This is a genomic window from Peribacillus sp. FSL H8-0477, assembly GCF_038002765.1.
Classification (GTDB): Bacteria; Bacillota; Bacilli; order Bacillales; family DSM-1321; genus Peribacillus.
Window position 1 is genome coordinate 228,500 of sequence record NZ_JBBODE010000001.1, and the last position, 115,343, is coordinate 343,842.

The window sequence follows — 115,343 nt, forward strand, 5'->3', positions numbered from 1 at the left end:
TGCATATTCCGCTTCTTTTGAGCCGTCTACTGCTACTACAATACTTTTATAATGATTTGCCATTTAGTATATCCCCCTCTTTACCTTACGATTTTAGTTTTACATCATGTGGCTTTTTCATAAATAAAGATAAGATAAAGTTTATAATTGCTAATCCTAATCCAAGTTTAAACACGAATGATGATCCTGATGCTGTTGCTTCAGGCAGATGATCAGCAACATTCGCTAAGTAACTGTTTTGTTTCGAAGCTAGTAGAGAAACCATTACAGCAATACCAATTGCGCCTGCAACTTGTTGAATTGTTTGTGTAATTGCGATTCCATCTGGGTAATACTGTTTTGGCAGAGAGTTCAGCGTGTTCGTTTGTGTAGCGGCAAGCACTGCCCCTATACCTAACATCATAACTAGATGAGTAACCACCACCATCCATACAGCTGTTTCTGTACCAAATGTGGAATAAATCCCATAACTTATGACGACTAAAATAGTTCCAGGCGTAATGACGGCTTTGGGACCATATTTGTCGAATAATTTCCCAATGACCGGTGCTAATATGCAATTAAGTAAGCTGCCTGGCAGGAGAACGAGACCTGTTGTAAAGGCCATAATCACTAAAGCCACTTGCATATACATAGGTAAAATCACCAGCATTGACAACATATTAAAGAACGTAATAAAACTCATACATACGCCAATAATGAACAATGGGTATTTAAAGGGTCGTAAATTCAGCATTGGTGTTTCCATTTTTACTTGACGAAGACAGAATAAAATAATGGCAAGAATACCGATTATGATTGCTCCAAGAACTGTTGTACTTGTCCAGCCGACTTCACCGGATACACTGAATCCGTAAACAATTCCACCAAACCCGACCGTTGAAAGGATAACCGACAATAGATCAATGGAAACTTTACGTATTTCATTCACATTCGGCAGATAGATCATTCCCGCAATCATAGAAAATAATAAGAAAGGTACTTGAACCCAGAAAATCCAATTCCACGATAATGTATCTAAAATAAGGCCTGCAATAGTGGGTCCAAGTGCTGGTCCAGCAAGCATAACTAGCCCCATAATCCCCATAGCCGCACCACGTTTATTAGGCGGGAAGATGGTGAAAATAACATTTTGAGTCAGCGGCAAGTTAATCGCTAATCCTGCTGCTTGTAAAATACGTCCGGCTAACAGCACACCAAAAGAAGGTGCAGCTGCAGCTAGTATAGTCCCGAAAAGGGTCAGTATAATCGACGACAAAAACATTTGACGAGTAGTAAATTTCTGCATCAAGATTCCCGTTACCGGAATTAGAATCGCTAACGTTAAAAAGTACCCCGTAGCTAACCACTGAATGGTGGTTGTACCTACACTGAATATTTGACTTAAGTCTCCTAACGCAATATTTATAGCTGTTTCACTAAAAAGTCCAACAAAGCCAGCTACTAAAAGGGCCATCATAATTGGACCAGTTTTGATCTGTTTAGTCATTACATTAAAACTCCTTCACCTATTTTGATACACTCTGCGAATTTTTTTTGGTAAACAAAGCATCCGTTCACCAGCTGTCATTTTTTAAAATTCATTGCTTACTAGTTCTTACTTTCTTCTTTTAAAACAGTGGTCGCGATGCTTATTAGCACATTCATTCCCGTAGTACACCTCCACCATACCAACCGGTCTGTTTTTTACTATATCAAAAATTTTTTCTATAAATCAAGGATTATTTTAAAAGTATTTTTGTCTGCACATTGGTTTAATAATCTTCAAGATAAAAAAGAGTCTTCCTACATATTTTGTAGCAATGCTCTATTCTTTCAAATAGAATATATAGAATTGATACAGTATTTTTAGAAGTGAATTATTTAGACTACTCCATTAACTGGTATAAAGAAGTATTAGGATTAACTTTGAGATGGAATCGTAATGGGTACGCAGCATTCACTGCAGGAGAAACCTCCTAAACACTGGTAAAATTTACAGATGTTACACCCTCCAAACACTACCCTTTTAACATCTGTACAACTAACATAGATGAGATACACAAATCCTTGTAGAACACAAAGTGGATACAGAAGAAATCGCTGATTACGATGATATGAGCACCTTCGATTTTAAAGATCAGAATGGCCATACTCCAAATCCTTGAGCAGGAAAAATCAGGATTTTACGTTTATTCGCATGGGAATTTATCTTGTTGTCATAACACATGCGATAATGCCACGTAAAAACTCTGGAAGGCAGATCATTTAACGCATTACCCTTCATAAGAAGAACACCCGCCTCTCTAACCCCACCTTTTCCAAAAAACAAGTCATTCTTTTTAGCAAATGAATGAGTTCCAGTTCTGTCTTCATCTAAAAAAAAGAGAAAACTGGTGAAAGCTGTTGCGCTTTTACATGCTTTCACGTACTATTATTAAGTTATAATAATATAATTTCAACATGCTATGGAGATGAAAATAGATGTCAACAACAGCGATTGTTTTAACCATTATAGCTAGTATCATTAAACTACTAGTTTCCTGTCTTCCAACTGATGCAGTCAATTGGATTTTGAAGAAATTTGACCTTCATTTTGAAATTAATCATGCGGATACCAGCTTAACAATGGATGGGAAATCCTTGGAAGGTGAAGAAAAACTTCAAGTGATCAATCATTTTAACGAAGCGAAATTTCTAAAGAAAAAACATATATTTCCTGGAAATGAGCACTTATTTTTGCATCCAGAAGGTAGTGAAACTTCATTCGTCTTTGACACAAAACAAGGAAAAAAAGCGATTCGGTTACATGTCTTCATTTACAATGACCGCATCGATGTTGTTAAACAGTACAAAAAGAAATTAGCTGCATATAGCTTGTTTTCCGATAGCCTCCAAAAACGCTCCAGTATCGATTTAGAAACGATTATATAAGGTCACCACTCCCGCTCTTCTTCATGTGAAGAGCGGGAGTTTTCGTTTTGACCTCATACAGGTAAAAGTAGTATTAATATGCTCCGCTAGTTGAATATGTTAAAATATTCCTAAAAGGGAGGTGCGCCGAGGTCGGTTTTTGTGTCGGCTCGGCAATGATATGCTCATTAGTGATGGATTAGACATGCTGGAATTAGAAATGAAGCTTGGTGGACGCTCCATGATGATCCACCCAGTAATTATCAATGATAAGAACGATTGGACATTAATTGATACGGGCATGCCTGGCTTAGCAACAGACATTCTTTCCTATGTTGAAAAAGCCGGAATTTCTAAGAAACCGCTTCGGGCAATTATACTGACACATCAGGACATTGATCATATTGGCGGGTTTCCAGGATTCTTAGATGATTCAGGAGAAGCCCCATTCGAGGTCTATGCTCACGCGGACGATCGGGATACCATTGATGGGAAGGCTGACCTTTTAAAGTTTCCGTCTGAGAATTTAGCTGCCGAATTAGCCTCAGTATCAGATGACGTACGAAAGAAATACGAAAATACTTTTCTACGACCTTCCAACCCTAACGTCAAACAACTATTGACGGATGGAATGACCCTTCCAATGGGGGGCGGGCTGACGGTTATTCATACACCAGGTCACACACCAGGACATGTTAGTCTCTATCATCATGCTAGCAAGACACTAATAGCAAGTGATGCGTTAGTCATCCATAATGGCGAACTGCAGCCCTCTTCACCATATTCTACGGTAAACATGGATCAGGCTCTTCAATCACTTGAGAAGTTTACACCATTTGATATCGAGACGGTTGTGTGCTATCACGGCGGGCTGATGCGAGGCAATATAAATGAAAAAATCGCCGCATTAATCGCTAGTCAGTCACCAATTTCTTAACATTTTAAATTGCTCTATACGATCAAGGCAGGGTTAGGAATGAAGCCCTAACCCTGCCTTTTAAATTTTAAGGGTGTAACTATTAAAGACAGGCGGTTCACATATGCGGAAACGGACTAGTATTTTCATTATGGGTATGCTCTTATTTATCTTTATTATTTCCGCCCCACTCTTAGCTCCTATCGTGCATGATGATCATTCTCCAAAAAGTGCTGTCAGAAACTATATCCAACAAGCTGGTCATCCTTATCAAAGTTTTTTCGCAGTAATAAAAAAAACAGATTTTAAGGATCCCGAATACGGAGTACTATATGATGTTTTTTGGAATGATTGGGATAATGAAACAGGCAGTACGGCACAATTATGCTATGCAAAGGAGAGCGGCAAGGACCTATTTACGATATCTTGCGGGACTGGTCCTTAATTGGGAGTGGCTATTTTTTAAAATTGGGGGTCATATCCAGATGTTTGATACATTTAACTTTGACTGCATTTATCGGGACCGAAATGACCTAAGCTCTCTAGTGATTATGATGTGTGGTGTGGCTGGATCTGGGAAAACGACCTTCTCCCAACAATTAGAAAAAAAAGGATTTGTACGCCTTTCTATTGATGAAGAAATATGCGCTACTAATGGTCGTTATGGAGTCGACTTTCCTATTGAAAAAATAGAAGAATACAAGAAAGTTGCAGAAAGAAAATTGCGCAGTTATTTAATACAGCTCATTCACAATAAACAACACGTGGTAATTGACTACAGTTTTTGGGACCGTGAAAGAAGGGACGACTATAAACAACTTATTGAAGAGTCAGGCGGTAACTGGAAACTGATCTATTTAGATGTACATCCTGATGATTTGCGTGAACGGCTTAAGATACGAAACAAACGGGATGATGCCAATGCATTCCCTATTACAGAAGAAATTTTAACTACCTACCTGACTGGATTTCAAAGACCTAAAGGTGAGGGAGAAATAGTAATAAAAAATTAGACCTAGGAGACTAAAACAAGCGAAAAAGGCTGGATCTATTTTGCTAGAACCAACCCTCAAGTTACCAATCACTCTTCTTATTCTTCGACCAGTGACTTGGGTGAGAAACCAAGTTTGGCAGTTTCGTAGCGGCGTCACCCCTTGCTGCATTCACCTGGACTTGAGTAAGAAAGATGCTTCCAGTTAGATCAGCTCCTCTGATATCAGCGTCACGGAAATCGGCTCCAATAAAATCTGCCTTTCTCAAGTCTGTATCCCGAAGGTCAGCAGCAATTAAGTAAGCTCCCCTGAAATCGGCTGTTCTAAGGTCAGCTCCCCTTAGTTTGGCACCCATTAAATCAACTCCTCGATGATTCAGCCGCTTTTTTCTCTTTTTCGAAACTTGCGCAGTTCGCACAAAATCACTGGTCTATAATAGCAGCGGGTTCACCCTTGCCCGGTGTGCTGGTATGTCTAAGGCTAAAAGAAAATCAGCACTTTGATTCGTCAATTGTTCCGTCTCAATAAACAGTTTGTGAAGATCACTGTGAATTAGGCGTGACTCCCTAAATGTCAGCGCTTCCTTTAGATACCAAAGCATTTCATGAAGCTGATGCATAATAGGTAATACGTCAAACATCTTAGTGGCGGTTTCTTTTGCTTCGTTCCAGTGAACTCCTCCAAATGTGCCTTGGGAAACCTTTTGACCTGCACCAAAAAATTCGAAGACTGTACAACCTTTGAAACCGCCTTTACGAAGGCTTTTATGAATAGCGCAACGAAAATTAGATTACAGCTTGGGACATGGCCTTCCCTTTTCTTTATCGATAGGGAAATCTGCCGAGGCAGCAAAGGGCAATGCCACACAACATAATCCAAAACAGTTCTCACAGTCAGCACGCAGTTCGTTTATCCTGCTATCCAAGATCACCATTACTCCCAGTAACAAACCTGTAATTTATTATTATCTATATCGTAGACATCAAAAAAAGTGTTTCGACCTTCTTTTTTTAGTTGACTAACCTTAATGGATTGTTCCATTAATTTTGTACGTGTTTGTTCAATGTCTTTCGTAAAAAAGATCGGATACGCATGATTTCCAGGCAACGTTCCTTCGTCTCCCTCTTCAATGGTTAGGGCTGTCCCGCTGTCACCAATACTTAACACGCGATAGCCATCACCTTTATCAGACTCTTTAAATCCTAGAATTTCTTGGTACCAAAGACTTGAAGCTGCCACATCATGCACTTTTAAACAAACCGTATCCATTCTTTCTATCATAATCAAACACTCCCATTTCAGTTATGTATTTCATTCGTTTTAGAAGTTGCCTAGGTAAGCACGTACCAGACTCTTCACCCTCAGCTTTCATATGGGCAAGCTTTTCAGCAGATTGATATTTTCCCACCCAGACAAATACTTTCTTATAACTACAATCTACTTTGTAATCGCATACAAAACACTGATCAGCAACTGTCCTTAATCACTTCTTTCCGACAACCTCGCTTAATCTATGGTTGTATACGAGCCTTTTCAATTCCCTTTTCACCTTCTTATACCTTGCCGCCATCGAACCTATTTGGCAGATACTTCTCCTGACGGATCAACTGCTCTTTTTTCTATGCTCGATCACGAGTACATCCTTTCTTGTGCAAAACGGATGAAGCTTGCCATACCTATAACCAGTAAGAAAGGAAGCATAAACATGAATAAAAGAAAAAAGAAGGTTCCGTCCATCTAAACAATCACCTCTTTTTAGGGTATTATAACATTTTTATACATATTCATCATAGTAACTTTTGAACGAAGACTAGCTCTTATTGTCTATTCATTCCATCTTCCCATCATAACTGTGTTATAGTAGTCCCCGTCAGAGAGGAGTTTATCTTTCTTTAATACACCTTCGATTTCAAAACCGTGCTTTTTATAAAGGGTAATCGCTCTTTCATTACTTTCTAACACATTCAGGGTTATTTTTTTTATACCGTTGGCGTCTGCCCATGATATAGATTCAGTTAACAGATTTTTTCCAATGCCATAACTCCAAAATTCTTTTACTACACAAACGCCAAATTCTATTTTATGTGAGAATCTTTTCAAAACACTTCCTTCACATCTAGAAAACCCGACAATCTGATTATGTATGACCGCAACTAAGAATAAGTTTCTAAAACTCTCACTGTCGTTCTTTATGATTTCTTTAAATCCCAATATACCAATAAATGCTTCGCCTTTTTCTCTATCCAAATTTTCAGTTTCTCCATCAATTTTTACTCGTAACTCGGACAAACTCTCCGCATCTGATTCCTGGGCAGATCTAATGGTATACTTGCCATGAACTCTATTTTGAAGAATCACGATATTCTCCTTTATTGATAAAATTTCTCTACATACTTTCCTTTTTCAAAAATCGTCATCGCGTCTAATTTTGTCCATTCCTCAATACTTGTATCCGGGTATTCTTCTAAATATGATTTAACTATTTTGTACCCCTCGCTGTAGCCGTATCGATATGGAATTTCATCATTTCCGTTGAGAATATCGAGTGTTCGATCAAGATCTTTTTTAAATAAATCTCCTTCAATAGTTCCCCAAAGTGCCTTGTTATATGACCAATCTACTGAGACAGTACCCATTACTATTTCTTCAAACAATGTAGCTTTTCCCTCAAAGACGAGGTTATCTAACACGGTACCGCTAAATGAACTCGAAAACTTCTCTGTCCACACACTATGATGATATTCATGAGCAATAATCGTTTGGATCCCTTGATCAGAGTCAAACAAATGGGTATAAATTAGATTCTTACCCGATCCAACATTAAATCCATCCGGATCTTCTTTATTTATTGTAGGAAGAATACAAACGGTCGTTTTTTTATCACCCTGTAAATACTCTGAAGATTTAGTTAAGGATTGTTTAATATTCTTAAACATTCTAGTAGAATCATAGGCATCAACATTCGATTTTAACAGCATTAAATCATCAGGAGGATGCGTCAGAAAATCTTCAACCATATGTATGTTTTCACCATCTTTAAAACAAGAATCATAGATTGGCTGGATGATTTCTTTATCATATAATTCTTTTGCATCTTCCGTCGTATCAACTTGCTCAAGGTAATTGATAAAAAGATCGTTCGTTTCCAAGATCTCGAACTCCGAATCGTTAGCTTTAAATTCGATTCCATTTACCTTACTTTCTTCTTTATTCGTACATGCTCCTGTCAACAACACTACTAATAATCCAAAACTGTACCACGTCATCCGCTTCAACAACTGCCCACCCCTTAATAATATCTAAACGTTATTTTTTCCATTATATAGGACGTTTAGAAATAAGGAAACTTCTAATTAAATGAAGGACTTTTAGACAAAGAGTCTAATTACTTAGTCTGAGAGGTGTGAGAGGAATGAAACTAATTTCGGTAAAAGAAAACCCCGAATATATGAATCAAGCAATTAGCTTTTTCCAAAATAAATGGGCCAGTGAGCAAAGTATGATGGTCTATGAAGACTGTATAATTCATTGTATTTCCAGTCCTAATCCCTTGCCGCAATGGTATTTATTAATGGATGAAACGACAGTCATAGGTTGTGCTGGTCTTATTACCAATGATTTCATCAGCCGTATGGATCTATATCCATGGGTATGTGCGATTTACATTGAAGAAGAATACAGAGGAAATGCGTATAGTTCTATTTTAATAGATAAAGCCAAAACGGACGCAAAAAAAGGCGGTTTCAGCCATTTATACCTCTGTACCGATCATATCGGTTTATATGAAAAATACGGATTTGACTATATTGGTACAGGGTATCATCCATGGGGCGATCAGTCTCGTGTGTATCAACTTACAGTATGAAAGGCAGAAGGAATTATGCGCTATTCTTTTGTTTAGCACTTACCCTGCATAATGTAGAAGAAGCCCTATGGCTCCCTAAATGGACTCAGAATAGTTCCTAATTTCAGAAGCCTGTCACATCAAGTGAATTTCATTTTGCAGTGCTGCCTACTTAGTTTCTTTTCTATATGTACGTTTTCCTAAATCCAAATTAACGAAAAGAGTATTTATTGGATTTTTAGGCTCGATGATTTTTAACGCCTTTTTCCCGCATCTTATTGCTGCTATTTCTATGAAAACATACGCTCCTGGTCTTGGAACAGCTCTCTTCTTAAACATCCCGATTAATATCGTCATTCTTTACAGATTATATAAGGTAAAATCGATTACTCGAATAGAAATTTTACTATCTACTCTAGTTGTCTTCATTCTTATACTAGCACTCATTCCTTTTTTATTTTTCATAGGAGGAGCCTTGCCGCATGTAGTGTAGCAGGCTATTTTCCTCTCTCAAAAGGAAAGAACCATCAAATCTTCATCAAAATAGTGCCCCTGATCCTTTAAGGCATTACGTTCAGTCCCATAGATTTCAAATCCCAAAGACTTATATAGTTTCTTTGCGTTGTCATTATCGGATACAACAGTTAAGTTAATTTGTTCCAGTCCATCACAATTCTTCGCCTTGCTTATCAGTTCCTTCATTAATGCTTTTCCTAAACCATGTCCTCGACTGTGGGGCGCTATGTACATGCCAAAAACATTCCCTTTATGTCTGTTTTTAAGATCGTTTTCCCGTATAAATGCAACCATTCCAACTAATGAACCATTATGATCAAACGCACCAACAATGTATTTGTCCTTAGTCGGCTTTATGCGCTCCATTACCATTTCTACTGAAAATTCCGCCTCTCTCTCATAGGTTGAACCAAAAGCTTCTGGGTTCATTTTCAATGCATTCAATCGCAATTCCTGGTAGATATGAGCATCAGAATCTTTTAAAATACGAATATTCATTAAACATATCCTCCGTTAGTTCACATTCTTTAATTGACATCCGATTACTTTCCATCAGCCTATGAGTGATTACCTTTAACCCATTTATAGAAGATAAAGTTTACTTTATAAGTATTTTTTTCTACTTGCTCATCGCGTGTTCCCTCCATCTTCTCAAATCCGTTCTTTTCCAAAACCTTTTGAGAAGCGATATTATTGGTAGTCGTTTTCGCTTTAATGACTTCAATGTTTGTATCAGTGAGAGATTCTAAAAGCACTGCTAAAGCTTTACTAGCAATGCCTTTTTTGGTATGTTCTTGTCCAATTCTATAACCAAGATGACAACCTTTTCGATATTCATCAAAATCTACTAAATTAATTCTTCCTAAAATTTGTTTATTATCTTTAATCAAATAAAATTGTGATAACCCTTGAAACTGTTCATCAAGTAAAGCTGTTAGGTTCTTGTTGAAAACATCTGGATTGTAATACTCATTGCCACGAGAGGGGACCATATCTTCAAAGAAATTTCTGTTTTTTAGTTCAAATTCAAGCAAATCTTCAGCATCTCTTTTTTGCAATCCATCAATTAATATAGTCATTAGTTAACCACCATTCTTTATTGAAAAATGAGGAAGGTGAGGAAAAAGATGAAAAGGTTCAGAACACTTCTGAATTTTTCTGTTTTCAATATAGTTACTGCTGTCTATAAACTTATAGACAGCAGTATTTTCACAATTATGCTTGGCTAACTTTAACTTTCGCGACATTTGGGATTGTTCCGCCATCTACACGTAAATCAATTCCTGTAATGTACGATGCTGCATCACTTAATAAAAATTCAACAGCTGTTGCGATTTCCGATGGCTCACCTTCACGTTTTAATGGTGTAATAGCAAGTAATTGCGCCATTTCTTTTTGCTGATCAGCTTCTTGACGTCCCATCGGTGTGTTAATGGTTCCCGGTGATAATGAGTTGATACGAGCTCCTTTTTGTCCCCAATGCCAAGCCTGATCTTCTGCGATTAATTGAACACCTAATTTAGACATTGAGTAGGCAGCCCCTGGGTTCCCTTGTGCAAATTGCTCCATCGCGTCAACAGCATTTTCTGCTAATGGTTTTTTTAATACTTCGATATATGGCCCTTGACGAGGTACCATATAACCGCTCATTGAAGAAACAATGACTACTGAAGTACCTTGTTCAGCTTGTTCGTAAAATGCATCTAATACAATCCCTGTGCCAACTAGGTTAACCTCAGTAATACGGCGAGAGCCCGCCATCGTTGGAGAAAGTCCAGCAGTGTGTATTAACCCTTTTAATCTACCTAATTCCGCAGCCTTTGCAGCTAAAGCGGCAACATTCTCTTTTGAAGTAATATCAACTGTCTGGTAATGTACATCCGTAATCCCTTTACCAGCTAATTCCTCTTTAGTTTGTGCTAAGCGTTCCTCTGAAATATCAGCAAGTAAAACGGTACCGTATTTCCCTACTAATTCCGCTGTTGCTTTTCCCATACCACCTGAACCACCGGTAATAACATACACATTATTCGACATAAAAATTCCTCCCAAATTGTGAAAAATCACTACAATCTCTATCATTCTTTTTTACTCTCTAATCGTATCACAGATTATCGCATTAAGAGCAAATTATTCCATTTATATCATTCATTCAATTGATATTTTTCATCCTGCTTGTTATACTGACAGCTACTAAATGAACAGAATCTTGGTGAAGTTATGAAACGAAGTATTATCTATGCCCAACTGCTCTTTCTCGTCCTGTTACCTGTATGGTTAAAATTAATCAACTACCTGCATCCGCTTGTGATCGTTGTCGTCTGGTTTATCCTCACTCTTTTTGTCGTAGGTGTGACCTGCTGGTGGAGGCAAGTAAAAGTCATCCTACCCGTCCAAGTTTTACATATCACGGCCATTCTTTATACATGCTGTCTGCTGGTTCTATTATTTTTCAGACCGAAAAATCAAAACTACCACACTATAAATCTTGTTCCATTCGATACGATTCTTTTTTATCTTTCCGGAAACGTTGATGTTCTGATCGCCTTTTATAACCTAGCAGCCAATATCTGCTTATTCATCCCCTTTGGTCTCTACTACGGCTATTGGAAACAAGCACCCACGATCAAACAGGTCCTTCTCATCTCGACCTGCACGATTACTCTTATTGAACTAATGCAATTTATTACCAAAAGAGGCAGCTTGGACATTGATGATTTACTCCTCAATGTACTCGGTGTATGGTGCGGCTTCTTACTTACCCGCAGATGAAGAAAATCTTGGTAATCAAAAAACAGGCTCCCATTATTTAATGGGAACCTGCTTTTTTTAGCTAAGGGCCGAATGATCATCAGTTTGGGCCGAATAAATGTCAATATGGGACGAATCATTTTGGTTTTGGGCGGAACGTATGTCAGTTTAGGCCGAATCATCCCATTTGAGAGCTCTAATTTCAGATCCGCTAAGTGCTAACTATATAAATGAAAGCAAAATCAAAAAAAGATGCCCTTTTGTACTGAACCCCAATAGTTAGACTTTACTCGGAGTGAGAATTCACTTCGAGTTTTTTCGGTTAGTTAATTACGATTATCCTGCTTTCTTCAAGCGATATTCAACCGGGCTACATCCGTTGAGTTTCGACTTAATTCGCTTATAATTGTAGTAATGTATATATTCATCTATCGCCCGTTTAAGCTCTTCAAAGCTGCGATAGGTCTTGCCGTAATACATTTCTTGTTTCATCAAGTCGAAGAAATTTTCCATGGGTGAATTGTCCAAACAGTTTCCTTTTCGAGACATACTTTGGAAGATTTTCATTTCCTCTAAACGATTGCGATACTGAGCCATTTGATAAGCCCACCCTTGATCCGAATGAATGGTACGACGAAATGGACAATCACTTGTCACGTTAATCGCCTCATTCAAGGCATCATTCACCGCCTTAGCATTAGGGCGCTCTGAAAAGCGATACGACAGTATTTCTCCATTAAACATATCTAAAAACGGATCAAGATAGGCTTTCTTAATCACCAGTGTACCGCGTGTATCCTCGACGTAATACTTGAACTCAGAAGTGTCCGTTGTGATTTTTTGATGGGGCACGCTCGTATAAAAACGACGATGAAGCGGTTCTTCGCAACCCTGCCAATTGTTCCACGATACGTACTGTATTTACGTGATTTTTGACGAAATTTAACGCACGTAATTTCTAGTTTATTCATGATGCGTAAAATTTTCTTATGGTTTACGGTAAATCCACGTTTACGTAATTCCATATCAATCCTACGGTATCCATAATTTCCGTCATTTTCATCAAAAATCTCTTTGATGATCCGTTCAATCTTCTCGTCTGGATTATTACGTTTAAAATGTTTCTGCCAGTACATGTAAGTAGATTTAGGAAATTTGGTTGCTTCAAGAAGAAGTGTCAGTTTAAATGTTCCTCGGAGTTCGTGGATGATTCGTGCATCTCGTTCTTGAGTCGATCCGGTATATTCATCCTTAAACCTCGGAGCTTTTTTATAAAGGCAAGTTCCGCCCTTAATAATTCATTTTCATGCGCTAATTTCTGTTCTCGTGTAAGATTTTTTTCGATTTTCTTTTTAGGTTTAGGTGACATGGGTGAGCGTACTTTCGGTTTGGATAACCCATTAACTCCTTCTTCTGAAAGTACCTTTCTCCATGAGCTAATCAGAGAAGGATCGCCTAGACCGTACTTAGAAGCCACTATCGTTAATGAGTCTCCACTAGTTAAGTAATAGTGTATGACATCTAGTTTAAATTGAATAGTGTAAGGTGTGTGTCCATTTTTCCTCGTAAGTGCCTGTTCACCTAACTCCTTATACATTTTCACCATTTTTCAACTTGTGAGTGATTAGGAATATGAAACTTCCTAGCAATGGCATTATAACCACCTTCACCTTTAAGGTAAGCTTCAATCACTTGTTTTTTGAACTGTTTATCATATTTAACCAAAATAAATACACCCCAATAGTTAGATTTTTGGTCTAACTATTGGGGTGCACATCATTTACCTGTCCTTTTTTGGATAGATAATGGGCATCTTTTACTTTTTTCTTTGTTTGGCATCTGCCTTATGTCTATAGGCGATGAATCCAGTTTTTAAGCCGGCGTAATTGCCTATGGCAGCATAGCCATAAAACCAGCCCATAAAAGCCCCTGCAAGTATACTATGTCGATGACTGATAAAAATAGAAATGGCTAAGCCTAGTATGAGTGCAGTAAGAGGTGCATATTTGTTGGGCAGCTTAAAGAACATTTTTATTAATTGTGTTAGAAGCATCACTACCGGTACTGCGATCACAGCATCCCAAAAGTTTGTATGGATGGTGGGGAAATTCATGTTAGGTCACCTCAATGGTAGGGTGCCCAATTATACTAATTTTAAAATCCAGCAGTTAAACTTGCTTGTATTTCAATAAAATCATCTTCATTGAAACTGATTTCCGGTTCAACCCATGAGAAACCATCCCCTTTAAAGCGCGGAACAATATGTGATAGTGTTCCACATCTTTAAAGATCCCGTTATTCTGCATAACCGTTAGTCCATCTGTGTTCAGTATCGATTCGAGTGCTCTTGCAGCTCTTTGTGCAACAGTGATGACCTCAATCAAACTTTCTCGATCTACTTCAGGAAACTCTTGGTAGTGTTTTTTAGGTACAACCAAAAGATGACCTTTATTGATGGGATCGTTGTCTAAAAAGCAACACACTAACTCGTTTTCATAGATCATATAAGCGTCTATTTCTTTAGAAATAATTTGACAAAAGATGCATTTGGACATTTTGGACCTCCATAATATTTTTTTGTAAAAAATAGCATACGGAAGGGTGCGTTACTTAGATATTTGCAAGAAAGGACCTATTGTATCTGCTTAGACTATGGAAATACAAAAAGCCAACAATTGTTGACTGGATAGTACTCTATATATTTAGTTTCATTTTATGTACTATTTTCGATACTAGATTCTTCATTGAGAGTGACTGATTCACTTCACGTTTCTTACCAGAAGAGCTCATCGCAAGTAACTTCTTGACCACTTCTTCATCCTGCATGATTTTTTCAATATCAAATACAATGGGGATAAGTGCTCCTGATGGACCTACCATAGCCTCTCCTCTTTGGTCTACGCCTAACCCAAATGAAATACGCATCATTCGATAAAACTTTTTTTCCATAAGTGCTACATAGTATTTTGGATAATGGCTAGTCGCATGATCATAAAAAACATGCATAAAATCCTCAAAAAAACCTTGGCGATGAAATTCCTTGTTTAAACAAAGTTTATCTATCTCCCAAACTCTCTTCTGATTTATTCTTATATCCTCAAAGGTAGAGAAAGGAAATCTTCCTTCGACTGTACTGTCTGGATTTTGAGGATCATACGGAATGAACTCAATGGTTCCTATCACTTTTTTCTTTTTTTCAGGCAGCAAAAGATTGTATCTAATACCATCCTTTGCATAGGGATCATTTTCCCAGTTATACTTCTCACAAAAATACTCCCATGAATGCTGAAATTGTATCTGCTGCCTAGATGTTTTGACTATTTCATACATTATTATACCTACCTTTTAAATTTCGATTTGAATTTAATGGTTAGTTTTATTATTTAATAATAGTGTACACTTACAACAGCCCATACCCTTATTGTGTCTACTACATAAGGTATATGGGCTTAAAGCATTTAGCTGTCAAATTCGTCTGGAATCGATGGAACTGTTGGTGGTTTTGGTGGTTTTGGTGGTTTAATCCCTTTCATTGTCTTTTTAATTTCAAGGATCTCAATATTTGGTTTTTTCCATTCTCTTTTCAATACTTTTCCTCCTCAACTTTAACTCCATTTTTTCTTAAGACTATATCTTTTGATGAATCCTTGATCTGACTCTTAAATTTCACCTCCCTAAATATCACGTCTTTAAATCATTGAATCACTTCCATTTGTCTTCCTAACAATTTACTAAACGTTTTATTTTTTTCTTGGGATAGTTGGTTGAACCCTCCTTGCTGGATGACTTGTCCATCTTCTAGTACGATGACTTGATCCGCATTGCGAATCGTTGACATTCGATGAGCGATGACAATGATTGTCATTTTTCCTTTTAAACGTTCTAAGGCTAATTGGATGTTTGCTTCACTCTCGGTATCAAGCGCACTAGTAGCTTCATCTAAAACAAGAATCGATGGTTTTCTCAATATCGCTCTGGCCATTACAAGCCGCTGCCGTTCTCCCCCTGAAAGCTTAATGCCGCGGTCTCCGATTAACGAGTCCAAACCATTTGGTAACTTTCCTACAAATTCAGCTGCTGAAGCGAACGTTAAGGCTTCCCACATGTCTTCTTCACTTGCCTCGGGTTTTACGAGCATTAAATTTTCTCGGATACTAGCATTGAAAAGAAATGGATCTTGGGGTACATAGCTGAGCGAACTTCTTAATGAAAGTATGTTTTCTTTCGTTAACGGAATTCCATCTAACAAAACTTGACCTGTTTCTGGTTGATTGAGCCCCATCAATAAATCAATTAACGTACTTTTACCAGCTCCAGAACGCCCAACAAATGCGGTCATTTCATTGGAAGGGATCCATAGATTGATATCCTTTAAGGCATATGTTCTTTCATTTTTGTTATAACGAAAGTGAATATTCCGACATTCTATTCCCTTTTGTAAATCCAGTGATTTAATATTTTCTTGCTCTAGGAATTCCTCAGCTTGTTGACATTCCTCTTGAAGTCTTTTAACGGCTTTAAAAGATGGCAATGTCGTCGCAATTTGCTCTAGTGAGGATTGAATCCCGGCAACTCTCGGCCATAACCTCCCGAATATAACGATGATTAACATCAACTGACCTGCCTGGGCCTGAAACATTTTAATAGCAACAAATATGAAAATAATCATTAATAGCGAAGAAGCTAGTTTATAATATAATTGCGAAGTTGTTTTCAACTTCAAATATTCTACTTGTTCCGACTCCATATTTTTGGTGATCGTACGAAACCATTGCATTCTGGATTCCTCTAAAGAATTACTTTTAATATCTTTTATTCCATTGATTTGATCCGTCGTTCCCGCGTAAAATTGCCTTGCCAATTCATAATTACGATTTCCTAATGCAAGAGATCGTTTAAGGAACTTCCGATTGAGAAATACGATAAAGACACCACTAATTAAAACAAAAATAGTGATATTTGGTGATAACCAGAAAGCGAGAGCAATCTGAATGACCGTGAAAATTAGGGAGGCCATAAATTGTAAAAAGGCATGGATTCCTCCGCTAGTACGTGTTACTTCAGATAATAGTAAATTAATCAGATCAGACTTCCTATTTTTAATAAAAAAATCCCAATTAGCGTGTAGTAAACCACTATATGTATCTGTACGAACTTTTCGTAAGAAGCCATTTTGAATAACTCCATTACGAATGACGATTTGTCTTTCTACTAAGTTATAGCCCATTATGACCAAAAAGTAGATCCCAAGAATAATAGATAACCGAATAGAGGCAGGCAGGCTATCTAGAAAGCCAAATAAGTTGAATATGGCTAAATGATCAACATCCATATTCACGATGCCGCTCATCCCAATCAAACTAATTAATAATAAGGTCCCTACACTCTCTAATAAGCCAATAAAAGTCATGGCAATCATATTTATATACAGAACTTTTCCAGCATACGAATGAATCTGCTTTAAAAAATAGATAATGTCCTCTTTCATAATGTGAACCCCCTAAGATAAGGCCAATTTCCTTGTTTTTCTCCAGACCATTAATAGCGGTCTTAAAGGAAAATATAAAAAATGAAGTTTTTTTGGTAACGGTAATGTCTCTACATCGATTGGGTAGGGATACATCATACTGAGAAGGAAGAAAAACTTTTGATAAGTAGACATTAAGGAGAATAAATGACGTGTATGATAGCTGGTGATTTCTTCTGGAACAGGATCTGTATGTAAATTCACCATTTTTTCTAAATAGAAAATCGCTTCTTGAGCTAAAATATGAGCTTTAGTTCCTCTTAAAAATGGCTTCATCTCTTTTGTAATAGGTGATTCTAGTAACTGTGATGCAAGGACAATTGCCTGCTCCATAACATCCAGGTTATGACTTGATTTACTCAATTGATAAGCCAACTTCCAATCTACTGGCTGCTTCATTAATTGTTGAATATCATCCAGCCAACGTAAACGGGACCAGCCATGACGTGCCCCATGCGTAACAAGAAAGATAAACAGATCCTCTCTTCCTAAGAAGTAAACTGGAAAATTCGTTAGGTTACTCATTCTTTTTCTTTCCCATAATTCTTGGAAGCTCGGTTCCTTTCCTGGTCCTGGATGTAGACGCCAATGAATTTCAAGCTTCACTTGTTTGTGTGGGTGAAAATAGGTAACATGATGGTGCCTCCAACGCCAATCATTCAACACGGTTTCGATATAGTCATCTTTTGCATACCCTTGCTTAACCAATAATTCCTCAGCCTGATCAAGTTGTTCGATGGGCACAAGAAAATCTAAATCACTTGACGTACGTAAAGAAAGATCTCCGTATAAATCGTGGGCGACAACCGGGCCTTTTAAAAACAACGCATCAATTCCTATTTCTGAAAGCATTCGGCTGGTATATTCCGTTTCTGCACTCAGTTGCAGCATTCGAAACGTATTACTTTTATAATGATGATTTAATTGCTGCTTTACGAAAGATGGAACCCATTGATCATCTAACTTCCTAATGATTGAATAAAGTCTTGGGAACAAGCGGTGATGGAGAGAATACTCTAAAAAAAGATCCCAATTTAAATCGATACATAGTGCTTCTTGCTTTTCTTGTGAAAATGGAGCCTCTTTCGTCAACTCCAGAATCAAAAGTACTTCATTAGGAACACCTGTTAAATCAAGGATTTTATCCATAATTTTCTCCTTCTTGGCTAGTCTCTTTCTTCCTTTTCGCAAATTTGGCAACTACCGTGAACCTTTCCATACCATCCGAACCTGAAATATAGAAGGAACCACTCCGAAGCCAAGCATGGGCAATCAATCCCATTTGATCTTTGGCTGTCCCTAAATAGAGTGTACTCTCAATCCCTCTTTTTTCTAGCATTTTCATTCCAGCTATCGCTTTAACCAGGCATTCACTTTCCCAAAATGTAAACAGGCTCATCATATGAATGGCATTTGAAACGTTTCGTAAAATGACTCTATTTTGAGTATTTTCAAGATAAGTTGTTTCTGCCATTTGTTCACCTAAGGAAGGCGCGATCTTGGCGAAGACTTTGCTTTTCCGGTACCGAGCCCAAGCTAAGGTTACAAAGGCTTCCACCATCAACCTTTTCATGCTCACATCCAGTTTATAAAAGGTTCTTATTTTATGGAATATAGTCATTGTTCCCTCCTAGACTAGCTAATGAAAATTAGCCCTTCTTCCTTAAGCTTTTCTAGAAAAGAAAGCACCTGGTCTTCACATTCTGTTTGACTCACTTCATAGATTGATTGAAGTGAATGGACAATCTGCTCAATAGTAACTGGTTCTTTAATCAAGTCCCAAATGTCTCCGCCAACTTGTCCTAAGTTATAATATTTCCCACTTTGTATACTTAACATGACCTTTTCTCCATCCATGTCACTAACGATATATCCTTCTGCTTGACTGATTAATTGATTAGTAGAGATAGTTTGTGTCATCGTACCTTTTCCTCCTTGCTAATGGTAGATAGAATTAACTCTGTTAAATCGTGAGCTGTAAATCGAGAAACAGGACGCTGTAATTGGTAAAAACTAAGTTGATTAACCATTTTTGCAGAAGTGGAAAAATGCCAATCCATTAATCCCAAACCTGCAAGAAAAAAATTACGATACGTATGTGTATAGAGCGTATGAAACCTTGTCATATTTGTAATCGGAGTAATCCTTATCTCTTCTTCATCAGTTTTAACCAATTCAACGATTCCGGCAAGTGGCAGCTCCTGATTAGCAAACTGAGTGGAAACGGGAACAGCAAATTTGGTTTCCCTTTCGACAATCGGTTTATACTGATCAGATTCCATTCCAAACTGGTTTAGACTTTCCATCCATAATTTTTGCTGAGGATAGGCTGGTATTACCATGGGAATATTCTCATCAGACATTCTCACTGGAATTACATCATCACTCAACAGCTGATAGCCCTTGTTCAGAAAAGCAGAAGCTAACGTCGATTTCCCAGCACCCGAATCTCCGACAAATGCATAAGCCTTTCCATTTATGGCGATTGCGCTTCCATGTAACGGGAGGATTTTTCTTTGCATTAGTATGGCTCCCATACAAGTACCTAGAATGTAAAGGCGATGATAGTCTTCTGAAGAATCGTTTAGTGGAGTAAAAAATATTTCATTTCCATTTTGAATTAGAAAGATAGCTTTATCTGGAACTAGGAACATAACGAAATTTTCTTTAATAATAAAATGTCTATTGATAGAATACTCAAACCACAAAGTTGAAAGATCTGCTCTTTTTATTGTAATATTACCAAGTTGATTTTCTAGTTTACAGTTAGGCAATCCCGACAGTAAGATTTCACTTATCATCGATAAGCCAAAAGCTTTATAGGCAAATGTCTGTGTAGTATTTATCATCCATATATCCTCCATATCAAACCCTATTAATTCGATTGATAAAACGTTCTTTATAAAGAACTTCATATTAAAAATTTACCATTGTTTTGTAAATATTTCAATTGTTTTCTGATAACATTCCATTTTATTATCACTAGTTGACATCCCATAATTGCTAGAGAATAAAGCTCGGACTTTCACCATAGACATTACACCTAGTGACTGCCAAAAAAACCCTCATACATTTCTAATGTATAAGGGTAAAACATAATAATAAATGTACTATAAATTACGACCCAAGAGGTCCATGGTGAGGTCCAGTTTGTCCTTGGTGTCCAAGATCTGAATTATAACCTTCATCAAAAGCACCACCCAGCGTACTTGCCATCGTTTGACCAACACTAAGCACTTCTAATATAGGCTTTTCCCACACTTTTTTATTTTGCAACATTATTCACCTCCTCTCAATTAAATTGTTTTAAGAATCTTGATATAATTAAGCTATACATTAAAATTTGATAATCAATATCAAATGAAAGTTCAGGTTTTGGCCCCTGTTGTTTTATCTTCAAAAACGTTTTTTTCAGAACGTCCATATTGAATAACTCGTTTATTATTGGATTAGTACAAACCGATTCAAGTTCATTCGTAAAGGTATCCCAATGCGGTGTCATACGATAAATACAATCTGCACCTTGGACGCCTCTGATAGATTGATTCAATCTAACCTTATCAGGTAAATAATCTGCCATCGATCTTCTAATTAATGATCTATCAAATCCATCTTGAACAAATTGTTTATCAGGTATCGATAAACAGAAACGAATTACATTCAGATCATTGGTTGGATCACGTTTCCATACAGAATAACGGAGGGAGAGCTTTGCTCCTAATGTTCCAGTGGCATTCCAGGTATACGCTTCTTCAAAATGTTGTCTTCTTACTTTATTAATGTTTGGATGGTAAGGTGTACTTACTTGTTGAATTCCATGTTCTTCAAGTTTAGAAAAAACATCTGTTTTTTTCGCCAACTCTTGGTTTATGATGGTAGGATATTTAAATGTTTCAGTTGGAAAAACCCTATTAATTAAAGGAAACGCTATCCTACTAATATAAGGAACCCTACGTAAACGATTTCCACCGACTCTCTTACTATATTGATTTAATTCTCGATAAAGACGAATCCACTTTAATTTTTTTAATAGCACTGCATAATAATTAAAGACTGGACCCCACGAAACGCTTAGATTTCCTCTCCCGCCGTTTAACAACACTCCTACTCCAGAATTACTAGATTCTCTAAAAATACCATTAATCCAATTAGAATTTGCGAAAAATTTGTATGGTATCTCGATATATTCTAGTAATTCGTCAATTTCAGATAGAGGATTAGTTTCTGCAAAATCATAATACTTTTCTTGAATATTACCAACGTAGTCTACGGTTGATTGAATGTATGGTCGTTCGTCTGCGATTGTATTTTTAGATGTCCAATCTTTAAAGCCAGAAGGCGGAATTGAACTAAATGTATGTAAAGCTTTACTTTCTTTTTTTAATGCCTTAGATGCAAAGCTCACAACAGCACCTGAATCTAAACCCCCACTTAAATGCGCCCCTACTTGATGATGAGTTCTTAACCGTGCTGTTACAGCATTTTGAAATATATGGCGAAATGCTTCTTCATATTCTTCATTGGTTTTTAAATCTAATTGTTTCTCATTTGTTAAACTAAAATATCTAGAAAACCTCATAAGGTCTTCTTTTATCGAAAAACAATGACCAGGTGGTACTTGTTCAATATTTTGGTAAGGGGTAATAGAAGTATCTACCGCATCATTCATACCTGGGATTGCCAAAAATTCAGCTATCCATTGATCATTTAACAGTTTATTTACGTACGGAAGTGCCAAAATCGGTGCAATAGTCGTACAAAATGCAAACTTATTATTCTGTCTATGAAAATACAAAGTGCGACTACCCGAAAAATCTCTTGCTCCAAATAATTTGTGTTGTCTTTGATCCCAAATGATAAAAGCAAAATCACCGATTAAATATTTAGGGCATTCTTGACCCCATTTGCAGTATGCTAACAAGATCAGTTGACTATCCGGTATCATTTTCCTTCTATTTGTTTCAATTTTCAAAAGATTAAATAATTCCTTTCGATTATCGATAATGGCATCGGAAGTGATGACTAACTGTCTCTCATAATCATAATAAGGAAGCTGCTCACCTATAGATTCAGGGGTGATCCATTGTGCATGACAACCAAAGAATAGATTCTCTTTATGCCAAACTTGAATATCATCTGATGGGTATTTCTGTAAAGATCCCATCATACCATTAATATACTCTATGGGTACAGGTTCTTTATTTGATTGATAAATACAGGCAATGGCGCTCATGGCTATCTCTCCGATTCCTCAAAATTTACTGGTATTTGGTCTAATTAAGAAGAACAATTACAGCTTTGAAATAAGTTCTCTATAAAGAACATACTATGATTTGGTATATATTTCAATCCCTTGATTTCTCTTTTAAAAACTATATTACCAGTTACAAAATCCTGCACTAAGTTAGGAACCTAGGCGTCTATTGGTTTCGTGACATTTGAGCTATATTCTTGTCTTCTGGATGTTGTTTTTTGTCGATAAATTTAAGGATCGGTTGGTACATTGCATTGATGAAAACAGAAGAAATAAGGCTAAAAAATAACAGACAAAAAAATTAATAGTGGATATTTTGGAGCGAAAATCAAGTCTGGGAAAAGTGAAATATAAAAAAACAAAACTTATAGATTGACCATATCCACTAGCAAATAAATAAAATAGGAACACATGCGTCCCCAAATAGAGCTAAATAATAAACCAGAGGTACACCGATAATCATGGGAAACGTTTCATATAACCCATTTACATCCTTTCTAGCAAATAAATGAAGAGCTAACATAAATAATATTGCTACCCCTTGCAAAATTATTTTTTTGAAAACTCCATGTTTTCTCTCCATTTTATAAAGTTCACAAAAAATAAGATAATGTTTGAAATTTATATCTGTTAATCTATTTCTTAAATGAATTGAATAAAGCAAATACTATTTTATTTTTGTTAGTTTTTAGCAATTTAATTAATCGATCGTTTTATATATTCCATTCAACAGGACGCTCTTTAATTATTTTAGATGGATTACCTACCACTGTTACATTGTCAGATATATCTTTCACTACAATGGACCAGCGCCAATAATAGACCAAGATCCAATGTTTTTACCTTGTATAATTGCTGAACCTGTGCCTATATCTGCTCCTTCTCCTATAACAACATTTCCTGAAATATTTGCACTCGGAGCTACCGTTATAAAGTCATTAAAAGTGCAATCATGCCCTACCGTACACAATATGTTATATATTACGTGGTTGCCGATTACTATATCTGTAGTAATTACGGTGTTTGCATAGACGATGCAGCCTTCACCAAATTCTACTCGGTTTCCTATCACTGCACGAGAGTCTATTATAGTAGGGAAGACAATGTTACCTATTTGCCTGATTTTATTGACAATTTTCCTTTTGAGAACAGGACTCCCAATACCAATAATAATTGAGTTTCCAAATTGTCTTCTAACCAATTTAATCCACCTATAATTCTTGAACCGTGAACCTCCGTCCCCATCAACAGTTCATTATCATCTAAAAATCCTAAAAAGTTATAATTTTCTGTATTACGTTCCAGAATTTCATGAACTTCTCTCGCAAATCCACCAGTTCCATAAATAACTAAGTTCTTTTCCATTATATATCCTCCCTCAATAAATATTGATTTTTCAACGTTTTGACCTACTTTTTATTGTAACGAAAATAATTATATCATTTATTCAATATACTCTAATTATTCGATCATCTCGCATTCTGTGGATACGCTTCGATACAGTTAATTGGCTAAAATTAACTGTAAACTCCATTTTTACCCTCCTTTTAAATTAAAAAACATCTCAAAAAAGAGATATTTAAGGTTAAAATTTACTTACTGGACCGAGGTAGGGTACCTATATGTGTTTAGGCTTTTACTCATCGGTTGTCCACGATAAAATGATAACAAAATTTAGTTACTGAATTTTTGTTAACTAGGTACTTTTTCATTTACTTCTCTTTTTATAGATTGGTGTTTATTTGGAAAAATAAACCTAGATACGTATTTTCCAACTCTAGCTGTATGTTTCTCTGTTAATAAGGATAAAACCCACGCGTAAAGAAGAACGGAAGCTGCTAAAAGGAGTTTTACACTTAAAGGGGTATCACGAAAGATCCACAATGATGAACCAATCCATGTAAAGATTATATTTGCTAAAGGATAATGAGATAAATATAATGTGTATGAGAACCCTGCCAATCGCTTAGAAATTCCAAATCTTGATTTACTTGTTCTATTAGCAAAAACACAAATTACCAAAAAAATCCATATACTAAAACAAATACCAATAAATAAATCAGGAATTATTTGTGGTAATCCCTCAAGAAATACATATGCTTTCATTGAAATAAGAACTGATAAAGTTGATAGTATAAATAGAATGATAATCAATGCTCTATATTTAATATTTAGTGGTTTTATTAAGGGTATTACCGCACCTAGCAACCAAACTAAGAAATATAATGTTATTTTCCCACCAATTACAAGAGAAATTAATATGAGTAAGAATGCATATACTAGTCGATGAATAGATTTTTCCGACCAAATCATTAAAACTAAACATGGGAACATTATGTAGTACCAAAATTCATAACTAAGACTCCATAAAGGACCATTCAAACCAAAATTCTCTACCAAAATACCTTGCAAGAAAAATAGATTGCCTAAAAAGGTCTTCCAGTCTAAATATTTTGCTATTTCCTGATTAGAGCCAAAGATGCTCAATTGTACCTCTGCCCACAGAAAGGTTAAGATTAGACACGGAATTAGGACAATCCATAATCTCACAATTCTTTTTAGTAAATAATCAGTCCAGCTCCACCTATTTTCTTTCACTGCTTTTAGTACAGTAGATGAAATAAAATATCCACTTAATACAAAGAACACCATAACAGCTTGGTAACCGGGCAAAGGTAGATAAAAATGAAATAGAAAAACAACAAGGGCTGCAATAAACCTTGTAAAATCAAAAATATTGGAGGCTTGGCTATCGGTTTTTATTGTATTTATTATTATTTTTTTCATATCGACTCCTCCGTGATCTGTGATTCAACGCCACTATATATCTTGCCTATACCACTCGTACTCAATAAAAATATTTTAATGTAAATCGAAGTAAAGTCTATAAAATAATTAATTTTCATAATGAAGATTACACAATATGATTTTACTCTTCACTTTTGATAATTCCCCTTAGTCTTTTGCTTACTTCAGAGGAATATGGTTGAAATAATATACCTCTTCCATTCATTAGCGATAATTCTCCATCCCAATATCTGCTCACAGAACATTTTGTTACAACCATTTGATTTGATTTATTGGTTCATCACTAATGAAAATAGTTGGTGGTTTTACAACCAAGGAAAATGCCCAATTGTACAGAATAGAAATTTTCTTCTTCATATCTAAATATATATAATAGCCTCTTAACAAAATTTTTTTCATATTAGCTTTCTCTTCTCTGTAAAGTTTATTAATCTCATATATAAGATAGGATGAACTTTAGCAGCTATAATTGTTATTTTTACAGTTATTGGGTATTGTTTCAATTTAATGATTTTATAAAAGTAACGGTTTAGTATTTTTACAACCTTAAAATAATCAAGTTTATATTTAGAAAAATCAGAATGCAAAGACATTAAATTCATAACGGTCATAGCTGTATTTGCCAATTTCAAAGCAACTAAATCACTTAGTTCCTTATAATTTTTATCTATAAATTTGTACATATCTTCGTATATAAAAACACCATCGGTTTTTATGTTTTTCACAGCTAAATCCATGGTGCTATTTTCTCTTTTGATATAATGATATTTTGAAACCCCAATACATCCAACTCTCTTACTATTATGAATAACCTTATATGTAAAATCAGTATCTTCATATATGATTCCGAGGGTAAATCTAATTCCCTCTAGTAAACTTTTTTTAAAAAGTTTTGTCCATACTACCTCATCATATAAATTCCCTTCAAGCATCGCTTTCATTGCTTCTTTTGTATTATGAATGATTAATGGATGACCTCCATTAACCACTGTTTTATGATCATAATGGATAGTACTGGAACAGCTAGCAATCTCACAATCATTTTGTACACATAGGTTATACAGTAGTTCATACATATCTTTCTCAATCCAATCATCACTATCCACAAATCCCACATAATCTCCTAGAGCCACATCTAAACCAGCATTTCTAGCGGAGGATAAGCCCCCATTTGCTTTCTTTATGACTTTTACTCGGCTATCTAAATTTGCATATTCATCACAAATTTCACCACATCGATCTGGTGAACCATCGTTAATAAGGATAAGTTCAAAATCTTTCAATGTCTGAGATAATATTGAATCCACACATTTATGAAGATATTTTTCTACCTTATATACAGGCACAATAATACTTACTTTTGGATTCATCTTATTATCCTCCTGTTATTGGATAAATTTATAGAGTTTACTTACTTCATTGAGCCTATTAGCGTTTATCTTTCTTAAATTCATTGTGAATTCATTGCTTTTTCCGGGGTTATTCAAAAGAAATTTAATTTTCTCATAAAGTTCATCCTCGTCCACACGCACAATAAAACCATCATAATTATCAGTAATCTGTTCATATGATCCTGAAAAATCAGTCGTTATAATAGGTTTTTGTAAATATCTTGCCTCTGCCAACGTTAAGCAAAATCCTTCGTGTCGTGATGGTTGAACATAGATATCTGCCATTTTAATATAAGGGTAAGGATTTTCTTTTGATCCAAGTAAAATAAATTCTGAAGTTAATCCATACTCTTCTATCAAGTTTTCGTATGCTTTTTTATCTACACCATCTCCAATACAATACCATCTGACGTTATAACCATTTTTAATTAGATTTGCTAATACTTTAATAGCTATATCCTGGCCTTTCTCTTTAGAAAGTCTACCTACAGTAACAATTTTTGTTCCTTTAAATTCCGAGTCAAATTCTTCTTTTTCTTGAGCCATTTCCTTAATTGATTCTGACGAGATGATATTTTTAAATACTTCAATTTTATGTTCATCACTAGGGATTTTCTCGATCAATTTTTTTCTGGCCTCTTCTGATACAACAAAAACTTTATGAAACTTTTTATGCAATTTGGTATGCAGCTTTTGGTTAATAGAATGTTGTGAAACGTCAAAGTGTATCCAGGCTAATTTCTTATTAGCTTGAACTTTATTGGCAATGTAAAAATCAATAATGTCAGTCGGTCCTTGATAGGCGATGGCTACATCGTAGTTTTCTTTATCCTTTGCGACATTTTTAAAAATTTCCTTATAATAAACATGACGATTATCGAAGCGTTTCGAAAAAAAATAAACAGCTATAAAAGGCAAGATTTTCGTGTATTGTTTATTAAAATAGTAATTCTTTATTGTTTGTTGTGGTGCCTGCATGATAATAGGCTGGACATCTTTATACCAAGTAACTTCTTCAATCTTTATCCATTCTGGAATGTATTTTAAGAATGAACCTTTTTTATTTAACAATTGAAGAGTAATATCATATTTCCCTTTTGGAATTTCAGATAATAACGAAAGTAGGGATTTCTCAACTCCACCTATATCCATACTCGTTACCATAAATAGGATCTTTTTCAAATCGTCCTCCTCAAAATTTTTGTCCTTAAATAATAAATGTACGATATCCAAAGAAACTTAGTATCTATATTACCCTTATCGAACGAATTCCATAGTTCTTCATCATCGATTCTATGTTTCTATACAAAAAATAGGATACGCCATATTTATTTATGAGGAATTATAAATTTCATAATTTTTTTTTTAACAATTAAGACTAACTTCCAACATTTATTTGAGTGGATTTCTCACTAACATTCTCAATTCATTATATTTTTTTTCTCCAAAAAACATAATGAACATATTAGTAATTCGCTCTTTAATTTTGCGTTTTAAAGAAATTTTTGGGATCCACGATCCTGAAAAATGATGAATTATATACGTATTTTCAGTAACATGTAACTCTTTAGTTAACCAATTTTTAGGGCAAAAATACTCACTTGGAAATATATTTATATCATCTCTTAATAACTGTGTAAAATTCCCACTTTTCAATCCATATTCATTCCTCGTAATTTCAGTTATGACCTCTGTATTAGGTATTAATTCCATAGTTCCAGCTGTATTTATGAATGGTCGATCCTTATAATAACTAAGCAATCTTTCAACCCATGGATGTCCTTTTATACACCCCATTATACCTGCTGATATAAAATCATTACTTTCAAATCCACAAAAAGCCGAAGTATTAAGAAAGTCATCAACATTTTTAATTACTTCTACATCTGTATCCATGTATATACCACCTTGTTTCAATAAAACGTGTAACCTAACGAAATCCGATACAAAAGCATATTTTTTTGAAGTATATGCTTGCTTGACATATAAATTTAAATTAATGTCAAAATTTTCTTCATTCCATTCTATAATCTCATAATCAGGAAGGTGCTGTTTCCAACTCTCAATACATTTAAGAGTAATATTTGGTTTTTTACCCTTTCCAAACCAACAATAATGTATTACTTTCGGAATACAAGAAATAATAATTACCTCCTTTTTTATATTACAATTCATATCTTATTTTTTGTTATTGCTAAATTTTGTAATTAAATTGTTTTTTTCCTTATGCAGGATTAGCTAATTCACATAAAAATGTTTATAACTAATAAAATGTTTGTCTTTCTCCTTATCTTAATAATTGTATATACTCTTTCAAAGTTAAGGATGTTACCAAAAACTGAATTGGTTAAGTTTTATATTTATTTTAAATTGCTGACTGCTTCGCTCTATTTTCAATGGCTGTTAATCTACCTTTATTTATCTTAAATATAATATTGCAATTTTCTATTGTACTTAATCTATGGGCAATAATAATAAGAGTCTTTTCACCCTTTAAGCCATCAATAGCTTTCATTATTTCTTTTTCTGTTTCATTATCTAGAGCTGAAGTCGCTTCATCCATAAAGAGTATTTCAGGATTATGGTATAATGCACGAGCAATTCCTATCCGTTGGCGCTGACCTCCTGAAAGCCTTACTCCTCTTTCCCCTACTGTAGTATCTAATTGATCAGGTAATGCTTTCACAAATTCCTTTAAATGAGCCTGATCAAGTGATCTCCATACTTCTTCATCATCAATTAAATTATGTTCAGTACCAAAAGCAACATTGCTACGGATTGTATCATCTGATAAAAAAATTGATTGCGGAATATACCCAATTTTCTGCTGCCATATATTTATTTGATCATGTATTCTTTTTCCATCAACCAGTAATTCTCCCTTTTCTGGTTTTAGTAATCCAAGGATAATATCAACCAGTGACGTTTTACCAGCTCCAGACTCACCGATAAAGGCAACAGATTGACCGATAGGAATGGTTAATGAGACATCTTTAATGGCATATCCCTCTTGATTAGGATAGCGAAAAGACACGTTCGTTAGCTTGATAGAATCATTGAATGTGCGCTTGCCTTGGTTAATCACAATAGATTTATTGGTTATCGGATTAGTAGATTCATCCCTATTTTCAAATAAATCCTCATAAACAACCTTTAATGCTGGTTGATTATAGCGAATAGTTGTTACCAAAGCCATAATCCGTGTAATAGATGGCATTAAACGAAATGCAGCCATCGCAAAAAGAGCCATACTTGAAATAAGATGAGCTGTACCACTACCTTGAAGGACAATAATTAGCATAGTGACAAGAACAGTAGCTACTAATAAGGTCTCAATAAAAAGTCTTGGTGCTTGCTCCAGCATCTTCATGTAACGGCTGTTATTTGCTTTAATTGTACTTTGCTTGGTATATGCGTTTATAAAGAAACCTTCTTTTCCTGATACCTTCACTTCTTTACTGGCTCCTAAGCCCTGGTTAACCCATTTAATCATTTCACTATTTACCAATTGCTGCTCTTCCCCTAAATGGTTTATTTTTTTTCGAAATAGTTTGAAAAATAAAAAAACACTTCCACCTAATAGGATAGAAGCTACAACAGTTGCTAGTGGTTCAGTAATGAAAAGTAACGATACAATACATATAGTGACAAGTAATTCTGTAAAAAGCTGAAACCCAGAAATGATAATCCCTTGAAAAACATTTGAAACTTCTCCATTTACATTACGAAGCAATTCTGCTGTATTTCTTTGCAAATGAAATGTATAGGGCTTAGTTAAATACTCTTTAAATAATCGACTTGAAAGTTTAACTTGTTGATTTAATATGATTCTATATTGTACGTAGTTAAAAAGAAGCAAATATAAATTTTTTAATACAAAAACCAGTATTAATATCCCTACAGCAAATACGATAAATGCTGTAGTCGAGTCGAAATTAAATAAGTCATATACATAAGACAATATCGGTTGCTCTTGAATCATATCAGGATTGGTTAATATCCCGACAAATGGGATAATTATTCCGATACTCATTGTTTCGAATATGGCAGCTAATATCATCATAAGAAATATTATGAATAGCTTTTTCTTTTCTCTTTTATCGAAGAGCATCGCTAATTTCCTAACTGAGTCTTTCATTTATCTCACACCTTTATTTTAATTCTTTTTATGAGGTTTACTTACTACTAAGAATAATTCTAATTAGTATAGACAAAATAATTTTTTATGCTCGTTTTATTAGTTTTACCGGAGTTTTCTTTAAATAAATTTTCCTTAAGTTTTACATATAACATTCTATCTTCTAATAATAATTTAATTGCCTTAAAGATTTCTTCTTCATCTATACTTACTATTAAACCTGTCACATCATTATTTATTTGTTCCTTAGCTCCAGTGAAATTAGTTGTTACAATTGGTTTATTAAAACATTTAGCTTCTGCAAGGGTTATACAGTACCCTTCATGTCTAGAGGGTTGAACATAAATATCACATTCGTTCATATAAGGGTATGGATTGGGATCTGAACCCAATAAGATGAAATGTTCTTCGAGATTATATTCGACTACTAATCGTTCATATTCTACTCGTGTACTTCCTTCACCTAGGCAATACCACTTAACGTTATAACCAGCATTTATGAGTTTTACGAGCGCTTTTATTGCTAAATCTTGACCCTTTTCTGAGGTTAATCTTCCCACAGTTAGTATTCTTATTCCATCAAATCCATCCTTAAAGCCTTTGTTCTTTTTGGATTGTTCTAGAATAACTTCGTGTGAAATTACGTTTAAGAACACCTCTGTTTTATCCTCTACTATAGGAGCCAAACTAATTAGTTTCTTTCTTCCTTCATCTGAGACAACAAATATCTTTTCAAATCTTTTATAGACTTTAACTGCAAACTTCTTATCAAATCCAATCCTAGTTACATCAAAATGGATCCATTGTATCTTTCTTTTTGATTTTATTTTATGCGCAACAAAATAGCTTATGAAGTCCATTGGACCTGCATAAGCTACCGCAATATCATATTCGGATTCAAAATTAGGAATACCCTTTAAAACATACTTAAAAAAAATAGTTTTACTTCTAATTATTTTGGATAAAAAGTGAATGAACAAGAGATTAAAGCCTTTTATAATATGCCCTTCTTTAAACCTTTTTGCAGCAACAATTCTTGGTGGTAAATTCAATACGCTTTTCAATTTTTTATATTCCCTAAGATACTCTATATGGACACTTGAAGGTATAGAACTTAAAAAGCCCCCCGACTTCTCTAACATTAAAATAGTAATGTCGAACTCATCCTCATTCATTTGAGTAATCATATTCAGTAATGCCTTTTCGGTGCCACCTACATTCATATTAATAATCATGAATAGTATTTTCTTCTTCATAAATTTACTCTCTTTCATCCTATTAATTGATAAAACTTTTCTAGTTCCTCTATATTTCCCTTTTTCTCGTTTTTCAAATAAGTAATAATCCTTTCTCTTAGTTCATGATCATTAATCAGTTTCAGAATCCCTCTATAAACAGCATCACCATTCATATCTACCACTAATCCGTTTTTCCCTTCTACCATTTGATTGTATACAGCATCAAATCTGGTAGTTACAACAGGGACATTTAGCAGGCGAGCTTCAGCTATTGCTAGTCCGAATCCTTCAAATTTGGATGTTTGAACGTATATATCGGCATTTTTTATAAACGGATATGGGTTACTTTTCACTCCTAAAAGTATAAAATGATCTTGTAATTCGTGATCACGAATATATTTTTCTATTTCTTTTAACAAAGGACCTTTCCCTAATACATACCATTTAAAATCTATCCCCTGTTCTTTTAGCATTTTACAAGCTTCTAACGCAATATTATATTGCTTACCATGATCTAATCTTCCAATAGTTAAAATCCTCACTCCATCAAACTTATTATCGGCTGATTCTTCTACTTCTGCCATTTCAGTTATAAAATTAGGATTAATGATATCATAGATGATTTCAACCTTATCATTAAAATCTGGGTATGTTTCTAGGAAATTGTCTTTTGCCGATTCAGAAACAGTTATTATTTTGTCAATATCAGCATAGAAATCATTTTGAAATATTTTCTCTTTTGTTTTTAAAAGATAACTTGTATTAACCCAAGCATACTTCTTCTTTGCTTTAATTTTACTTGCTACATAAAATGTCGGTATTCCTTGCGCATAGCTAATGGCGATTTCATATTCTTTAGGGTTATTTTCTATACTATTTGATACGGATTCCCAATAAATTCTTGCTTTTGCAGTATTACCGTATTCTCTTTTTCGAATTCTTACTGTATATTTCATTCTAGAATAAAACATTTTAAAATTTAACATTTTGAGTGAGTGTAGAAATGATTTACTAATCTCTAGTTTAGTAAATTCTGTGTATTTTAATGGCGGTAAAATGTTGACTTCTTTTGGAACTGAATCTTCTAGAGAGCCTCCATGTGCAAAAAGCATAAGATCCACCGAATACCTAGAATAGTCCAACAATGACAATAATGTAACCAAACTTTTTTCTGCACCTGCACAATCCAACGAATCTATTACAAATAACAACTTTTTTTTCATAGTTGCTACCATCACTTCTCTCTTTATCGGAATTTTCGGTACTTATATTGTATAAAAATATATATTTTACTTAAGGGATAACAATTAAAAATTAAAACATATTCTTAACTCTTTTCACAATTACACCTCCCTCTTTACTTTTGTTGTTCTAATCCTACTGGTTGCGAAATAAACTTCATCATTCTTAACCCTTTTCTTAGGCCAAGATAGATAAAATTAAGATAGGGGTGTAAAGAAAATAATTGTAATTGTTGTTCTAGTAGCTTATCTTTTTTAACAGCTTTTTTTAAGTTGTCATAGTTGTTGTGAATATACGATCGAATTTCTTTCCTATGTAGACTCCTAGGATCCTTCTTTCGATTCATTAACAAGAGGTTATAATGGATGAGGCTCATTTTTAGGATTGTTTTATATGAACTGTCTGTCAGTTCTTTATAGTGTTTTTCGATAAAACAATGTCTTTCTAGTAATCCCTTCAGGATATCCAAATTTTTGGGTGTATAAGTTGCAACTATACTATCGCTTCGTTGGTAATAGTTGTACAAGGGTTCATGGAGGATTACGTACGTATTTACTTCATGCATGACCTGATGAGCCCAAAATACATCTTCAAATAACACTCCTTTTTTAAAGGCTATATCTTTGATGATATTAGTTTTATAAAGCTTCCCCCATGCGAAGTTTTTTACTTTCTCGTTGGTTACCAACTCCCGCATTAATGTTTTCTTACCCAATATAACTGGGAGATCTGTAGTAGAATAATAACGATTGTCTAATAGCCTTTTATCTTCATATGCATAATAAAAAGCCGATTGGACAACATCAGCTTGATACTGATCGCAGCTATCGACCATTTTTTCAATCATAGTTTTTTCTACCCAATCATCACTATCTACAAAGAAAACAAAATCACCACTTACCTGATTCACACCAACATTTCGGGCATCAGATAATCCGCCATTTTCTTTATGGATAACTTTGATACGTCTGTCCGTTTTTTCATATTCATCAACAATTTCCCAACAATGATCAGGCGAACCATCATCCACCAGAATAATTTCAATATTATCGTATGTTTGATTAAGAATACTATCGATACATCGGTGAATGTATTTCTCCACTTTATAAACTGGGACTATAATGCTCACCTTTTTATTTTGAAACACCGATTGTCCTCCCACGCCTATACTAACTGGTATAATTTATTTAATTCCCAATCATTATGATAGTCTATACCTTGACAGTATCTTGATAAATGTATTCTTAGCTCTTTATCCATATACAACTTCTCAATACCATCCGCAATTCCCTCAACAGATAGTTCACATATTAATCCATCTAAATGATTACTAATTTGGCTCTTAGCTGTAGGATAGTTTGTAATCAATACTGGTTTAGCTAGGATTTGTGCCTCTCCGACAGTAACTGCCTTACCTTCATATCTGGATGGTTGAACATACAAGTCGCAGGATTTTATATATGGATAGGGATTGGTTTGTTTGCCAAGTAATATAAAATGATCTTCTAAATTATTTTCGTTGATTAATTCCTTTAATTCTGATTCATAACCTCCATATCCGACAATAGACCATTTTAAATTGGTATATCCTTTATTATGTAATAATCTAAGAGCGTAAACAGCAAGATCAAAGCCCTTTGCATAGGATAATCTTCCGACAGATAAGATATTAAACGTTTTCTGATTTTGACTATTTATTTCAGTTTCATTGGCCATTTTCCTAATAAATTGCGGTGATGTAATATTTTCTATAATTAACGCCCTATCTTTTAGACTAGGATATTGAGATAAAAAAGAATTCAAACATTCTTCTGATACAGCTGCAATATGATCGAAATTTCTCCACATTTTCAGATCTAATTTATTATCTATTTCCAAAGTATTATAATCTGTATGAATCCATGCTATTTTCTTATTGGCATCAACCTTATTTATTACGATATCATGTGGCCATGCATAACTTATCGCAATATCGTATTTCTTTTTGAGTTTTGGTAAAGTGATTTGAGAATATTTCATAGTAAGCTGCATTTGAATATATCCTGAACCTTCTTTAAGCATTCTTGATTTTGACTTGAGATTAGCTGTTATTTTACTTAAAATTCTAATTATTGATGAAAAATAATGGCCTTCTTTAATAGATTGCCTAATTGGTTTGCGAAAAACAGAATAACTACTAATTTCAGGTAAAATATTAACCTTATCCGGAATAAGTTTAAAAAATTCTCCAGTATGGTGTAATACTAATAAATCAATATTAAAGCGTTCATAATCAAAGCTTTCTAACATATTAATTAGACTTCTTTCAATCCCTCCAATTTCCATGTTATAGACGGAAATCAATATATCTTTTTTCATTTTTATCCCTCATCTGTTTGTTCAGATTCATTTGCTAAGCAGTAATATGTTTAACTTCAATCTCCCGTTTATTGATAAAAAGAGTATTTGCTGGAACATTTCCTTTAACAACACTTCCAGCTGCAATGACCACATTGTCACCAATAATTGTATTTTTTAAAATAACAACATTAGAACCAATCCATACATTTTTACCAATTAATACTTCTCCGATAAGTAAATGACTATCCTCAGAGTTTTTATAATTGTGATCATGATCATTTATACAAACATTGGGTCCTATTTTTGTTTTCCTGCCTATTACAATTCTCTTTACACAATTTATATTACAATTATCATTGATAAAAACCTTTTCCTCTATAAATAATTCACCTTCAAAATCAATACGAAAACTTGCGTTTTTACGTATAAATACAAACTCTCCAATGTGTATTTTTGCTCTTCGGTTAAATATCTCAATTTTACTGTTAGCCTGCAGAATGAATACTGTGGCTTTAATATTTTTAAAATATAAAATTTTATAAAACAAGCCTCTAATTACCCCAATAAGGTAAGAAAAATACATTATAATTGTGAAATATAAACCTCTTGCCCTAAACTCAGCTACTATAGTTTTTACTATTTTATTTATAACATTAACCATATCATTTCCCCTTAAGAGTTTAGGTTAGTATAATATTTTCTGATTTTGGCTATGTTATCTCCACCTATAATTTTGGCTGCATAAACCTTAATTTGGCTTTTTATGCGAGTACGTGCGGGCAACCAACTTTTATAAAAATGATGCAAAGTGTATGTGTTTTTAGTCATGAATGTTCTACAGTTGATATAATCATAGGGTGAAAAATAAGTTTGCGGATAAAATACGCCGATATCTATAATTTCCTGATATTCTCCGTTTTTTAAAAGGCCCCACTTTTCAAGTATCTCAGTTACAATCGCTACATTTGTGGAATCATCTAAGCTCCCATCATCTTGTTTGAAATGTTTATTTTGATACGAATCTAGAAATTCTTTAATCAGGGTATTCCCTTGCTTCGATCCAATAGTACTAGTTGCGATGTAATTTTCTTGCTCAAATCCCCAAAATGATTCATGGTGAAGAAGATTATCAAATGATTTGAATACTTCAACATCTGTATCTAAGTAAATCCCACCATGATTAAATAAAGAGTGTACCCTGACATAATCACTGACAAACGCATATTTACCAGCTTGATATGCTTCTAGGACATAAGGGTTGATTGTTAGGTCAAAATTTTCTTCATTCCACTCTATGATTTCATACTCCCTTAAAAATACATGCCAGCTATCCTGGCATTTTTTTACGATATCTGGCTTTTCCTTCCCACCGAACCAACAATAATGGATGATTTTTGGGATTTTTTTTAATTCCATTTTTCCCCTCTTTTCATCTTACATGTATGTGGGTTATTAAACCCAGGGCATCTAACCCCTCCTCAGCACCACACTACTGACGACACGCGTCTAAGGTTGATTCAACCCACAGTATGATCGAGTGCCTCCGTTAATACCGGCTAGGAGACATCACCGAATCTATAGTTATTCTTAATAAAGAACACGTAATCAAAAAATATAGCTTTAATTGGAAAATTATTCTTATATTTACTCTTTACAAGGTTTTAATTTCATTTATGCACATACTAAGAGACTTTATACCTATTTCTATTTTAGTTCTCTATAAAGAACATGTCAACCAAATACTAGCGAATTATTGTCAAATGACAGCAATGTAGGAGCTATATTTTTTGATTTTGCCATTTTATAAATTCAATCAATGCTTTATACTGCGGAATCTGTTCTTTTTTCATCCCTGAATCTTGTAGGTCATTGATGAATTCTATCCATTCTCTGTCTAAAAAATAGGTTGGTTCTTCTTTATTGTTCGTATTAAGAAGTGTCAAGAGATCAACGTTTAATACTGCTCCAATTTTTTTCATGACTTCGAGAGATGGATTGCGATTCAAGTCCCGCTCGATATTGCTAAGATAAGACTTCGACATATTTGCTCGTTCTGCGAGCTGTGTTAATGTAAACCCTCTTCTCTTTCTAAGTTCTGCTATATTTTTCCCAATCATCGTTATACCTCTTTAATCCTTGTATTTATACTTTTTGGTACAGTTACTATACCCTTTCAATATTGCTGTAACGTATTTTGTATAACATCGATAACCCTGGTCTGTTCTTCTTCTGTCATGTTTGAACCAGAAGGTAGACATATACCATTTTTAAATAACTGTTCCGAAACACTTTCCTCCAGTTTATGAGGATAATAACGAGAGTTTTGGAAAAGCGGCTGGCTATGAAGCGGCTTCCAAACTGGACGAGCTTCAATATTCTCTTCCGCTAAGCAACTTATGAGGTGATGAACAGATGTCTTTGCTTCATTTTCGTTTAACGTAAATGATGTCAGCCATCGATTTGACCGCGTATTAGCTAATTCAGGCATAAAGGAGAGACCAGGAAGGTGATTCAGCTCCTCAAAATATCTCTTGAATATGAATCGTCTTGTTTCTACTCTATGTGTCAAATGTTCTAATTGACCTCTTCCAATACCAGCTAAAATATTGCTCATTCTGTAATTAAAGCCAACTACGCTATGTTGATAGTGGGGTGCATCATCTTTTGCTTGTGACGCTAGAAAACGAGCCTTTTTTAACAATTCCTTGTTATCGGAAACAATCATGCCGCCGCCGGAACTAGTAATGATTTTATTCCCATTAAATGAAAAAACGCCAATATCACCCAATGTACCGCTTGCTTTCCCCTGATAGGTTGCACCAAGAGATTCCGCAGCATCTTCTATGATTGGAACTTGATAGTGATTACAAATCGCGAGTAGTTCGTTCATTTTTGCCGGCTGGCCATAAAGGTTGACGATGATTACCGCTTTTGGCAGTTCCCCAGATTGAACAGCATCACTTAAGGCACGTTCTAATGCTAGAGGTGACATATTCCACGTTTCAGGCTCCGAGTCGATGAATACTGGTTCTGCTCCTTGATAGAGAATGGGATTAGCAGAGGCAACAAAGGTCAGGCTAGAACAAAAAACCTTATCGCCTCTTGTCACATTTAACAATGAGAGCGCTAAATGGATTGCAGCCGTTCCTGAACTAACGGCAACTGCTTCTGTTGAACCAACCAAAGTTGCTATTTCCTTTTCAAACGCGTCAATATTTGAACCCATGGACGTGATCCAATTCGTTTGGAAGGCTTCCTCAATGTATTTCATTTCACTTCCACTCATATGAGGAGAAGAAAGAAAAATTCTTTTTTTAAGAACCGTTGTTTCCATGTCCACTCACCCTCAATCGCTCATTATTTTTTACGTTTGCAGGCGTCCCAACAGCCGTACTATAAGCTGGAATATGATTTATGACCGTTGCCCCCGCACCAATAATTGCCCATTCACCGATTTGCACATGAGGAATAAGAGTTGCCCCGGCACCGATATGCACCCCCTCTTCAATAACTACCGAACCTGTTAAAGTAGCTTGAGGAGATAGATGAACGAAATCTGCTAACTTGTTATCATGCTCTACGATCGAACCCGTGTTAATAATGGAATGACTCCCAATTTGAGAATCGGCATTTATCACCGTATTAGCCATAATTACTGAGCCAAAGCCAATTTTAGCACTTGGGCTGACTAGTGCTGATTTATGTTGTAACGTCGCATAATAATCAATGGGGAGACCAAGCAAATGTACAATTTGTTTACGTACTACATTATTTCCAATGGCTACAATATATTTAATATCATTAAAAAGCTCTCTTAATTTGTGAACAGTTGAAAGCGGCCCGAAAAATTGGTGATTTTTAACGTAGATTTCTTGATACTTGTCATCTAAGTATCCAACGATTTGAATGTCATTTTGAGAGTTAATCAGATCAGTAATTACTTTACTATGGCCGCCGTCGCCCACGATAACAATCTTCATCCATTCTCCTCCCTTTTTGAAGGTGTTTCTCCCTTGAACTTCTCCACAGTTGCACTTCCAGCTTGATTGATTCCCTCTGATTGAAGCACCTTCATAGCTGTTAAAAATAAGATTTTTATATCTAATAGAAACGTTCGATGATGAACATACCATACATCAAGTCTGAACTTTTCTTCCCACGTTAAAGCGTTTCTTCCATTCACCTGTGCCCAGCCGGTTATTCCAGGTTTGACCAAATGACGTTTCGCCTGTTCTTCTGTATATAAAGGCAGATATTCGTTTAATAAGGGCCTTGGTCCAACTAGACTAAGGTCCCCTTTTAATACATTTATTAGCTGTGGCAGTTCGTCTAAACTGAACTTTCGTAGAAACTTCCCAAAGGAAGTTAAGCGAAGATGATCCGGCAGCAAATCCCCTTGATTATCCATTTGATTACTCATCGAGCGGAATTTATATAAGGTAAATAGCTTGCCATTCAATCCTGGTCTCACCTGTGTAAAGAGAATCGGCGATCCAATAACCATTTTAATCATAAGTCCTATAAAAAAAAGGAATGGGAAAAGCAGCAAAATAAGACTTAATGAAAAAGTGAAGTCTACTAATCTTTTCAAATTGATTTTCTCCTATTAGTCACTTTGTATTAATCACTACTTTAAGTTGATTTTCTAAATCAGCTATAACGGTTTGGATTTGAATATTTTCTTTATCTCGCACGTTTTGATATACATCCAACAGGATAACCAGTAGTTCTTGTTGAGTTAATTTTTCCGAAATATTCATTTGATCCTCTTTCCCTTCAGCTAATTGAAAAAGTCCTCACTACTTAGTAAGTGAGGACTTTGCAAACCAGCATATTCTTTTACTTTTTCCTCATAACCATGTGGATTATTTACCTGCCATCTCCAAGAATCTTCACACATTTCATCGATATCTTTTTCTGCAATCCATCCTAGCTCCCTTTTAGCCTTTGAAGAATCGGCAAAACATTTTGCTGCATCTCCTGCTCTAGGGTTTGCAAATCGATAAGGAATCTTCACTCCAGATATTGCTTCAAAAGTGGAAATCATCTCAAGTACACTATACCCTTTACCGGTTCCGAAATTATAAGCATCTATTCCAGTTGTCTGAACGATCTTTTCAAGTGCCAAAAGATGTCCGCGGGCTAAATCCGTTACATGAATATAATCTCTAATCCCCGTTCCATCAGGAGTAGGATAATCGTTACCAAAAACCTGTACTTCCCTTAATTCCCCAGCTGCCACTTTAGTGATAAAAGGCATTAGATTATTAGGAACCCCTGTTGGATCTTCGCCAATTTCTCCACTTCGATGAGCCCCTATTGGATTAAAATATCTTAATAAAGAGATACTCCAATTTGGATCAGAATCATATAAATCACCTAAAATCTCTTCAATCATTAGCTTTGTTCTCCCATAAGGATTCAAGGCTTGCAAAGGGGAATTTTCTGAGATTGGAACCGTTTTTGGAACACCGTATACAGTAGCAGAAGAGCTGAAAACCAAATTTTTCACATTATATTTTTGCATCAATCCACATAAATTCAGTGTACTGACCAAATTGTTACTATAATATTTAAGTGGGTCTGCAACAGACTCTCCAACTGCTTTATAACCTGCAAAATGAATCACTGCGTCTAATTGATTTTCAAGAAACACCCTTTCTAAATCTATCCCATTCAACATATCAATCTGATAAACTTTGAATTTTTTATTCGTGATGGAACTTACCTGATATAAGGCTTGGCGTTTACTTGTCGAAAAATTATCAACTACGATGATGTCATGTCCTGCTGTTAATAGCTCAATACACGTATGACTGCCAATAAACCCAGCGCCGCCTGTAATAAGTATCTTCATAAGAACCCCCCTCACTTACTTGAACAAATTATCTAACCAATCACTCTCATACAGGATGTTAAGACTAACAACATTTTCATAATAATAAAAAATAAAATAGAGAACTAAAATCATGTAATAAACAAATTTCCGATCTTTTTTACTGAAAACTTCAATAATCCAAGAGATTAAAATGAGCTGGTATAGATTAAAGTAGATAGCCACCCTTGCAAAAATCCATTGTTCGGTCGAAATAATCATAAAGACTAAGCCTAAAAGTGCCATGTTCACAATATAATCACTTTTCGGAAAGACAACTCGTAATTTTTCTCTGCCAAGATAAGCTACGACTAATGGTGCACCACTTACAATAACTCGGATGATGCTTGCCCCGCCTTCATTGAAATTTGTATAGTCACTATACTGCGTGTCTTGTATGGCGGCAAATAAGAATGTGGTAAACTGGTTAAATCCGATAACGATTAATACAGCCGAACTTAAAATAAGAAACGTATATTTAGTCCACGCTTTTATTCGTACGATAAAATAAATGGGAAGAAGCAGTAATGCACTTTGGTGAAAAGTAGATGCTAAAAGAACAATTAATGCATATTTTATAAAGTTTCCATTTAATAAATATTTTGTCGCTGTAAAGATAATCGCAGCAGCGAGTACTTGTCTAATCCCATTCATGGAAACTAAATGAATACCTCCAGTTATATATAGGTACGTACTAAGTTCAAACAGACGCGAATAGTTATACAAGACGATAATGATTAAAACATTTGTAAACAACGCCGCAGTGAAAACCATGATTTGGGGATCTTGTGAATACTGTTTTAAAATCATCTGAAAGATTCCAAAACCAATGTCTTTTTGCGTTTTAATAAAATCCCATGTGAAGTCATTCTTTATAAACATTTGTTTATAATTGTACGTATCACCTATACCTGTTCTCAAACCTGAAATGACCACCAAACATAACATGACTCCAAACACTAAGAATTTATTAGGTCTTACTGGTATTTCACTATTTGTTACCAATTGTGAGACAGAAACTAATCTACTGAAATACGATAATATAAACACTATGGCGAGATTGATCCAGAGGATAGTCATAGAAAAATTCCTTTCGACGCAATCAAGATTGCTTCAAAACTGTTGAATGGTGAGTATGTTTAATATATAAGTATAGAGCGATTCCAATCGGTGTTGCCATAATAGTGCTCCATTTATTAGGTGACTCCATCCAATAGTTCCTATTTTTCATCAGTAAACTGCTCGAAACATAATGAACATTTTCAATAAACCGTCTCTTGTATGAAGGGGCATATTTCATAGCCACTTTTCTAAAAAATGAAAATCCTCTTGGGTTTTTTCTATATTGATTGATCATATTCATGCTCGATCCGTCTGGTAAATATTCTACGTGACAAAGAACCTCATTAAAAACCAGAAGCGGATGGATTTGATCAATCAACATATACTTATAAACAAGCGGGCCGTATTTTTCTCCTTCAAAAATCGGATAAGATGGTGTCTTTTTCGTCAGTTCTGAACGATAAACTAACTTCTTATCCCCTTTTACTTTGTATTTCCCATACAAATCAGTCAGTGTAGACTCTTTAACCGTCTTAGGCATTTCCGTACCAATAACCACACCTTTGGGACTGGCATCCAAGCCTACCATTCCAGCAAACTCATTGCTCCCATTCTCCGCCCAAAACGTCAAGATTTTTTCTACCGCTTCATCAGGCATAAAATCATCTGAATCGATACATACATTGAGTTCTGTATCGATTAATTCATACGCTGTATTATGAGCACCATGCATTCCTTGATTGCTTTGGAAGTAATAGCGAATCGGTACACTATTTTCTTGTATCCAGGAATCTACTAATTGCTTCGTGCGATCTGTCGAGCCATCATCGATAATTAGCCAGATAAAATCGTTACATGTTTGTCTTTTTAGGCTTTCGTAGCATAAATGAAGCGTGTACGCTCGATTATAAGTTGGAGTAAAAACAGTTAAAGTAGGAGTCACTTTCAAAAGCCTCCTGCTAAGGTTTCATTTTCAGAATGATAGTGATTGTAAAAGGCAGTAAGCCACTTCGCATTAGCTGTTGTGTCGTATCCTTTTTTTGTCATTAAATCTATATTATCAGCATGTTTATATGACAAGGAAAGAATTTTTTTTGCCCATTTCTCAGGAGATTCCTTTAAAGACATAAACGATAATGAACCTGTTATGTCGCTCTCTTTGGTAATTGAATTGGAGACCAAACACTGTACTCCAACCGTTTGTGCTTCAACTAAGACGACGGGAAGTCCTTCAAAAAGTGAAGGGAATAGAAACAAATCCATCGCATGCAAAAGATTAGGAATATCTTCACGAACTCCTAAAAACCGTACTTTTTTCGTTAATCCTAACCTTTTCACTTTCTTTTCGATGGTTGCTTTTAATTGCCCTACACCTACTAGAAGCAAGAGAGAGTTCGGATGTATTTTTTGTAATTCATAGAAGATATCGATTATAAATTCATGATTTTTTGGTTTGTAAAAAGTTCCTATATGTCCGATTACAAGTTTATTTGAAATTTCAAGACTATTTCTAGTTGTTTTTCGGGTGGACTGATTGAATGCGTATTCTTTAGCATTTATTGCATTTTTGAGAACTGTAAAATTATTAGACTCAGATTTCTTTTTCCCAAAAAGCCATTCTCCTGCAAGTTTTGAACAAGCAAAGTAATCGCTTGGATTACTTTTCATCATATACTTTGCATATAAACGGAAAGGCAACTTTATATCTATATCAAAAACACTTGAATGACTATGAGCAATTCTCCCTGGAACACCCGCTCTTTTTGCTGCTCTTAAAACAAAACTGCTATTTTCATTGATGTGTGAATGGACAACTTTGTATTCACTATGAGTAGAAAAAAATTGATCGAGCAGCCTAAAATACTTTCGATAATTCCCTGGTCTTATGGAAGGCATATAAAAAATTCTACCGCCAAGTTTGAGGATTTCTGCATCATAACGACCTGCTTCAGCTCGATGAACCATAAAATCAAATTGGATTTTACTTCGATCGATTTGTCTGTAGTAATTCATTAACATCGTTTCAAGCCCCCCTCGATTCATGATGGTCACAACTTGCAGAATACGAATTGGTTCCAAAAAAATCTCCACCCAACCTTACAAATTTACTTTCTCCGTTCTATACAAAAAAACACTTTCCATCAAAGGAGAATGTCATTGAATTGGTTCCATATTATATATAGGTACGATAATACTTATTACCGGGCTCTTCACTTCCATCCTCCGCCATATAGCTTGGGTATATTTGATTTAACTCCGCTCTTACTTCTGACAGTGTATATGCTGCGATGATTTCCTTACTCCTTTTCCCCATCATTTCTCTTCGTTCTTTTTCTTGAAAAAGTTCAAGGATTCTGGTACCAAATAGCTGGTAATCTCCAGGTGGAATAAGGTAACCGTTCTGTTTCTGTTGAATGAGTTCCAGATGTCCCCTGTTTTCAGTGGCGATAACCGGCAGCTCACACGACATGGCTTCCATTATATTTACTGGAAGACCTTCTCGTAGACTGGATGCGACAGCGAGATCACTAATTTTTAATAACCGATCAATATCTTTTCGAAAGCCGAGAAAGTCAACCATGTGATCCACCCCCAGTCGAATGGCATTTCTTTTACATTCCTCAATTAACGGACCCGTTCCAGCAAGTAGCAGCTTGGCATGTGGAATTTGTTCTTTTACGTTAGATAGAGCCCGAATTAGTAGTTGTTGATTTTTATTTTTATTAAACTCGGCAGCATAAAACAGGATAAACTCTTTATCTTTATAGCCCAGCTCGCTTCTTAAAACAGTTTTACTAAATGCGCTAATCGGATGGAAACGTTCGTTATCCACTCCAACACCATGGACATGTTTAATGGTGACCGCTTTAAACTTTTTTTCGTTAGCCAACTGGTAGTCTTCATGATTAATGGTAATTAAACAATCTGTCATTCGTGCCAAAGATTTTTCAATCGGATAATACACCATCCAATTGATGAGCGGAGATCCTTTACAAAAGTGAAAGCCATGGGCCGTATAAATGACTTTTGTTCCTTGCATTCTAGTAGTTCTCGCAGCTAATCTTGAAAGAGCGCCTCCCATTGGTGTATGGCAATGGATAATTTGGAAGGAATGTTGATTCACTATCTTTTTTAGTGCCTGATATGCGGCTATGTTTTTTAGTGAGAAGGGTGATCTCTGAATCGGAATATCATGTCTTCGATCTACAAAAGGCAGTTTCATATTACCAACTGCTGCTGTATGAACTTCATATCCATTTTCTTCAAACCATTTAAAGGTTGGTAAGTGAAATGCCTCAAAGTGAATATCCTTTGTCGCAACAAATAGAATTTTCTTCTTCATAACCAATCAACCATCCATTCTATTTTGGATGGTTTCTCTTTTTACTACAGCGGAGAGATAGTTCAAGATATCTTTTCGTAACTCTGTCCGCTGTAAAGCCATTTCAATTGTTGTTTGTATGAAACCAAACTTTTCACCAACATCATATCGTGTTCCTTCAAAGTCATACGCATAAACATTTTCAAACTCATTTAAGGCAGAAATGGCATCAGTCAGTTGAATCTCACCACCTGCACCAGGCTGTTGGCTGCCGAGAATGTCAAAGATCTTTGGTGTTAGTATGTATCTTCCCATGATAGCTAGATTAGACGGCGCGTCTTCTTGTTTTGGTTTTTCTACTAAATGGTTCACACTATAGATGCGATCATTGAACGAATGCCCATCAATTATTCCGTAGCGTGAGACTTCATCTTGAGGAACAGTTTGTGCACCTAGGATCGATGACTGATATAAATCGTATTGTTCAATCATTTGTTTCAGACAAGGTTTTTCAGCAGTGACGATATCATCACCTAATAAAACAGCGAATGGCTCATCCCCGATAAATTTCCGTGCACACCAAACAGCATGTCCCAAGCCTTTTGGTTCTTTTTGGCGGATATAGTGAATATCCACTAGTTTGGATGATTTTCGAACTTCTTCTAACAAGGCAAATTTTCCGCGTTCATAGAGATTTTGTTCCAATTCAAATGAATGATCAAAATGATCTTCAATCGCTCTTTTTCCTTTTCCCGTGACAATGATGATGTCCTCAATGCCTGATTCGATAGCTTCTTCTACAATATATTGGATGGTTGGTTTATCAACAATCGGTAACATTTCCTTGGGCATAGCCTTTGTTGCTGGAAGAAACCTAGTTCCTAAACCCGCTGCAGGGATGATTGCTTTTCTAATTTTCATTTGGTTTCTCCTTTAATTTAAGGTTAGTTGTGGAACCACACGATGATTAGCTAAGTTGATCAATGTATTTCGCAAGGATTCTCTGTCCCAATCTGCGTAATTATTTACAATATCCTCTATTTCGAGTTGATAAAGCTCTCCTGTTTTACCAATATAAATATTCGGATAGATATGTGTTTCGTGAACTTCCTCTTTATTTAGCAGTTCTTCAAATAACTTTTCCCCTGGTCGTATTCCTGAAAAGCTAATGCCAATTTCTTCAACGCTATTACCTGATAGTCGAATGACATTTTTAGCAAGATCAACAATTTTTACTGGTTCACCCATATCTAATACAAAAATTTCTCCCCCGCTTGCTAAGGCGCCAGCTTGAATCACCAGTCTTGATGCTTCAGGAATCGTCATAAAGTAGCGAACCATATCAGGATGCGTAACCGTAACGGGTCCGCCTCTCTCAATTTGTTTCGTGAATAACGGGATTACACTTCCCCGGCTGCCTAAAACATTTCCAAATCTTACTGCGACTAATTTCGTAGCGCTTTTTTGATCCATATCTTGAATTGCCATTTCTGCCAGTCTTTTTGTTGCCCCCATTACACTTGTCGGATTCACCGCTTTATCACTTGATATCATGACAAATATGCCGACCCCATTCCAGCTGGCTGCTTGGGCAACATTCGTCGTACCAATTAAATTATTCTTAACCGCTTCTTCCGGATTATTTTCCATGAGCGGAACATGTTTATGGGCCGCCGCATGGTAAACAACATCCGGTTTATAGATTTCCATTACCATCATCATTTTCTTAAAATCTTGCACATCTGCTATTTCTGGCAGAAATTCAATGTGAGTTTGTTTATATATCTCTCTTAGCTCCATTTCGATGGAATAAATACTATTTTCACCATGTCCCAGTAAAATGACTTTTTGAGGAGTAAATTGACAAATTTGACGGCAGATTTCTGAACCAATTGATCCGCCAGCACCAGTGACTAATATGACTTTGTTCGTGACATATTCAGAAATTCCGTCGATATCCAACTCAACTGTTTTCCTGCCCAATAAATCCTCTACCTGAATATCTCGTAATTTATTTACGGATAGTTGTCCTGTAAGAAGATGTTCAATCATTGGCAATGTTTGTGTTTTCGCATCTGTTTTCGCACACTCGGTATAGATGGTGTTTATCTGCTGTTTATTTAAGGATGGGATTGCTATGATAATTCGTTCAATACTATAATTCTGTATCGTTTCGACAATCTTACTAACACCACCAACAACTGGAATGCCATAAATATCAAGACCGTGCTTTCTTCTATTGTCATCAATAAAGGCAACAGGCAGTAAATCTGACTCGTTCTTTTTCAACAATTGACGGGCAATCATGGTCCCTGCAGAGCCAGCACCGATAATAAGCGTTCGTTTCCGATTTTGCTCTTTAGCTAGGTATCGATCTCTGTATATTCTCCAACAAAACCGCGACCCACCGATAAATAACATATGAAGCAGCCACGTTACGGCGAGTAAACGGAAATATACTTCTTGAAGAACAGCAAATTGAACAATCGATGTAACTAAGATAGAAGCCGTTACGGTTTTAAAAATAAGAAGTAATTCGCTAATACTTGCATATTCCCAGGCTTTTTTATACAACTTGAATTGTATCGAAAATACATGATGACTAATAAGTATGGTCAGCGAACTGACGATTAGTGGAATGGTCACCACATATATGGTCGCATCGACTAAAAATCGCCCTGCAAAAATAGCTGAAAGTACGATACATGAATCGACTAAAACAACGAAAAACAGCCTCTGCTGACTAGTCATCTAGGTCCCTCCTTTTCTTTTTTCTCTAAATATAAAAGTAATTTTCTATGTATTAAATAAAGTATTTAGGTATGCGTTTTCTCTCTAAAAGCCCATACCTAAATACTTTATAATAAAAATGGGGCATCTAACCCCTCCTCTCACCACATTCTCGACGACAAGCGTCTAAGGTTTTATCAACCCACAATATGATCGAGTGCCTCCGTTGATAACGGCAAGGAGACATAACCAGATATACTATATGATTTATTGTTCTTAATAAAGAACATCTAAATAAAAAAATAGACATTCTTTAAAATAGCTTAACCTTCATTTTCCGTACATTGTCATTTAAAATAACGCCTACTATCTTGTTTTCAGCGAAGTCAAGAATCCTCTTGGTGGTGTAGGCTTGTTTCATATTGGTTTTACCATGATTGAACACAAGGATTATGCTGTCACAAAAATTGGCTAAAATTTTTGCATCGGTTACTTCTAAAATAGAGGGAGAATCAATGATAATGCAATCATAGGAAAGAGCTGCACTAGTCAACAGTTCTTGCATCATCGATGAACCAATAATTTCCGAAGGATTTATCGGGACTGGCCCGCTGGTTAATACATCTAACTCTCCAATTCCAGTGTGTTTGACAAGTTCCTCTAAATCGCTAGCTGTATCTAAAAGAAAAGTTGTCAGTCCAACATTATTGGACATCTTAAAAACTAGGTGTACGGATGGATTTCTCAAGTTAGCATCAATCAATAACACCTTTTCCTTGTGCTGGGCCATGGAAATAGCTAAGTTAGCTGCTGTTGTCGTTTTTCCATCCCCATCATTTGGAGAAGTGATTTGAATAGTCGTAACCTTTTTTTCAAGTGAAGAAAACTTGATATTAGTCCGGATTGTTCTAAATTGCTCTGAAATAATTGAATCCGGATTTGTATAAGTTACTAGATTCCGTTTATTTGTTAAATGCTTTGACGCCACCTGGTTCACCCCTCAACTTTTCACCTGCAGAGTACGTTTGATTATTTTTTTCTTCAGGTGAGTATTTCTTATCTCTTGAATTTTTTTTATTCATCTTTGAGATTTGGCCTATCACTACAAATCCTAATTCTTCTTCAATTTCCTGTTCATTTCGAATCGTATAGTCAAATACATTTAGTAAAAAAGCAACCCCTATTCCAACAGCTATCCCAACGACTGCAAATTTTATGGGTGTACCATTTTGTGTATTAATTGGATTTTCATTTACTTTTGCAGGTGATAATATACGAACTTTTTCAAAACCAATAATAGTCGGTGCTTCTTCTTTAAAAATTCTTGCTGTCGTATTCGCAATCTCTGCTGCTAGTATCGGTTCTGGATAAACTACACTGATACTGACAACCTGAGAACTTTCGACACTTTCTACAGTAATACTGCCAGCTAATGCTTCTGGAGATAGCGGCAAGTTCAATTCATCGACTACTTTTTGAAGTACGGTAACATCTTTAATAATTACTTGCAAGGTTTTCATTTCAGCTTCTTTAGCCTCCATAATAATCCGTGCCGTTGTCGAATAAAGTGGTGTCGCATCTAACGTTCGATAATAGCCTGCCGATGCAAAAATCACGCCAATTAAAATGATGATCCATAGACGCTTTTTAATAATGATAAGTAATTCTGCTAAATTTATTTCCTTCGGATTACTAGGAACCCCTTTATTAAATTCATACGAACCCTTCATTTAATCACCTTTTTATCTGTATTTTAATACCCTCTATAAAGAACAACAAAATCTTCATTTCTATTCAAAAACTAGTTATTAATAGTCTATTAGTTTCATTAATTTCTATTACTCCTCAATCTTAATTCTTTATAAAGAACAAGTCAACAAGATTTTTAGAATATTTTGGTTGTAAGTCATGTTAAAAGAAAAGGTGTTAGAAACTGACAATATTTCTTAATTTTTTTAACAATCTATTAGGTAGATCTAAAAGAAGACCTTCTCATATGAAGGTCTCCTATCCTACTAAACTTCTCCTTTACTTGCTTCTTTCCCCTCAAATTTCGACCAATCGATAACATTCTCTAAAATAATAGCTAGTAAGATCCCAACGAGCAGGCCGTTACTGAGTAATGGACGGATTAGGAAAGGCAATGAGCTGAATGTTTCAGACGGTATATTCATAATCGCGATTCCCAGCAAAACTGGTGCTGATATTCGGTAAATGGTTTTTGATGTAAAGGTGATGCCACTTAGGTTGGTGAGTGCCCCAGAGAACAGCTGCAAGTAGGCAACAAATAACACCGCATTTCCTACACTAACAGGCAAGGTGGAGAAAAAATGTCCGAGTGATGGAACCAAGCCCAGTAAGATAAATAGAGAACTCCCTATTATCAGCGGAAGTCGTCTATAGATTTGTGTGGATTGTAAAAAACCCAGCGAAGATATATAGGGTCCATATGGCACAAGACCGAATAAACCAGCAACAACAGACGACAATCCCGTTACGACAAACGAGCTTTTGTATTGTTTTTGGGTAGTCTTTTTGTTGATAAGCGGTTCTATCCCTTTGATGGAAGCCATTGTATTTGAGGTATTCACTAACCCTGTGACGACTGCCATCATGATCAAGCCTAAACTAAAGCTTGGCTTTCCCCAAGGGAACAGATTAACTAGCTGTGTTGATTGACTTGTTTCGTCTGGTACTGCGGGAAAAAGCAATGCATAAACTATCCAACCAAAGACCATTCCAATTAAAATGGCAAAGTTCCGCATGGACGCTGGTCCTTTGATGGTAATCCAGGCAACAAGCAGGATGATGACGAATGATAGCCCTGCCGTCGGAAGATCGATTTGATCACCTGTAGAAAGGACGAGCATGCCTTTGGCAAAAATGGTAATTAGTTGACTCGCAAGTAGAAAAAGGACGGTACTCATTACCACTGGTTTAAAGAGTTTTTTCAACACTTCACCCATTCCGAGTGCTCCAAGAACAACAGTGAGGACACCCGACAGGATAATGCCGACAGCAAGGCCTCCTCCTGCTTCTGCTGTCGTCATCCCAGCAGAGGAAGCGGAAGCAGCAAGGCTTAAGATGGCACCCCACCAAATTCCTGAATGGCCTTCCATCAGCGGATATTTATGACCAAATAGAACCTGAAGCATACAAGCAGCTCCTGTAAAAATAAACGACCGCTGCAAAGCGCTCGCCACTTCCATAGACGACAAATCAAACGCCTCACCAATCGTCAGCGGGATAACGACCGTATTAGCAAACATAAAAAAGAGCCATTGCAGTCCAGCTAAAAAATCAGTTGTATTTCCGGTGCGAGACATAGTCGTATCTCCTTCTACTAGATTTTAGTAAATTGTAGCACAAAAGGAAATTTTAAAAAGATGAGAAATGATTTATTATTGATAAAAAGGATGTGTATGCAATTGAAGACGGTTATCCAATCTTTAGCTGTTTCCTTAGGACTTCATGTAATCTTTCTATTTGGGACTTTTTTTATCGGTTATATCAAAACAAGAAACTATCAACCCGATTCAGCAAAGCAGTGGGAAAGTGTAGATACCCTACAAAACGAAGCCGCTTTCGGATTTTCAGTCTCCCCCCTGTTTTTTCTCTTCACCTTTATCGGCTTGGCAGTACTGAGTGGGATAGTCATTCTCTTCTATAGGAAAAAAAGCGAACCATCGCTTTAGGATGGTTCGCTTTTCTCTATCTTTTCTTGAAGTCTTTTATGACTTCGTGAAATAAATCGGGAAAATTCGTGAATAGTCCGGTCACTCCCCAATCAAGTGCCCGTCTCATCTCTTCCTGCGTATTCACTGTATATGGATGGATTTGAAGATCATGGTTTCGGACGGTTTGAACATACTGCTCATCGATTCTAGCAAAGTTTGGCCCCACACCTATCGCATATTGTGCAATCGTCTCCAATTCATCATCCGTGATTACAGCTGGGCTTTGATACGAGATAAGTTGTACGAGCGGCAGATTGGCGTTCAGGCTATGTACCGTCAACAAACTTTCTTGACTGAATGATTGAATCAGAACATTTTTTGTACGACCCTTTTTATCAATCATTTTGTTATCTTCTAAAACATCTAAGAGTTTAGCTTCCATTCCTGGATAAACCTCAGGTGACTTTGTTTCGATATAATAGTTTGCTTGTTTGCCAAACTCTTGCAATACCTCTTCCAGCGTAGGAACCTGTAACCCTTTGTACTCGGTCTTGGCATACTGCGGATATTTTTCATTAAACCAAGAACCTGCATCCAGTTGCTTAACTTCCGCTAACGTTAGCTCTTTCACTCGTCCTGTGCCATCTGTTGTTCGATCAACGGATTCATCATGCATCGCAATTAACTGCCCATCCTTCGTCATCTGAAGATCTATTTCAATATAGTCTCCCTTTAACTGCTCACCCAATTGATAAGCCGGAATCGTATGTTCTGGAGCATATCCCGAAGCACCTCGATGTGACACATTCATAATCTTCTTATCCGAATGTTCATGATGCGGCCCGCCGCTATTTGCCGAAACACCCATTGCTGTACCTTGTAAAATCAACCCTGCAGTCAGAATCCCTATCCCCATTCTCTTCAAACTATTTCTCACTCACACTCTCTCCCTTCTAAACCTATCATCATTTTAGCAGGGATTTGTAAAGCGCTTACATGAATAATTTCTATACTGGTAAAAATAAGAATAATGACGCATCATCCAACTAGTAGATTACTAGTTTTCAGGACCTATAAAGGATTGGATACCGGTTCTATTAGCCTTGTTTTTATTCTGTTGGTGGGGAGTGGAATTAATCGTACAACTTTTATAAAATTCGCCTCATTTAAAATTGATCAAGGGCCGAATCATTGGCAGTTTGGGTCGAATCAATCAGCGTTCGGGCCGAATGTTTACGAGTTTGGGCCGAATACTTCACAGTTTGGGCCGAATGAGGTGAATATCGATGCTCAATGGGGTTCATAATCCAATTTGAATCGTCGTAATTTAAGTTTTTTAGGGGAGAATACTTCAGTGTAGGGGCAAAATGAGGGTCTATCAATGGAGTTAATAATGACAAAATGAATAACGGTAAACGACAATTAGTAAAGTTGAATGAAATAGGCTGTCTCAGTTGGAGACAGCCCTCTGGAAACCAATCATTTTGATTCTTGTACAACTTCTGTTTTGGCTGATTCTTCTTCTAGCAAGCCGTAGTTGTCCATGCCTAAGATGACTAGGAAGATTGCTAAGGGCACTAGTGACCATGCAAAGGTCTTTTTTCCCCAGTTTTTTTGACATACTGATCCGACCATACCGCTTATGACTAATATAATGATTGCTATGACACTTATGATTGCAAGAGTTACGATTAAATTTTCCAAACTACACACCTCTTCTATTATTGTTATTTCTATATTTTTAGATTCGATTCCTTAAAACATACTTTTCTATTATACTGAAATTTTCTTACTTGTATACCCCCAAAATTATAAAAGAGCATCCAAGAAAAACACCCTATCAGGAGACAATAAACGTCTACTTAATAGGGTGCATGTTAGTATAACAAAACTTCTATTTTGTCACAACCACTTTTGTTAATTTTGATTTATTTTTCGCTGCATCTTGCACGAAAACATGCAAGACTGTGCCTTCTTTTTGTTTTGCTATCTTGATAGAGAAGGTTCCTTTTTGACTGACCTTACCTGATTTCAGTTTTTTCTTGCCTTTATAGATCGTGACCGTTGCCTTTTTCTCGGCTTTTCCCTTAACAACGGTTGTTTGGGTGGTTACTTTTTGAACAGTTGCTGCTTTTGGAGCGGTTTTATCTAAAACCACACCCGTTTTCTTTGTTAGATTGCCTGCTTGATCTCGTACGTTTACGGTCCATTTGGTGTTGGCAGGTAGTTTAGCAATCTTTAACGTATACGTACCCTTTTTATAAACAGGCTTTGTATATGTCATGCCTTTTGCTGTGAACGTGATCTTCGCGTCTTTTTCCGTCTTAAGCGAAACAGCTGTGCTTTGATCAGTTACAGCATTGACCTTCACTGTTGGTGCTGTCTTATCAATCACCGTAATCGTCTTCGTTTTACTTGCCTTGTATCCTGTTAGCGCTGCTGAAAGAGTCAGCTTGGTACCCGCTTTTTGCTTCGAAATTTTCATTGAGTACTGGCCATTTTTATCTGCTTTAGCAGAATTAATGGTCTTCTTGCCATTTTTCAACGTCACAAGTGCTCTTGGCGTCGTTTTCCCTTTGATTACAGTGGTTCGATCCGTAATCGTAGAAACAGTTGGTACTTTGATTACCTCATCTTCACCAATTTGGAAGTGTCCAGTATCTTTAGCCGAAGCAATCGGTCCCTTTGGACTTGCTGCAAGAGCCAGCTCGGCACGGTATTGTCCGTTTGGAAGCGTTAATTCCTCTTGAATATGTTCATAAAAATCAAGACTCGCTTGTTCAGCAACTTTTTCCCCTTTTGTATTATATATATGTAATACAGGTTTCACACTAGTTGCTGCTGCGGTTGTTCCGCCATGACTGATTGTATAGTCACTTTTGACTGCTTTTTCAACAATTTGGCCATTGCTCTGCTTTTCATAGGCAACGAGTGCATCGTCAGCAATGCTATAATCTGTTGTTTGATTCACGAGTACCGATGAAACTGTGTTACCATAAACATCTTCGAACGATGTTGTTCCGGAGAGCTTTTCTCCAGGTACTAATTTTGTTTTGGTAAGCGCAATGTTCGCTTTCAGATCGCCGCCCACTTGCCAATTGACTTGCTGTGCTGGTGTAAAGGTTTGGCTGCCTTTTGACAAGAAGTAATTCCAAATCTTATTCGCTGACTCGTTATCACCAAAGCCGAGCTGTACTTCTAAATCCATCGCTAGATTCGATGGTACATAGAATGTGTGACCAACACGCAATGTCTTAATAAAAGAGGAACTGTACTTATTATACGGATAGACAATCGCTCCGCGCACATCGCTGTATCCCGTTTCATCAGCGGTCACTTTCACCTGTGCTAAATCCGCTTTATCGAATTCAACGATATTGCTTTCACTGTCCTTCACTTCTACATCAGACTCTAGGAAATAGTAGTTATCTTTCTGATTGTTTTCATTTGGAAGCGACACATAATTCCCTTCCATTACAAAATTACCTGGCTCTAAATATACAGAATCATATTTATAGTTTTGCAGGTTATTTGCCGTAGGATAGCTTGTTTGCCCATTAATGGTTACTGGCTTTTTGATCATCCAAAGTCTTGTTGAAATATTATCAAGCTTCTCGTTTCCGTCTTTCGCCGTTACAGAAACTTTTTGCATATTGGCTGGAATATTGATGGTTTCTAACTCTTCTAATGTAGAAAATTGGCGGAAAATATACGAATACTCGCCCGATGGTTGGATGTAACGAATGATCGCCATATTCCCTTTTTTCTCTTCACTTAGTGCTAAATTACTTGGCAGAGACAGACTTTTCGTGGTATCTGTATTTTGCCCATATGCTTGAACCCAGTCTAGGTCACCCGCTTCATCTTTTTCTAACGTATTAATCGTAATATAGGCCGGCACATTATTTCCATCAGCATTTTTCACTTGCATGGTTGTTCCAGAATCCTGCATATCAATATTCAGTGCTCTATATAATCCTTTTGGTGCCAACGGACTTTCATCTAAGGTTAATGAAATTTCATATTTCCCTTGCGTTACATCCGAGCTGCTTGTTACCCAGAAGGAATAAAAATAATATTGACGGTTTGCTGGATTAATTGGATTTTTAACAAAACTATCCAGCATCACTTTTTGATCCGAAAGGCGAGTGACTTTATACTTCGAATAAATATCACCAAAGTTAATGGCTTCGATTTGTGCTTCATCGTCATTTCCAATCGACACCGTTTTCCCTGTTACTACATCTTTTTTATACAGGGCATCTTCTGAATTCAATGAACCACGGTACATTCCTGACAACTTATTACCGTATTCATCACCGAAAACTTGCTTCGTATAAAAAGCTCGATCAAGCTTATAGGCGATATTTGGATAAGGTCGTTCAATGTATGTTAGTCCGCGCTGAGTATAATAACGTTTTAATGATTCTTGGTCTGGCTCGAATTTAGTAATGTCGAGTTTGCCGCCTGCTTTAATAACTGTTTTCTTCCCTTTTTGAACAACCGCATTCGTTTTGTCATTCGCAAACACATACACCCAATTCTCGCCGCCATCAGGATCTTTTACTTCCGCATCAACTAAGTAATCATAGTCACCAGGTGATACAAAGAATTTTTGACCCGTAATTACTTCGTCCGAGCCAATGGCTTCTGATATGTCATCATTATATAAATATAAGATTCCGTTTTCGAGTCCGTTGTCGCTATTATCAATGGCCGCTTCTCCAGCTTCTCTACTGTCGAAAGAAATTGTTGATGGACCTTTGATTTCTGCCTTTGTATTCGATAAGAAGTAGGTTTTACCTGCTGTTTTGTGATAAGAAAATACATTATAGGCTCCCTTATCCACGTAGACAGTCGGTGCCTCTTTTGCATCTTTTTCATTAATCATCGTTGTTGAGCCTAATGTCGTTTGATGATCATCTTTCATGGCAAGGAAGTATTGTGCTCCTGGAATTTCTTTTCCCTCTTCATCCAGCGTATTCAATTTGACGGGTACGGTATTGTCACTTCTTAAGGTAATCGCACCCGAAGAAGCGACTTCACGTGAATACATAAACCAAGAGTTGCCGTCAGCTGTATCAAATTTGCCTTGGACAACCACTTGAAGGTTTTTCAAATCTGTTCCTACATGACTCGGTACCCTAAGCGCACCTTCTGTGTCAGTCGTGCCTGTCCATAATTCAGCGTAACTGTACGCATCTGAATCATCTGCTTGAACTTTTTCATAGAGTTTAACAGATGCACCTTTTGCGATGGTACCGCTTGGTGTGGTTACCGTAAACATATAACCCGATTGAGGTGTATTCATCACCTTCACCGTGTTTGACGTTCTTGATAGTTCTTTCCCATTTGCATCAGCAGCAACGGCTATGAGTTGATGGGAACCGTCTGTAACCTTTGTCGTATCCCATTTGATTTGCGCTGAAGCAGCATTAGCTGTTTCTGTCTCCCCGATCCGATTTTTCTCATTGACTTCATCAATATAAAAAATCATTTTACTTGTGCTAGGGTCATTAATGGAAATTTGTACGGTCGTCGTACCCACCACATTCGCATTCTTTTTCGGTAAAACGAATGCTAACGAAGGAATTTCGACATCATCAGCTAGAGCCGCTTTCGCATACACCTTGCCGTGACCGGTTTTCTCATCCCAACCTTCTTCATTCAGATCAAGTGCTGTAGATGTCAGTGCTTCTTCTACTTGACTAGCAGTAGCTTCTGGATGCTTCAGCTTATAAAGGGCTGCTACAGCCGCCACGTGTGGAGCTGCATACGATGTACCAGAACCGGTTGAATAACGGCCTGCATCTGTCCCTAAATCGCCAAGAAGTGAAGTACTTAGCACGCTGACTCCTGGTGCAACGATATCCAGTGTACTGCCATAATTCGAACGCTCATACACTTGATCTTTTGGCGCAATCGCTCCAACAGACAGGACGTTTGGCAGGGCTGCAGGATACGAAGCATCCGCATTACCGCCGCCATTACCTGAAGCGGCGACAACCACAATTCCTTTTTCTGTTGCTTTCTGCACAGCTGTGTCAACCGTTTCACTATATTCACCGCTTAAACTTAAATTGATAACATCGACACCTTGTGCGACCGCATAATCGATTCCTGAAGCGATATTGAACGCATCACCAACACCCGATTTATTCATGACTTTGACTGGAAGGATACTGACGTTAGCATCACCTGCTACACCTGTAATCCCCTTCTCATTATTAGCATTCGCAGCAATAATCCCCGATACGAAGGTACCGTGGCCTTGATCATCGCCTTGATAACTTTCCTCATATCCCTCAACAAAGGTTTTTCCTTCTAGTACACGGCCGGTTAAATCTTCATGCGTGCCTTGAACACCTGTATCCAGCACAGCTACCTTTACTAGATTAGAAGATTCTTCGACGCTATCCCACGCACCTTGGGCATCAATGGCAGGTAAGTTCCATTGGTTTTTATAATATGTATCATTGGGTTCTACTAATTCGGCTGTTTTGTATGTAACGTTTTTCTCCACGTATTCAACATTTTCCATTTTTTCGATTTCAGTAATAGTAGTATCCACAGATTCCTCTTTTACATCGTAAAGACCGACTTCATCGTTCTCTTCAACCGTTTCAACACCTATGTTTTTCTTTTGCTTGCTGGATAACGTTTCGTCATGTTTATACTTGACGATTAATTGCTCCGTTTTTGTTGACTTTGGTTCCTCAGCAGAAACCGGCATCCCTGGTAAAACGGCCGATGCTGCAAGTGCGATCGCTGCCATGGTTTGAAGCCATGGTTGTTTCTTTTTCATATAATTCCCTCTCATTCCCGATTATACTAAAAATTTATAAATCCTTAATCAGTCTAATTGAAAATGATTATCAGTGTCAATAAGTATTTAAATCATTCTCTCAACTTCATCCTTATTTCCTAGTAAACTACATAATTTTGGCGATATAATTTGAATAAAACATAAAAAAAAACACCTTTTACAGTGTCAAATTACCGTTTACTAGTATGATTGAATCGTTTTTTTGAGAAGAAGAACGATTGTGATTAGGAATCTTCTCGTTCCAACCATAGGTTAGGATTTCATATTGAGTCTATAATTCCGTCACCGTCCCTTCTCCTTCCCATCCAGATAAAAATTTCCCATACACTTTCTGCATGGCTTTAGGGGTTAAATGCGCATATATCCAACATCCATCTTTCACGAATATGTTTTTCTTTTTGGATCCATTAATGGATTCGAAATATTGAGAATCAGAAGTTCGGATTCCTACACGCTCGATTGTTTTAATCGTCTTGTCTATATCAAGATAGAGAAAGTAAGACCAGAACTGACGAAAAATGCCAGCGTGGGATTTATCCTTAAATCGAACAGGGATTCCACTTATCGTTACTTCATATGTATTCTTTTCTTTCACCGAATTCATGAACCGCTTAACTTCAATGTCACTGGCCATAAGTTCGGCATCCGTATATCGCGAATCACGTAAAGCAATTTCAATCTCTTTAGCAAAAGCAACGTCCAAAACTTTTATGTGACTTATTAGTGCATATGCTCCCTCTTCTTCGAGCAGTGCTGCTAAGAGGTCAGCATCCTTTTTAAATCCCAAGTCCATGTATAACTCGAGTGTTTGCAAACCAAGCTCTTGATTACTATTCTCTGAAAAAAATAGTTGATTTAGTGCGCCCACCGCACTCTTAAGTTGTTTTTTATTCATCGTTATTCCTCCTGAAAATTCGAAAATTTCAACCAATTTCTTCCTCTTCATTAGTATGGAGTATAGATACCTTACTTGCAAATCATTCGTTTTCATTTGCTTTTCTGGTCCATTCAAACGGACCTTCATCTCTATGCCTGTCTATTTTTTCACTTGCACTGGATGGCAGAAACAATCTACGGTGTGATCATTAATCATTCCCACTGCTTGCATGTACGAGTAACAAATCGTGCCGCCTACAAATTTAAAGCCATCTTTTTTTAATTGTTTACTCATTTTGTCACTTAACTCCGTAGATACCGGAACATCTTTCATAGATTCCCACTCGTTGATAATTGGAGAGCCATCGACAAAACTCCAGATATAATTTGAAAAGGATCCGTATTCTTTTTGCTTTTGTAAGTACGCGTGTGCATTGCTTACTACGCTTTGGATTTTCAATTTATTGCGAACAATCCCCGGATTTTCTCGTAATGACTGCAATTTCTCATCTGTATAGTGAATGATTTTCTCCGCTTCAAATTGATCAAAAGCTTCACGATAATTTTCCCGTTTTTGTAGAATCGTCCACCAGCTGAGTCCTGCCTGCGCTCCTTCTAAACAGAGCATTTCAAATAACAGTCGATCATCATATACTGGTACTCCCCATTCCTTATCATGGTACTCCATATATAAAGGTTCTTTTTCGGTTACCCACTTACATCGTTTATTCATTGATATACATCCCCTCTCAAAATTAATACCGAACATATATTCTTATTTTTATCATAGAGCGAGAATACTGAAAAGTCAACATTCCAAATAAATAAAAACGCAGAGACTGAGGAGGTCTCTGCGTGAATGGTTACTCAATGCTATCCAGATTGTTTAGCCCTTTCTTTAGCTCTACTATTTCTTCTTTGGATAACGTAATTCCTTTTCCCATTTTCTCGTGATCCGGTGCCCATTCACGTAAATCATATTTAGGGTCCCGTCCATTCCAACTGATCAGATTCAATTCCTTTTTCCACCCTTTTGCTGATTCGGACAATACAGCAACCTTCTCGATAATTTCATACTTAATCTCTGCCATTCACAATCTCTCCCTCAAAAATAGTTCTTAATCATTTCTTTCATTTGCTCTTTGTTTTCGGCAAATTGTCTATGTCGATGCCCGTTCCCTCCGGATGGATGCGGAAATCCAGTAAGCGTTGTCGATGGATCAAGGTCACTATGTTCAGTTAAGAAATTCAGCACTTTAGAAACATTGACTCCTAACGGGATAATAAGCGGCCGATTGAGCGGTTTTATTTCCTCTGCAAAGCCGTTCACGACATACTTTTTTAACGTTTCATTCTTTATCATACTAGGGGTTGTCCCACTGTAATTTTTCCCATTATAAAAAACCGGATACTTGATGACCGATGTCGTATGGACCAAATCATTTGCTTTGTTGAAAAGCTCCATCGTGGAAGAAAGCCCTAAGTATTCATGTAATCTCAACTCATCTAACATACGCACCAAGTTTATTCGCATCGGTCCTTCAAAACTTGATCTCTTTTTTACTTCTTGAAGAATCTCTTCGTCCGTCATTGACTTGTCCTTCGTATCAATGACTGTTGAAAAGGATCGTTTCATTTGATGTAAACCAGGTGTGATACCTACAATCATGACTTTCGCGCTTTCATTCACATAATCAAACGGCGCATAGTACATTTCAAGTTTCTTCTGATCATCTTTTTCTAATAAAAATGGCTCACTCTTAATCATTTCATCTGTAAAAGACAACGGCAATGAACGAATCAACTCTTTATATTTAGTAAACGCAGAAAAATTCACAATCCCCATAACAAGCTCCACTCCTCGAATGACCCTATCTTAACATAGCTGAAAAGAAAAAGTTAATCGAGCTAACTTTTAGGAAAGTCACTTATTGAAAGTTAATTATGCGTTAACCAAGGAAATGAAAGCACTAGAAAGCTGAGGGAAAATAAAAGCCAATTATTTAAAATAATGTTATCCGTTTTAGCGAACTGACCAGGCATTATTCTAAATGCACAAAACTACTAAGATGCCTTTTCAACACGCTAATACACCTATGTAAGTAAAGCTTGGTTAAGTGGTTTAATCCACTTTATACTCTGTAATAACCCAATCTATTAATGTGTCTTTATCAAATAAATAGACACCATTGGAGTATCCAAACTTTACAGCTGGGACTGTGAAGTAATTATTCGTAACAGCCCAATATTCATCCGCTTCATAATAGCTTTTATTAGAAACCATTTCTTCAACGGCTTTTATTCCTACCTTTTCCTTGGAACATTTTGCTTGAACGACTATAGTCTTACTATTCGTTTCTATAACAAGGTCTGCACCGTAATCATCAGTGGTCTTACGAACGATACATCCCATTGTTTGGAATAAGTTTTCAAGAAACACCACAAATTCTTCCCCTGTCATCCTGTCTACTTCAAAGATACCAGATTTAAGTAATAGCTCCCGTTCTTTCCTCTTTTTTTTCTTCTCTTCTACTATGGAATAAAATACTATTGTACTAAAAATCAACATCATCCCAATAGATATTAATAAGTCTTTAGAATACATGTGATCGCCCCTAAACTACATACTGCCAAAATATACATATAATCCATTCCCCTTATAGATGTCTAGTATTTTACTAAGTTATCTATATTTTACTAAACTTTTCTAAATTTATCTGAGTTTTTCAGTTCAAAAGAAATCAAAAGTAAAGACACTATATTGTTAACCTAACCTGGAAAGACGAATAAATTTACAATGACCACTACACCGAAGGAAATAAATCCTGCTAATTTAACTGGATGAGTAAATTTGTACTCGTTAAAAGGCGTTACCCTCTTTACAATTTCCCAAAATAAAGTCGTTCCTATTAAAATGACAAGTCCACTAACAATGAACGTGTTCTCCATTGAATTTGCCAATCTAACAATGTGGTCAATAAATAGTATCCATAAGTACCCTAAAAAGGCATTTAGAATAATTGATAAAGCAAACTCCTTTTTATTCAAAGACTTTCCCTCCTTTTAATAATCTGACTTTTAAGTAATTTTAACGTTATTCCCTCTTGTTGGAAATAGTTTTACAAAAACAGCCTTTTTGCTTCAAGGAATATAACCTATATGATATCAAGCACATGGCCTGCTTGGGCCAATGAGACAATCGACATTGTTAAAAGAACTTTAAGAAAAAAATATAGCAACAATCGTAAAGCGTATACTAAATCTAACATGGACTTAGTTCAATAAAGAGTCCATGTGCAATCCGGCCCCCTGTCCAATCACTTCCTTATAGATTTGAAAAATTACACAAAAAAATAGCATCCCTAGTCGGAATACTATTTTTTCTTATTCTACATTAAGATAGCTTAAATCGGTCAACGACTTCCTGTAATTCTTGAGCAATGGTCGTCATATGATAAACGGATCCTGCTACTCGTTCGAGTTCTGCTTGCTGATCGGCAGCCGATGCACTTACTTGTTCAGCTGACGCAGCTGTTTCTTCTGAGATGGCTGAAATGTTTTGAATAGCCATCATAGCTTGATTTTTATGCTCAAGCATATTAGTAAGTTCGGCTACTAGCTGACTAATAGCAGTTGCACTGTCTTGAGCTAGTTGATGATTATCTTTGAACGCTGCCTCGGTATTTTGGACAGATTCATTTTGTGCTTTCATTAACTGCATATTGGCCGCAATCATGGAAACGGTTTGTTTCGAATCTTCAACAATACTTTCTACTGTTTGTCTAATGACTTCCGTTTCATTTTTTGACTGCTCTGCTAGTTTTCTGACTTCCTCTGCTACGACTGCAAAGCCTTTGCCATGTTCACCAGCACGCGCGGCTTCAATGCTCGCATTGAGCGCAAGCAAGTTCGTTTGATTGGAGATCCCTTGAATGGATGCAATCACTTGATTAATATTGGCGATGTTTGATGTTAACGTTTCGATTTGAGTTTGTACCTTCTCATTCATTTCATTGCTCGCTGCGTTATGTTCTCGCAAACTCGCAATTTCATTCATGCCTTTTTCGGTCGTTTCTTTTGTTTGATTCGACAAGGTATCCATCTGAGCGGACAGTACCGTCAGTGAATCGATTTGATTCGATAAATCAATCATCCGGGAACCGGTTTCTTCTGTATCTTCTGATTGTCTCGCTGCCCCTGTCGCAATCTCATCTGTCGCTACTGAGACCTCTTGGCTCGATGCCACAATTTCATCAAACGCTCCATTCACCTGTGTCGACGATTGATTTAGGACAGTGGACGAATTCAACACCGTGTGAATGGCATCGTTCGTTTTATCCAGCATATTGTTATAAGCTGCTGAAACTGCACCGATTTCATCCTGTCTGATATATTTTTCATCGATTTTTTTCGTGAGATCTCCTTCCGCTGCGGTTTCAATCGAATCCCGTAAATAGGTCAACGGATTTAATCCTTTAAAGATAAACCTTGCAGTGGCTAATCCCATCAAAACAACCATAATAATTGCTGAAGCGATATTGACAAAAAGAATTTCGTTAAAGGTTTCTAAAATTTTTGAATTGGGCAAGACAAGCTGTACGGTCCAGGTTTCGTCTATTCCCTCTAGCATCATCGGTGCAAAGGCATTGAATGCTTCTTCTCCATAGGTTTTCGAATCGACATAGATACTTTCTGGCTTCCCGCTATCCAGCGTTTTTTTAACGGAATCCCAATCAATTGAATCTTTCATATAAGTTCCATTCATTTTTTCCTTATTACTATTAACGGAAATCATTCCCGCCTCGGTAATGATGGAGGAATACCCGCCGTCAGGCTTAATCGTAGTCACAAGCTCCGCTAAATAATCAACCGACATATCGGCAGACAATATACCAAAAAAGGTTCCTGTCGAGTCAATGAGCGGAACGGATAATGTAGTCATGGACATATTCTCTCCATTTACTTCTTCCTCATAGGGTTCGGTCAATATAGCTCGTTTTTCTTTTTTTGGAACCCAATACCAATCACCTGTTTCTTCGGATTCATATCCCTCTAAAAATGTGACATTTACTTGGTCACCATCTTGTACTAAATAAGGAATAAACCTTTTACTATCATCTATTAGCGCTTTAGATATGGTTGGTTCTATTTCAACTGAATCATTTTCCAATACTGCATAAACAGCAAAAATTTCATCATTGTCAGTTAAATTGACCTTTAGCATATCGATCACTTCTTCTGCTGATAAATTCCTCTTCTCATGCATTCCTTCAACGATCCGCTTTGTCGTCAATAGTTGCTCATTGACTTTATTAAAGTGCTCACTCATTTTCCCAACTGAATACTCCGCATTACGAAGCGTTGAACTCTCAGCATCTCCTACGCTTTTATCGTTAATAATCATACTCGTTACCACTGAATAAGCTAGAAACAGTGCTAAAAATAACCCTATAATCATGGAAGACAACTTCCATACAATACTTTTTGACTTCTTCATGTAACTTAAACCGCCTTTATAGTTAAAATAATGTTCTCGACTATGATGTGTTTCCTTTCTGGTAAGATAAAAAAATATTCATCTATAATATCGGATTTTAAAATGATTTATTTACCTAAATTGCACATCAAAAAAAGCAGCTATACAAGCTGCTTTCCGAATAACATGATTTAACGATTTAAGTGAGGTTGTGATTGTTCTTGTGACGAACTCATCTTAAGGCTAGTACCCAGGATAACTAGCCCACTTACGATTCCAATCCACACCAGGATCGTTACTGGAGAACTCCAGGTTAATCCTTTACCGAAGTAGAACAGTTCACGCAAGCCTTCTACCATGAACCTCATTGGCAGCCACGAATATATCCAATCCCGGTAAAAGGAAGACATCATTTCCGGAGCCATTGCAAGCAACGGTGCACCAAAGAATAGCATTAATACAAAAATTGGAATTCCTTTAAACCCGACTAGTGAAAGGACAGCTAAGATCATTAAGTAAAAGCTAAAACTCGTTATCGAAAGGAAAAGCGCTGTATCCGCAAATTGAGGAATCGTTAATTCTAACATGCTGTCTGCCAGCCACGTTAATCCAAATCCAATAACTAGGGAAAGAATAGCACCCATTAAAATTTGAACGATCTTTGCCGCCAGGTTCTCCTTAAAATCAGCAATGGGTAATTTACGAATAACCAGAAAGAGAATGGCTGCACTCGCTAGACTTGCCATCCATAGCGGCTGGAATAAAGAAACCGGCGCATTCCCGTTTGCACTATTCGTACCAATCTCATTCACATTCGTAACGGTTTTAGTAATAGGAGCAACGAGGCTTTCCGCTTGTTTAGCCGTTAAAGCGGCCCCTTGTTTGTCAAACTCATCCAGAAGTTGTTGACGAACTGTATTGTTCATATTGTCGACGACACCATTCAAGAGTTGTCCAGCCATAGTTGAAGCAGCGGTATTCATCCCCTGATTGATAAATAGTTGAACCTCCGGGGAAGAAGGTGCTGGTGTTCTTAGTGATGCCTGCTTAGCACTAAAATCTTTTGGAATGGTCAAGGCTGCATAATAGTCTTGATTATCCATCCCTTTTTGTGCGTCCTCAGTTGTTTTTACGATCACCCATTTCACAGCTGTAGTTGGATTCTCTTGAATCATATTTACGATGGTTTTCCCCATGTTCATACTCGGTTGATTAGGAATTTGCACGCCTTCGTCTTCATTCACAATCGCGATTGGTAAATTCTTTGGTTGTGGTTGAACCGATGGAAAAAGTGTTAATGAAAAAATAAAGACGACCAACAAAGCAATGATAGGTGAAAGGACCACCAATTTATTTTTAAAGATAGCCATTATTTAACCCCCCATTTATTTTTTAAAGCCATTCATTATAAAATCAATCACTTCATCTAATTCTGCCTCTTCATCCATAACGAAGTTGTCAGTAAGTAAAATAAAACGAGAGGTAATATAGCCAAATAGAAATGTGACGAACATCCGAAGAATAATAGGCGATGGCTTTTCAATTAACTCTCCACGCTCTTTAAATTCCTCAATGATCTTGATGAAATGATGAACAAGTATTTCGGAAACTAAAGGTTTAAGTTCTAGTTTAAACTCCTCACGATACATAACTTCTTTTACAAGAATTTTAAATAATTCTTTGTTTTCTTTAATAAACTCAATTCGGTTTTTAAGAAGTCCTCGTATAAACTGTTCAAATGTACCCGGATTTTGTGCCATTAATTCAGTAAAAAGCTCTTCCGCCATTCGAGGTATTAAATCCTTAAGAAAAGGTAACGTAATCGAAAGCAGTAAGTTTTCCTTCGTTCCGTAATGGCGAAAGATCGTGGCCTCTGCTACCCCAGCTTCTTCGGCTATTTCGCTGGTTGACGTGTTGGCAAACCCTTTTTCGGCAAATATTTTAATGGCTGCCTCCACTACTTTCTGTTGTTTGTCTGTGTGTTTCTTCGAAATTTTCGCTTGGGCAATCATTTCATCAATCAGATTCTTTGATGGCATTCGGTCCACTCCTATAAAAAATGTGAGTAATCACTTACTTTTTATCTTATCTTCTTTTTCGAGAAAGTCAACCTCCGTCTTTCTATTATTTCCGAGCCGGCTATTTTATATTTTCCATAATAAAAACGGACAGCCATTTTGCTGTCCGTTTTCGACTCAATTCTTAGTTGATATCGCCTAATAGCTTTTCTCTTAGTTTTTTAATCATATCTCCACGACTCACGATCCCTACTACTTCGTTATTTTTATTAATAACCGGGATCTTTTTGAAATGATTATTCGCAAGAAGTTTTAGCACAGATTCTAACTGATCGTCTTCATTGACGGTAACCACTTTCTTACGCATCGCCTGTTTAATAGATTGATTTGCAGCTTTCGTCAACGTATCATCCAGGTCATCCGTGTAACTTAAATAATAACCAAAGTACGTAGTATGCGTTTTAGGATTTAGTGTTCGTAAAACATCACCGTCAGAAATAATGCCGACTAACTGGTTCTTTGTATTTACGACCGGAACCCCACCGATTCTTTTCTCTACCATTAATTCTAATAGTGTTTTAAAGTTTTCATTTTCATCTAGCACAAATACATCTTTTATCATAAAGTCTTTTACTAACATTGCTGATTCCTCCTCATCTCTTTGTTGAACAAAACCAATTTGGTTCAGAAATAGCAATCATTTGAAAGTACCTCTACATATAGTCTACTAAATAAAAAAAATCTTCGCTAACGGTTTATTTGATTTTTACGAAGAAAATTATTATTCATATATACTTTTGACACAGAAATTATTTTTATCCTTTAAAGAGAATTTTACGTTATAATTAATAGAATATTAAGAGTATTTATTCAAAGAAAGAAGGTGCGTATTCTACCTTCAAGGGAGTGACTCTATGATTATAAGAAATGCTCGTTACGCAATGATATTTTTTGGGGTATCTCTTCTATGGCAACGTCTTTCAGTGGATTATATTTTGTGGATACCAACCGTGATAACCACCTTTATTCTTTTTCTTCTTTCCCTATTATTTGATTGGGCTAAGACTCCATATAAATGGAATAAGAATGACAAAGAAAAGTAACTGCATAGAATAAAAATTGAGTAGGGAACATCTACCCCATCAGAAATAAAATAGCATTTCAGATCCATGGTTTCTCTCGACTACTCTTCATCCTTGTTCTACTAATTCTTTTGCTTTGTTTGATGGTTCGTTGAAAACTCTAAGTGTAATAGTAACAAGTTTCTTTTTCTTTATTGCCAGTCCTATGAAATTCAAATTATAAAAACTGTTTTCAGTTAAATGAGGAGTGTTACTTTATGGGTGCTTGGGGAACAGGAATATTTGAGGATGATACTACTTGTGATGTAAGAGGTGATTTTATTGATTACTTGGAAGAAGGTAAATCTGTAGAATTAGCCACTCAAATAATAGTAGAGGAATACTCAGATAAATATAGTATTGATGATGATTTGGAAGTAATGTCTTTAGTATATATTGGTCTTTCCGCAATACAGTTAGATAAAAAATGTCTTCAAGAACAAGTGCGTAAGAATGCTATTGAATTGATTGAACGTGGTGCAGACCTTGAGCTGTGGGAAGAAGATGAAGATGATTATGAAGAACGAAAAAGAGTGTTGAGTGAGTTTAAACAGAAGTTACTTACTGTTAAATAATGAGTCGTTTAACTTCAAGAACAGGACTGTCCATATGAACCAACCCCCGAAAGTTAGACAATACCTTCCGGGGGTATTTAGTCACGTACAAAAAAGAAGCGATAGGATGTTAAATTATGTACAAATACTTCGCATTTCCATACAAACGCAATGCTAAAAAAGCACCTTGACCGTTGGGGAAATTTCTTCTACAAACTCAGTAGCGGCTTCAATTAGTACCATGGTTTAGCAACTTCTCAGAAAAAAAACAGACCAAAACGCTAGGCGAATGGGTCTGTTCAGTGATTTTTATTTAATGCAGCATAATCGAGCCGCCGTCGACCATGATCGTTTGTCCAGTAATGTATTTACTGTCTTCAGATGCTAGGAATACGGCTACTCGTCCGATATCGTCTTCTGGATCACCCAAACGACCAGCTGGGATTCCCTTTAACATGCCTTCATACATTTCCGGTTGTGCTTTAGCCCATGCTTGGACGCCTTCAGAATTGGCGATAGGAGAGATTAAATTGATGGTAATTCCATCTCTGCCATGTTCGTTCGCCGCAACACGCGTCAAACCGCGAATCGCTTCTTTTGCTGAAGCATATGCTGCTTGTGTCGGCTGCCCATTTAAGCCTGCGCCCGAAGCAAAGTTAATAATGTTACCCTTTGTTTCTTTTAAATGAGGCATTGCTGCCTGCATTAAATAAAACGTTGGATAGTAACCTGTATTAAATGATAGATCTAGAAGTTCTTTGGTTGTTTCCATAAATGGAACTTGACGAGAAACGTGTGCATTGTTAACAAGTACATTTAATTTCCCGTACTTGGAGACAACTTGTTCAACCAATCCTGGCAGTTCATCATGTTTCGTTAAATCAAACGGAATAAACATGGAATTTGGTGAATGCTGTTGAATTTCTTTCTCAACGATTCGACCTCTTTCTTCACTCAAGTCGACAATAACAACAGTCGCCCCTTCTTTTACCATGGCTTTAGCCATTCCAGCACCAATACCACCGGCGCCACCAGTAATTAAGACAACCTTATCTGCTAACTTTTTCAAATAAATTCCTCCATTCCTCTTTACATCTACAGCATATAACTTATCTAGATAAAATTGCAAGAATATCCACTAAAAGACAAACTAACGACAAAATTCTTCCTTCACCTTCTCTGTTCTCCGGCAAGTCGGAAAATTACTGCATCCATAAAAACTGCCGTACTTCCCTTTCCGTTTGATCATATACCCGCCACAGCCTGGACAGATCTTCGGATTGGTTAACACATCTGTATTTTTAAGTGTGTAACCGCATTGAGGATAGTTCGTACAGCCGAGGAATGAACCGTATTTACCATTGTTCCCTCTCAGCACAAGATGTCCAGTTTGACACCTTGGACATTGAGGATTCGTTTGAACGCTCTGCCCTGCTGGCTCAACAGACACATCATAATTACTCTTTAATTCTTTCACAAAATGTGACTGTTTATTCTCTGGTGCTAATATATATGTAGTGTTCTTCGTTCTCGTAATGGCAACATAGAACAAACGTCTTTCTTCAGCAAATTCAAATCGATCACTCTTCGTCAAGACCCAGGAAAGCAGCGGATCATCTACCATCTTATTAGGAAAACCACTCTTACTATTTTGAGCATTAAGAAGAATACTGTTATCGGCTTCTAACCCTTTTGCTCGGTGGGTCGTTAAAAAGAACAATTTAATGTTTGGATGCTTTTTATAGACAATCTCTACCTGCTCCCCCTTCCCTTTTCTGACGAACTCCCCACTCTTAAGCACATCATTCACATCAAAATTATTGCGCCCTAATAACATGATTTCTGTCTCTATACCATGAATCGTAATAATCTCAGCAATGGCTTCTTTCAGTGAATCGAGATAATCATTCTGGTATTCCAATATTCGAATAGGGGCTGCAGCTTGTTTCGTTGATTGAAGATTCTTTACCATTTGGTCTTTATTCTTCATGACAAAATCTCCGGCAATCGTTATTAACTCTTGTGAATTCCGGTAGGTTTGTTCAATCTTTAATAATTCATAGTGACCAAAGTATTGTTCAAACTTTGTAAATAGCTGAATATCACTCCCCGCAAAACGATAGATGGACTGCCAATCATCCCCTACACATACGATCTTCGCATGTGTTTTCCTCCTAATCGCATCAACTAAATGATATCTACTTTTAGAAATGTCTTGATATTCGTCAATAATGATATATTTATAAGGAAATTGAACCTTTCCTTCCTGTACAATCGAAGTGGCCAAATTAATCATATCGTTGAAGTCGATATACTCGTTTTTTTGCAGAAACGACTGATAATAATCAAAAATGGGACGTACTACTTCAAAAAACAGTTCTGTTCGTTTCCGTATAAAGGGGCTTTGATTTTGTTTTCTATTTTCCTTATGAAACTCATCGAATGCAGTCGAATCATACCCGTTCGATTTAAACAATTGAATAAAGCTCGAAATCAGTTTAATGAACTCATGAAAATAGCGGTCCTTGGTTTGATCAAAAATGGAATCAAAGACCCCACGAAAATCGATTTCCTTAAATACAACCCCATTTGCCACTAACAGTTCTTCTAATTTTTCAAGTAAAATCCCGTTATTATTATAGAAGGAATACGTTTCAACTAATGTTGTCCCCTTTTCCTCATGAAGCTTCCGTTTCCACTCCATCCCTTCAAGGTATTTCTTTTCCTCAATTTCACTAAGCCAGGGCGTTCTATTCTGTTCATTGACCCCGAAATGTTCTATGTACAAATCAAACTCTGGTAAATAAAAATCAGGTTTATACTGACTGTATTGTATGCTTTCTGTCCGATGTGGATAGGGCCTTTCATAGACGTACTCTACGCCATTTAGAAACAAGAAGTTCGCAATGATTATTTCTTCATAGCTCTTAACCGTCTCGCCATGAAAGGTTTTATACTCTTTTGCCAGCTCATCCGCCGCACTTCTTACATATTCCTGCTTATCCGTTTTTCCTTTAAGGGTCTCGTAATCCAAGTCTCGCGTATGTTCGTGATACTCCCCCAAAGTATCAAACTCTTCGATACTTTTCGGAATTGTTAGGTAGTAACCAAAGAACATGACTAATTTCTGAATCACCGTTTTATGTTGATAAATCTCTTTTTGAAAATAGTGATGGATCACTTCCTGAAAGGAATTGAAGATCTCAGGTTTTGCTTGATCATTTTTCGCGAGAATTTCTAAACCAAGCTTATGAAACGTTTTTACATCCACCTTAACCCCAAGCCGTTTAACGACCCGTTCAGCCATTTCAATCGACGCTTTTTTTGTAAATGAAATGAGCAAAATTTCTTCCGGTTTAATGTTCTTCTTATCTACTAAGTATTTCACCTTACCCGATATGGTCAGCGTTTTTCCGCTTCCAGCCCCAGCGAGAATCAGGTTGCTAGCCTCATCCGTTACAATTGCCGTCCTCTGTTGAATATCGAGCGATTTTCCGTCAATATCATTAAAAAATGCCTCGTTTTCCCGTAATTCCTTTTGAATATAAGTTGCATTCCAATCCTTTATATACCTATTCAAGTCTTTAAAAATCGCCATAAAGGTCGCTACATTGTTTGTCTCTCCTGATGAATCGTCAAAGAAAGTAAACAGCTCCCCATATTTTTTCTTTAAATACTCATAGTGGGTAGTGGTAATATACATGCTTTTCAGCTTCTTAACGATACGTAGAAACTGCTCCACCTTTTGAAAATAAGGAGTGAGAAATGCATTCCTTTCCGCTTGCAACACATCCAATGAATCTAGCTTCGGAACAAATGAATTCCGCAGCAAAACCATTTGTGCGTTAAGCTTTGGTAACCGTTTTGCACTAAGTTTTTGCTCACGCTGAAAAAACGCGACCGCTGCTACTGAAATAGCCTGCACCTGATTACTACGTAAATAATCATAGTCTTTATTATAAAGATCACGGATTTGTTGTACCTGCTGATCGGTAATCAACGCTTTTTGATTCGTAAGACTTCTAATCTTGCTATCCAGATCCTTTTCTTTCCTTGTAATGCTCTTTAAGTACTTTTGAATCTGTTCGTAATACTTCGCTTCTTCTGACTTCATAAATAAGTTTTTAATACTCTCTAAAATCGCCATAAACTATGTATACCGCCTTGAAGTTTTCTAATAATAGCCTGACTCTCCCTATACCAATTGTAAATATATCTATAAATCCCATAAATATTAAGTTATATAACTAAATTGTACCATAAGTTATATTCTATAAAGGACAAAAGTGAGTAGTTTTATACTATACTCAAATAAGAAAGGACGTTATTTAATGAAAAACTGGATTCCGTTTTCTGAAGAAGAGTACGCACAAATTTGGGACAGGATACATAGAGATTTTAAATTCGAACCTAGTATTTCTAAGTTCCCATCTTTTCAGGTACCACAGCCTTTTGTAACATATGATATTTCTGATTTTTTCGGGGAATCAGCTGATTTAGATGCTTATGATAACCTTGAAGAGAGAGCATTAGATGCATTTAAAGAGTGCATTTTGGATGACGAATATATCCTGGCACTGAATTACCAGCATGATTGTTTTTGGGTAAATCCACATTTAACATTCGAAAGAGATGAATGGGGAGAATGGAAAATACCCATCTTTCCGAATGGTGATTACTACTTCTTTATCCATAAGGATTTTAAATTTGGCTTTCTAGGGCACCCATGGGAAAGAAGCATTACTATATTTGGAAAAGAATTCATAAATGCTTTTGATAAACAGAAGCCAAGTATGTTTCGTAAGGTTTTAAGACACAGCTAATTAAAGACCGTCACTTATCTATGCCTCAATAGGTGCCTCCAAAAAAAAACTCATTTAAGCTATAAATGAGTTTTTTCTAATCTATGCATTAAATGAGTAGTGGGGCTTTTATGGAATAATCGTCTTCTTGGATAGAGATGAACTTACCATTCTGTACCTTATGAAGCTTAATTTTATCAATAGTATTTGGGTTTCCATTTGGACAAATATGATAGGAATATTTGTCCATGTAAACGTATTTATCATGATACTTTGTACTGGTTCCGAGAAAGACAGTTCCATGAAAACTCTCCACGTAACTCACAATGGTATCTAGGATAAATGTATATTCTTCCTTATCTATGATAGATCCCGGTATCCCACCTGTTCCTAATAGGATATAGTCAGCTGATTTAACCGCTTCCTGTACAGTTCTTAAATTCGCAAACATCTCTTTATAGTAAAATTCTTTTGATTTACTTTTCACATCATGTAACACACTATTTAAATGACTAGCACTTGATTCATAGAATGGGTACACATTCACGATGCTAATTTCACCAATTTCTAAGTGTGGAATACTAGTAAAGGCAACGCTGGCACATTTATTAAGTGTATTATCCGAATCATGCTCATTCGCTTTACTTGGGTTCATTAAAATAAAAAGCATTTTTTTATGATACTGATTCTCTAACTGTCCAGTAATTATTTTTCTCGATATCATTTCACCGGATAAATGTTCGATGACACAATGGGTTGGCGTCTTAACATAGTGAGGATAGGTAATTGGCATAATCAACAACCTCCTTTTAAAACATAATACCATATTTATCCAAATGAAACTTATGGATACATATAATAAAAGTAAGATTGTCTTTAATGGTTATACCTAAATACTACTACACTGCTATTGCGTTTACGTCTACTTCCCTCTCCATACTCCAACAACCATCACGATAACTCCATTCTTCGAACGTAAACATTCTTGATAGTTCTTCGCTGCCACTAGTTAACTCCTTACTCTTCTTGCGAATCATTCTGTTATTAAGGTGTTTTTGGAAACCAATACATTCTTTTACCGTTTTTAGAACAATCCGTAAAAAAGGTGACAAAATAGCCGGGAGACATCTGCTCAATTTGTGAGGTACTTCCCGTTCTCATCGCTTCATCCCAGTTGGACAAATACTGATCATGCCATTCCGTAACATTTCATTCTACTAGTCATCACTTATAATTTTCTAAAATAGTTTTAAAAGGATCCCACGCTAGTATGACTATACTGATCTTTTACGAGCTGTGTAATCCCCATTTTATTCAGATACTTTACAGGACATAAGAAAGTAATCGTTACGACGCCTGGATGTCTGCCAATTTCAATTGATCCTGTTATGGTTGCTCGATTCATCACTTCTGGGATCGTTATCGCAAGAGCATCTGCTGCTCTCTGCAGTCCGTTATCTGTTGCTTCATTTAAATCCGCTCCGGTTCCAATAAACGAGATGGGCAGCGATTCTTCCAGTTTCGCGACTCCCCATTGATCTGCAACACTCCGGGCTGTCTCTTTTTCTTTCTTGGTAATCGGCTTGGCTAGATATGGAAGATCTTCTTCAACGGGTAATAAAATCGGCCCATCAATCGTCAGTCCTTTAATGACGATAACCTGGAAGGTAACAACCCCAGCCACATCCGCTGTATGGCCAGCGATTTCTCCATCCCCTTGCATCGCATGCATATCACCCAGATAGACACCACCGCCTGGGACTTTTACTGGGCAAATTAAAACCGCTCCCTCGCGCACACGGTTAATATCCATATGCCCGTCGGTCCGATCCGATAATTGCTCCCTCGTTAGACCGTTTTCATGTGGAGCATCGATCAAAAATTGACCAAAATCGCCTGCGTTGTGCGAGTCAGGAAACGGTCTTGAAGGGGTTGTACCGAATTGGCCTAAAAATGGACGCAGTCTTGCAACCGTACCGACTAAATCATGTGGAGCAAACGTCACAATTGGATTCTGAACCGAATGTTCAGGTGTTGCCATATAGGTTCGTCCATCATGTGCAATATGTTCAGCTGCCTCTTTATGTAAGGTAACTCCCACCGTTCGATTCGAATCAAAAGCCAGCGTATACCCGTTTGTAAAGATAAATGGCGTCACATCCTCACCACAACTGGCACAACGAATGGCCTCTTGACCGATTCCTTCAATCACCGTCTCCGGATTCTTCGTCCCACATCCAGGGCATATTCCAGCAACAAAGGGATCTCCCTCAAATCGCCCCTCTACCGTTTGATCATTTCCTGATGAGGTAGCGGAAGAGGTCACTTGAATCGACTTAATCTTAATCGCAATCGCATCTCCCAACTCGGCTCCCTCGACAAAAACAGGCTTGGTCACTTCATGACCGCCCCGGATTGACGGGGTAATCATAGGTCCCCAGCACCCCGGAGCCGTATTCGCGACAACATGCCCGCCATCCTTTACGGGTCCCAGCATTTCTTGAGCAGGATCTAAGATTCCATTGGTAAATTCATTCACAAAAACCGTTTGCTTTGCTTCCATATCATCATTTCCTCCTATGCGTATTTTCTCAATTTAAAAAGTAAACTACTCTCTCATTACTATTCTAGTAAATCACTTGCAAATCCTTTTTTTAGCCAAGAATGGACAGTTTACTAACAAAAAACAGAACCGCAAATACGGCTCTGTTACGATAAATCAATTACTCACCCTCAAGAGGTGTCAACTTCACCGCTGCCTCTGTCTGAATGACATCTCCTTCACTTACAGAAAACGTATACGAAGCTTCGCCATGTCTGCCGAGGATTGTGTTTACCGTCATCCCCTCGTTGACGATAAAATTACTGCCTTCTCCAATGGGTGTTGCTTTATATCGACCTTCTGGCAGATCCTGCCCTACCGTATAATAACCAGCCGGCAATGTTTTCGGTTTTCCCTTTGCTTGTTTGACTGCCCCACTTAACGAGGCCAACTCGCTTTCTTTTTCCTTCACCTTGCTCGTCATGTCTTTTACCTTTTGTTCTTCCTTTTTCAACAGACCCGTTACCTCTGACAGCTGTGCCTCCATTTCATCCTTGGACTCGATTAGTGCATATACGACGTCTGCTTCATCCACCATCTCAGCTGCCTCTGCCTCCGCTGTATCTTTCTCATTTTCCAGGGCTAAAATAGCAGCTTTCAATTCGTCAATTTTTTCTTTGGATTTCTCCACTTCCTTTTCCAACGCAACCGCATCCAGCTTCTTACTATTTAACGTAACAACTGCTCGAGATGTCCCGATTTCCAATCCGATAAAAAAGATGAGGATCATCCCCACAAGAATACCCGCCGCCCAGATCCAACTCTTTCTCATCAAGATTCCCCCTTGATTGTTGCACTCTTTACTATAGATACAAGTAGATTCGGAAAAATAGACCACCTACTATGGACTTAGGGGAATTGGTGCCTCAAAAATATTTTTATCGATGCTACTTTGTCGATTTAAATTGGTATATATGGGATGAACCATCAAACTAACTAGTTGGAGGAATCCCGTATGACCAAAAAAATCATTACGTCCATTGCCAAAACGGATACGTACACATCCCTTTCCACTTTCTCCTCGGTAAAAGAGATGAACCTCGCATTGCAGCACTATCAAATAACGTTCGATGCCGAGCTGACGAAAACAGAAAAAACCGTCCTCATCACCTTGTCACACTACAGCTGTATCTATCCTAGAGTCAGTTTTCTGCGTAAGCGAAAAATTGGTGAGCTAGTGGGGAAAAGTCGACGACCATCATTCGTGTGTGTAATCGTTTGGAGACGCTCGGGATCATTCGGCAGTATAGCTTAAAACGAGAAAATGATTTGCTGCAAACCGTAAATGCCATTGTCATTCTCCCAACAAAGAACGACACAGAACCCCCAATTACCCAGCATGTCACACCCGCACCAGCGGATTTTGTCACACCAAAAAGCCTTATTATTCTTAAGCAAAAGAAAGAGATAAAGAATACGTATACCCCAAAAACTCCTTATGACACTTTCAAGGAAAGGGCCGCCTGCTTTATCTCAAATAAAAAAATCATTCAAACGTTATATGGGATTTACCGAGCGCAAACCGTTTCATTAAAAGCAGCGTTCCAACCAGAAGACATCCTCAAATCCGGTCTTCAATCACTCACGATCACACTCCAAGCCACCAAACAGAAGACCATCCGAAACCTGCCCGGCTATTTCAACGGCACCTCAAAGAGCTGTATTTCACCACCCTTCATGAACTAGGCTGGAACGAAAAAACAGCAAGCACCCCAATAGGGATACCTGCTGTAACAAATCTTTCATATACGTTGGAGACTTACATATCTCAATAATAGAATCATGAACAACTACATACCATTACCTGCTCTTTCCCTATTCCGGTAGGCTCATTAACTTTTGGAAAATCTCTGTCCGAATTAATTCAGGAGACGTGATGTCTATTAGCTGAATGTCGATAGCAACGGCACGTTGAATTCCCCAGTAACGTTTTTTAGCTTTTTCTAAAGGAATACTCGTCCAAACACTTAGATCATCTTGAGTTTGTTCAAAAAAGTCATTATCTCCAAAAGGTGCAGCAAAAACCCAAAAATCTGATACTGCCGGCATTCTTATCCAAACTGAGTAATCAAAGGTATAGCGGATCAGTGATATAACGGGATATTCTTGATCTTGTAAGATAACTTCAATTCCAAATAAAGATCCTACTCTTAAATCAGGGATCATTTCAGAAACGGAATCATTTTCTACTTGATAAAGCTTAATAAAATTGGTTATCATCCAACCATTCGAATCAGTATCTGATTTCCAACGCAAGAATCGTGGTGTAAGAGTAATATAGCCTTCTTCTTCCCCAATCCGGTCCATTTCAGCAAACAGCACTTCTAAGTTTGCATAGGTTTCTTTTATTATTTCAATTGCAGTCGTAATATTTTCGCCACGATTAATTGTTACAGACATATCCAACATCTCCATTCAGTATTTTGGTTGGCCATTGCCAACTTTTCGTATCAAAAACAGGTTTTTGGAAAAGAAAGGGCTCATTTGATACTTCTTTTTGCAGCAGGTCCTTTGAAAAACCCTTATAATGCATTAACCGTTTCTTTTTCAACAAATCTATTAAATCAATAAGGATTAGTTTCTCACCTGTCAGGTAATCAGTGGTATCGATTGCAGTCAGCGTTTCCAGCACATCCTCCCAACAGATATAACCAAGGCTCACTTCTGGTTTAATGATGTTTCGTTGCTCTAAAGACTTTTCAACAGCTTGCATCATCTGGAAAGGTGCTAAAAAGACTAAAAAGAGCGGCTTCCTGTCTTCCCTAAGATCCAAAAGCATTCGTGCATAACGTGCTAACTGGTTCCGACTAGTATCAGAAGTGATTTCAAGGTCAATTCCGTCTTCAGACGATATCCCGCTAAAGTACTTAATTTCTATACCAATCAATGCATTGGTTAAAGGGAGTAATAAATCAATTTCGCCCTCCTCATGCTTAGGCCAAAAATTCAACTCTGTATAGCCAGTCTCTTTTTGAAGCGCACTCAGCCATTCCTTCTGGACTATCAAATTGTTAAATCTAACAGCTGAGAGCACATGTACTAGCCCTTTCTCAAAAGGCAAATAACGAATGGTTCCAAAAAAATCACCCGTTAGCTGATCCTCCAGCGTATGAGAAGCTTTATTTTTAATTTCAGCTAGCATTCAATCACCTCCCATTTATAATTTCGACCCATTAATCCAAGCTGTGAAAAAGTTCCAGTCTCGGACCGTTCCATTATCATTCAGTATCCCTAAATAGACCCCATCGCCTTTACCAACCTGCCATATGGCTTGTGCTGAATTAGGCTTATCGGAAATGCCCATGATTTTAACATAATGATAGAATGTATCTTTACCTAACCCGATGTTTTCAGAAACGTACGCTACTAGATAAATATCAATACAACTAGCACCAAAGCGTTTAGGATCACCGTTTAATATATGCTTTCTAATCAATTTAATTTGTTCATGGGGCTCAGCAGCTAGCAGTTCGTCCTTAATACTCTCAAGCTGATATGCAAAGTAACTTCGTTTCTCCCACTGTTTTAATTTTGCAACATCTCCATTTAACGCACCCAGTTTAGTCAGCATATTTTTCAAGTTGCACACAGTTGGTATTATCTTAGTATGTAGACTTCTTCCTCTTAAAGAACTTGGCAAAATAATAGTCTCTGAATGATTGACTGTCATATATGGACCTCCTCTAGTTAATAAACATATATCTTTAACAAATAATATAAATATAGTTAAATTGTACCATATATTACCTAGCAAAAAAGCACCCCTAAGGATGCTTTTGGTTGTTTATTTGTAGTATTAACCGTTGATTTAAATTGTTCTAGCTCTTTCTAATAAGATTATATTAGAAATAAATAAAAAATGTAGGCATCAAAGAAAACGAAGTAGTTCTCTAAATACTTTCGAATTTGTAATTCTGATAACTATAATTGCCCATTTTCATTAAAATAAGAAAAGCTAAACCACGCCTTAAGAGGCCTTGGTTTATTAATGTGTATTCATGAGAACAATTAATAGCAAGAACATCTTTGTAAGAAGATATTCTTCATTTAGGGCTTTACAAATATCGTTTTAATAGACGTGTAAAACTCTTTTGCCGCTTCTCCTTGCTCACGGGAGTGGGAGCTGGATTGTTTCATTCCTCCGAATGGGGCTTGCAGTTCAACTCCAGCAGATTCAGCGTTAATTCGCACGAGACCCGCATCCATCTCATTAATAAATGAAAGCATGTGACCGATATTTTTAGTGAAAATAGAAGCACTTAGTCCGAATTTTACGTCGTTTGCGATGTGGACGGCCTCTTCAAGAGTCTCAACTTTAATAAGGGCGAGCACTGGTCCGAAAATTTCCTCTTGGGCAATAGTCATTTTGTTATTTACGTTTTCGAAGACAGTGGGTTCCATAAAGAATCCATCAGCTAATCCCTCTTCTTCTATTCGTTTACCGCCATGAATCAATGTTGCGCCTTCTTCTATTCCTTTCTTTACGTAAGAAAGGACTGTATTAAGTTGATTCTCACTTGCACACGGTCCCATCCATACATCTTCATTCAAACCATTTCCAACTTTTATTTCCTTTATCTTTTCAATAAGTTTATTTTTGAACTCCTCATACACGTCACTTTGTACGATTACCCGGCTTGTAGCTGTACATTTCTGTCCCGTAGAACGGAGGCCCCCACTAATGGTTGCTTCTACTGCCTGATTTAAGTCCGCATCATTGGCAACAATTACGGGATTCTTCCCACCCATTTCTAACTGATATTTAGCACCACGCTTGAATGCGCCTAGTCCAATTGATTTACCGACCGAGTCAGATCCCGTGAATGTCACACCATTAATATCCGGATGATCGGTAATTGCCTGACCTATGACAGACCCCGGTCCTGTTACCATGTTAATCGTACCCACTGGAAACCCTGCCTCGTCAAAACATTCCAATACTTTGGCTGCAGTCACCGCAGCTTCTTGAGCTGGTTTCAGAATAACGGTATTTCCATAAATGAGTGCCGGTGCTATTTTCCAGATAGGGATTGCTACTGGGAAATTCCAAGGAGTAATCACCCCGACCACTCCAAGGGGAACACGCGTAGTGAACATCAATGCATCAGCATCCGATGGCGGAATCACATCCCCTACTTTCCTCATCCCTTCTCCTGCATAATAACGGAGGATGGCGACACCTCTAGCTGTTTCCCCTTTTGCTTCGGGAAACGTTTTTCCCATTTCACGAGTCATCGTCTCCGCAATCTCGTCCATACGTCGCTCGATTGCGTTCGCGGCTTTATACAAATACTCTCCACGGGCAGCACCAGTCAGTTTCTTCCAAGATACTTGTGCTTCTTTCGCAACACGAACAGCTTGATCCACATCTTCTTTTTCAGACTGTTGTACATACCCGACGATTTCATGACGATTGGCTGGGTTGATGCTCGTATTAACCTTTTGATTAGATGCAGCTACCCATTTACCATTGATATAGTTTAGATACGTTTTTTCGTCAGTTTTTATATTCATCTTCTATCCCTCCATATTCCTTTTAATGGTTAGTTCTGTAATTTTTGTTTAGTTTTGTGAATAGTCAAAAATAATTGGTAGATTTATTTTACTTAAATTAAAATTTTATTTGGTAGTTTTACACGATTTTTCAAAATACCAATATCAGAAACTTCAATTTCAATCTGATCGCCATCCAATAAGGTAAAGTCATTCTCAGGAATAATACACGTACCAGTCAACAAGACAGTCCCGTCAAAAATTTCATTGTCACGAATGAGGAAGGATACTAATTCATCATATTTTCTTTTCAACTGGCTGGTATTTGCTTTTCCTTCTACTTTAAGCTCGCCATTCCGGTAGATTTTACATGTGATGTCGAAGTTATAAGGATCTTCCACGGACTCGGCAAGGAGAATGGCTGGACCAATCGAACAAGAATTTTTCCACATTTTTGCTTGTGGTAGATAAAGAGGATTCTCTCCTTCAATGTCACGACAACTCATATCATTCCCGATTGTGTATCCAAGGATTTCACCTTCTCGATTAATGACTAAGCCCAATTCAGGCTCAGGAATCTGCCAATTCGAGTCACTACGCAAATACACCTCTTGATCTGGGCCAACTGTTCGAGCAGCCGTAGATTTAAAGAAGATTTCTGGGCGTTCAGCTTCATAGATCTTGTCATAGAAAGTAGTGGCATCAAGCTTTCCATCAGTTGCTTCATAGTTACGTGCATCGCGGCTACGCTCATATGTAACACCAGCAGCCCAGACTTCTTCAGCTATAATGGGAACGAGTAACGATAAATCGTCTAAAGAATTTGGAATAGACACTGATTTAGAAAGAAAATTTTCAATAAAAGAAAGTGGAGAAACTTTTTGTTCGTTTGCCTCTTGGATTAATTGAATCAATCCTTCTTGAGGAAGCGGGTACACTTCCCCCTCATTTGTAACAGCTGCTAGCGTTGCTTTTGAATGGTCATTTGAATATCGGATAATACGCATAAATAGAACCTCCTCTTGTTTTATATTATAAAACTCAGTTTCTATATATAGACAATAGAGAAGGGAACCACTTTTATGAACTTGGTATCCCATTTCCCATTTGTTCTGATAATTGGAAGGTTGCCTGTTTCAGTTGTTCAATGAAGATGTGTAACTGAGACTCATTGATGCGACCTACTAATGTAGATAGGCTAATCGCTGCAATCACTTTATTCTCATGATTTCGAATAGGTGCTGCGATACAGCGAACACCAGGCTCGTTTTCCTGATTATCAATTGCGTACCCTTGAGATTGAACGTGTTGAAGCTCTTCCATAAATTCTGATTCATCTGTAATCGTAAACTCCGTTTGTTTTAAGTAGACATATTCATGTAGAATGGCTTTGATTTCTTCCGAATCTTTAAAGGCGATTAACGCTTTCCCAACCGCGGAGCAGTGAAGTGGAATTCGCTTCCCTATTTTTGAATAACGAATGACAGCCATCGGCCCTTCTACTTTATCAATATAGACCCCTTCTTTTCCGTCCAGTATCACCAAGTGAGTGGTCTGTCCGGTTTTTTCCGATAAATCCAGTAAGTATTTTTTTGATAACTCTCGAACATCCAAGGACTGAATGACATAGTTCCCTCTTTCAAAAAGCTTCATTCCCAATCCATACTTCCCATTCTCAGGATTTTGGCTGATATAGCCATGATTTAAAAGCGTTTTCAATAAAGAATGAATCGTACTTTTGTGAAGCCCTAACTGTTTACTGATATCTGTTATCTTCAATTCTGTTGTATGTTCGTCAAACAAATCGAGAATACGAAGCGCACGATCTACTGATTGAATAACAGGCATGAATGTCACCTACTTGTTTTAAATTATGAAACTCAGTTTTATAATCACAAAATTTTCTCACAATTTAATCTAATACTAGTTTTTTTGAAAAGTCAAGAACCATAATTCAATCCATGGGTATCTTTTTGACCTAAGCTTAATAGAGAATAAACATCTGGATATAGCTTTTAGGACCTTCTCCCCTGTCTGCCTCCCTTTTAGAAAAACAATGAATATCCGAGTAAAATTTCTTGTGAACAACTAGGTCTCTTATAGGATCATTGCCTCAATTGAATTAATTGACTTTTCAGAACATATATGTTTATTTTAAATTACACGTTACGTTCTTCATAGAAAAACGTTGTTTTATAATATAAAACAAAATTAGGTTTTTCAGAGAACTTCAAAGATAAATAAAATTCTTAGGTTCTTACATGACTGAGTATTCGGTTTTTTATAATCATTTTACGGAGGTAGATATATGTCATTTCAATCGATATTTGGCGAAGAAGATGTTTCTCTCTACAAAATTCAAACGCATGCAAAAGGGGCAGATGGTTCACTCCCGCTCACTTCAGAAATGTTGTTAGAATCACCAAGTGGTGACCTCTTTGGGTTATCTCAAAATGTTGGGATGGGTTGGGCAGCTTCAAACCTCCTTGGAAAACAAGTCCTCATCCTCGGTACACAAGGGGGAATTAGGAATCATGATGGGACGCCCATTGCATTAGGCTATCATACTGGTCATTGGGAAATCGGTTTATTAATGAAGGCGGCAGCTGAAGAAATCAGTAAACAAGGAGGCGTTCCCTTTGCAGGATTCGTAAGCGATCCCTGTGATGGCCGTACGCAAGGAACGACCGGGATGTTTGATTCCCTTCCGTATCGAAACGACGCTGCCATCGTTTATCGGAGATTGATACGATCCCTGCCTACACGTCGGGCAGTTATTGGAGTAGCTACATGCGATAAAGGTCTTCCAGCCATGATGGTCGCTTTAGCATCCATGCATGACTTGCCAACGATTATCGTACCTGGAGGTGTTACGCTTCCACCAACCAATGGAGAAGACGCAGGAAAGATTCAAACCATCGGGGCAAGGTACGCAAACAATGAAATTACGTTACAAGAAGCTGCCGATCTCGGATGTCGTGCATGTGCTACACCAGGGGGCGGCTGTCAATTCCTTGGTACAGCTGGTACCTCCCAAGTCGTGGCAGAGGCCCTTGGAATGGCATTGCCTCACTCGGCACTAGCCCCTTCAGGTCAGCCAGTTTGGGTGGAGATGGCTAAGCAATCGGCACGTGCATCATTAGTAATGGAGAAGAAAAAGATAACCACCAAGGATATTATAACGGATAAAGCGATCGAAAATGCGATGGTGATTCACGCAGCTTTCGGGGGTTCGACGAATTTACTCCTTCATATCCCAGCCATTGCTCATGCAGCTAACTGCAAGTTACCAACGGTTGAAGATTGGACAAGGATCAATAGGAAAGTCCCTCGTTTAGTCGATGTACTGCCAAATGGCCCTAGTGGACACACAACCGTAAAGGTCTTCCTAGCAGGTGGAGTTCCAGAGGTCATGCTTCATTTAAGAAAAATGGGTGTCTTGCATGAGGATGTACTAACGGTTACCGGAGAAACGCTTGGTGCCAATCTCGATTGGTGGGAAACATCCGAAAGACGGGCTTTGATGAAAAGACAATTGGTAGAAAATGATGGGATCAATCCTGATGATGTGATCATGGACCCACTCACAGCAAAAGAAAAAGGTCTAACGTCTACCGTTACCTTCCCGAAAGGAAATATTGCTCCTGAAGGATCCGTCATTAAATCAACGTCCATCGATTCATCTGTAGTAGGAGAAGACGGCGTCTATCGCCACACCGGAAAAGCGAAAGTATTTACGTCAGAAAAGACAGCGATAAAAGCGATTAAAACAAGCGGCATTCAAGCAGGCGACATCATGGTCGTTATGGGCGGAGGTCCATCTGGAACCGGGATGGAAGAAACCTACCAACTAACATCGGCATTAAAACATTTGTCATATGGAAAACATGTCTCTCTGATTACAGATGCGCGTTTTTCGGGTGTTTCAACTGGCGCTTGTATTGGACATATTGGACCAGAGGCCTTGGCTGGCGGAGCCATTGGAAAATTGCGTGACGGAGATATCATCGAAATCATTGTGGATCGCAATCAATTAGTGGGTTCCGTTAATTTTGTCGGAACAGAGAATGAAAGACTTTCTTTAGAACAGGCAACAACAGTCTTGGAAGAACGTGACCTTCATCCGGACCTTAAACCGGATCCCCAACTTCCAGATGATACTCGTTTATGGGCTGCCCTTCAATCAGTAAGTGGAGGAACTTGGCGCGGAAACATCTATGATACCGATCGAATTATAGAAGTTCTACAAGCAGGAGTAAAAGCATTAGACGAAGAAAAAAACTCATTCAAAATTAATGCATAGCATTCAACGATAAGTACATTTTTACCTTTTATCCTCCCCATATCCTCAGAAAATGGATGATGATGATGGATGATGATGATGGATGTTGATTTTTTCAGAACAAAATTGAGAGCGGTTACGATATTCATCACCCTATGGACTAGTAAACAAAATAGCATAAGCCATCCCAGAGTTACTAACTATTTTAGTAAGTTTGAGCAAACCGAAATATTTTAATTATTTTATGGGAGGTTTATTATGCCATTACTTATAGTAGCGTTTGGGATTATCCTCTTGCTCATTTTGATTACTGGATTCAAGTTAAATACTTTCGTGCGGTACACTTGGTCATATCGCTTTAATCTTTGGGCTTGGAGCCATGCTCGGCAGGCTAATTGCTGATGCAGGAGGAGCCCAGCGGATTACCATGACCTTAATTAACAAATTTGGCGAAGATAAAATTCAATGGGCTGTTGTGGTTGCTTCTTTTATCGTCGGAATCGCCCTATTCTTTGAAGTAGGATTGGTGTTATTGATTCCGATTGTATTCACCATGGCCAAAGAACTGAAAGTCTCTATTTTGCACCTAGGTATTCCGATGGCTGCAGCCTTATTAGCCACGCATAGTTTCTTGCCCCCGCATCCAGGGCCAACAGTCATAGCTGGTGAATATGGTGCAGATATTGGATTGGTTTTACTTTACGGAATGAGTGTCGCCATACCAACCGTCATCCTTGCCGGTCCCCTATACACGAAGTTCGCTAAAAAAATTGTACCTGTTGCATTCAAAAAAACTGGTAATATCGCTTCTTTAGGCGAACAAAAAACATTCAAGCTGGAAGAAACACCTGGTTTCGGAATAAGTGTATTAACCGCCATGTTCCCTGTTTTATTAATGGCCATAGCTACAATCCTTGATATGGTTCAAAAATCAGTAGGATTTCAAGATAATACATTAATAGAAATCGTTCGTCTGGTAGGAAACGCTTCAACTGCCATGTTGTTATCTTTATTTCTTGCATTCTATACAATGGGAATGGCAAGAAAGACTCCAATCAAAGATGTAATGGCTTCCTGTACCTCATCGATTGCCGCAATTGGGATGATGGTCTTAATCATTGGAGGCGGCGGTGCTTTCAAGCAAGTACTCATTACTGGGGGTGTAGGAGATTATGTAGCAGAATTATTTACAGGCAGTGCAATGTCACCGATCATTCTTGCCTGGTTAGTTGCTGAAATATTACGGGTTTCCTTAGGATCAGCCACAGTTGCCGCTATCTCCACGGCAGGATTAGTTATCCCTATATTGGCTCAATACGACGTTAATTTAGCCTTGGTAACGCTCGCAACTGGAGCCGGCAGTTCAATTTGCTCGCATGTGAATGAAGCAGGCTTTTGGATGATTAAAGAATGGTGCCAAAACCAAAATGTTACCTACTCACAGTTCCATTATTGGACGAGGAAGTTTAAAGATGAAGAAACTACTACCGAAACCACTCAGTGTTTGTCCTTTATACAAACTGTCAGGGCTTCATCTATTGTTGACCGGAAATGGCTGATGGCGAGTTGGATGACTTGAAGTTGATCTCTTATATATCTTGGATAACGAATCCCTAATTCATGAACAAACTGTTCTGCACTTTCTTGTTCATTGAACTGGCGAATGATCGTTTCCTTGTATGCTTGTATTCCTTTTGAACGATCTATCTCTACTATGATGCCTATTCTTTATTAGTTGACCTGTTCCCAGACACAAGGTGTGTTTAGCTAGTACATCTCCTTCCGGAGTTGCTCTTATGATAAGTTCCTTTTCTTTAACCTCGACATAGACTGTATTATTTCCCCTTGGACGGTACGTTCCTATCGGGAGGGAATAACGATAGATTTATATTTAATCACATTGTCCTTGTGGATGGTTCTTGATATACTAGAACCATGGTTGCTCTCGAAAGAGAGTAAAGATGAGACTGGTTTTAAGTGTTGCTTTTCGAGGGCGTGCACTTCTACCGGTCTCTTTTTAATTGTAAAGTGTACATTATAATTCTCCGTTCTTTTTAACCAGGCTAGGCAACTTTCGTTCCAAGAATTTCTATTCGAAAACACCCGATGTCTGGCGAAATTCATTTTCACGTATTTTACTACGTTTTCTACTTTTCCTTTACTTTGTGGATCAGCCTTTCTACATAAGTAAATCCGGAATCCTCGTTCTTTTTGATAGGCTTGGAATTAACCAGTCAGGACAATATCTCCCGCATTTTCACTTTCCGTTATTAGATGGTCCTGATCATAAACGATTTCTTCGGGCATTCCTCCAAAGAAAGAAAATGCTTTCTCATGACAATGAATCGTATCTCTTGTTGTAAAAGATCTGTTTAATTACTCCACATATTTACCGAGAGTGGGAGAGGACAAAAAGTTATGAAGTATAATTTAATGTCTTTATTTTCAGTGTTTTTACCTGTGATTTCTCCCCAGTCAACCTGTACCTGTTGTCCCATTGGTAGCTCTTCAACTGCCTCGTGCATGCGAGGATGAATCATTTTAGGGATATGATAGATGTCTCTTATATCACTTACATAACTCCGAATCGTACTGGCCCCAACTTCTAACGACGGAAAACGTTCTTTTAACCAATCTTCAATTTGTGCCGAAGATAAGTCTGGATGTTCTTTTAACCAAGTGACTATCCTATCCCGATAGGGATCCAGCTTCTTTTGTCTTATACCAAGAGCAATCATCCAATTCGTTGCTTCATCAAAAGTCATATCTAAGTATTTGTAAACTGTATTTCTAGAAATCTTAATTTTTTTGCAATGGCTGCCACTTTAAAGCCCTGTTTTTTTAATTGGGGCACTTCAACAATCAAAAGTGATTTTTCCACCTTTCAGATTCTCCAGCTAAACAATGATTTTATTTATCATAGCTTAGTTGAACCAATAATTAGATAAAAAGTGTTCAATTCCATTTGTCAGAAACTGTTTATTATAGTCTAGCAGTTACAACAAACTGCGTTTAGAGAAAAGCAGGCCCATGAAGTGCACCCCAAAAAGTTAGAGTCATAATCTAACTTTTGGGGTGTTTTAGTATGGCTAAATATAGCGATGAGTTTAAGTTGATGATTGTGAGAGAGTATCTGAATGGTCCACTTGGCTTCAAACTACTTGTTCGTAAATACGAGATAAAATCACCTACGCAATTAAGAAATTGGGTAAATATATACAAGAACCAAGGCGCAGTTGGACTTTCTAGAAAGAAAACCAATGAATTTTACTCTGTTCAATTCAAGCTTGATGTACTAAGCTTTATGAAAAGGACAGGCGCTTCTTACACTGAAACGGCTCTTCACTTCGGGTTAACCAATCCACCTTTGATTGCTTCGTGGAAAGGAAAACTCCTTGAGAGTGGTGTGGAAGGCCTACTTAAACCGAAAGGACGGCCAGCCATGTCAGACAAAGCGAAGAACAATCAAAGAAGAAAACAGCCTGTAAAAGAGATGACCGTTGAACAGAAACTCAAAAGGGAAAATGAACTTCTGCGTTTGGAGAACGAGTACCTAAAAAAGTTGCGCGCTTTTCAGATGGATCCGGACGGTTATCTCGAAAAGCACAAGCAGCGCTATCATACGAACTCAAAGAAGAATTCCGACTGAAGGATGTACTTCAGTTCATAGGTATTCCCGAATCTTCTTATCATTACCATGTGAAAAAAATGAAGCAAGAAAACCCTCATCAAGAAGTAGAAGAAATCATTCAAGCTATTTTTGAAGAGCATAATGGCAACTATGGGTATCGCAGGATTCGTTTAGCGTTAAAGAACCAGGGGCTCCTAGTGAATCATAAGAAAGTACAACGCATCATGAGAAAGCTTGGATTGAAAGGGGATAAGTTCACCCGTAAATCACGTCGATTTAGTTCGTACAAAGGAACAATTGGCACGGTAGCGAAGAACAGAATCCATCGCCGGTTTAAGACCCCTATTCCCTATCAAAAACTCACCACCGACATCACAGAATTCAAGTGTGCGGATGGAGGTAAACTCTACCTCAGTCCGATTTTGGATATGTATAATGGTGAAATTCTTTCATATGGGATGAGTATGCATCCGACACTGGACTTTGTAATAGAGCCTTTGAAGGAAACTCTTCGAGTAGTAAAAGAGGCAAGATACCGAACGACCATCCATTCAGATCAAGGCTGGCATTATCAGCATAGAAAATGGGTCCATACATTGAAAAAACATAACGTGTTCCAAAGCATGTCCCGAAAGGGAAACTGCTTAGATAACTCGCCTATGGAGAACTTCTTCGGATTATTAAAGCAAGAGATGTATTATGGTGAACCACTTCGCACGTACGAGGAACTGAAACGGACTATCGAGTCCTACATTTATTATTATAATAACCAACGCATTAAACAGAAATTGGCTGGAATGAGTCCGGTACAATACCGTCTTCAAACCAACCAATTGGCTGCGTAATATAAAACTCTAACTTTTAGGGGTCACATCACCATTCTGGACCTTTTTTTGAAATGGTTAAACAGTCAGAAACCAAGAGTATTGCCAAAAAGCGCCCTTGGGGCAGCCTACTGTCTTAATCAGTGGGAAAGCTTAGAGGTATTTGTAGAGGATGGTCGTCTAGAAATTGATAATAATCGGAGCGAGCGATCCATCAAACCTTTCGTAATTGGACGCAAAAACTGGTTATTCTCTAACACCCCGAGAGGGGCATACGGGAGTGCCATTGTTTATAGCATTGTGGAGACAGCAAAGGAAAATGGACTAAATCCATACTACTACCTTCATTATTTATTTAAGAAACTTCCAAATATGGATACGACAAAGGAAGAAGAGTTAGATCAATTACTTCCTTGTTCTTCAACATTACCCTTGGTATGTCGAGTTTTCAAAAACTAATATCTACATACTAACGAATCCCCATCTACGAATGTAGGTGGGGATTATTTTACGCTTACAGAAGTAGAATAGTTTAACCCTTAACTACTTATTAAGTTCTTTAAAGGCATCTTCTAAATTTAATATCTTTATGTTCGACATAGGAGTATTGAATTTAGAAAATATTTCATTTTCATTTTTCACTATAATTATACCTTTAGTTCCTTCTTTATCATCAATTGCTTTTTGCAACCTATCCACAGCTCTATTTACAGCCATTGTATGGACAGTTTCTCTCCAAACTTTAACATCAATTAATATATCTTTATCAGTAATTTTATAATCATAAAATCTATTCTCACTTGGTATTATATTAAATTTTCTATTTAACTGTCGTACAACTTCCTTTTCAAACGCGATGCCCTCATCAATCACTCTGGTCATATGATTTATAGGTAATATATCTTTTGAAGACTCCTTAAACCTTAAAATAAATGAAATTATTAAAGTTATAAGTGTACTTACGAGAAAAGTTAAAGAGATGATAGTTCTATCTAAATTTAATCCTATATTTAAACTAGAATTTATCAATAATGCTACTAGAGGGCCTAGTAAAGCAGTTGAAATAGGTAATAAATATTTTGAAAACCCTCGTTCTTTTTCTGCTTTTATTTTTTCATCTTCATTTATTTCTAATTCCTTTAAATTCAAGATTAAAGTAGTAATTTGTTCAATAACTTTTTTTCTTTGGGTAACAGATAAAAAGTCTGTTTCTAATATCTTGGTGAAAACTGAATTAAGTATTTGCTCTTGAGAATATAAATCTGCTACCTTAATTTTAAAATCCCTGGACTTCCCTTCCATTAACCAATAAATATCTCGTAGAGTAATTTCAAAATCTTCATTAACCATTCGTCTTATTAAAATCTTCACAATTTCTTCATTTGCATTAATAGTTCTTTCTTTCTTAGCTCCTATAGTCTGCTTATAAGTTAAAACGTATATTATTATTGATACCACTATACCAGCGCCACTAAGTATGTAATCTTGCATCTCTTACTCTCCTACTCTAACTGACTTGAAAAATCAAATCTACAATAAATATATTATCCGTAGTTTTGTCAATCATACTTATGTGAACTTAAGTATAAAATGATACATAACAGTATGCTCTATGAACCATCCAAATTTTTATAAAAAATAAAGGAAGAATGATATGTCCCTTTAAATTTCATGCAGATGGATCCTCCATATTCAACACAGGTTGACTTGTAATCATTGAGTGTTCAGCAATTGTCACTAACATCTCTAAAATACCTTCTAAAAAATCATCTATATCTGCCCACCTTAATTGAACACGGGCACCTGTCGTGAAAGTATAAGTTGATCTCCCATACGAAATACTTTTATTAACATTACTATAAACCCCATTATTATGAATTGTATTACGTACATTCCTAATAACATTTAGAAGACGCATGTAATCATCTTTTTTTGTTAGGTTCAATTGATTTAATAAATCTTTATATGTATGGTAGAATTCTTGTTTTTCTAAACCTAACCCTCTAGCTATTATTCTAATTGTACTCTCTATTGACATATGTAAAGATAAGAAAAACCCTCTTTTTATTCCTGCGTGAAACTCATTTAATATATTTTTTTTTACAGTTTTCTTTTCATTCAGACCTAAGTCTGAATCTGGTAATAATTTTTGTTCTGGTACCCTTGCATAGAACTTAGATCGCCCTAAATAAATCCCTGTTCTTGCAAAATCCAGAGAATTAGCTATTTTACTTAATCCAGTTAATCTTACGTCCTTTCCTTGAAACCAGCTATATTTATTGGCTAATCGATCATGCTGATTACCGTATGCAATGCGATATTCTGTTAATCTATCAGCAATCTCCATGTGACTTGTTTCTGCCATATTAATGCCTCCCTTTCATTACAAACTTTCCTTGTCCTTAATGTCATGTCTTAGACTTGTAAATTGCCATGAGACATCTCCTTTACCTCATAGAGTAGAGAAGAGTAAAGAAAAATTTTGCCTAATAAATTCAGTTTCATATTCAGAGTTTAATTTTGATAAAATCATTTCAATTACTCTTAACTTGACATAATGAATATCTAACTTTTCAATCCGTTCAACAAGTTTGCTAATTCAATAACTTCTTTTACTGGTATTACTTCATTAGGTACAACAATAGCACCCTTAGCTGCTATTGCTAATACTTCATTTTCCATATTTACTACAGGTCCTCCACTATTCCCACCCAAAATATCAGGGCTTATTTCATAACGAACTTCCCTTTTATCTCCGCTTTTATTAGTAAATCTTTCTCCTAATAAAACTCCTTTTTTAATACTAATATCCATATTTTCTTTGAAATCCGGATAACCTATTAATTGAATTTCTTCTCCATATTCAAATGATTCATTATATTCAAATCCAACTTCGTCTATATTTAAACCATTTATGCTTAATATCGCAATGTCTTTGTTCTTGTCATAATGAAGCAATTTAGCATACTGTTTTTCTTGAGCATATTTTGATTTTTGAATTTGAATATATGGAGATACATAATGAATTCCTTCTAGTTCTAACATCTCAATATAATCTTTAAGTACGTGATAATTTGTTATTAATCCAATACCTTTTAAGATGAACCCTGTGCCTTGGTCAGTTAAAACATAATATTTTTCATTAGCTTCACCATCAAGTAAGTATCTGTATCCTAAAGACTCGATAACATAGGTGTTCCTTTCTTGAAATTTTCTTTTTGTAATTGGTATATTTATTAAAGGTAAATCCATAGATTGTATTGATTGATTATATCTATTTGCTAATTTCAAATAGACTGGGTCTTCCTTCCCTTTTACTTGTCCCACAAATGATATCATTCCTCTTAATACATCAAACATATCAGGATTCCCCTGTTCTTTCTTTTGACGAAACTTGTAATTTTTATTAAACATTAATTTAGCAGCTTCAACATCATCTATATTTTTCTCAATACAGTGTAATATTGAACGAATTCTTCTTATATATTTTCTCTCAACGTTTAGTTTTTCATTAACTGTAATTCCCGTGACCGATAGATGTTCTCTATAATTGTTTAATCTAGTTTTATTTTCATTAATAAGAAATCCATTACCTTTTACAAGTTTAATAACTTCTGGTGCTAGTTGGGCAGATGCGTTTTCAATAAATGCAATGTTAGTAGGAAATTGTTGTTTTTTGGTTGAAAAGGTAATATCATCTGCATACCTAGTATAAATACAATGGTTTTTTCTTGCCAACTTTGTTAGTTCTTTATCCAATTTGAATGATAGAATGTTAGAAATAGCTGGAGAAGTTGCAGCACCTTGTGGTAAAAAACCATCATGGTGACAACAAATATTTGCGAGGGTCGAAGCTACTGTTTCATTGAAACTATAGTAATGAATAAACATAGCCCTGACGCGTCCAAAGTTTATGTTTTCAAAATAGTTTTCCAAATCAAAATTCAGAATATTTTTTTGTTTTAAATGTACAGAAGCGTTAGATACAATACTACGATTTTTAATAAACCCGTGTGCATTTAAATGATTATTATAAACCAAAGACAGTATATATGAAAATTTCTTTTGTAAAATAGATAAATTTTTTTTTGGTGCATGAATAGTTCTGTCTTTTCCGTTTTTTTTCTTGATTGTAAAAGTGGAATAGTTATTTTTTTTTGAGATCACTAATATTTTCCTTAGTTCTTTTGCCGGTATTTCAAACAAATTAGCAACATCTTCAAAGTTTTTTAAAGATTTAAATTTTTCTATTATAACTTCATTCAAGCAAAGTAATTCGATATTCATATAATTTGACATTTTAGACTTCCCTTTTTTAAGGTTGGAAAAGCAGGTGTAATTCTACCTCTTTATACCAGTGAAGAGAGACGATAAACACATAAAAGTTAAAAAAAGCAGCAACAAACAGAGTATGTCATACTTTAATATATTACCGTGGCGATTTCACCACGAAAAAACAATTACATCCTACTTTTCCACACTTTACAATACCATATTTTCTCAATTAATTCAATAAATTCTTTGTATAATATTTAGTTGCATCGTTAGGTTCTAAGTTCTACTCACTCGTAATTTTCTGAACATTGAGCTAATCAATTGGAAATTCACCTTAATTTAATGTTTTCGGCACCCAAATATCAGTAAAGCCATTATCAATAGAGAATTTAAAAAGGTCTTATAATTTTTTTGGGGTTTATACTTCCATGTCTTCCTTGATGCCATAAAGACTAGAATAGGATAGCTGAAGATTCCCATCTACGTTATACAAGTTTTCCAGTAAGGACTTAATTAGCACGAATTTATAAGTTGTAGAGTTCTTTGATTTACTAGAAAAAATATAGTTAAAATGACTCATATCTTTATCAGTCAGATATTCTGTTTGCATTTCTCCAACCTGAAGCTTAAAGCTCATAGTAAAACCACATTCCCTTACTTTTCGGTTTTTATGGGAATTCTATTATTTCCTTCTAATAATTTCTGTAATAAATTATTCCTCTACCTCAATTAAAAAATTTTTTCTTAAAATCCGCCTCGATTTTTAGCCTTTTGAACACATACTCTTTCAACTTCCTCGATACTTGAACCATGATACGCTGCAAGGGAATGCATGATTACCAATACATCTGCCAGTTCTTCAATCGCATCCTCTGAAGTTTCAGCTTCCACATATTCCTGAAGCTCTTCAAAACTTTTCCTCTTTAATTCCTTTATGTATTCTTCTTCATTCAATATTTTTGTGGAATACTTCCTATCAGTGTTTTCAATAATATCTGGAATCCGATTGCGAACTAATTTATTATATATAGGCATTTTATTTACTCCTTTTTTCTAAATAAAAGACCCAATCTACAACTAGTAAAATGAGCTTTGGATTAAGCTATTTTTGATTTACAAATCTTTTATATTCATTGCTCTGTATCATTGTCCTCAAAGAAGACTAAGCACTTCTCTAAATACTTTAGAGGGATAATCAATCAATAAGTTTGAATTTAAAACTATCTCTTGAGTATCATTCCTTATTAGTATTGTTTGTTCTTGTCTATTCAAAAGTATCTCGATATCTTTAAACGAAAAGTTCTCTATAGCTGAAGCATTATCAAGAACATTATTATCCAACTTAATTTTGATTTTATCTGACGCCCTTCTAAGCATTCTCCAAAGGGTCATTTCCTGTTTATTCTTCATATATAACTCTGGTAACTCTTTAGCCTCGTTTAGCTGAGTAAGAGTAGTCATCATATATGTTGCAATTCCGTATTTTACTGGCCTTATTACCTGTTTCGTACTTTTCCATCCTTCTATAAGAAAATGAACATACTCTTCTGCCGTAGAGATTTGTTTAATCTCTCCGTACTCCGTTATGCCATTCTCTCCAACTCCGGAAATTGTATAAAGCGCTACATATTTTGCCTCGTTCCAGCCTTTCTTCAACATTTTAACAGGAAGTTGATAAAATCCTTGCTGTATATATTCACGATAATCCTCATCAGTACTAACAGTTCCCACAAGTACCTTTTCTTCTAGTGACGATTCCCATTCCTCTTTCGTTCCTCTTGGTAAAATCCCTTCTTCTTGAATTTCCTCAGGACTTTTTTCAATTAAATGTTCGAGAAAGTGTTCGACCATTTCGGTAGTCTGTGGTAAAAAAGGTAATCCCCCAATATTCACTTGGTCAATACTCTTGTAGAAATGATGCTCTTTATAACTTTGTTCATCAGACCAGGGAAATAGCACATAAGCTCCATATGCTGTCCGTTCATATGGACCATCATTTATCGCAACGAGAGAATCTCTATAGCGATGCATCGTATTAATATCATCTTCTACTGGACCAGCTGTTTTATAGCGGTTTTGATAGTAGCTGCCGGGCTGGGCATAATCAATTCGATATTTGGCATCAAATACATAGTTGTAGTTGTGAGCTTTGCCTTTTTTCTCAATGGTTAACATCGAATCAGGTTTTTGCGGTATCGTAGGAAGGTTTTTTTCATACTTTTGATACGTAAGCTCAATTCTTTCCTTCGTAATAGGGTGTTGGAAAATTCGTCTAGCAGTCCGGTTGGCCTCTAAGTTTACGAATAGCCCGTCTCGATTCACACTAACTATATCTTGGCTCATCAATGTATATTTACTGTTTAAAATCTGTCCAAGCTTTAAAAACGTCCAGTATTCATATAAAGTTGCGACATCCTTTACAGACATTTGATAGAGTTTTCCTTGCAACATAAGTCCTTTTGAAACTGTTAAGAAAATTTGAAATGCATCTCGATATCCTGAAGCCATTTGAAGAACCAAACTCATCACTGAACGGTCCAACCGCCCTATTGATTGCCAAAATACATTCCTCTTTTTTAATTCAAGTTCCTTTTTCATGTTCCTTAAACGTAATAAAAGTTCTGAATCTGGCTTTTCGTTCCAGCGTTTAGTTTGATTATCCAAGGCAGCCAGAAAATCATCAAACTTATGAGTCAGCCTTTCCATCATCCATTTCACATAACGATTTTCCGCCGTATCATAACTAAGCTCTTTTTTTGCCTTAACTCCTACACGAGGCATCATCGTTTTCCTGTTAATTTGTATTCCTTTATCTACCTCAATAAACGCATGACTTCGTTTCTGTAAATACTTCCGGGTATATGAATCAGTCTTACTCATCTGATCGCCTCGAACTTTTACGTAAGTTGTTTCTAGTCTGTGATGCGGCTGCTTTTCAATGCGATTAATAGCCTGGATAAATTGCTTAAAATGCTTCATGATTAATCGATAAAATTCAGCCCGACTTGGTTTTCCTTCTAGCTTAATACTCGCCCCTAAATACGTTTTCCGAATAAAGTGAAAAGCCAGATTGTAAATTTCATCATTGACTTCCTCAAGCAGTTTCCGATAATCATTCTGATAATCAAGCTTAACTGGAAAAATTTCAAGTGTGACCTCTAGTAAAACTTGATTAAGAGAACGAATTTCAAAGGTCGTCAACCCAACCTCATTTTGAAATTGAAGATTCCCGATTAACATCGAAATATCTGCTAATTCAATCCGAGAGATTGCCTGTCGCAGGATAGGATGTTCATGATAAAAGGCTAGTTCCCGATCTTGTTTTGAAATCACAATTAATTGATATATGCCATTTTCAAAGAAAATGGGACGCACTTGCTGAGATTCCGTTAAAGCCTCTAATTCAATATCATAAACTTTCACGCTCTGAATTTCTTGACCATGCACAGAAAACTGCATCACATCATGAAAATCCATTTTCCGATATTGCTTTAACCCTTCGTAACGATGATGATAGGGTTTGCCCTTTATGACTAGAGAAAATGCCTCTGCTTCTATTTTGACTAGCTCAACTTCATCACGAGATCCAGAACGATGTGAATCCATCATCTCGTAACCTCCTAAGCATTTCTACCACCTTTATAGTACTTTTCGGATATCTCACTGCACCTATAAAATCGTTGTGTTCAAGATCCTCCGCATAATCCCTATTCGTAAATAAGCGATATAATCCCGCTAATAGCTGTTCCACACGTAAATCACTTCCGGATATTCTCGGCAGTATCTTTTGTAAAATACAATGGTCAAAAGCTAGATCAGCGTCCAATAACTGACTTTCTTCATTGTACGCAAGGTAAAAACAAATCTCATCACGAACACGGTACCCAATGTGTGCATTTGTTAACTCCAAATATTTATTTATTCTCTCTAATTGGGCAGTAACGTTTTGAACAAGTTTCTGGTTTTGGTGGTAAAGATCCTTCAGGTGTAAATATTTTGCTCGGAACGTATTATCATGAACAACTTTAGGCTCCACTTCTTCCAGGTCTTCTAGAAAAGAAAGGTTCGAAAGTTCCACCCTATTAAATTCAATCGTATTTGCACGATCCAGTACCTTTTTACTAAAGGGATGTGTAGTCTCGTCCATATTGACCGTACCAATGATGTACAGATTCACAGGTAATCTAATATCACGGTTTGCTACTTCTTTAGAAAGCAGGATAGACGTGACCATTTTCTTATCTAACCATCTGCGGCTCTCCATTACACTCAGCACGTCGCTGAAATAATGTTCAACTCTAGCAAGATTCATTTCATCCAGCAACAAAAAATAAGGCTTATCAGGATTCTGTTCTGCTTTTTCAATTACTTTTGTAAGCAGACCAGCTTTAAACTCACCTTTAATATCCACATACCCAAGCAAATCTGAACCATCATTCCAATCTGGACGAATTGGAATAAGTGTGAATTGCCCATTCTCCTCAGTAGCCCCCACACTCTCTGCAAACAACTGGACAATCTTTGTCTTTCCTGTTCCAGAAATACCCGAAAGAATAACAAATGGCTTTGTTTTAATTGAGAGAAATAAATTTGTGACTTCCTCTTTCGAATAATAAAATCCTTTACTTGCTATGTAATGATGGATATGTTCATTAAGACTTTTAGGAGAAACATATTCAGATAGAGATTCCTTTATTTCACTAAATGGTCCATTACTTATAATTTCTTTTTCTGTAATACTGGAATTAGCTACCTTGTCTGGATTAACTAAACCGGATGCTCTTTTATAAATCCATTCTAACTCTTTAATTGTCTGCCCGATTTCCATTGTAGTATTTTCATTATTCACGACTGAATTTTTAGGGATAACCCTTCCGACTCTTATCCAATTTTTATTATCAGTTTTTAATACATTCATTAAGTCACTTCTCACAACGTTATTATTAATAAACTCTTCTAAAGTAACATAATGTTGAAAATCCTCGTCTTCCTCTTTATTTGTCCAAACTTTGTATTCCTTTAAATCTATATGTTGTTCTTCAATCCAATTATCCACCTTATTAACCCAGTTATTAAAAAACTTTCTCTCATCGTTTAAATCATTATTTTTATACGCGTGCCACTCCAAATATATTCTTAAACTCTCTTTACTTATCATCGCAGCGATACAAGAAGGAGATTCCATCAATTGTTTGTTTTTTATCCTTGTCCAAAATCTTTTTGATAAGACACCACTATTTTGCCAATTCTCCGTTTTTTCTCTAGTTAATTCTTCAATACCAGCGTCACTTAAAAACCTCTCAACAATACCTTTCCAAGCATTCCAAGCTAATGTATATTCTTCTTTTACTTTCTCTGAACCTTCTTCTTTTACTCTATAGGTGAATGCATCTCTATCAAAAACTTCAAAAATATATTCCGGTATTTTCATTTTATCTCCTTATTAAAATAATTTTCCCCTAAATACACTTAATACGAAGAGACTATATCCATTAGCTCCATTTATGGATATGTTATATACAGTATTCAAAGAAGAAACAAAATTACTCCCCTTTTGACGTTACATCGTGTTAGATAAATCAAATTTTTTTTAAATCAAAAATGTTGGATTATTTTAATACATAGAGTCAGGGGAATTATGACTATCAATCATATCTATTAATGAAATATCTACCTACCACTTAATGTATTCATCGCTAAAATCTTTTCTTAAATATGTATACTTTATGGTCTTACGTCCCTAGTATGTTCTAAACACTAAAATCAATATAGTTAGTACAAATCTGTAATCTCATTCGAAAAATTCTTTTATTTGTTGGTACATATAATTCTTGTTTAACCAGAGGGCTTGCTTAACCATATAATTTTCTGTCAATATATCCTTCATATCCTCAGGTCTATTATTCCAATTTGCAGGTGAGGGTAGCCTATCTGAATTTTTACTCTCAAAATAATCCGACTCTTTAGCTGAAGGTCGAATATGAAGAATTTGAGGGCCACTCACTTGGCTCGGTAGATTGTTCTCTACTATGTAACCTTTCTTATTGGAGCTACGTTTAAACGTTAACTCGACACCATTAATGAGAGTTTCCTTAATTATTTCCCATGTTTTTTTGACTGTGCCCATGAGTTCGTTTTCTGGCATATACCAAAATTTCGCACCCTTAAATATCTCTCCTTCTAGTGTTTCCTCGTAAACGACTAATAAGAATTTTGTTGTGGAAAGATAATCATACACTCGAGTATCTTCCCAATCTAGGTTAATAATATCTTTGATGAAGCTAACATCAGATTCTAGTTTAAATCCTTCAGTTGTAAGTCTTTTTTTGGATATTTTTTTCCTCTGATTAGAAGTTACGGTAACTGTTTTTACAGCAATACCCGCCTTCTTAAACTCATCTGTTTCTTCTAAATCTCCATTTAGATTAAACATCTTCTGCGCAATTAGCCTTGAACTTGCTTTATCATTCTTTTTTTTGATTCTAACACCAAATTTTTCTGCTAAGACCTTTTTATCTATATTATAGAACGGTTTAAACCGATCGAGAATAATTTGTTCAAACGTTTTATGTTTTAACTCGGATAAATCTTTAATGACATGCTCTTGATTAGCAGTTTGCTTAGGACCACTTTTTTCATGTAATTCAGGATAGTCATTTTGATATGAATCGTAAGTAATTGAACTCTTTAATTCATTCTGTACTATTCGCTTCGTAATTTCCTTCATATACGTTGGTCTTAAAGAAAAAGCTCGTCTATGTGCTTTCTTATCACTAAACGGTTGTGTTGTTTGGTTATTTGCAGTTTTACTACCTTTTGTCACTGCTCCAAGGTATTGTGTCATACCTTCGGAAATGTCCTCAGCCCTCCCCTGAATAATCATATCCATTATAATCTTCCAATCATTTTCAATGATTGCCCAATCATCATCTAATAAGTCTTTCAAATTAAAAAGAATAGAATGGGTCATTAAGAAATCTGGATAGGTTGGGTATTCCTTTCCTTCAAATTGAAAAAAATTAACTGGATTATATTTATACAACATTAGCTCTACAAGATTAGACTTTTTTAAAAAGGAAGAATTCTGAAAATCCCTCTTATATTCTTCATTAAAATCAAAAATGTTAAGAACTAGCCTTTCTTTGGCACCCCAAGAATTTTCTTTTTTGAAAAATTTAAGCCCAGCACATTTAAGTTCTACACCTAGATTATTGAAATCAGCCTCAGGTCGACTGTTATTCACTAGGCCGAACCAATCTTTTTCAACTGCATTCCCTAGCCAACCTTTATTTCTTGGGCTAGCATACCACTTATCAACATTTTCCTGTGTGACAAGCTCCTTTATCTTTTTACCAACTGCAGCTTCACCACGTTCTTTTATTTCTCGAATTGTTTTATATTCCCTATCCATCGTTATATCTCCCTAATAGATAATATTAATCATCTTTTTAACTTTATTATAAATTACCTTCAACTTTTTGTCTTTATAGGTTATAATAATTCAATGATACGATATCCCGTATTTCATAAGGGAGAAAAAAGATGATTAAACTACGCTTGAATGAAATTCTCAAGGAAAGAGAAATGCGCCAAAAGGACTTAGCAAAAGCTAGTGGGCTTCGTGAAAGTTCTATTAGTGATATGGTTCGAGGCATCCGCTCTACAGTTAACTTAGAACAACTAGAGAAGGTAATGGACTGTTTGGAAATTACCGATTACAACGTAATCTTTGAGAAAGTTGAGGAAAAAGTAAATGTCTAAGTATAAAGTATTTTCAATGTTTGATGGGGTTGGAGGCTTCGTAGTAGGTCTTGATAACGCCAACTCAACACTCAAAGAACCTTTCTTTGAAACAACAAACACTAATCAATTCGAACCATCTCGTAAATCACAAGATGCCTTTGAAGTGGGAGTCTACAATTATCCTCATATTCAACACAGTAATGATGATATTATGCAAGTCTCAAATAAATATTTCGAGGAAATGAAAGCTCAAGGTGTAAATATGATAGTTGGTGGGTTCCCCTGTCAAGACTATTCTGTAGCCCGTTCAAAAAAACATGAATTGGGTATTGAAGGCAAGAAAGGTGTTCTCTTTTGGGAAATCATTCGTGCTGTTAACCATATCAAACCTGAATATTTAATTTTAGAAAACGTGGATCGTTTATTAAAATCACCATCCTCACAACGTGGACGAGACTTTGCAATTATGCTTGGGGAATTTGCTCAACTTGGTTACTCTGTTGAATGGCGTGTTATTAATGCTGCAGAATATGGGCGCGCTCAACGTCGCCGCCGTGTGTTCTTTTACGTGTATCGAAATGACACACCATTTGCCTTGGCGATGGATAAAAAATATGGCAAGCCTGAGAAAGAGAAAAATATCATGACCTGTGATGAGGCCACTTTTAATAAATACATCTTTAAAGATGGATTATTCGCTCGTCAATTTCCAATTAAACAAGAGGCATATAAGAAACGTCACTACTCAGATACATTGTCTTGTAAAGACCTCCTCAACGAAGAGTACATCGTAGACATTTCAGACAATTTTACAGGTACTATTTGGAATACTGGTATTATGCGTTACGGTCAATATTTCACGATTGATACGGAATCCGTTAAGGAAGCACCAATGACATTGGGTGATGTTGTTCGGGAAGCGAAAGAATATTATGTACGTCAATATGGTGAAGAAGAGTACAACCAATATATCGTAAAATATCAGTTGGACGATGACGATCCTAAGCTTAAAAAATTTGAATACTTACGTGGTCCTAAAAAAATTGAGCGAGTAGCTGCTAACAATCATAAGTATATCTTTAGTGAAGGCGGGATGAGTCCGTATGATTCTCTCGACTTGCCGGGACGCACGATGCTTACAAGTGAAGGTTCTGTAAACCGCTCAACACATTTGCTTAAAGTCGATGAAAAATACCGACTGCTCACACCGATTGAAGCTGAATTATTGCAAGATTTCCCACCAGACTGGACAAAATTCAAAAAAGACAGTCATGGAAATGTCAATGAGGTTTCAGACCGTATGCGTATGTTCTTCATGGGTAATGCCTTAGTTACAGGAATCGTTGAACGTATAGGAATTGAGTTAGGAGAAATTGTACGTGAGTACAATACAGTAGAAGTAGAAGTTTAAGTTATAATGTTTGTTTTTTAAGTAATTAATACCCAAGTACAACAAGCAAAAGGCATAATAATAATAATAATAATAATTTGACCCCCATAAGTTAGATAATAACTTTCGGGGGTTTTTTATGGCAATGATGATTTCAGATTTAAAATAGCAGTCGTCATTGACTACTTGGCTGGAGTTTGAGGATACACCACCCTCGAAAAATACATCATTAATCATTCTATAATGGAAAAATGGTAAAATTTTATAACTCATTAAGAATCACTGGAGCCAAAAAAATCACTAACTATCTATTTGGATGTCGTAAACTAGATGTTACAGAAAGTTAAATCAACCTTTGAAGGAGCAAACTTAACAAGCTAACAACCCATAAGTGATTTACAGTTGGTTGAGGGAACTTGACCAAATTCGGGGATAGGGGTTGGTGCCTAAAACAAGGGGCGTTCAAATCCTCACGAGTTTCGCAATCGCTTCCCCCTTCTAGTACGCTCACAAGAATAATATTTCCAATATTTTACATACTTTATTATTTATTTCTCTATACTATACCTATTCCCAATCTCATAGTTAAACTTTATAAAATAATTAATAATTTTTATTTAAAGAATGTATATCTTTTTAATATTTCACCGTACTTTCCCTTATCTACTATAGAATATGGAGATGCTCGATAACACTGTGAATGTATTAACGTATTTAATACATTCATATAAACCTCATCCTCTTTTTCATAAACCTCTTTACATATAGGACATCTAATTTTCAAATAAACTATCTCCTTTCAGCTTAATATATTTAGTTTCTATAAAAGTGATGAAATTCCTCTTATGATAATTGAATTATAATTTAACTTAGAAAAAATGGAGAACGACAGCAAAAACAACTTATGATTTGTGTTTAAAGCGTAAGAAAGGAAAAGCTCTAAAATAACATAATTGGACATAGACAAATAGACTTAGGGCTAGTAGACTAGTATATCGAGAGGTTGTGAAAAGAATGAAAAAAATAAATAGTTTACTAACAGTTCTTCTATTCTTATCATTATTTACTGGTCTATCAAAAACAGAAGCCGCATCTAATGTGAAGGTACATTTTATCAATGTTGGACAAGGGGATTCTATCCTGATTCAAACTCCAAACGAAAACATTCTAATTGATGGCGGAGGAAAAGGTAAAGGTGATGAGGTTGTAGCTTATTTAAAGAAACAAAAGATCAAAACGCTGACAGCTGTCGTATCTACTCATCCAGATGCTGACCATGTCGGTGGACTCGCTTATGTGATTCAAAATCTTAAAGTAAAATCAGTGTATGCTCCTAAGATTTCACACTCTACACAAGCATACAAAGATTTCCTAAAGGCCGTAAAAAAGAAAGGCCTAAAAATCAAAACGGCCAAAACAGGTGTAGAAATAACCACGAAAGCAAAGAATACATCATTAAAATTCATAGCACCGGTTAAAAGTTATGCAAAGTCAGACTTAAACAACTGGAGTGCCGTGCTCCTTCTAAAACATAACAAAAAGACATTCTTGTTTACTGGGGATGCTGAAGTAGAATCTGAACGAGATATGCTGGCGAAGAAATTAATACCAAGTGTTGACGTTCTGAAAGTCGGCCATCACGGCGCAGCGATGTCATCATCATCTGCATTTATTAAGAAAGCTAAACCTAAATATGCGGTAATTAGTGTAGGGAAGAATGGCTATGGACACCCTACATCTACCGTAGTCAAACGCTTAAAATCGATTAAAGCTGTTACCTATCGCACAGACAAGTACGGAAATATTATCTTTACTTCTACAGGGACGAAAATAACGGTGAAGACGGTGAAGTAAATGATGATTCAAGGAATTGTTGATCGCTTTGAAGGAACTATTGCTGTGGTTGAAATAGACGGGAAGGAAATGCAAAACTTTCCGAAAAAATCGTTACCTAAAGGGGTTAAAGTCGGAGACATGTTGCTTATCGATGGCAACAATATCACGATTTCTAAAGAAGGAACGGAAAAGTTAAGAAAAGAGATTGAAGATCTCATGGATGAATTATTTGAGGATTGATAATTAGCTCCTACTCAATTGAGGGGAGTTCTTTTTATGTATTTGGATTAAGGTTCAATTTTTATTTTTTTAATAGTAAAAAAAGCCTACTTTATACCCTATTTATGTTAATATATGTATAATTAGACATATAGAGGGGGAGTAATTATGAAAAAAATAATTTCGTTACTAGCCGCATTCATCCTTATTACTACTGGAATTGTTACAACAGTAACAACAGTACCAAAACAAGTAGATGCAGCAAGTGGTGTTTATAAAAATTGCACAGCGTTTAACAAGCAGTATAAAAAGGGTGTTGCAAAGTCTGCTAATACAAAAAATAAAGTGATTAGCAGAAAAACAAAAAAAATAACATATAAAGCAGTGTCAAAGGGTACTAAGGTTTCCTCAAAAATCTATAAAAATGCAATGAAATATAATGATGATTTAGATCGTGATAAAGATGGGATTGCATGTGAAAGATAACCAGATTTAAACCATTATTAGATATGTCAAAAGTAGAAGAACCGAACTACTATGGTTCTTATTTTTTTATTGAGATATACATTAGCAGTCATAAATTACTATATAAGTGTAATCGTCTTCATAACCCCTAATTTGCAATAAATAGTATAGTAACTAAGATGATTATCGGCAACCCAACAATTAAGATAGTATAGATATTGCTTTTTTAATCTTCCTTTCGTTTTTGAAGATTTTCTCAGACATTTTATAAATCATTAACCCAATGAATCCTCCTGCAACATTTAAAATAACATCATCAATATCTGTTGCTCCTACAGTAAAGAAATATTGAACAACTTCAATAAATAAGATAACTAAGAAAATGTAAATTAGATTTTTATTGATAGATTTTGTTGTGTTTTTGGAGAATCAAATAGATGCCTGCTGGAATGAACATTAAAATGTTTCCCCAAATATTCATATCAATAATTCTTGTCCCACCAATTCCGTTATCAACTATGATAAAATTTTTTATGGAATGAAACGGTATTAAATTTACACTTCTGATGCTATCTCTACCTATGAACACTGTATAGGTTAATAATAGTAGGTAAAAAAGTAAAATAGTTAGTACGGGATAGTTAAGATTTTCTTCATCATGTAATCGACCTTTCGTTTTAAAGAATGTTTCAAGTATAAATGAGAAATCTTAAGTAATTGTAAGGATAATTCTTAAGAAATTCTTAAATTTCATCTAATCTGTTTTTCTGAGTTTATCCTGAATCTTATTTAATCGCTAACCCGTTAATTTATTTGCATACCTTTTATCTGTTTTTTTCTTGTGGTGCGATATCATTTTCACTTAAAAACTTCAATAAATCATTCCTCAGTTGCACTATTTCATTGTTTGCATTACTCCCATAATCCGAAAGCATCATATCCTTCACCATTTTAGTACGCAGCCATATCATAAAGAAAAAATCCAAAATGATATCCGGACATTTTAGCAGCATTTTAAATGCAGATGGATTAATCACAACATCAGCTTCTTGTATTGCGCTTAAATACGTTTTTAAAGTGACTGTTATTTGGTGTGCCATTTTTCTGGTTCTAACTGTTTTTGCATCAATTAGTTTATTTTCAGCATATAAAACGCTAAGCATGGCAATGTCCGATACTGAATGTGTAATTAGATACGCTTTCATATTCTTATTCATTGTATAGGGAAGTTTGACTGTATTTAATAAGTTTGCTATGTTTTCTACACGTTCTGTCACTACACCACTAATTTCTCCAAACACTGTAGCCGCTAGAATCTTTGGTGGAAATCGAGCATACAAAATTCCATTTTTAATCTGCCCGCCAGCACCCGGAAAAGCTGGTAAAAGTTTATCTCCAACAATATCTACCCATGAATAAAATCCATTTGATTTACTAATCATTGTAACAATATTTTTACTTTGATTGTCTTTTAGTGCTACTAACGCTGATTCAGACTGATTGTATCGAACTGTAACGAAAATTAAATCATAGACATCATCATCTTCAAGCGTATCAATGACATTTACTTTAATAGATTTAGCCTCCCCTTTCACATGATACTGCAGGCCATTTTCTTTTAATGTTTTAAATCTATTAGAACGTGCAAAACATCAGCCCCTGCTTCAATGAATTTGATTACGTATGCACTTCCTATCACACCTGCACCAAAAATTAAAATTCTATTTTGTTTTATTGATATAAAAATCTCTCCTTTTTTTTGCGGATTGCAAGTGTTGTCTTGCCAAATAGCATGATGAAAAGCTTTTTACGCTATAAATTCAGCAATCTTCACATTCTTACGTTGGTTGTAGACATTATTTCTTCCATCCTACTGCTATATCATTGGAGGGGAATTCAATAACCAATTTTAATTGAGGGGAATAAATATATCTCTCCCAATTTCTAACTTCTTCAACTCTGTGAATTATTTTAATTAGGTTTGTTTTAATGACATGTTGAAAGTTAAGGTCAATAATATAACATATTTCATTATTTACTTTATGATTTTTCATTACTAGTTCTGCTAATGCACTTTCATAGTCAATAAAGTTAGAAAAGATAGTTTTGTAAAACATATGTGTCCATTCGATTCCATTATAACAAAATGGAAATTCCCTAAATAATTCATCTATGATTTTTTTTGACTCTTCTTTTGATAAAATTTCTACTTCCTCCCCAGAATCAGTATTCGGGAATAAAGAATTAACTTCCTCTAAGATAATTTCGTAGTCTCTTTTTTCATCTTCTTCGATTCCTTTTTGTTTTTGCTTGTCTAGCAATTCTTTTAATCGTTCCTTTTTATCCTTCACTATACTCATCCTAACTATTTATTTGAGCGATCCTATTTATTCCACTTTTCAACACCCATCTTCTTTACCTAGACAGTGGAATTTTTATTAAATAATACCATAAAAGTGGAATTAAACCCTTTTGTCTGACTAGCAACACACCTTACGAAAATAGCCTAAATTAAATCGCTATTGAATTATACTCAGATTACATTGAACTAAGGAGAGACAGCTTAATTCTCTACCTATTCTTATAGGTTATAAGGTAGAAGATTGGGATTCATTACGATTGTAATAATACATATAGCTAACAGAATTGAACCAAATGATAGATACATTAACAATCCATTCTCCTCTTTAAAGAATGCTACACACGCAAAAAACAATCCGACTCCATAAATAGCACTGCCATAAAAAAAGCAGTCAATAGTTGTCATATATGGCAGAAATGGATTTAAAATTTGAATCATTAGCAACAAACCAATTACAGTTAAAGTGATTGATAACATACTATACTTTTTATCCAAATTATCTTCCCCATTCTTTTATGTTCCGCTTTACCCATCTCTACTATAAAGTTTGTAATGAATAGAATGATAGAAAGTAAATTGTTTTATCATTAAATACTGATTTTACTTTCCTCTTTAGATTAGGCAAGTTGTTGTGGTTTCTTCTTTTTAAATAGACCAACAAGCAAAATAACAAGACCAGTTATAAAGATAGTAGGAAAAAATAAAGCGATCAACGCTACCGCCGCAAATCCATCTTTTACAATTACCGCAATAGAAATAGCTAAAGACCATGATAGTATTGGAGCAAATATAATCATGGTTGTTATCCCCCAAAGAATCATTTTCACTTTATATGTCTTACCCTTGCATAAGTATAAAACTAGGGGTGTAAACCCAGCTATGATTAACCCACATATAATTAGTAGTTGTGCAGCCACCATCATAAGCGTAACCCCTTTCATGTTCATCCCTAAGATTGTTTTCTTTCTCTTCGCAAAACGTTGTGGAAGCTAAGAAGGAATCGGTGAAATCGTAGTTTTGAATCACTTTTGACTGAACCCGATTCTCAGTACTATAAGGCTTAGGTTCGTGGAGAAGTTTTATCTCGATTTATTTCATACTCATCCCATATTTGCATGCAGTACCTCCTTTTATCCGTTAAACGTATAATACCAATAAATCCCACCTATTTCCCAGTGTTTAATTAGAAATTATTCACAAAAGAAAACACAAAACAAATAAATTGCTGACAGCTAGTTGGAAAGGACACGTTACCAGATACAAAAACTACCTTGCCCGAATACGGTTCAAACACACTTAACACCAATGTAATTGAATTTAGTGATTGGGTATTTAGTGAGGTAATAACCTTTAATTCATTCTTCTAACAGTGAATTTCATAACAAATATCTTTTATGAAACAAAAACAAGGCATCGGAACCTAGTCCAATGCCTTTCACTATCCTATCTATTAGCTGTGACCGTATCATCCTTTAAGCCCTGACATGGTAATCCCTTGCACAAAGTACTTTTGTCCAATAAAGAACAGGATGAGTAAGGGAATGACTGTGATTAATGATACGGCCATTAGCATTTGAACTTGAGAGGAGCCATATGAATTTTGGAAGAATTGTAACCCAATCGCGAGGGTGAAGTTTTCGTCGCTGTTTAGGTAAATCAACGGACTCATAAAGTCATTCCAGTGAAAAGCGACCGATAAAACGGCGACGGTTATTAAGGCTGGTGCGATGGCTGGTACCAATATCTTATAGAAGATTTGGAATGTATTCGCGCCGTCAATTAACGCAGCTTCGTCTAACTCTTTAGGTATCGTTTTAAAGAATTGTCTTAGGAGAAAAATGTTGAACGCTCCCCCGCCAAAAAATGACGGCACAATCAGCGGTGCTAGTGTATCCAGCCACCCAATTTTAGAGAACAAAATATAGGTAGGAATTAAAAGGACTTGGTTAGGGAGCATCATGGTTCCAAGTACGATGGCAAAGAGCAATCCACTATATCGAGATCTGAATCTAGCAAACCCATACGCAACAACCGCTGCAGACATGACGGTACCTAGAACAGCTAAAGTAGTTACGACCACTGTATTCCACGTATACCTGGTAAAATCAGCATATTGCCAGCCTTCTATAAAATTATCCCAGGTGATGGTTTTCGGTATCAACTTTGGAGGAATTGTATAGACCTCTGTCGGCAATTTAAGAGCGGTTGCTACCATCCACAAAAATGGAAAAGCGAATACTGCCGCTAACACGACTAATAGTACATAATTAATGATTCTAGTAGCTATTTCCATTTTTCCTTTTTTGGCTTTGTATTTAATGGTTGGGTTTTGTATGTTCACCTGTCCCTGCATGTTTCCACCTCCAAAAGTTAATTATCATAATACACCCAATGCTTAGAAGTACGGTTTACAATGAGCGTTAAAATCATAATGATCGAGAATAAAATCCATGCCATGGTTGACGCATAGCCCATTTCACCATATTTGAATGCATGGTTGTAGATATGCATCATGATGGTGTATGTAGCATAGTTAGGACCGCCTTCAGTCAATACATAGGGCTGCGTAAAGATTTGAAACCCATTGATGACGCCGATGACTAAATTAAAAAATAATGTCGGTGTTAACATCGGAAGGGTAATACTAGTAAACTTTACCAATCGATTGGCCCCATCCATCTCTGCACTTTCATATAATTGTTGTGGGATGTCCTGTAATCCCGCAAGTGTGATGATAATGGTGTTCCCGATTGACCAGGACGTCATAATGATGATCGCCGGCATCGCCCATTTCTCATCGCTTAACCAATTGATTCCTTCTATTCCGAAAAACGAAAGAGCGTAATTTATGAGACCGTATTGCGCGTTAAAAATCCATCCCCATAATAACGTCACCGCAACCCCTGCCGTGATAAACGGCACATAAAAAGCGGTTCGGAAAATGGCCATTCCTTTGATATTTTTTTGATTAAGCAGAATGGCAATTATAATCGAAAGGATTAAACTTAATGGAACTGAAACGGCAACAAAATAGAGTGTATTCAGCATCGATTTATAGAAAAGCGGATCTTGACTAAACGCCTTTTTAAAATTTTCTAAGCCGACAAATTCACCGCTGCCTGTCATATCCGCATTGGTAAAGACCAAGATGATTGAATATACGACTGGGTACAAGGTGAAAATCAAAAAGCCTATTATCCATGGTGATATGTACATAAAAAATTGCCTAGATTCCCTTTTTTCCAAACTACTATAATTCTTTTTCATACCATCACCTCTTATTGTATGGATTAAAAAAGGCAGGTGAGGAATGTAACCTTTCCTCACCTTTACAACTCGTTATTTTTGATGAACTTCATCAAGCGCTTTTTGTATTTTTGGTGCATATTTTTCAACAGCCTCTTTTGCTGAACTTTTCTCCGTGGTTATTTCCTCCATCAATTGTTCAAATACGTCTGTCGCTTTATTTAATGCACCGCCCCAAGGAGCCTGCACGGCATCTTCAAGTCCGGACATATAGTCAGTCTGTTTGATATCGGTATTGGGAATCTTCATTTCTGCAAAAGTAGTCTCAGCCGATTCTTTTAAGGCAGGGATCCCAACTTTCGCATAAATATCATTTACCTCTTTATCCATTGAGATTGTCTTGATATATTCCCAAGCAAGCTCCTTATTCTTTGAATCTTTATTCATAGCAAAACCCGTTTGGAATTTGATATTGACACTTTTCCCATTCGGATCTTTAGGAGGTAACACAACTCCCCATTCAAAGTTCTTGCCTACCTTTTTGGCTATATCACCGGCTTCAAATAATCCTAGTGGATACATCGCTGCTTTTTGAGAGACAAACATCGCGTCCGTAGGAATACTATTCGAAGCAGCATCATCAGGCAGTACTTTTTTGCTCACTAGCTTTTCAATTAGCTCCAATGATTTGATCGTTTTTGGATCATCTATAGTCTGCTTCGTCCAATCACTGTTATAGGGACCTCCGCCATAGTAGTAGGTAGCAAAACGATTTTGAACCCAATGGGAAACCATCCCATAGGTTCTGTCGCCTCCAGATCCTGAAGATACCTTTTCAGCGATATCAGCGAAATCATCCCAGGTCCAGTCCTCGGTTGGATAAGGAACTCCGGCTTTGTCGAAAATGCTTTTATTGTATGCCATTAAAAACGTGGATTGCGTGGTCGGCATCCCTTCCCGGTTGCCATCAGGCGTTACATACCCATCGTCCGCCCCTGGGGTGAAATCTGCCACATCGATCTTATCCTTTTCTAAATAGGGAGTTAAATCTTCCAGCCATTTTGACCGAAGCCCTTTCCAGTCAGGAGACATCATAATCACATCCGCAGCATTCCCTGCCGCTAGTGCTGCATCAAGCTTCTGGTCCACACTATCTGCCGGAAGCCATATTTCTTTCACTTTTACGTCAGGATACATTTTTTTAAATACTTTTGTCGCATCCTTCCGAGCTTGTAATTCTTCTCCGCCACCCCATCCCATAATCGTGATTTCACCAGAATTCTTACCCCCATCTTCTTTATTACTGCTTTCACTTGAACAAGCTGTGATAAGAAATAGACATAAACTAGCAAACAATAGCGTTACAAGTTTTTTCATACAGTTTCTCTCCCTTGTTCTATAATTTCAATAACGGCTGCTATACTAAACTCGCAATCTGCCTTGTACTTTCACAAGTCTGATAATTCTGATATTTTTATTCCAGTGTAAACGAAGCTAGATTGGCTCTGCCTTTTCCTGCATACGTAAAATAGAGTGATTGTACCCCATCAGGGATTTCTATATCAGATGCATACTCGGTCCAGACACTCGTATAATTCACTGGGATGCTCGCAAGTACCGGACCATTCCATGATGTTTTCACGTCAAATGTACCGTTACAGTAACCTCTCACCTTGATACTGATACTTTGGATTCCCTGACAATCAAAATATTTAAATCCAGCTGTTGCAGAGTCTGTCATATTAGCAATGTACCCTGTTTCTTCATCCCCATCTTTTCCATCTTGCGTTATTTTCGGAAATTGGGTATCCATCCATAAATCACCTGTGTACATGGCTTCATCGCGACAGAAAAGATTACAGGCAATATACGCAGGGTATTCTCCGCGTCCAGTAAGTGGTCCGTCATTCGAACCACAAGAGGTCATCTCTACCTGTGGAATGGTACCATCATCTAGAAGCTCAATTTTTTCTACACAGCCTTGTCGACTGAAATTCGAACCATTCGTATGTCTATGATAAAAAATGTACCAGTCATCGTTGATCTCCACGATACTTCCATGATTATTCCCGCCGTAAAACATCGGCTTTTCTGCTGGTTTATACGTTTCGATATGCAAGTCGTTATTGCTGACAATAACGCCTCCATAGACAAAATCCTTCGTAGGATGTTTGCTCGTGGCATAACATAGTTCATGCATAACGATAGAAGAGTAGACAAAATAATACGTATCGCCTTTTTTCCTGATTGACGGAGCCTCAAAGAAGGCATGTCCCTCAAAACTACTCCCCGCACTATAGGGTTCACTCGGTGCCACAAACACCGGTGCTTCCACAATCGTCAGCATGTCCGGTCCGAGAACCGTTGCCATCGCCCCGCTTCTTGATTGATCACCTTTCCCACAAAAGCCAGTATATAAGTAGGTTTGATCACCTTCTGTCAATACACCAGGGTCAAACTGAGGTTCGTCCCCCTCTTTTTCGCCTAGTCGAACTCCATCTGCATAGTGGACATACCCATAAAATTCATACTTTCCTGCCGGCGTATCACAGACAGCCACTGAAACAACAGCGACTTTGTCCAGCACATAATACAAATAATACCGTCCATCTGGTCCAACTGTGACGTCAGGTGCATATAAACACATATTTCCAGCTTCATTGAGTGGATCAGCTGTCTTTTTATAAATGACCCCTTCGTATCGCCAATCGCCCATGTCATCTACGGGTGCTGACCAGCATACATAATCATTTAAACAATACGCTTGCCCATTAAAGCGATCGTGGG

The 115,343-nt window shown here is 36.5% G+C and carries 112 protein-coding genes and 7 pseudogenes (2 of these 119 running past the window's edge); 26 read left to right on the forward strand and 93 right to left on the reverse strand.

Annotated elements, in window-relative coordinates; all coding sequences use genetic code 11:
• Together MHI18_RS01225 and MHI18_RS01230 are read right to left on the reverse strand one after the other, a co-directional pair.
• Nucleotides 1-63 carry the beginning of a universal stress protein gene (locus tag MHI18_RS01225; RefSeq protein ID WP_340845581.1) on the reverse strand. The gene continues 375 nt to the left of window position 1, outside the view, so the window shows 63 of its 438 coding nt (coding positions 1-63); its start codon is at nucleotides 61-63; its stop codon lies off the left edge, out of view.
• Nucleotides 64-85: 22 nt separating this feature from the next.
• Nucleotides 86-1,489 (reverse strand): DHA2 family efflux MFS transporter permease subunit, encoded by a 1,404-nt coding sequence (locus MHI18_RS01230; protein ID WP_340845582.1) that lies wholly within the window; start codon nucleotides 1,487-1,489, stop codon nucleotides 86-88.
• 344 nt (nucleotides 1,490-1,833) lie between these two features.
• On the opposite strand from MHI18_RS01230, the gene MHI18_RS22095 reads away from it, so the two are divergent.
• On the forward strand, nucleotides 1,834-1,962 hold the full coding sequence (locus MHI18_RS22095; protein ID WP_445669974.1) for a VOC family protein: 129 nt from the start codon (nucleotides 1,834-1,836) through the stop codon (nucleotides 1,960-1,962).
• Between the two features lie 157 nt (nucleotides 1,963-2,119).
• Here the strand turns inward: MHI18_RS22095 and MHI18_RS01235 are convergent, their stop codons facing one another.
• A complete protein-coding gene (locus MHI18_RS01235; protein ID WP_340845583.1) occupies nucleotides 2,120-2,407 on the reverse strand; it encodes a hypothetical protein in 288 nt (95 codons plus the stop codon).
• 56 nt (nucleotides 2,408-2,463) lie between these two features.
• Here MHI18_RS01235 and MHI18_RS01240 point away from each other — a divergent pair, with 56 nt between their 5' ends.
• The 4 genes from MHI18_RS01240 (at nucleotide 2,464) to MHI18_RS01255 (ending at nucleotide 4,821) form a co-directional block, all read left to right on the forward strand.
• The gene (locus tag MHI18_RS01240) at nucleotides 2,464-2,913 is read left to right on the forward strand and encodes a YfmQ family protein (RefSeq protein ID WP_340845584.1); all 450 of its coding nucleotides are present in this window, start codon (nucleotides 2,464-2,466) and stop codon (nucleotides 2,911-2,913) included.
• Nucleotides 2,914-3,073: 160 nt separating this feature from the next.
• Entirely contained in the window at nucleotides 3,074-3,829 is a 756-nt protein-coding gene (locus tag MHI18_RS01245) for an MBL fold metallo-hydrolase (protein WP_340845585.1), read from the forward strand.
• Nucleotides 3,830-3,932: 103 nt separating this feature from the next.
• Nucleotides 3,933-4,253: a hypothetical protein gene (locus tag MHI18_RS01250; RefSeq protein ID WP_340845587.1), complete on the forward strand. Its 321-nt coding sequence runs from the start codon at nucleotides 3,933-3,935 to the stop codon at nucleotides 4,251-4,253.
• A 40-nt stretch (nucleotides 4,254-4,293) separates the two neighbouring features.
• Nucleotides 4,294-4,821, forward strand: coding sequence for an AAA family ATPase (locus MHI18_RS01255; protein ID WP_340845588.1), 528 nt, complete (start codon nucleotides 4,294-4,296; stop codon nucleotides 4,819-4,821).
• A 61-nt stretch (nucleotides 4,822-4,882) separates the two neighbouring features.
• Here the strand turns inward: MHI18_RS01255 and MHI18_RS01260 are convergent.
• The 4 genes and pseudogenes from MHI18_RS01260 to MHI18_RS01275 all read right to left on the reverse strand — a co-directional run bounded on the left by MHI18_RS01260 (nucleotide 4,883) and on the right by MHI18_RS01275 (nucleotide 8,066).
• Nucleotides 4,883-5,572, reverse strand: a pseudogene (locus MHI18_RS01260) (pentapeptide repeat-containing protein).
• Nucleotides 5,573-5,733: 161 nt separating this feature from the next.
• Nucleotides 5,734-6,081 (reverse strand): VOC family protein, encoded by a 348-nt coding sequence (locus MHI18_RS01265; protein ID WP_340845589.1) that lies wholly within the window; start codon nucleotides 6,079-6,081, stop codon nucleotides 5,734-5,736.
• Nucleotides 6,082-6,624: 543 nt separating this feature from the next.
• Nucleotides 6,625-7,158, reverse strand: coding sequence for a GNAT family N-acetyltransferase (locus MHI18_RS01270; protein ID WP_340845590.1), 534 nt, complete (start codon nucleotides 7,156-7,158; stop codon nucleotides 6,625-6,627).
• A gap of 11 nt (nucleotides 7,159-7,169) precedes the next feature.
• Nucleotides 7,170-8,066, reverse strand: coding sequence for a DUF2268 domain-containing putative Zn-dependent protease (locus tag MHI18_RS01275; RefSeq protein ID WP_340847540.1), 897 nt, complete (start codon nucleotides 8,064-8,066; stop codon nucleotides 7,170-7,172).
• A 146-nt stretch (nucleotides 8,067-8,212) separates the two neighbouring features.
• Between MHI18_RS01275 and MHI18_RS01280 the strand changes: the two genes are divergently transcribed.
• A complete protein-coding gene (locus MHI18_RS01280) occupies nucleotides 8,213-8,665 on the forward strand; it encodes a GNAT family N-acetyltransferase (RefSeq protein WP_340845591.1) in 453 nt (150 codons plus the stop codon).
• Nucleotides 8,662-9,137, forward strand: a pseudogene (locus tag MHI18_RS01285) (HXXEE domain-containing protein). The gene MHI18_RS01280 and the pseudogene MHI18_RS01285 overlap by 4 nt, the downstream one beginning before the upstream one ends.
• A gap of 17 nt (nucleotides 9,138-9,154) precedes the next feature.
• Here MHI18_RS01285 and MHI18_RS01290 read toward each other — a convergent pair.
• From MHI18_RS01290 to MHI18_RS01300, 3 genes are all read right to left on the reverse strand, one after another.
• Nucleotides 9,155-9,658, reverse strand: coding sequence for a GNAT family N-acetyltransferase (locus tag MHI18_RS01290; protein WP_340845592.1), 504 nt, complete (start codon nucleotides 9,656-9,658; stop codon nucleotides 9,155-9,157).
• Nucleotides 9,659-9,717: 59 nt separating this feature from the next.
• A complete protein-coding gene (locus MHI18_RS01295) occupies nucleotides 9,718-10,239 on the reverse strand; it encodes a GNAT family N-acetyltransferase (RefSeq protein ID WP_340845593.1) in 522 nt (173 codons plus the stop codon).
• Between the two features lie 136 nt (nucleotides 10,240-10,375).
• Nucleotides 10,376-11,197: an SDR family oxidoreductase gene (locus MHI18_RS01300; RefSeq protein WP_340845594.1), complete on the reverse strand. Its 822-nt coding sequence runs from the start codon at nucleotides 11,195-11,197 to the stop codon at nucleotides 10,376-10,378.
• Between the two features lie 183 nt (nucleotides 11,198-11,380).
• Between MHI18_RS01300 and MHI18_RS01305 the strand changes: the two genes are divergently transcribed.
• Nucleotides 11,381-11,932 (forward strand): VanZ family protein, encoded by a 552-nt coding sequence (locus MHI18_RS01305; protein WP_340845595.1) that lies wholly within the window; start codon nucleotides 11,381-11,383, stop codon nucleotides 11,930-11,932.
• A 315-nt stretch (nucleotides 11,933-12,247) separates the two neighbouring features.
• Here MHI18_RS01305 and MHI18_RS01310 read toward each other — a convergent pair.
• The 39 genes and pseudogenes from MHI18_RS01310 to MHI18_RS01500 all read right to left on the reverse strand — a co-directional run bounded on the left by MHI18_RS01310 (nucleotide 12,248) and on the right by MHI18_RS01500 (nucleotide 52,164).
• A pseudogene (locus MHI18_RS01310) lies at nucleotides 12,248-13,636 on the reverse strand (IS3 family transposase).
• Between the two features lie 91 nt (nucleotides 13,637-13,727).
• Nucleotides 13,728-14,024 carry a hypothetical protein gene (locus MHI18_RS01315; RefSeq protein WP_340845596.1) on the reverse strand — a complete coding sequence of 99 codons (297 nt, stop codon included), beginning with the start codon at nucleotides 14,022-14,024 and terminating at the stop codon, nucleotides 13,728-13,730.
• A gap of 55 nt (nucleotides 14,025-14,079) precedes the next feature.
• Nucleotides 14,080-14,466, reverse strand: a complete 387-nt coding sequence (locus tag MHI18_RS01320; protein WP_340845597.1) for an HIT family protein — start codon at nucleotides 14,464-14,466, stop codon at nucleotides 14,080-14,082.
• Between the two features lie 139 nt (nucleotides 14,467-14,605).
• Complete coding sequence (locus MHI18_RS01325) at nucleotides 14,606-15,241, reverse strand: hypothetical protein (protein ID WP_340845598.1); 636 nt, start codon at nucleotides 15,239-15,241, stop codon at nucleotides 14,606-14,608.
• Nucleotides 15,242-15,369: 128 nt separating this feature from the next.
• Nucleotides 15,370-15,498 carry a paeninodin family lasso peptide gene (locus MHI18_RS01330; RefSeq protein ID WP_340845600.1) on the reverse strand — a complete coding sequence of 43 codons (129 nt, stop codon included), beginning with the start codon at nucleotides 15,496-15,498 and terminating at the stop codon, nucleotides 15,370-15,372.
• 107 nt (nucleotides 15,499-15,605) lie between these two features.
• A complete protein-coding gene (locus tag MHI18_RS01335; protein ID WP_340845601.1) occupies nucleotides 15,606-17,399 on the reverse strand; it encodes an ABC transporter ATP-binding protein in 1,794 nt (597 codons plus the stop codon).
• Between the two features lie 12 nt (nucleotides 17,400-17,411).
• Nucleotides 17,412-18,587 (reverse strand): nucleotidyltransferase domain-containing protein, encoded by a 1,176-nt coding sequence (locus MHI18_RS01340; RefSeq protein WP_340845602.1) that lies wholly within the window; start codon nucleotides 18,585-18,587, stop codon nucleotides 17,412-17,414.
• On the reverse strand, nucleotides 18,580-19,059 hold the full coding sequence (locus tag MHI18_RS01345; RefSeq protein ID WP_340845603.1) for a lasso peptide biosynthesis B2 protein: 480 nt from the start codon (nucleotides 19,057-19,059) through the stop codon (nucleotides 18,580-18,582). The genes MHI18_RS01340 and MHI18_RS01345 overlap by 8 nt, the downstream gene beginning before the upstream one ends.
• Nucleotides 19,060-19,073: 14 nt before the next feature.
• The gene (locus MHI18_RS01350) at nucleotides 19,074-19,358 is read right to left on the reverse strand and encodes a lasso peptide biosynthesis PqqD family chaperone (protein WP_340845604.1); all 285 of its coding nucleotides are present in this window, start codon (nucleotides 19,356-19,358) and stop codon (nucleotides 19,074-19,076) included.
• Nucleotides 19,355-20,287, reverse strand: a complete 933-nt coding sequence (locus tag MHI18_RS01355) for an aldolase (RefSeq protein ID WP_340845605.1) — start codon at nucleotides 20,285-20,287, stop codon at nucleotides 19,355-19,357. Before MHI18_RS01355 ends, MHI18_RS01350 begins: the two co-directional genes overlap by 4 nt.
• Before the next feature lie 268 nt (nucleotides 20,288-20,555).
• Entirely contained in the window at nucleotides 20,556-20,717 is a 162-nt protein-coding gene (locus MHI18_RS01360; protein WP_340845606.1) for a paeninodin family lasso peptide, read from the reverse strand.
• 13 nt (nucleotides 20,718-20,730) lie between these two features.
• Nucleotides 20,731-22,671, reverse strand: coding sequence for an asparagine synthase-related protein (locus tag MHI18_RS01365; protein WP_340845607.1), 1,941 nt, complete (start codon nucleotides 22,669-22,671; stop codon nucleotides 20,731-20,733).
• A 1,131-nt stretch (nucleotides 22,672-23,802) separates the two neighbouring features.
• Nucleotides 23,803-24,057, reverse strand: a complete 255-nt coding sequence (locus MHI18_RS01370) for a PglD-related sugar-binding protein (RefSeq protein WP_340845608.1) — start codon at nucleotides 24,055-24,057, stop codon at nucleotides 23,803-23,805.
• Between the two features lie 327 nt (nucleotides 24,058-24,384).
• On the reverse strand, nucleotides 24,385-25,479 hold the full coding sequence (locus MHI18_RS01375) for an acyltransferase family protein (protein WP_340845609.1): 1,095 nt from the start codon (nucleotides 25,477-25,479) through the stop codon (nucleotides 24,385-24,387).
• A gap of 416 nt (nucleotides 25,480-25,895) precedes the next feature.
• Entirely contained in the window at nucleotides 25,896-26,870 is a 975-nt protein-coding gene (locus MHI18_RS01380; protein WP_340845611.1) for a glycosyltransferase, read from the reverse strand.
• Between the two features lie 15 nt (nucleotides 26,871-26,885).
• On the reverse strand, nucleotides 26,886-28,073 hold the full coding sequence (locus tag MHI18_RS01385) for a glycosyltransferase (RefSeq protein ID WP_340845612.1): 1,188 nt from the start codon (nucleotides 28,071-28,073) through the stop codon (nucleotides 26,886-26,888).
• Between the two features lie 210 nt (nucleotides 28,074-28,283).
• Nucleotides 28,284-29,066, reverse strand: a complete 783-nt coding sequence (locus MHI18_RS01390; protein WP_340845613.1) for a glycosyltransferase family 32 protein — start codon at nucleotides 29,064-29,066, stop codon at nucleotides 28,284-28,286.
• Nucleotides 29,067-29,256: 190 nt separating this feature from the next.
• Nucleotides 29,257-31,029: an ABC transporter ATP-binding protein gene (locus MHI18_RS01395; protein ID WP_340845614.1), complete on the reverse strand. Its 1,773-nt coding sequence runs from the start codon at nucleotides 31,027-31,029 to the stop codon at nucleotides 29,257-29,259.
• Between the two features lie 59 nt (nucleotides 31,030-31,088).
• A complete protein-coding gene (locus MHI18_RS01400; RefSeq protein WP_340845615.1) occupies nucleotides 31,089-32,285 on the reverse strand; it encodes a glycosyltransferase in 1,197 nt (398 codons plus the stop codon).
• A gap of 14 nt (nucleotides 32,286-32,299) precedes the next feature.
• Nucleotides 32,300-33,502: a glycosyltransferase gene (locus tag MHI18_RS01405; RefSeq protein ID WP_340845616.1), complete on the reverse strand. Its 1,203-nt coding sequence runs from the start codon at nucleotides 33,500-33,502 to the stop codon at nucleotides 32,300-32,302.
• A gap of 122 nt (nucleotides 33,503-33,624) precedes the next feature.
• Complete coding sequence (locus MHI18_RS01410) at nucleotides 33,625-34,656, reverse strand: glycosyltransferase family 2 protein (protein ID WP_340845617.1); 1,032 nt, start codon at nucleotides 34,654-34,656, stop codon at nucleotides 33,625-33,627.
• Between the two features lie 17 nt (nucleotides 34,657-34,673).
• On the reverse strand, nucleotides 34,674-35,867 hold the full coding sequence (locus MHI18_RS01415) for a glycosyltransferase (RefSeq protein WP_340845618.1): 1,194 nt from the start codon (nucleotides 35,865-35,867) through the stop codon (nucleotides 34,674-34,676).
• 34 nt (nucleotides 35,868-35,901) lie between these two features.
• Nucleotides 35,902-36,510 (reverse strand): acyltransferase, encoded by a 609-nt coding sequence (locus MHI18_RS01420; RefSeq protein ID WP_340845619.1) that lies wholly within the window; start codon nucleotides 36,508-36,510, stop codon nucleotides 35,902-35,904.
• 11 nt (nucleotides 36,511-36,521) lie between these two features.
• Nucleotides 36,522-37,265, reverse strand: a complete 744-nt coding sequence (locus tag MHI18_RS01425; RefSeq protein WP_340845620.1) for a glycosyltransferase family 32 protein — start codon at nucleotides 37,263-37,265, stop codon at nucleotides 36,522-36,524.
• Between the two features lie 362 nt (nucleotides 37,266-37,627).
• Nucleotides 37,628-37,966 (reverse strand): helix-turn-helix domain-containing protein, encoded by a 339-nt coding sequence (locus MHI18_RS01430; protein ID WP_340845621.1) that lies wholly within the window; start codon nucleotides 37,964-37,966, stop codon nucleotides 37,628-37,630.
• Between the two features lie 56 nt (nucleotides 37,967-38,022).
• Nucleotides 38,023-39,183 (reverse strand): DegT/DnrJ/EryC1/StrS family aminotransferase, encoded by a 1,161-nt coding sequence (locus MHI18_RS01435; protein WP_340845622.1) that lies wholly within the window; start codon nucleotides 39,181-39,183, stop codon nucleotides 38,023-38,025.
• Nucleotides 39,164-39,829 carry an acetyltransferase gene (locus MHI18_RS01440; protein ID WP_340845623.1) on the reverse strand — a complete coding sequence of 222 codons (666 nt, stop codon included), beginning with the start codon at nucleotides 39,827-39,829 and terminating at the stop codon, nucleotides 39,164-39,166. The genes MHI18_RS01435 and MHI18_RS01440 overlap by 20 nt, the downstream gene beginning before the upstream one ends.
• Nucleotides 39,826-40,440: a sugar transferase gene (locus tag MHI18_RS01445; protein ID WP_340845624.1), complete on the reverse strand. Its 615-nt coding sequence runs from the start codon at nucleotides 40,438-40,440 to the stop codon at nucleotides 39,826-39,828. The genes MHI18_RS01440 and MHI18_RS01445 overlap by 4 nt, the downstream gene beginning before the upstream one ends.
• Before the next feature lie 19 nt (nucleotides 40,441-40,459).
• Complete coding sequence (locus tag MHI18_RS01450) at nucleotides 40,460-40,609, reverse strand: hypothetical protein (RefSeq protein WP_340845625.1); 150 nt, start codon at nucleotides 40,607-40,609, stop codon at nucleotides 40,460-40,462.
• 20 nt (nucleotides 40,610-40,629) lie between these two features.
• Nucleotides 40,630-41,706: a UDP-glucose 4-epimerase GalE gene (galE, locus tag MHI18_RS01455; protein ID WP_340845626.1), complete on the reverse strand. Its 1,077-nt coding sequence runs from the start codon at nucleotides 41,704-41,706 to the stop codon at nucleotides 40,630-40,632.
• Between the two features lie 15 nt (nucleotides 41,707-41,721).
• Complete coding sequence (locus MHI18_RS01460; RefSeq protein WP_340845627.1) at nucleotides 41,722-42,804, reverse strand: EpsG family protein; 1,083 nt, start codon at nucleotides 42,802-42,804, stop codon at nucleotides 41,722-41,724.
• A 22-nt stretch (nucleotides 42,805-42,826) separates the two neighbouring features.
• Nucleotides 42,827-43,729 (reverse strand): glycosyltransferase family 2 protein, encoded by a 903-nt coding sequence (locus MHI18_RS01465; protein ID WP_340845628.1) that lies wholly within the window; start codon nucleotides 43,727-43,729, stop codon nucleotides 42,827-42,829.
• Nucleotides 43,730-43,731: 2 nt separating this feature from the next.
• Nucleotides 43,732-44,865 (reverse strand): glycosyltransferase family 1 protein, encoded by a 1,134-nt coding sequence (locus MHI18_RS01470; protein WP_340845629.1) that lies wholly within the window; start codon nucleotides 44,863-44,865, stop codon nucleotides 43,732-43,734.
• A 94-nt stretch (nucleotides 44,866-44,959) separates the two neighbouring features.
• Nucleotides 44,960-46,129, reverse strand: coding sequence for a glycosyltransferase family 4 protein (locus MHI18_RS01475; RefSeq protein ID WP_340845630.1), 1,170 nt, complete (start codon nucleotides 46,127-46,129; stop codon nucleotides 44,960-44,962).
• A 6-nt stretch (nucleotides 46,130-46,135) separates the two neighbouring features.
• Nucleotides 46,136-47,029: a UTP--glucose-1-phosphate uridylyltransferase GalU gene (gene galU, locus MHI18_RS01480; protein WP_340845631.1), complete on the reverse strand. Its 894-nt coding sequence runs from the start codon at nucleotides 47,027-47,029 to the stop codon at nucleotides 46,136-46,138.
• Nucleotides 47,030-47,041: 12 nt separating this feature from the next.
• Nucleotides 47,042-48,859, reverse strand: a complete 1,818-nt coding sequence (locus MHI18_RS01485) for a polysaccharide biosynthesis protein (protein ID WP_340845632.1) — start codon at nucleotides 48,857-48,859, stop codon at nucleotides 47,042-47,044.
• Nucleotides 48,860-49,151: 292 nt separating this feature from the next.
• Nucleotides 49,152-49,826 (reverse strand): CpsD/CapB family tyrosine-protein kinase, encoded by a 675-nt coding sequence (locus MHI18_RS01490; RefSeq protein ID WP_340845633.1) that lies wholly within the window; start codon nucleotides 49,824-49,826, stop codon nucleotides 49,152-49,154.
• Entirely contained in the window at nucleotides 49,801-50,568 is a 768-nt protein-coding gene (locus MHI18_RS01495) for a YveK family protein (RefSeq protein WP_340845634.1), read from the reverse strand. The genes MHI18_RS01490 and MHI18_RS01495 overlap by 26 nt, the downstream gene beginning before the upstream one ends.
• Nucleotides 50,569-50,853: 285 nt before the next feature.
• The gene (locus MHI18_RS01500) at nucleotides 50,854-52,164 is read right to left on the reverse strand and encodes a uracil/xanthine transporter (RefSeq protein WP_340845635.1); all 1,311 of its coding nucleotides are present in this window, start codon (nucleotides 52,162-52,164) and stop codon (nucleotides 50,854-50,856) included.
• A gap of 96 nt (nucleotides 52,165-52,260) precedes the next feature.
• Between MHI18_RS01500 and MHI18_RS01505 the strand changes: the two genes are divergently transcribed.
• Nucleotides 52,261-52,533, forward strand: a complete 273-nt coding sequence (locus MHI18_RS01505) for a hypothetical protein (protein ID WP_340845636.1) — start codon at nucleotides 52,261-52,263, stop codon at nucleotides 52,531-52,533.
• Nucleotides 52,534-52,549: 16 nt separating this feature from the next.
• On the opposite strand, the gene MHI18_RS01510 is transcribed toward MHI18_RS01505, so the two are convergent.
• The gene (locus MHI18_RS01510; RefSeq protein WP_445669931.1) at nucleotides 52,550-53,431 is read right to left on the reverse strand and encodes a glycerophosphodiester phosphodiesterase; all 882 of its coding nucleotides are present in this window, start codon (nucleotides 53,429-53,431) and stop codon (nucleotides 52,550-52,552) included.
• A 201-nt stretch (nucleotides 53,432-53,632) separates the two neighbouring features.
• On the opposite strand from MHI18_RS01510, the gene MHI18_RS01515 reads away from it, so the two are divergent.
• Nucleotides 53,633-53,821 (forward strand): hypothetical protein, encoded by a 189-nt coding sequence (locus MHI18_RS01515; RefSeq protein ID WP_340845637.1) that lies wholly within the window; start codon nucleotides 53,633-53,635, stop codon nucleotides 53,819-53,821.
• A 173-nt stretch (nucleotides 53,822-53,994) separates the two neighbouring features.
• On the opposite strand, the gene MHI18_RS01520 is transcribed toward MHI18_RS01515, so the two are convergent.
• The 12 genes from MHI18_RS01520 to MHI18_RS01575 form a co-directional block, all read right to left on the reverse strand.
• Nucleotides 53,995-54,219 carry a hypothetical protein gene (locus MHI18_RS01520; protein ID WP_340845638.1) on the reverse strand — a complete coding sequence of 75 codons (225 nt, stop codon included), beginning with the start codon at nucleotides 54,217-54,219 and terminating at the stop codon, nucleotides 53,995-53,997.
• Nucleotides 54,220-54,409: 190 nt separating this feature from the next.
• Nucleotides 54,410-59,320: a S8 family serine peptidase gene (locus MHI18_RS01525; protein WP_340845639.1), complete on the reverse strand. Its 4,911-nt coding sequence runs from the start codon at nucleotides 59,318-59,320 to the stop codon at nucleotides 54,410-54,412.
• 292 nt (nucleotides 59,321-59,612) lie between these two features.
• Nucleotides 59,613-60,236 (reverse strand): hypothetical protein, encoded by a 624-nt coding sequence (locus MHI18_RS01530; protein ID WP_340845640.1) that lies wholly within the window; start codon nucleotides 60,234-60,236, stop codon nucleotides 59,613-59,615.
• Nucleotides 60,237-60,377: 141 nt separating this feature from the next.
• Nucleotides 60,378-60,950: a DNA-3-methyladenine glycosylase I gene (locus MHI18_RS01535; protein ID WP_340845641.1), complete on the reverse strand. Its 573-nt coding sequence runs from the start codon at nucleotides 60,948-60,950 to the stop codon at nucleotides 60,378-60,380.
• Nucleotides 60,951-61,080: 130 nt separating this feature from the next.
• The gene (locus MHI18_RS01540) at nucleotides 61,081-61,308 is read right to left on the reverse strand and encodes a YdbC family protein (RefSeq protein WP_340845642.1); all 228 of its coding nucleotides are present in this window, start codon (nucleotides 61,306-61,308) and stop codon (nucleotides 61,081-61,083) included.
• 14 nt (nucleotides 61,309-61,322) lie between these two features.
• On the reverse strand, nucleotides 61,323-62,063 hold the full coding sequence (locus tag MHI18_RS01545) for a hypothetical protein (RefSeq protein ID WP_340845643.1): 741 nt from the start codon (nucleotides 62,061-62,063) through the stop codon (nucleotides 61,323-61,325).
• A gap of 276 nt (nucleotides 62,064-62,339) precedes the next feature.
• Nucleotides 62,340-62,822 carry a restriction endonuclease gene (locus tag MHI18_RS01550; protein ID WP_340845644.1) on the reverse strand — a complete coding sequence of 161 codons (483 nt, stop codon included), beginning with the start codon at nucleotides 62,820-62,822 and terminating at the stop codon, nucleotides 62,340-62,342.
• 164 nt (nucleotides 62,823-62,986) lie between these two features.
• Nucleotides 62,987-63,265, reverse strand: a complete 279-nt coding sequence (locus MHI18_RS01555) for a hypothetical protein (protein WP_340845645.1) — start codon at nucleotides 63,263-63,265, stop codon at nucleotides 62,987-62,989.
• A gap of 346 nt (nucleotides 63,266-63,611) precedes the next feature.
• Entirely contained in the window at nucleotides 63,612-65,714 is a 2,103-nt protein-coding gene (locus tag MHI18_RS01560; protein ID WP_340845646.1) for a methyl-accepting chemotaxis protein, read from the reverse strand.
• A gap of 170 nt (nucleotides 65,715-65,884) precedes the next feature.
• Nucleotides 65,885-67,057 carry a YhgE/Pip domain-containing protein gene (locus MHI18_RS01565; protein ID WP_340847543.1) on the reverse strand — a complete coding sequence of 391 codons (1,173 nt, stop codon included), beginning with the start codon at nucleotides 67,055-67,057 and terminating at the stop codon, nucleotides 65,885-65,887.
• Between the two features lie 21 nt (nucleotides 67,058-67,078).
• Nucleotides 67,079-67,732: a TetR/AcrR family transcriptional regulator gene (locus MHI18_RS01570; RefSeq protein ID WP_340845647.1), complete on the reverse strand. Its 654-nt coding sequence runs from the start codon at nucleotides 67,730-67,732 to the stop codon at nucleotides 67,079-67,081.
• 163 nt (nucleotides 67,733-67,895) lie between these two features.
• Entirely contained in the window at nucleotides 67,896-68,351 is a 456-nt protein-coding gene (locus MHI18_RS01575) for a CBS domain-containing protein (protein WP_340845648.1), read from the reverse strand.
• Between the two features lie 274 nt (nucleotides 68,352-68,625).
• Between MHI18_RS01575 and MHI18_RS01580 the strand changes: the two genes are divergently transcribed.
• Nucleotides 68,626-68,814 carry a hypothetical protein gene (locus tag MHI18_RS01580; protein ID WP_340845649.1) on the forward strand — a complete coding sequence of 63 codons (189 nt, stop codon included), beginning with the start codon at nucleotides 68,626-68,628 and terminating at the stop codon, nucleotides 68,812-68,814.
• 236 nt (nucleotides 68,815-69,050) lie between these two features.
• A complete protein-coding gene (locus tag MHI18_RS01585) occupies nucleotides 69,051-69,407 on the forward strand; it encodes a MarR family transcriptional regulator (protein ID WP_340845650.1) in 357 nt (118 codons plus the stop codon).
• 292 nt (nucleotides 69,408-69,699) lie between these two features.
• Here MHI18_RS01585 and MHI18_RS01590 read toward each other — a convergent pair whose 3' ends face one another.
• Nucleotides 69,700-70,455 (reverse strand): SDR family NAD(P)-dependent oxidoreductase, encoded by a 756-nt coding sequence (locus MHI18_RS01590; protein ID WP_340845651.1) that lies wholly within the window; start codon nucleotides 70,453-70,455, stop codon nucleotides 69,700-69,702.
• A gap of 81 nt (nucleotides 70,456-70,536) precedes the next feature.
• Nucleotides 70,537-73,533, reverse strand: a complete 2,997-nt coding sequence (locus MHI18_RS01595) for a UvrD-helicase domain-containing protein (RefSeq protein ID WP_340845652.1) — start codon at nucleotides 73,531-73,533, stop codon at nucleotides 70,537-70,539.
• 184 nt (nucleotides 73,534-73,717) lie between these two features.
• Between MHI18_RS01595 and MHI18_RS01600 the strand changes: the two genes are divergently transcribed.
• The gene (locus MHI18_RS01600; RefSeq protein ID WP_340845653.1) at nucleotides 73,718-74,209 is read left to right on the forward strand and encodes a DUF2716 domain-containing protein; all 492 of its coding nucleotides are present in this window, start codon (nucleotides 73,718-73,720) and stop codon (nucleotides 74,207-74,209) included.
• 88 nt (nucleotides 74,210-74,297) lie between these two features.
• On the opposite strand, the gene MHI18_RS01605 is transcribed toward MHI18_RS01600, so the two are convergent.
• The 4 genes from MHI18_RS01605 to MHI18_RS01620 form a co-directional block, all read right to left on the reverse strand.
• Entirely contained in the window at nucleotides 74,298-74,981 is a 684-nt protein-coding gene (locus tag MHI18_RS01605) for a DUF1643 domain-containing protein (RefSeq protein WP_340845654.1), read from the reverse strand.
• Nucleotides 74,982-75,087: 106 nt separating this feature from the next.
• Complete coding sequence (locus tag MHI18_RS01610; RefSeq protein ID WP_340845655.1) at nucleotides 75,088-75,225, reverse strand: hypothetical protein; 138 nt, start codon at nucleotides 75,223-75,225, stop codon at nucleotides 75,088-75,090.
• Between the two features lie 212 nt (nucleotides 75,226-75,437).
• The gene (locus MHI18_RS01615; protein ID WP_340845657.1) at nucleotides 75,438-76,751 is read right to left on the reverse strand and encodes an acetamidase/formamidase family protein; all 1,314 of its coding nucleotides are present in this window, start codon (nucleotides 76,749-76,751) and stop codon (nucleotides 75,438-75,440) included.
• Nucleotides 76,752-76,911: 160 nt separating this feature from the next.
• Nucleotides 76,912-77,562: a hypothetical protein gene (locus MHI18_RS01620; RefSeq protein WP_340845658.1), complete on the reverse strand. Its 651-nt coding sequence runs from the start codon at nucleotides 77,560-77,562 to the stop codon at nucleotides 76,912-76,914.
• Nucleotides 77,563-77,745: 183 nt separating this feature from the next.
• Here MHI18_RS01620 and MHI18_RS01625 point away from each other — a divergent pair, with 183 nt between their 5' ends.
• Both MHI18_RS01625 and MHI18_RS01630 read left to right on the forward strand, forming a co-directional pair.
• Nucleotides 77,746-78,045: a hypothetical protein gene (locus tag MHI18_RS01625; RefSeq protein ID WP_340845659.1), complete on the forward strand. Its 300-nt coding sequence runs from the start codon at nucleotides 77,746-77,748 to the stop codon at nucleotides 78,043-78,045.
• 14 nt (nucleotides 78,046-78,059) lie between these two features.
• Nucleotides 78,060-78,476 carry a hypothetical protein gene (locus MHI18_RS01630; RefSeq protein ID WP_340845660.1) on the forward strand — a complete coding sequence of 139 codons (417 nt, stop codon included), beginning with the start codon at nucleotides 78,060-78,062 and terminating at the stop codon, nucleotides 78,474-78,476.
• A gap of 129 nt (nucleotides 78,477-78,605) precedes the next feature.
• On the opposite strand, the gene MHI18_RS01635 is transcribed toward MHI18_RS01630, so the two are convergent.
• The 6 genes from MHI18_RS01635 to MHI18_RS01660 all read right to left on the reverse strand — a co-directional run bounded on the left by MHI18_RS01635 (nucleotide 78,606) and on the right by MHI18_RS01660 (nucleotide 84,131).
• Entirely contained in the window at nucleotides 78,606-79,190 is a 585-nt protein-coding gene (locus tag MHI18_RS01635; protein WP_340845661.1) for a hypothetical protein, read from the reverse strand.
• Nucleotides 79,174-79,932 carry a hypothetical protein gene (locus tag MHI18_RS01640; protein WP_340845662.1) on the reverse strand — a complete coding sequence of 253 codons (759 nt, stop codon included), beginning with the start codon at nucleotides 79,930-79,932 and terminating at the stop codon, nucleotides 79,174-79,176. Before MHI18_RS01640 ends, MHI18_RS01635 begins: the two co-directional genes overlap by 17 nt.
• Nucleotides 79,933-79,947: 15 nt before the next feature.
• Nucleotides 79,948-80,460, reverse strand: coding sequence for a hypothetical protein (locus MHI18_RS01645; RefSeq protein WP_340845664.1), 513 nt, complete (start codon nucleotides 80,458-80,460; stop codon nucleotides 79,948-79,950).
• A gap of 377 nt (nucleotides 80,461-80,837) precedes the next feature.
• Nucleotides 80,838-82,304 carry an alpha-ketoglutaric semialdehyde dehydrogenase GucD gene (gene gucD / locus MHI18_RS01650; protein WP_340845666.1) on the reverse strand — a complete coding sequence of 489 codons (1,467 nt, stop codon included), beginning with the start codon at nucleotides 82,302-82,304 and terminating at the stop codon, nucleotides 80,838-80,840.
• A gap of 92 nt (nucleotides 82,305-82,396) precedes the next feature.
• On the reverse strand, nucleotides 82,397-83,290 hold the full coding sequence (locus tag MHI18_RS01655; RefSeq protein WP_340845668.1) for a fumarylacetoacetate hydrolase family protein: 894 nt from the start codon (nucleotides 83,288-83,290) through the stop codon (nucleotides 82,397-82,399).
• A 73-nt stretch (nucleotides 83,291-83,363) separates the two neighbouring features.
• Nucleotides 83,364-84,131 carry an IclR family transcriptional regulator gene (locus MHI18_RS01660; RefSeq protein WP_340845670.1) on the reverse strand — a complete coding sequence of 256 codons (768 nt, stop codon included), beginning with the start codon at nucleotides 84,129-84,131 and terminating at the stop codon, nucleotides 83,364-83,366.
• A 460-nt stretch (nucleotides 84,132-84,591) separates the two neighbouring features.
• Here MHI18_RS01660 and MHI18_RS01665 point away from each other — a divergent pair, with 460 nt between their 5' ends.
• From MHI18_RS01665 to tnpA, 3 genes and pseudogenes are all read left to right on the forward strand, one after another.
• Nucleotides 84,592-86,586 (forward strand): YjhG/YagF family D-xylonate dehydratase, encoded by a 1,995-nt coding sequence (locus MHI18_RS01665; protein WP_340845672.1) that lies wholly within the window; start codon nucleotides 84,592-84,594, stop codon nucleotides 86,584-86,586.
• A gap of 237 nt (nucleotides 86,587-86,823) precedes the next feature.
• Nucleotides 86,824-87,979 (forward strand): annotated as a pseudogene (locus tag MHI18_RS01670) (gluconate:H+ symporter); the annotation flags it as partial.
• On the forward strand, nucleotides 87,965-88,144 hold the full coding sequence (gene tnpA / locus MHI18_RS22100) for an IS66 family insertion sequence element accessory protein TnpA (RefSeq protein ID WP_445669975.1): 180 nt from the start codon (nucleotides 87,965-87,967) through the stop codon (nucleotides 88,142-88,144). The pseudogene MHI18_RS01670 and the gene tnpA, both read left to right, overlap by 15 nt.
• A gap of 793 nt (nucleotides 88,145-88,937) precedes the next feature.
• On the opposite strand, the gene MHI18_RS01675 is transcribed toward tnpA, so the two are convergent.
• Nucleotides 88,938-89,330, reverse strand: coding sequence for a hypothetical protein (locus MHI18_RS01675; RefSeq protein ID WP_340845674.1), 393 nt, complete (start codon nucleotides 89,328-89,330; stop codon nucleotides 88,938-88,940).
• 320 nt (nucleotides 89,331-89,650) lie between these two features.
• Between MHI18_RS01675 and MHI18_RS01680 the strand changes: the two genes are divergently transcribed.
• From MHI18_RS01680 to MHI18_RS22105, 3 genes and pseudogenes are all read left to right on the forward strand, one after another.
• Entirely contained in the window at nucleotides 89,651-90,214 is a 564-nt protein-coding gene (locus MHI18_RS01680) for a helix-turn-helix domain-containing protein (protein WP_340845507.1), read from the forward strand.
• Nucleotides 90,208-91,041: pseudogene (locus MHI18_RS01685) on the forward strand (IS3 family transposase); the annotation flags it as partial. The gene MHI18_RS01680 and the pseudogene MHI18_RS01685, both read left to right, overlap by 7 nt.
• A gap of 45 nt (nucleotides 91,042-91,086) precedes the next feature.
• Nucleotides 91,087-91,479 (forward strand): annotated as a pseudogene (locus MHI18_RS22105) (IS66 family transposase); the annotation flags it as partial.
• Between the two features lie 84 nt (nucleotides 91,480-91,563).
• On the opposite strand, the gene MHI18_RS01690 reads toward MHI18_RS22105, so the two are convergent.
• The 8 genes and pseudogenes from MHI18_RS01690 to MHI18_RS01725 form a co-directional block, all read right to left on the reverse strand.
• Complete coding sequence (locus tag MHI18_RS01690; RefSeq protein ID WP_340845676.1) at nucleotides 91,564-92,511, reverse strand: hypothetical protein; 948 nt, start codon at nucleotides 92,509-92,511, stop codon at nucleotides 91,564-91,566.
• Nucleotides 92,512-92,689: 178 nt separating this feature from the next.
• Nucleotides 92,690-93,385 (reverse strand): hypothetical protein, encoded by a 696-nt coding sequence (locus MHI18_RS01695; RefSeq protein WP_340845678.1) that lies wholly within the window; start codon nucleotides 93,383-93,385, stop codon nucleotides 92,690-92,692.
• A 200-nt stretch (nucleotides 93,386-93,585) separates the two neighbouring features.
• Nucleotides 93,586-95,307 carry a reverse transcriptase domain-containing protein gene (locus tag MHI18_RS01700; RefSeq protein ID WP_340845680.1) on the reverse strand — a complete coding sequence of 574 codons (1,722 nt, stop codon included), beginning with the start codon at nucleotides 95,305-95,307 and terminating at the stop codon, nucleotides 93,586-93,588.
• Between the two features lie 406 nt (nucleotides 95,308-95,713).
• Nucleotides 95,714-95,932, reverse strand: a complete 219-nt coding sequence (locus tag MHI18_RS01705; protein ID WP_340845682.1) for a hypothetical protein — start codon at nucleotides 95,930-95,932, stop codon at nucleotides 95,714-95,716.
• Between the two features lie 75 nt (nucleotides 95,933-96,007).
• Nucleotides 96,008-96,330, reverse strand: a pseudogene (locus MHI18_RS01710) (nucleoside triphosphate pyrophosphohydrolase).
• A 117-nt stretch (nucleotides 96,331-96,447) separates the two neighbouring features.
• On the reverse strand, nucleotides 96,448-98,901 hold the full coding sequence (locus MHI18_RS01715; RefSeq protein WP_340847544.1) for a restriction endonuclease-like protein: 2,454 nt from the start codon (nucleotides 98,899-98,901) through the stop codon (nucleotides 96,448-96,450).
• Nucleotides 98,873-100,726 (reverse strand): McrB family protein, encoded by a 1,854-nt coding sequence (locus MHI18_RS01720; RefSeq protein ID WP_340845686.1) that lies wholly within the window; start codon nucleotides 100,724-100,726, stop codon nucleotides 98,873-98,875. The genes MHI18_RS01715 and MHI18_RS01720 overlap by 29 nt, the downstream gene beginning before the upstream one ends.
• Nucleotides 100,727-101,086: 360 nt before the next feature.
• Nucleotides 101,087-102,706 (reverse strand): MutH/Sau3AI family endonuclease, encoded by a 1,620-nt coding sequence (locus MHI18_RS01725; protein WP_340845688.1) that lies wholly within the window; start codon nucleotides 102,704-102,706, stop codon nucleotides 101,087-101,089.
• Between the two features lie 131 nt (nucleotides 102,707-102,837).
• Here MHI18_RS01725 and MHI18_RS01730 point away from each other — a divergent pair, with 131 nt between their 5' ends.
• The 5 genes from MHI18_RS01730 to MHI18_RS01750 all read left to right on the forward strand — a co-directional run bounded on the left by MHI18_RS01730 (nucleotide 102,838) and on the right by MHI18_RS01750 (nucleotide 106,969).
• Nucleotides 102,838-103,056, forward strand: coding sequence for a helix-turn-helix domain-containing protein (locus MHI18_RS01730; protein ID WP_340845690.1), 219 nt, complete (start codon nucleotides 102,838-102,840; stop codon nucleotides 103,054-103,056).
• The gene (gene dcm / locus MHI18_RS01735) at nucleotides 103,049-104,449 is read left to right on the forward strand and encodes a DNA (cytosine-5-)-methyltransferase (protein WP_340845692.1); all 1,401 of its coding nucleotides are present in this window, start codon (nucleotides 103,049-103,051) and stop codon (nucleotides 104,447-104,449) included. Before MHI18_RS01730 ends, dcm begins: the two co-directional genes overlap by 8 nt.
• Nucleotides 104,450-105,442: 993 nt before the next feature.
• Nucleotides 105,443-106,282: a ComEC/Rec2 family competence protein gene (locus MHI18_RS01740; RefSeq protein ID WP_340845693.1), complete on the forward strand. Its 840-nt coding sequence runs from the start codon at nucleotides 105,443-105,445 to the stop codon at nucleotides 106,280-106,282.
• 3 nt (nucleotides 106,283-106,285) lie between these two features.
• Nucleotides 106,286-106,504, forward strand: coding sequence for a DUF3006 domain-containing protein (locus MHI18_RS01745; protein ID WP_340845695.1), 219 nt, complete (start codon nucleotides 106,286-106,288; stop codon nucleotides 106,502-106,504).
• Between the two features lie 147 nt (nucleotides 106,505-106,651).
• Nucleotides 106,652-106,969, forward strand: coding sequence for an excalibur calcium-binding domain-containing protein (locus tag MHI18_RS01750; protein ID WP_340845697.1), 318 nt, complete (start codon nucleotides 106,652-106,654; stop codon nucleotides 106,967-106,969).
• Between the two features lie 180 nt (nucleotides 106,970-107,149).
• Here MHI18_RS01750 and MHI18_RS22110 read toward each other — a convergent pair whose 3' ends face one another.
• From MHI18_RS22110 to MHI18_RS01790, 10 genes are all read right to left on the reverse strand, one after another.
• Complete coding sequence (locus MHI18_RS22110; protein ID WP_445669976.1) at nucleotides 107,150-107,353, reverse strand: VanZ family protein; 204 nt, start codon at nucleotides 107,351-107,353, stop codon at nucleotides 107,150-107,152.
• Nucleotides 107,346-107,645: a VanZ family protein gene (locus MHI18_RS22115; RefSeq protein WP_445669977.1), complete on the reverse strand. Its 300-nt coding sequence runs from the start codon at nucleotides 107,643-107,645 to the stop codon at nucleotides 107,346-107,348. Before MHI18_RS22115 ends, MHI18_RS22110 begins: the two co-directional genes overlap by 8 nt.
• A 127-nt stretch (nucleotides 107,646-107,772) precedes the next feature.
• Complete coding sequence (locus MHI18_RS01755) at nucleotides 107,773-108,543, reverse strand: ketopantoate reductase family protein (RefSeq protein ID WP_340845698.1); 771 nt, start codon at nucleotides 108,541-108,543, stop codon at nucleotides 107,773-107,775.
• Nucleotides 108,544-108,804: 261 nt separating this feature from the next.
• On the reverse strand, nucleotides 108,805-109,299 hold the full coding sequence (locus tag MHI18_RS01760) for a CDI toxin immunity protein (RefSeq protein WP_340845699.1): 495 nt from the start codon (nucleotides 109,297-109,299) through the stop codon (nucleotides 108,805-108,807).
• A gap of 230 nt (nucleotides 109,300-109,529) precedes the next feature.
• Entirely contained in the window at nucleotides 109,530-109,787 is a 258-nt protein-coding gene (locus tag MHI18_RS01765) for a hypothetical protein (protein WP_340845700.1), read from the reverse strand.
• A 140-nt stretch (nucleotides 109,788-109,927) separates the two neighbouring features.
• On the reverse strand, nucleotides 109,928-110,257 hold the full coding sequence (locus MHI18_RS01770) for a hypothetical protein (protein WP_340845701.1): 330 nt from the start codon (nucleotides 110,255-110,257) through the stop codon (nucleotides 109,928-109,930).
• Between the two features lie 518 nt (nucleotides 110,258-110,775).
• The gene (locus MHI18_RS01775; protein ID WP_340845702.1) at nucleotides 110,776-111,663 is read right to left on the reverse strand and encodes a carbohydrate ABC transporter permease; all 888 of its coding nucleotides are present in this window, start codon (nucleotides 111,661-111,663) and stop codon (nucleotides 110,776-110,778) included.
• 17 nt (nucleotides 111,664-111,680) lie between these two features.
• Nucleotides 111,681-112,577, reverse strand: a complete 897-nt coding sequence (locus MHI18_RS01780) for a carbohydrate ABC transporter permease (protein WP_340845703.1) — start codon at nucleotides 112,575-112,577, stop codon at nucleotides 111,681-111,683.
• Between the two features lie 72 nt (nucleotides 112,578-112,649).
• On the reverse strand, nucleotides 112,650-113,933 hold the full coding sequence (locus tag MHI18_RS01785) for an ABC transporter substrate-binding protein (protein WP_340845704.1): 1,284 nt from the start codon (nucleotides 113,931-113,933) through the stop codon (nucleotides 112,650-112,652).
• Between the two features lie 97 nt (nucleotides 113,934-114,030).
• A protein-coding gene (locus MHI18_RS01790; protein WP_340845705.1) for a family 43 glycosylhydrolase crosses the window boundary here: on the reverse strand, nucleotides 114,031-115,343 show its 3' portion. It continues 97 nt past the right edge of the window; the window shows 1,313 of its 1,410 coding nt (coding positions 98-1,410); its start codon lies beyond the right edge, outside the window — the gene reads right to left on this strand; the stop codon is at nucleotides 114,031-114,033.

Bases quoted from the DNA above. Each gene is read 5' to 3' on its own strand.
- MHI18_RS01230 (WP_340845582.1), bottom strand. From the start codon at position 1,489: ATGACTAAACAGATCAAAACTGGTCCAATTATGATGGCCCTTTTAGTA.
- MHI18_RS01240 (WP_340845584.1), top strand. From the start codon at position 2,464: ATGTCAACAACAGCGATTGTTTTAACCATTATAGCTAGTATCATTAAA.
- MHI18_RS01245 (WP_340845585.1), top strand. From the start codon at position 3,074: ATGCTCATTAGTGATGGATTAGACATGCTGGAATTAGAAATGAAGCTT.
- MHI18_RS01250 (WP_340845587.1), top strand. From the start codon at position 3,933: ATGCGGAAACGGACTAGTATTTTCATTATGGGTATGCTCTTATTTATC.
- MHI18_RS01255 (WP_340845588.1), top strand. From the start codon at position 4,294: ATGTTTGATACATTTAACTTTGACTGCATTTATCGGGACCGAAATGAC.
- MHI18_RS01265 (WP_340845589.1), bottom strand. From the start codon at position 6,081: ATGATAGAAAGAATGGATACGGTTTGTTTAAAAGTGCATGATGTGGCA.
- MHI18_RS01275 (WP_340847540.1), bottom strand. From the start codon at position 8,066: ATGACGTGGTACAGTTTTGGATTATTAGTAGTGTTGTTGACAGGAGCA.
- MHI18_RS01280 (WP_340845591.1), top strand. From the start codon at position 8,213: ATGAAACTAATTTCGGTAAAAGAAAACCCCGAATATATGAATCAAGCA.
- MHI18_RS01290 (WP_340845592.1), bottom strand. From the start codon at position 9,658: ATGAATATTCGTATTTTAAAAGATTCTGATGCTCATATCTACCAGGAA.
- MHI18_RS01295 (WP_340845593.1), bottom strand. From the start codon at position 10,239: ATGACTATATTAATTGATGGATTGCAAAAAAGAGATGCTGAAGATTTG.
- MHI18_RS01300 (WP_340845594.1), bottom strand. From the start codon at position 11,197: ATGTCGAATAATGTGTATGTTATTACCGGTGGTTCAGGTGGTATGGGA.
- MHI18_RS01305 (WP_340845595.1), top strand. From the start codon at position 11,381: ATGAAACGAAGTATTATCTATGCCCAACTGCTCTTTCTCGTCCTGTTA.
- MHI18_RS01315 (WP_340845596.1), bottom strand. From the start codon at position 14,024: ATGAATTTCCCCACCATCCATACAAACTTTTGGGATGCTGTGATCGCA.
- MHI18_RS01320 (WP_340845597.1), bottom strand. From the start codon at position 14,466: ATGTCCAAATGCATCTTTTGTCAAATTATTTCTAAAGAAATAGACGCT.
- MHI18_RS01325 (WP_340845598.1), bottom strand. From the start codon at position 15,241: ATGTATGAAATAGTCAAAACATCTAGGCAGCAGATACAATTTCAGCAT.
- MHI18_RS01335 (WP_340845601.1), bottom strand. From the start codon at position 17,399: ATGAAAGAGGACATTATCTATTTTTTAAAGCAGATTCATTCGTATGCT.
- MHI18_RS01340 (WP_340845602.1), bottom strand. From the start codon at position 18,587: ATGGATAAAATCCTTGATTTAACAGGTGTTCCTAATGAAGTACTTTTG.
- MHI18_RS01345 (WP_340845603.1), bottom strand. From the start codon at position 19,059: ATGACTATATTCCATAAAATAAGAACCTTTTATAAACTGGATGTGAGC.
- MHI18_RS01350 (WP_340845604.1), bottom strand. From the start codon at position 19,358: ATGACACAAACTATCTCTACTAATCAATTAATCAGTCAAGCAGAAGGA.
- MHI18_RS01355 (WP_340845605.1), bottom strand. From the start codon at position 20,287: ATGATAAATACTACACAGACATTTGCCTATAAAGCTTTTGGCTTATCG.
- MHI18_RS01360 (WP_340845606.1), bottom strand. From the start codon at position 20,717: ATGTTGCAAAATAAAAAAGTGTGGGAAAAGCCTATATTAGAAGTGCTT.
- MHI18_RS01365 (WP_340845607.1), bottom strand. From the start codon at position 22,671: ATGAGCGCCATTGCCTGTATTTATCAATCAAATAAAGAACCTGTACCC.
- MHI18_RS01370 (WP_340845608.1), bottom strand. From the start codon at position 24,057: ATGGAAAAGAACTTAGTTATTTATGGAACTGGTGGATTTGCGAGAGAA.
- MHI18_RS01375 (WP_340845609.1), bottom strand. From the start codon at position 25,479: ATGAAAAAAATAATAATAAATACAATAAAAACCGATAGCCAAGCCTCC.
- MHI18_RS01380 (WP_340845611.1), bottom strand. From the start codon at position 26,870: ATGAATCCAAAAGTAAGTATTATTGTGCCTGTATATAAGGTAGAAAAA.
- MHI18_RS01390 (WP_340845613.1), bottom strand. From the start codon at position 29,066: ATGAATTGTAATATAAAAAAGGAGGTAATTATTATTTCTTGTATTCCG.
- MHI18_RS01395 (WP_340845614.1), bottom strand. From the start codon at position 31,029: ATGAAAGACTCAGTTAGGAAATTAGCGATGCTCTTCGATAAAAGAGAA.
- MHI18_RS01400 (WP_340845615.1), bottom strand. From the start codon at position 32,285: ATGAAGAAGAAAATACTATTCATGATTATTAATATGAATGTAGGTGGC.
- MHI18_RS01405 (WP_340845616.1), bottom strand. From the start codon at position 33,502: ATGGTAGCAACTATGAAAAAAAAGTTGTTATTTGTAATAGATTCGTTG.
- MHI18_RS01415 (WP_340845618.1), bottom strand. From the start codon at position 35,867: ATGAAAAAAGATATATTGATTTCCGTCTATAACATGGAAATTGGAGGG.
- MHI18_RS01420 (WP_340845619.1), bottom strand. From the start codon at position 36,510: ATGGTTAATGTTATAAATAAAATAGTAAAAACTATAGTAGCTGAGTTT.
- MHI18_RS01425 (WP_340845620.1), bottom strand. From the start codon at position 37,265: ATGGAATTAAAAAAAATCCCAAAAATCATCCATTATTGTTGGTTCGGT.
- MHI18_RS01430 (WP_340845621.1), bottom strand. From the start codon at position 37,966: ATGATTGGGAAAAATATAGCAGAACTTAGAAAGAGAAGAGGGTTTACA.
- MHI18_RS01435 (WP_340845622.1), bottom strand. From the start codon at position 39,183: ATGGAAACAACGGTTCTTAAAAAAAGAATTTTTCTTTCTTCTCCTCAT.
- MHI18_RS01440 (WP_340845623.1), bottom strand. From the start codon at position 39,829: ATGAAGATTGTTATCGTGGGCGACGGCGGCCATAGTAAAGTAATTACT.
- MHI18_RS01450 (WP_340845625.1), bottom strand. From the start codon at position 40,609: ATGAATATTTCGGAAAAATTAACTCAACAAGAACTACTGGTTATCCTG.
- galE (WP_340845626.1), bottom strand. From the start codon at position 41,706: ATGAAGATACTTATTACAGGCGGCGCTGGGTTTATTGGCAGTCATACG.
- MHI18_RS01460 (WP_340845627.1), bottom strand. From the start codon at position 42,804: ATGACTATCCTCTGGATCAATCTCGCCATAGTGTTTATATTATCGTAT.
- MHI18_RS01475 (WP_340845630.1), bottom strand. From the start codon at position 46,129: ATGAAGAAGAAAATTCTATTTGTTGCGACAAAGGATATTCACTTTGAG.
- galU (WP_340845631.1), bottom strand. From the start codon at position 47,029: ATGAAAATTAGAAAAGCAATCATCCCTGCAGCGGGTTTAGGAACTAGG.
- MHI18_RS01485 (WP_340845632.1), bottom strand. From the start codon at position 48,859: ATGACTAGTCAGCAGAGGCTGTTTTTCGTTGTTTTAGTCGATTCATGT.
- MHI18_RS01495 (WP_340845634.1), bottom strand. From the start codon at position 50,568: ATGAAGGGTTCGTATGAATTTAATAAAGGGGTTCCTAGTAATCCGAAG.
- MHI18_RS01500 (WP_340845635.1), bottom strand. From the start codon at position 52,164: ATGTCTCGCACCGGAAATACAACTGATTTTTTAGCTGGACTGCAATGG.
- MHI18_RS01505 (WP_340845636.1), top strand. From the start codon at position 52,261: ATGCAATTGAAGACGGTTATCCAATCTTTAGCTGTTTCCTTAGGACTT.
- MHI18_RS01510 (WP_445669931.1), bottom strand. From the start codon at position 53,431: ATGGGGATAGGGATTCTGACTGCAGGGTTGATTTTACAAGGTACAGCA.
- MHI18_RS01525 (WP_340845639.1), bottom strand. From the start codon at position 59,320: ATGAAAAAGAAACAACCATGGCTTCAAACCATGGCAGCGATCGCACTT.
- MHI18_RS01530 (WP_340845640.1), bottom strand. From the start codon at position 60,236: ATGAATAAAAAACAACTTAAGAGTGCGGTGGGCGCACTAAATCAACTA.
- MHI18_RS01535 (WP_340845641.1), bottom strand. From the start codon at position 60,950: ATGAATAAACGATGTAAGTGGGTAACCGAAAAAGAACCTTTATATATG.
- MHI18_RS01540 (WP_340845642.1), bottom strand. From the start codon at position 61,308: ATGGCAGAGATTAAGTATGAAATTATCGAGAAGGTTGCTGTATTGTCC.
- MHI18_RS01545 (WP_340845643.1), bottom strand. From the start codon at position 62,063: ATGGGGATTGTGAATTTTTCTGCGTTTACTAAATATAAAGAGTTGATT.
- MHI18_RS01550 (WP_340845644.1), bottom strand. From the start codon at position 62,822: ATGTATTCTAAAGACTTATTAATATCTATTGGGATGATGTTGATTTTT.
- MHI18_RS01560 (WP_340845646.1), bottom strand. From the start codon at position 65,714: ATGAAGAAGTCAAAAAGTATTGTATGGAAGTTGTCTTCCATGATTATA.
- MHI18_RS01570 (WP_340845647.1), bottom strand. From the start codon at position 67,732: ATGCCATCAAAGAATCTGATTGATGAAATGATTGCCCAAGCGAAAATT.
- MHI18_RS01575 (WP_340845648.1), bottom strand. From the start codon at position 68,351: ATGTTAGTAAAAGACTTTATGATAAAAGATGTATTTGTGCTAGATGAA.
- MHI18_RS01580 (WP_340845649.1), top strand. From the start codon at position 68,626: ATGATTATAAGAAATGCTCGTTACGCAATGATATTTTTTGGGGTATCT.
- MHI18_RS01585 (WP_340845650.1), top strand. From the start codon at position 69,051: ATGGGTGCTTGGGGAACAGGAATATTTGAGGATGATACTACTTGTGAT.
- MHI18_RS01595 (WP_340845652.1), bottom strand. From the start codon at position 73,533: ATGGCGATTTTAGAGAGTATTAAAAACTTATTTATGAAGTCAGAAGAA.
- MHI18_RS01600 (WP_340845653.1), top strand. From the start codon at position 73,718: ATGAAAAACTGGATTCCGTTTTCTGAAGAAGAGTACGCACAAATTTGG.
- MHI18_RS01605 (WP_340845654.1), bottom strand. From the start codon at position 74,981: ATGCCAATTACCTATCCTCACTATGTTAAGACGCCAACCCATTGTGTC.
- MHI18_RS01610 (WP_340845655.1), bottom strand. From the start codon at position 75,225: ATGATTCGCAAGAAGAGTAAGGAGTTAACTAGTGGCAGCGAAGAACTA.
- MHI18_RS01615 (WP_340845657.1), bottom strand. From the start codon at position 76,751: ATGGAAGCAAAGCAAACGGTTTTTGTGAATGAATTTACCAATGGAATC.
- MHI18_RS01620 (WP_340845658.1), bottom strand. From the start codon at position 77,562: ATGAGAAAGAGTTGGATCTGGGCGGCGGGTATTCTTGTGGGGATGATC.
- MHI18_RS01625 (WP_340845659.1), top strand. From the start codon at position 77,746: ATGACCAAAAAAATCATTACGTCCATTGCCAAAACGGATACGTACACA.
- MHI18_RS01635 (WP_340845661.1), bottom strand. From the start codon at position 79,190: ATGTCTGTAACAATTAATCGTGGCGAAAATATTACGACTGCAATTGAA.
- MHI18_RS01640 (WP_340845662.1), bottom strand. From the start codon at position 79,932: ATGCTAGCTGAAATTAAAAATAAAGCTTCTCATACGCTGGAGGATCAG.
- MHI18_RS01645 (WP_340845664.1), bottom strand. From the start codon at position 80,460: ATGACAGTCAATCATTCAGAGACTATTATTTTGCCAAGTTCTTTAAGA.
- gucD (WP_340845666.1), bottom strand. From the start codon at position 82,304: ATGAATATAAAAACTGACGAAAAAACGTATCTAAACTATATCAATGGT.
- MHI18_RS01655 (WP_340845668.1), bottom strand. From the start codon at position 83,290: ATGCGTATTATCCGATATTCAAATGACCATTCAAAAGCAACGCTAGCA.
- MHI18_RS01660 (WP_340845670.1), bottom strand. From the start codon at position 84,131: ATGCCTGTTATTCAATCAGTAGATCGTGCGCTTCGTATTCTCGATTTG.
- MHI18_RS01665 (WP_340845672.1), top strand. From the start codon at position 84,592: ATGTCATTTCAATCGATATTTGGCGAAGAAGATGTTTCTCTCTACAAA.
- tnpA (WP_445669975.1), top strand. From the start codon at position 87,965: ATGATTAAAGAATGGTGCCAAAACCAAAATGTTACCTACTCACAGTTC.
- MHI18_RS01675 (WP_340845674.1), bottom strand. From the start codon at position 89,330: ATGACTTTTGATGAAGCAACGAATTGGATGATTGCTCTTGGTATAAGA.
- MHI18_RS01680 (WP_340845507.1), top strand. From the start codon at position 89,651: ATGGCTAAATATAGCGATGAGTTTAAGTTGATGATTGTGAGAGAGTAT.
- MHI18_RS01690 (WP_340845676.1), bottom strand. From the start codon at position 92,511: ATGCAAGATTACATACTTAGTGGCGCTGGTATAGTGGTATCAATAATA.
- MHI18_RS01695 (WP_340845678.1), bottom strand. From the start codon at position 93,385: ATGGCAGAAACAAGTCACATGGAGATTGCTGATAGATTAACAGAATAT.
- MHI18_RS01700 (WP_340845680.1), bottom strand. From the start codon at position 95,307: ATGAATATCGAATTACTTTGCTTGAATGAAGTTATAATAGAAAAATTT.
- MHI18_RS01705 (WP_340845682.1), bottom strand. From the start codon at position 95,932: ATGAGCTTTAAGCTTCAGGTTGGAGAAATGCAAACAGAATATCTGACT.
- MHI18_RS01715 (WP_340847544.1), bottom strand. From the start codon at position 98,901: ATGGATTCACATCGTTCTGGATCTCGTGATGAAGTTGAGCTAGTCAAA.
- MHI18_RS01720 (WP_340845686.1), bottom strand. From the start codon at position 100,726: ATGAAAATACCGGAATATATTTTTGAAGTTTTTGATAGAGATGCATTC.
- MHI18_RS01725 (WP_340845688.1), bottom strand. From the start codon at position 102,706: ATGGATAGGGAATATAAAACAATTCGAGAAATAAAAGAACGTGGTGAA.
- MHI18_RS01730 (WP_340845690.1), top strand. From the start codon at position 102,838: ATGATTAAACTACGCTTGAATGAAATTCTCAAGGAAAGAGAAATGCGC.
- dcm (WP_340845692.1), top strand. From the start codon at position 103,049: ATGTCTAAGTATAAAGTATTTTCAATGTTTGATGGGGTTGGAGGCTTC.
- MHI18_RS01740 (WP_340845693.1), top strand. From the start codon at position 105,443: ATGAAAAAAATAAATAGTTTACTAACAGTTCTTCTATTCTTATCATTA.
- MHI18_RS01745 (WP_340845695.1), top strand. From the start codon at position 106,286: ATGATTCAAGGAATTGTTGATCGCTTTGAAGGAACTATTGCTGTGGTT.
- MHI18_RS01750 (WP_340845697.1), top strand. From the start codon at position 106,652: ATGAAAAAAATAATTTCGTTACTAGCCGCATTCATCCTTATTACTACT.
- MHI18_RS01765 (WP_340845700.1), bottom strand. From the start codon at position 109,787: ATGTTATCAATCACTTTAACTGTAATTGGTTTGTTGCTAATGATTCAA.
- MHI18_RS01770 (WP_340845701.1), bottom strand. From the start codon at position 110,257: ATGAACATGAAAGGGGTTACGCTTATGATGGTGGCTGCACAACTACTA.
- MHI18_RS01775 (WP_340845702.1), bottom strand. From the start codon at position 111,663: ATGCAGGGACAGGTGAACATACAAAACCCAACCATTAAATACAAAGCC.
- MHI18_RS01780 (WP_340845703.1), bottom strand. From the start codon at position 112,577: ATGAAAAAGAATTATAGTAGTTTGGAAAAAAGGGAATCTAGGCAATTT.
- MHI18_RS01785 (WP_340845704.1), bottom strand. From the start codon at position 113,933: ATGAAAAAACTTGTAACGCTATTGTTTGCTAGTTTATGTCTATTTCTT.